Origin of the sequence: Bradyrhizobium guangzhouense, from assembly GCF_004114955.1 — a bacterium.
In the GTDB taxonomy this organism is placed as follows: Bacteria; Pseudomonadota; Alphaproteobacteria; order Rhizobiales; family Xanthobacteraceae; genus Bradyrhizobium; species Bradyrhizobium guangzhouense.
The window spans coordinates 2262829-2377462 of record NZ_CP030053.1; the positions used below are offsets into that span (position 1 = coordinate 2262829).

Genomic DNA, 114634 nt, shown 5'->3' on the forward strand with positions numbered 1-114634 from the left:
GGTGCGCCGTGATGGCAGCGCTGGTCCTGGCAACGGTATCCGGTGCTTCCGCTGCTGATGACGGCGTCTGGTCGGTCAGCAAGTCATCGGGCGAGGTCTGGCTTGCGACGACCGGCGCGCAGCAGGTCTCGTTGAACCAGGAAGAGACTCTCAAGCCGGGCGACACCATCCGCACCGGCCGGAACGGGCGCGTGCTGCTGGTTCGCGGTGAGGAGACGATCCTGATCTCTCCCAACTCGGTCGTCGGCGTGCCGGCCGAGAAGAAGGAGGGTCTTTCGACCACCATCATCCAGCAGGCGGGCTCGATCCTGCTCGAGGTCGAGAAGCGCAACGTCAAGCATTTCGAGGTCGAGACGCCCTATCTCGCCGCCGTGGTCAAGGGAACGCATTTCAGCGTCACGGTGGGCGCAGGCAGCACCAAGGTCGGCGTGCTCCGCGGCCAGGTCGAAGTGTCCGATTTCAAGACCGGCCAGATCGCCCAGGTGATGCCCGGCCAGGTGGCGACCGCCTTCGCGAACGGCAAGTCCGGTCTCAACCTGAGCGGTTCCGGCACGCTCAATCCGATCGAGCAAGGCAAGCCGCGCGCATCGACAATCGAGCGCGTCCCCGTGCCGAAGTCGGGTCTGTCCGCGCCCCGCAATGCGTCGAACGGCCACGCCATCCATGCGCTTGGTACGATCAACAAGGGCATCAAGGTCGCCGGCGCGCCGACGCATTCGCATCAGCCGGCGGGAGCTCATGCTTCAAAGGCTGGCGTCGTGCACATCTCGAGCTCGCTCGGCGAGGTCAAGCTGAACTTCCACAAGGTTACGCACGGGCTCGCCCATAGCGCCGTCGCACCAGGACAGGTACGCAATGCGAACGCCAGCACCGACACGGTGTGGAGCGATGGCAAGTCGAACACGACGATCCCGACCGCCAACAGCTCGAGCGTCACAGCGGTCACCGTGAGCGGCAGTGGAGCCGCGGCCGGCGCCTCGTCGACGTCGTCAAGTGCAACAGCCACTGCTGCAACGAGTGCCGGGTCGACCAGCGATGCTGCGTCCGGCAATAGCGGAACGCCCAACGGCAAAAGCTCTGCTGGCAAAGAGAATGATGACAGAGCTGCCAGCAATAGTGCTGCCACCGGCAACGGCAAGGGCAACAACGGTAACGGCAACGGAAATGGCGGCGGCAACGGCAGCAATAGCAGTGGCAATAACGGCAACGGAAACGGCGCCGGTAACGGCAACGGGAATGGCAATGGCAATGGCAACGGAAATGGCCACCACAAGTAAGGCGATTTCCTAGGGGCGATGGGGGCGCACCTGTCTGAGCGGGTGCGCGGGAGGATCGGGTGAAACGCTATCGGCCGCATATTCTTGTCGTGATCGCGCTGGCGCTCGTGCTGTCTACGGGATGGCACGGCGCGCTGCGTAACGTGCTCACCGATCTGCGCTTCGCCTGGCAGTCGCGTTCCGCCACCGGCAGCGTTGTCGTGGTGGCGATCGATGCTCCCTCTATCGATCAGATCGGTGTATGGCCCTGGCCGCGCAGCCTGCACGCCGACCTCCTGCACAGGCTCGAGGCCGCCGGCGCGCAGGATATCGCTTTCGACATCGATTTCAGCACGCCATCGGATCCAGCCTCCGACGAGGCGTTCCTCACCGCGCTTCGGACGGTCGGAGGCTCGACGATCCTGCCGTCCTTCAAGCAGCCCACGCCAAATGGCGGCGCGGTTCACATCAATCGTCCCCTCAAGTCGTTCAGCAATCAGTCATGGCCGGCCGTCGTCAATGTCGCGGTTGAATCCGATGGGCTGGTTCGCCGCTATCCGGTCGGAGAGAAGCTCGGCGATGCGCAGATTCCGTCGATGGCGGTCGTCCTGGCCGGGCAGAACGTCGATCGTCGTCCGCCTTTCCTGATCGACTTCAGCATTCGGGCGGGATCTATTCCAATTGTTTCCTATGTCGACGTGCTGCGGGGTGACGCCGCAGCACTCGACAAGGTCAGGGACAAGAAGGTCATCGTCGGTGCCACGGCGCTCGAACTTGGCGACCGCTTCAGTGTCCCGAATGGCCACATCGTCGCGGGACCTGTGCTCCAGGCGTTGGCGGCAGAATCGGTCCTTCAGAACCGTATGCTGCGCTGGACGTCCGATGCCGGCATGATTGTCGGCCTTGCCGCGATCTGTCTGCTGATGATGTATTCATGGCGGCGTGTTGCGCCCGGTGCCCGCGTCGCGATCCTGGTTGCAGCCGGAGCCGGCATCGAGCTGACTGCGGCGCTTGTGCAGGAGCGTTGGCCGCTCGTCATCGACACGTCGCTCTTCCACATCGCGATTGTCGCCTACCTGACCGCCATAGCACTGGACGAGATCGACTTCCGCAGCCTGTTGGGACGCATCGCAGAAAGCCGATTTCACCGTATCGCGATGTCGCTCGGCGATGGTCTTGTCTGCACCGATGAACATCACCGCATCACGGTCTGGAATCCCGGTGCAAGCGCGATATTCGGCTACATGCCGACCGAGATCATCGGTCGCCCGTTCGAAGCGCTTTGCGCGATTCCAGGCGAAGCCGGCGCGAAGGCCTTCGCCATCAGAGACGCTGCGCGCCAGGCGCTGCTGGTCCCAGGCGGTGCCGTGGTCGTCGAGTTCGAAGGACGACGCAAGAACGGCGAAACCTTCCCGGTCGAGGCGAGTTTCTCGGGTTGGCAGGGAGCGGACGGCTTTCAGTATGGCGCGATCTTGCGCGACATCTCGGTGCGCAAGCGCGAGGCCGAACGTGTCAGATATCTTGCTGAACATGATGCGCTGACTGGGCTTGCCAATCGCAATACGCTGCACGCCGGCCTCGTCAGTCTGATGGCTGCCGCGGAGCGGCGGTCCTCCGAGGTCGCGTTGCTCGTGCTGGGGCTCGATGGCTTCCAGCAGATCAACGACATGCTCGGACACGCCGCCGGCGACCTCGTGCTGCAGGCGGTAGCCGAACGCCTGCGGACCGAAGTCGGCAGCAAGGCGCTCGTCGCCAGGCTCAGCGGCGACGAATTTGCGATTGCGCTGGATTGCGCCGCTGTCGGCGAGCCTGTTGCCGCGTTCGCCGAGCGGATTGCGCGCGCATTCGATGCACCGCTCGCAACGGGGGCGCGCCAACACCGCGTCAGGATCAGCATGGGTGTTGCCGTCTACCCGGACAGTGGACAGAACGCGGACGATCTCCTTAGCAACGGCCATCTTGCGCTCACCAAGGCAAAGCTGACGCGGCGCGGAGGTCATGTGATCTTCGAGAGCGCGATCAGGCAGGAGCTGGAAAGCCGGCTGACGCTGGAGAGCGAACTCGCGCTTGCCGCGGATCGCGGCGAGTTCGAGCTGTTCTATCAGCCCCAGGTGCGCCTGATCGACGGCTGCCTGGTGGGTGCCGAAGCGTTGATCCGCTGGCGTCACCCGGTGCGTGGCTACGTTTCGCCGGGCGAGTTCATGCCCGTGGTCAATACCTCGGCGCTGTCCGAGCGGATCGCGAGTTGGGTGATGGAGACCGCCGGCCGGCAGGCGCGCGCGTGGGAATTGACGGGGAATGCGGTCCGCGTCGCAATCAACCTCTCGCCATCGCAGCTCCACTCCGGCGACCTCGCGCATTCAGTTGCGGAGCTGCTGAGGACGACGGGACTTACTCCTTCGCTGCTTGAGATCGAAGTCACCGAGGACATCCTGCTGCACGACGAGGTCCGGGTGCTCGACATGTTCAAGCGCATCCAGCAACTTGGCGTGCGCATTCTGTTCGATGATTTCGGGACGGGCTATGCAAGCCTGAGCTACCTGAAGAAATTTCCGCTCGACGGGCTGAAGATCGACCGCTCTTTTGTGACCGATCTGCTCGCCGATTCCGACGATGCCGCCATTGTCGGCTCGACTATCGGCCTCAGCAAGCAGCTTGGCCTGACTGTTGTAGCCGAAGGAATTGAGAATCGCGCGACGGCCGACTTCCTGGTCAGCATGGGATGCGAGGAAGGGCAGGGCTATTTCTTCGGTCGACCGATGCCGTCCGAGGCGTTCGAAAAGACATTCTTTGCGGCCGAGCTCGAAGCCGTCACCGCCGCCTGAACGGCCGTTCAGCGCCGACGGGCGATCGCTACGCCAAAGAGGAACGCGACGAAGAGGCTGGCCAGAGGTGCCTCGCGCGTGATCGCCGCGACTGTCGAAAGCGGGCGGCCCGGCTTTCGCGCTTCGTCGATCGCGTAGGTGAGGCGATCGACGGCGGCGCGCAATCCTCCTGCGACCTCACCGATGGTATGAGAGACGTCGGTAGCTGCGTCGATGGCGCGCTCGGCCATGCCGGGCTGATGATTGGGCTGCGGTATGTCCGTGCTCAAGCTCGCGACCTCCAGACCTGACGGAAGGATTGAGGCCGGCACCTTTGGCTATCCGCGCGTGCGCTCGTTTTGAACAGCGGGCCCGAGGGCCTTTGGCTATCCGCGACAGGCGCCGTTTTGAACGGCGGGTGCCGGCCTTGCAGTGAAAATGCCGCGCGCGAGAATTTGTTCCGGCTTCCCCGTGAAACGACGGATGCGAATCTCTGTTAGGCTAGTGCAGCCTTACAGACCTCAGGAGATTGCCGTGACCGATCGAGCTATCGCGGATCGAGCCCGGCGCATCGCGTTGCTGGGCGCGCCCATCGACATGGGCGCCTCGCAGCGCGGCACCTTGATGGGCCCTGCCGCGCTGCGGACCGCCGGTCTTGCAACGCTGCTTGAGAGCCTGGATTTTGAAGTGGTCGATTATGGTGATCTGTCGGTGGCCGAGATCGGGGATCTCGCCGACAGGCCACCGGCAAAGGCCAATCACTACCGTGAGATCCAGCGCTGGACCCGCATCCTCAGCCGCCGCGGCTATGAGATCGCGCAAACCGGCGCATTGCCGATCTTCTTGGGAGGCGATCACACTTTGTCGATGGGGTCGGTCAACGCCATGGCGCGCCATTGGCGGGAGCACGGACGCGAGCTGTTCGTGCTTTGGCTCGACGCGCATGCCGACTACAACACACCCGAGACGACGATTACCGCGAATATGCACGGCATGTCGGCCGCGTTCCTGTGCGGCGAGGCGGGCCTTGATGGCCTCCTGGGCGATGATCCACGTGCCCCGATCGATCCTGACAGACTCGATTTGTTCGGCGCACGTTCGATCGACAAGCTCGAAAAGGACCTGATGCGCGCGCGCCGGATCAGGGTCGTCGACATGCGCCAGATCGACGAGTTCGGCGTTGCGGTGCTGATCCGGCGCGTGATCGAGCGCGTCAAGGCTGACAACGGCGTGCTGCATGTCAGCTTCGATGTTGATTTTCTCGATCCCTGCGTGGCGCCGGGCGTGGGGACCACGGTGCCAGGAGGTGCGACCTATCGTGAAGCGCATCTGATCATGGAGCTGCTGCATGATTCCGGAGTGGTGGGATCGGTCGACATCGTCGAGCTCAACCCGTTCCTGGATGAGCGTGGGCGCACCGCACGCACCGCGGTTGAACTGATTGGCAGCCTGTTCGGCCAGCAGATCACCGATCGGCCGACGCCCAGCAATGCGATCGCGCCGGGCGAGTGACCTTCGGGCCGTTTGTGCATTGCACAGAATGGAACTGCAGTCACACCAGGTGAATTTAGAACAGTCTTGATCAAATCGCCTGTTTTTGAAATGCGCGCGAATTGCAAATGCGCTTCGCGGAAGGTTTCATGCGGGTCCAGGTTCACGCGAGGGTCCGCTATGAGCAACAAGACCGACACCAGCGACAAGCCCATCAGGGCGACACGCCGCCGCTTCCTGCAAAGTGGCGGTGCCGCGGCGGGCGGCATTATCCTTGGCACCGGAACGTCGGTTGCAGCTGAGACGGAGAACCTTCCGCCCAACGTCCCCGATTGGATGAAGGCACCCGGTGATCCCATGGGAAGCCAGCCCTACGGTGCGCCCTCGCCATTCGAGAAGGGCGTCGTCAAGAACATCTCGAAGAACCTCAAGCAGTACATCTCCGCGTCGGGCCGCACGCCGTTGCAGGAACTTGACGGCATCATCACGCCGAACGGACTGTTCTACGAGCGCCATCACGGCGGTGTGCCGACGATCGATCCGGCGCAGCACCGCTTGATGCTTCACGGCCTCGTCGAGCGCCCTCTGATCTTCACCATGGACGATCTGCGGCGCTTTCCCTCGGAATCGCGCATCCACTTTCTCGAGTGCTCCGGAAATCCCGGTTACACCAAGCCTTACGGCAAGACGGCATCAGACCTGGTGGGTCTGTTAAGTTGTGGGGAATGGACGGGCGTGAGCCTGAAGCTGGTGCTTCAGGAGGCCGGGCTGAAGCCGGAAGCCAAATGGATCATCGCTGAGGGCGCCGACGCGGCCGCGCTGACCCGCAGCATCCCCATCGAGAAATGCCTTGAGGATGCCATGCTAGTCTATAGTCAGAACGGGGAGCGGCTACGCCCGCAGCAGGGTTATCCGTTGCGGCTGCTGTTGCCGGGTTTCGAAGGCAATATGAATGTGAAATGGTTGCGGCGCCTGCATGTGGCGGCGGAGCCCGCTTACTCGCGCGAGGAGACCTCGAAATACACTGATCTCTTGCCTGACGGCACCGCTCGCGAGTTCTCTTTCTACATGGAGGCGAAGTCGATCATCACCCGCCCCTCGGGAGGTCAGCGCCTCAACGTATCAGGCTTCCACGAAATCACCGGCATCGCCTGGAGCGGCCACGGAAAGATCAAGCGCGTCGAGGTATCGGTCGATGACGGCAAGAGCTGGCAGGATGCGCGATTGCAGGAGCCGGTGTTGACGCGCGCGCTCACGCGCTTCCGCTTGCCCTGGCAATGGGATGGCAAGCCCGCGGTGATCCAGAGCCGCGCGATTGACGAGACCGGCTATGTGCAACCGACGCTCGCCGAGCTGCTCGCAGTGCGCGGAGAGAATTACTTCTACCACAACAATGCAATCTGGCCCTGGCGCATCAACGCCGATGGGGAGGTGACCAATGCGCTGGCGTGAGATCTGCGGCGCTGTTCTCGCGATTTTGTTCTGTGCTTCAGCAAGCACCGGGCGGGCGCAAACTCCTTACGGCATCGGTCGGCCAGCGACCGCTGCAGAGATCGCGGGTTGGAATATCGACATCGGGCGCGATGGCAGCAACCTGCCGAAGGGAAGCGGCTCGGTCAGGCGTGGACGCGAGGTTTTTGCTCAGCAATGCGCGTCGTGCCATGGCGACGGCGGCGAAGGGGGTGTCGGCGATCGACTCGTTGGTGGACAAGGCACGATCGGGACACCGAAGCCGATCCGTACGGTCGGGAGCTACTGGCCTTATGCGCCGACGTTGTTCGACTATATCCGCCGTGCGATGCCGCAAAATGCGCCGCAGTCGCTGAGCGACGAGGACGTCTACGCGGTGTCGGCCTACATTTTGAACCTGAACGGGCTGGTCGGAGCAGATGCGACACTCGATGCCAGATCGCTTGCTGCGATCAAGATGCCGAACCGTGACAAATTCGTCGGCGACGCGCGGCCAGACGTGAAGTGAACGAGGAGAAAGGCGCAAGTTCCGGGCGTTGGCTCGGAACTTGCTTACGTCTGGGCCGGAACTCGCGAGGCCATGATTGCGTTAACCCGCGAGAGGACAAAGGTGCAGATTCTTCGATGGCAACAGTTCGCTTCGCAAATTCCATCTCGATAGCGCTTCGGCATCCCGGCGTGATCGCGATGGTCGTGGCCGCCGTGACGATTGCTGCGATGCTGATCGTCGACCACGGACCGTGGAGCCGCGCCAAGACTCAGCCGGCTCACGTGGCGATGTATGCGACCACAGGCGAAGCCGCTCGCGCGGTAGGCGCCAAGGTGCTTCCGACCGAACCGAAATCGCCGATCGAACCGGAGCGTCCGGGGCCGAAGACGTCCCCCACCATCAATCCGGTGCAGCCGTAAAACTCAGCTCTTGCGGCCGTAGCTGAGGAGCCCGCCTGTCGTCTTGGGCGGATGTGCGCGAAGCGCCTCCTCGTTGGGCTCGGTGCCCCATCCGGGCCTATCGGGAATGATCAGGTGCCCGTCCTGGATTTCCGGTTCATGCGTGAATAGCTCGCGATCCCAGGCGAGGCGGTCGATGTCGATCTCCATGATGCGCAAATTCGGGACGGCCGCGCAGAAATGCGCGTTCATCATCGAGCAGAGGTGGCCGTAGAAATTATGCGGCGCGACGTTGACCTCGAAGGCTTCTGCGGCCGAGGCGATCTTCATCGATTGCCACACACCATTCCAGGGCGTGTCGATGATGGCGACGTCCATCGCCTGCTCGCGGAAATAGGGCAGGAATTCGCGCAAGCCCAGCAGCGTCTCGCAGGATGAGATCGGATGCGGGCTCTGCCGGCGGATATAGCCGAGGGCCTCCGGATTGAAGCTGTCGATCTCGATCCAGAACATGTCGAGATCTGCGATCTCGCGCAGGATCTTCAAATAGCCTTCCGTCTTGGCGTTGAAATTGCAGTCGAGCAGGATATCGACATCGGGGCCCGCGCCGTCGCGGATCGCTTCCAGATGCATATGCAGGTCCCGCAGGATCTTGCGGTCGACATTGATCTCGGGCGCAAAGGGCGAGCCGAAGCCGGGCCGCCAACCCGTGGGTTTGCCGTCATCATAGGAAAAGATGTTGGTCTTCAGCGCGGTGAATTTCTTCTCGCGCACCTCACGCCCCATTGCCTTGACGCCGTCGAGATTTTCGATCGGCGGCTTGTACCAGGAGGGATGATTGATCCGCCAGGTGGCGCAGTGGGACCAATAGACCCTGACACGGTCGCGGATTTTGCCGCCGAGAAGTTCGTAGCATGGAATGCCAAGGCATTTTGCCTTGGCATCGAGCAACGCGTTCTCGATCGCGCCGAGGGCCTGCGCCACCACCCCGCCGGCGGCAGGCCGCGTGGCGGCGAAAAGTTCGGCATGAACGCGCTCGTGCTGAAAGACGTTCTGGCCGATCACGCGCGCCGATAGGCGCTGGATCGCGGCACCGACGCCGGGCGAGCCAAAACCCTCGTCAAACTCGCTCCAGCCGACGACGCCGTCTTCCGTCGTCACCTTGACGAAGTGGTAGTTTCTCCAGCCGGCATCGCAGGCAAGGATCTCGAGATGTGTTGCTTTTGACGAGTTTGCCATGTCGCTCCCTGTGCCCGGCTTGGCTTATTGGTTTTGTGGTCCCGGTCGCAAGCTCCAGCCCAGCCACAATTGTTAGGCTAACGACCAAGCGGCGTGAAGTCTGCAAACGCTTGGGCAGGCATCGATTTTTGGCCGTGCTGGCAGAAAGCCCGTAGAATCCGGGGGAGCATCATGTTTCTTGGGATCGTCGCTAAAATGCGCCAAGCCCAGACTTTTTTGGCCACAATCGGACCCGATCAAGGACGCATGCAGTTCTTGGCCATGATTTCGGTTCTGGCGCTCCTCACGATGAGTGGGGCCGTCGTTTCCGATCGGTTGCTCACAGCGGATCAGCACGTCGCGCAAGGGGTGGAGTAGCGCGCACGAGCGAGGGCTCATTGTCTTTGGGGAGACAACAATGCTTTCAGTCGATCAGTTCTTGCGGTTCATCAGCGTGCCCGCCGTGATTGCGGCCTTCATCATCGCCTCGCAGATATCGGCGGCGCTGTCGCCGGTCTGAAGCGCGCTGACGCGCTTCAGGTTATCCTTTGAGCATGATCTTTTGGGAAAACCGCTTCACACTTTTCCGGATCATGCTCTAACCGATCGCGGACGAGCCGAGCAAAGCGAGGACGGCCAGCGCCATCAGTGCGGTGCCGAGCCAGCCGAGTGCGACCAGCCAGCGTCTCGCCTTGAAGCGGCCCATGATGGCCCTGCTCGAGACGATCAGCATCATCATTGCCATGATGGGGACCGCGACGATGCCGTTGAGCACGGCGCTCCACACCAGCATGTGGATCGAATCGATCCCGGTAAAACCGAGCCCGAAGCCGATGATGGTTGCGGCCGCGATGATGGTATAGAAGCCGACAGCCTTCTCCGGCCTTGCCTCCAGCGTTGCACGCCAGCCGAAGATTTCCGCCACACCGTAGGCCGCCGAGCCCGCCAGCACCGGGATCGCGAGCAGGCCCGTGCCGATGATGCCGAGCGCGAACAGCGCAAAGGTGAAGTCGCCGGCGAGCGGCCGCAGCGCTTCGGCCGCTTGCGTCGCCGAGTTGATGTTGGTGACGCCGTTGGCGTTCAGCACCGAGGCCGTGGTCAGGATGATGAAGAAGGCGATGCCGTTCGACAGCAGCATGCCGAGCGTCGTATCGACCCTGATGCGCGTGAGCTCGGGATCGCCGCCGCGTCGCGTCTCCTCGCGGAGCGGCCGGTCGCGCTTGCCAAGGTTCATTTCCTCGACCTCCTGGGAGGCCTGCCAGAAAAACAGATAGGGGCTGATGGTGGTGCCGAGCACTGCGACCACCATCATGAAATAGTCGGCGCTGACATTCGCCTTCGGCCACACCGCGGCGAGCAGCGCGGTGCTCCACGGAATCTCCACCGTGAAGGCGGTCGCGACATAGGCAAACAGCGTCAATGTCAGGAATTTCAGCACCGGCGCGTAGCGGCGGTAGGGCAGGAAGACCTGGAGCAGGGTCGAGCCGGCCGCGAAGATCAGCGCATGTTCGTGATTGAGCCCGCCGATGACCAGCGAGAGCGCCTCCGCCATCGCCGCGATATCGGCGGCGATGTTGAAGGTGTTCGCGGCAACGAGCAGACCGACGAGCGCCATCACCATCCAGCGCGGCGCGAGCTCCATGACATTGGCCGCCAGCCCCTTGCCGGTGACGCGGCCGATCTGCGCGCTGACCAGCTGGATGGCGATCATGAACGGCGTGGTCAGGAATACCGTCCAGAGCAGCCCGTAGCCGAACTGGGCGCCGGCCTGGGAATAGGTGGCGATGCCCGAAGGATCGTCGTCGGCCGCTCCCGTGATCAAGCCTGGCCCGAGTCGCTTCAGCAGCGTCGGCTCCGCTTTCGTCGGAGCGACGGCGCTACCGCGCGCGGAGGCTTGAACTTTGGATCGGTTCGACAAGGCTGACCTTCCGGAAATTGCGAATTCGAGGGCTAAGCGCGATCATAGCCGGAAAGTTCCATGGATGCTCCGCCGATCTAGCTCCGCTTCAAGACAGCGGCGTGAACGGCTCCCGCCCGACGCGCATCGCTCTTGCGAAAAGCACGTTGAGATTGTACGGAGCGTCATGAGCCATCGCGCCGCGCCCACCAAGGTCACCCCGCTCGCGCCGGATCAGGCGGCTGCGCTGGCGCGCGACGGCTATCTTCTGCTTCGCGGTGCGGTGCCCGAAGCCTGGCGCGAGGCGCTGCGCGCCGCATTTGATGCGGGTGTCGGGACCTCAGACCAATGGGCGGTGCCCCGCGGCTTTGGCTGGCGCCACGCGCTGGTCGATCTCGATCCGATCGTGCAGCGGACCTGCCGACTGCCCCCGCTGCTGGCGGCGGGCGCGCAGATGCTGGCAGGTCCCTTCTTTCTCTCCCAGGTCGAGGGTCGTGAGCCGCTGCAGGGCGGCGGCCATCAGCCGCTCCACCGCGACGGCGTGGGCAGCAGGGCCGTTGCCGCCTTGGTCTTCCTCGATCCATATGGACCGGACAATGGCGCCACGCGGCTCGTTCCGCGTCATCTCGACCAGGGACTTGTCAATCACGGCGAGCTTGATGAAGCCGCGTCCCTGATCACGACGGGCGAGGCGGGGGACATCCTGGTGTTCGATGCCGACCTGCCGCACGGCGCGACCCGCAACCGCTCCGGGGCACGGCGGCGTTCGCTGCTGCTGAACTTCATGCCGGAGCGCATGCGGAAGGTGCAGGAGTCCTGCCGCGCCATCCGCAACGTGCGCATGGACACCTCCGAGGTGTTTGTCCCGTGAATGTCGGTGCGCTTGCGATGGCTGCTTTAGGTTGTTGTTTGAGCATGATCCCTTAGGAAAGCCGCTGCGCACGTTTCCGGATCATGCTCTAGGACGACGGCGACATCTGCAGATAGCGGCCGTCGAACTGGGCGAGCTCCTGCAGCTTGTGCTCGTTGAGAATCCGCACCGTGCCGCGCTGCAGCTCGAGCACGCCGTCGATCCGCAGTTCGCGCAGGATGCGGTTGGTATGCACGCTCGTCACGCCCATGGCTTCGCCGAACTGCTCCTGCGTCAGCGGGATTTCGAAAGTATTGTCGATCACGCGGCCGACCAGGCGCAGCCGTTCGCGCAGCTCGACGATCAGATGTGCAAGCCGGTTGTGGATGGAGCGCTGGCCGACATTGACGATCCATTCCCGCGACACGGCGGCATCCACCAGGGTGTCCCGCCAGAACATGTCGCCGACACCGGATCGTTCGGCGATGAGGTCCTTAAGCGCCTTGTGGGCGATGAAGGCCAGCGTGCAATCGGACAATGCGATCAGGTCGTGGTCGACGGCCGGGAAGTGGAGGTTTTGCAGGTTCGGCAGGTCGCCGGGAATGTGGATCGAGAGGATCTGGCGCCTGCCGTCCACGATGGTCTTGGAGCGGACGCAGAAGCCGTCGGCGATCAGGCAGCATTCGCTCGGCTGTTCGCCGTCGCGCAGCACGGTCTGGTTTTCGCGAAAATGGCGGAGCGTGAACGGCAGCGCCGCGAGCGCTTGCAGATCCCGGTCATCCGCGCCGGTCGTGGTTTTCAGGCGCTGAAACAGCGGCGCCCAGATCATTTCGCTTGTCACGGCAGTCGATTCCCCCACGCGACTGAGCGCGTGAGGTCCTCAAAGCATAGACCCCGGCTTGGTGTTGACAACAAAGGTTAAATGACGCCGCGCCGGCGCTTCAACATTGTGGACGATGCGTCAGGAAAAATAGGCAAACCCAACAAATGTTAGGTGCGGGCCGGCCCGGCCCTGTTCGTCACTTAACATTTGTCAAGTTGAGCCACGGGATCGTGGTCGACAATCATATCATTGCCCGGCGTTAGATCCGATTTTCCAAATCGTGGGAAAGGTGCGAATGTTGGGGCGGCTTCGCTGCGGAACGGTGCGGGCGCGGCGGCGTTCTTCTGGTCTGAGGAGGACGTCGCAATGGACCGCCTGACGAAGCGCGAGCAGCCGGATCGCAGCAAGATCAACATGCACGAGGCCTCGGAGGTCAAGTACTGGATCCATGCGCTGGGCGTCTCCAGGGAGGAGCTGCAACAGGCGGTCGACAAGGTCGGCAATTCAGCGGCGGCGGTTCGCAAGGAGCTCGCGGTGTGACCCGCGGCGTGCAAGCCCGGCATCGGGCGGATACCTTGTTTGCCCCTACTTGATGCTGACGAACATGCCCCAGGCGGCAGAGAGCGCCGCGCCGGTGAAGACGACACCCGGGCTGTCGCAGAACATGCCGCCGTAGCTGCACACATCGGCCCCGAACGAGCCGAGCTCGTGATGGCCCGCGGAATAGAACAGTCCCGACAGTCCAAGCAATCCAGCGGCGACGTAGTACATGGCTCCCTCACGCGAGAACGAACATGTGCCAGCGTGGCGCGAAGAGATTTCATCTCGCCGAATTCGGTCAGGTGTATTTGATTCAAGTTTGAGCTGTTCCAGTGAGGAGCCACGGAGGGGCGCTACGGTTTGGCCCGCGCGGGAATGCGGGCCGCTTGGATCAACTCGGTCTGCCCATGGCCGTTCGGTTCGACCTTAGCACGGCGAATTGGCTTCCTTGGGCTCACGAGTTTTTTCAACCTCCTGAGCACTCGCTGTATGTGCTGGCGGGGGACTTGAATGGAAACGAAATAAGGCGCCTGCGCACTTGCCTGATGCGGCGCGGAATTATCCAAGCGCTATAGCGGGGAAGAGTCCAAAAGGTCGATGAGGCCCTCAGGTTGATGGTTTGTCTTCTTTGTCATTCCCGCGTGCGACTATCGCAAGAGCTTCATCCGCAAGCGGTCGTTGCAGCGCTTTGGCTTCGTCCCACGGCGCCCGCAGCCAAACGTCTCGCTCCTCGGCTGTCGTCAGGATCACCGGCATTGCCTTCGTATGGATCGGCTCAACCACCGCATTCGCCTTCGTGGTGAGAAACCCATAAACCTGATGCGGCCCCGGCATCGGCTTTGACTTCGTCCCGCGATCACCATTGAAGGTGGTCCAGATGCCGGCGAAGGCAAACAGCGGCCGCGACTCCGCCAGTGCGAACCACACGATGTCTTTCTTCTTCGTCTCCGGGTTCGGCTCCGACGCGTATTCGGCAAAGCTGTTCACGAGCACGAGGCAGCGATGCTCCGGCTTGAGCCAGGCGGGCCAGTGCGGAGAAGAAGTGTTGCGAATGTTGGTGACGGGCGGGCCGCCGGTGCGTGGTGGCGGCGGCATGCCCCAGCGCATCATCACCATCTCGCGCTCGCCGTCGTCGCCATCGCGGATGACAGGCGCCGGATAATCCGGAAACACGCCGGGCATCGGCGCGAGGTTGCCTTCGTAGCGCCTGACGACGCGGAAGAGATCGGCGATCGCGGCTTGGTTGGTGGTGATCGAATAGAGATTGCACATGAGCGCGTATGACCCTCCGCTTGCGATGCTACTTATACCCGGGAATGGAGATCGCTATGCAAAGACGTGTTCGATAAATAGAAACCGCGCTGCGGGCGAGGCAGCGCGGTTAGGGTCAAGTCATCGAAAGGTTGGTTACTTGGACATTCCGTTGCTCTTCATGCCCTTCTTCGAGTGGTGCTTCGACATGCCGCTGTTGCTCATGCCCACAGTGCCCTTGCTCATGGAGCCTTTCTCCATGCCGGACTGCTCCGTGCCAGGTTTCGAATTGCCTTGGGAATTGACCTGGCCCTGAGCAAAGGCGGAGCCGCACATCATGGAGAGCGCGGCGGCGGCGATAATGATCTTCTTCATCGGAAACTCCAGGTTGTTGCGTCTAAGCCAACCGGAGAGCGGCCGTGGCGTTCCTACAAAACGAATGCGCCTTGCCAGACTTGACTCTGAGTTCTCTTTTTGTTCTTTTCGGCCAAATCGCAGGTTTGGTCAATGCCTACACTCGAATACATCCGCTCCGAGATCGAACACATGCGCCGGCAAATCGGCCGCCAGCAGAAGGAAATTCAGTCCCTTCTTCGTTCGGGCATCTCGACCGCCTCGGCCGAAACGCTGTTGACCAGCATGCAGGCGAAGGTCGAAGGGCTTTGCGACCAACGCGATCGTCTGCTGAGCGAGGAGCGCGGGCCGACTTATGCCAGCGGAAAGCGCATCAAAGGCACTCCGTCACACCGCAGGGCCTGATGACGCGGCGTTTTCCTGCGCCATGGGTGATGGAAGAGGACAAGCACGGCTTTCGCGTCAGAGATGCTACCGGCTTGTACATCTGTGGCATCCCGCACCGTGACGATCTACACCGAAATGGTTACCAGTACGCTCATCACTTTCTCACGCGAGACGAAGCGAGGCGAATTGCCAAGGCGATCTCTCGACTGCCGGAGTTGTTGAAGCGTCCACAATACTAAGGTCCTCCGCTTGTCCCCACAGCGGCGCAGAGGCGGAATTTGCACGAGGTCCGAAACGGGCCAACAGGCGACATGTTGGATGAATTCATTTAGCTAGGCTAATGCGCCGCCTCGCTAGGCTTGCCATTATGGCTTTGTTCGAAAGTCTAGGTCGGGGTTTAACCTATGTGTCTGCAACCATTTGCCCAGGAGCGTTAAATCGCTCTCATCAGCAGAAGGAACGCGCGATGGGAAAGAAGCGGAGGCGGTTTAAGCAAACAGACCCGCTCGACAAGCGGCTCCTGCAATTCGCAGAAGACATGCGGAAACGCGCGGATCGAAAACCCCCCGGCGATGAGCGAAACTCCTTGCTCAAGCGAGCCTATAACGCAGATCAAGCAATCGACTTGGAGCGGCAGCTTCGCCACCAATAATAGGAACGAGGCGAATTGGGAGTAATTAGCTCTGCGTCCAAAGCCCTCCTAAACCTAGACCCATCTCAGGGGCTGTTTCTTTAGGTATGAAAGAGGCCGCCACGGCTTGGGCATCAGGGGCTGCGCGGGTCTATTTCCCAAATGGTGAGTTCGGCTAAGGCAACAGCGTCGCTCACGCCCCTCCTATGAAGCTCGATCATTTTCTTGGCGACAAGAGCGCAAAGCGGGGTTGAGCAAATCTGGTCCGCTCTGCCGCGATGAGCGGACATCCGTCAGAGGCGGCGCAGCTTCGCAAATGGCCAGAAGCGGAGGTCTGCAAGATAGCAGGAGCGATGCGCTATCTGCTCCAAAAGCAGCTATTTGGTTTTAGCATTTCCGGTCGTCTGGTTTTCGATCTGTGCGTCGACGGCTCGCGCCAGCGCTACGTGTTGCTGCAGGACCGGAATCGTTTCCGTAGCAAACTGGCGGATACGCTCGTTTTGGGTTGAACCCTGTTGCTTGGAGTACTTTTCAATATCGTCAGAATGGTCCTTGATCTGAGCTTGCATGAATTTGGCCTCGAATTCGTGCCCGCCCAGTGTCTTTAGCTTGGATAGTGTCTCTTGGCCCTCTTGGCCGACACCATCGGGCAGATTGGCCTGCAATTCGTTAGCGAGCGCTGCGAGCCGGCTCTCGACTTCCACGTGATCATCAACCATCAGGCGTGCAAAAGCCTTCAGTGCGGGATTTGCCGCCCGCTTTTCCGCGATCAGGCACAGCTGGATCTCTGCCTGGTTGTCCTCAGCCGCATAGCTGAGGAATTTCTGGTCGATCTGATCGAGCGCGCGGCCGGACTTGACACCCTGTTCCTCCGCTTGCAGGGCGGCGCCCCAGCAACCAACAGCCAAGGCTGCAACCAGACCTGCACGTAGAATCGAATTGCCCATGGACGCCGCTCCTCTGCTCGAATATGGCGGCTCAACTGAGCATGAGGACCACCGTTCCTAACCCAATCGGATTTTGCGGCCCCAAGTCGGCGGTAGTTGGGCTTCATCGCAATCCGTGCCTTCATTCGCGGCTGCGTCGACCCGCATGGGGCCTCGCCGTGTTCCGACGACAGCTTCATCACCGCTTCGTGCAGCCAGGAAGGTATCGTCGAATGATCATCGCTCCGCTTCTCGGCCAAAGTCCACCAGCGATCGGATACGTCCATCACAAGTCCTCCCGCAAGCCCTTAAAGAAAGGGTGCCGGACCTTTCCCTCCGCTGACTTGGCGCGATACTCGATCTCCGCGAGCAGCTTCGGCTCGACCCAGATGCCCTTGTGCGCAATGCGCCTCGCATAAGGTTGCGTCTTGCGAATGAGCGGCCGCAAGCGTTTTTGCAATTCGGCGGCCGACGTCTTGTCGAAGCCGTGGTCAACCTTGCCGGCATAGATCAGATCGTCGCCCTTGTGGCGGCCAAGATAGACGCCGTCCCATTTGCCCTCATCGAGCGCAAAGCCGGCGATGGTCAGCGTCTCGCGCTGGGCGCAAGTTTTCTTGACCCAGGCGTTGCCGCGGCCGCTCACATAGATGCTGTCGCGAACTTTTGAGACCACGCCTTCCAGGCCGATCTTGCAAGCATGCGCGAGCATCTCGGGTCCCTCGATCTCGAAGCTCTCGCTCAATTGCAGGTCGGTGCCGGCGATGATCTCCTTGAGTTCGGCCTTGCGCTGCAGGAGCGGCAAGCGACGAAGATCTCGCCCGTTGAGATAGAGCAGGTCGAAGGCGACGAGCACGATTTTGCTCGACCTGCCTTTCAGCTCGTTTTGCAGAACGGAGAAATCCGTGGTGCCGTCGGCTGCCGGCACGACGACCTCGCCATCGATGATCGCGGAGGCCGCCTTGATGTGCCAGGCATCATCGGCGACCTTCCTGAAGCGCTTGGTCCAGTCGTGACCGCGACGAGTGAAGACCTTGACCGCTTCGTTGGCGAGATGCACCTGCACGCGGTAGCCGTCGAACTTGATCTCGTGAATCCACCTTTCGCCTGATGGCACCTTCTCAATCGAGGTTGCCAAGGCCGGTTCGATAAATCCGGGGAAGGGCGCCTTGATGCCAATCGCCGCCGACTTCCTCTGACGCTGGGACGCCACTGACCAACTCCACGCTACAACACTTCGGATTCGAATCATTCGCGGCGGATTCGTTCCGGCCTCGCCGCCTCCAAACAGCGACAAAGGAACCAACTGAATCTCTTTGCGTTTCTCAAAGCCAAGGAGGTGCATCATGGCAGCAGCAAAGAAACAAACCGCCCGTGGCCGTAAACAGGATCGCGCGCGCGTCGCTGGTGGACAGAAGTACGAAGTTGCTTACGAGGCGAAGAAGACCCGCAAGTCTGCGTCGGCGGTGAAGAAGGCCGTCAAGAAGGTCGGCAATATCAGGAAGAAGGTCGAGCGAAAGCTGGGGCGCGAGGGCAAATAGGAACGTTCGGTTTCAATCCCGACTTTGTTTGTGCCGGCTTGCCGCCAAGAAGCCGGTTCTCCTGGCGGCTCTGGCGTGCGAATCCCCCCGTCGCCGCCAGAGCCGTTTCGGTTTATCTTAAACGATCTTGACCCGTCGGGCAAAACACTGGCAGAATGACATCATCGAAAAGTTTGGTTCAGCCAGCGCGGGGCAATCTGGCGGGCTTTTGTTTCTCGATCGTCCCGACCGCTCCTATTGAGCCAACAGCCGACATTTCAGGCTCGGTACTGGGGGCAGCTTAGGACCCATTTCGGACCTCGATGATCGTCGGAATCCTGGCGCCCGGACTGGTAGGCCTGACTATACCGTGATTGGATAGGTCCCGATTTTCGGGATGGGTGGGGATTTGCAGTGACAGGCGGACGCGTAGAGCGACGATTGGCGGCAGTGCTGGCGGCAGACGTTGCCGGTTATAGCCGCCTCATGGGCGCTGACGAACTCGGCACATTGCAGGCTCTCAAAGCGATTCGTCGCGAGATCGTCGATCCCGCCATCGCTGCGCACAAAGGCCGCATCGTCAAAACGACCGGAGATGGCATGCTGGTCGAGTTCGCCAGCGCGGTTGATGCGGTCACCAGCGCCGTGACCATTCAGGATCAGATCGCTCGGAGGAACGAGACTATTTCGTTCCGGATCGGCATAAACGTCGGCGACATCATTATTGATGACGACGATATCTTCGGCGACGGCGTCAACGTCGCAGCGCGTGTTGAGAGTGAATGCGAGCCCGGAGGCGTCTGCCTGTCCGGCAGCGCCTACGAGCAGGTCCGCGGCAAGACCGCATTTGCCTTCGACGATCTCGGCGACCGCAGCTTGAAGAACATCGAGCGGCCGGTACGGCTTTATTCAGCTCGGTCGGCTTCGGCATCTACCACGAGCGCCAAGCCTCATTCGGAAACGACCAAGTCACTGCCCTTGCCCGATCGGCCCTCAATCGCGGTGCTTCCGTTTCAGAATATGAGCGATGATCCGGAGCAGGGATATTTCGCTGACGGAATAGTCGATGACATAATCACCGCATTGTCTCGCTTCAAATCCCTATTCGTAATCGCACGCAATTCGAGCTTTATCTACAAGGGGGCGGCAGTTGACATCAAGCTGGTTGGTCGCGAGCTTGGCGTTCGCTACGTACTTGAGGGCAGCGTCCGAAAGGCTGGCCGAAAGGTTCGTATTGTTGGGCAATTGATTGACGCAGTGAGCGGCGCGCATGTGTGGGCGGATAGATTCGACGGTTCGTTGGAAGATATTTTTGAATTGCAGGACAACATGACGACAAGCGTCGTCGGCGCAATCGTACCAAAACTTGAGCAAGTTGAGATTGATCGCGCCAAGCGCAAGCCCATCCAAAACCTCGATGCTTATGATTCCATTCTGAGGGGAATGGACTGTTTGCAAACGGCCGGGGACAGGGAAAAAGATGATGAAGCGCTGCGGTTTTTCTACCGTGCAATAGAACTGGATCCGCAGTCAGCTTCAGCCTATGGCTGGGCGGCCAGCCGATATCACGTTCGCAAAATGAACGGGTGGATCGTAGATAAAGAGCGCGAATTTGCCGAAGCGAGGCGTCTGATTGAATGCGCTATCAAATTTGGTCAGGATGACGCCGTCGCGTTGTCGCGCGTGGCGTTTGCACTTTCTTTTATTTTTGTTGAACATGAGCAGGCCGCTACGTTGGTTGATAGCGCTATTGCCATGAACTCCAATCTTGCAATCGCGCTTCGTGCGCGCGCATGGATCAGTGTTTATCTCGGGGAACACGAGAAGGCCCTGAATGAGATTGATCGCGCGATCCGCGTTAACCCAATCGACCCGCAAAACTATCACTTAGAAAATGCCAGGGGCTTTGCCCTGCTTTTTCTGGGTAAATATGATGAAGCTTGCCACAGCGCAGAGCGCGCGCTCGCTATTCAGCCAAGAATTACTCCATCCCTAAGAATTGCGTCAGTTGGACATGCCCTATCAGGGAGGCTTGATCAAGCACGGGCAATGATGGGGCGCTTGCGCGAAATCGATACGGTCATGCGCCTTTCCAATGTAGAGGAGTGGTCACCTTTCAATCGAAAGCAAGATGTTGAGAGGTTTCTCGAGGGTCTGCGTTTAGCGGGTCTTCCCGATTGATGCCAGTTGCCCGGAGCCGCCCGATGTGAGGGACGACTTCCTATAGCTGGTAATGTCTCTTCTTGGCCCATCGCCGACAGGTGGTGCTCGACCGCGCGACGCTGCTCCTAATCCAACACCGGTCTCGATGCTGACCTCATAAGCTGAAGGATTATTTGTTTGACACGTCGGGCAAAACACCGACATGATGCCATCATCGAAACGAATTTGGTTCATCCGCGCCGGAAGCATCCGCCGCGGATTTTTTTATTTCTGGAAGAGAATTTGAAATGACCAGGATCAGGAGACGGCTACCCGTCTATCAACACGTCGCTCAGCCGATGACGAGCGACGATTATTTGTCCCCCACCTTCCGACATTCAGGCTTTGGCGAGGAGCAGGACGGAGACCGCAATCCACGTGCTCTCCGCCATCATGATCAGAGAGACCGCAAACCCGTTTGCGCGGGTGGCCGCTGCGAAGGAGTTGCTCGATCGCGGCTGGGGCAGGCCGGCGCAGCCATTTGCGACCAATCACGGGCCGTTGGAATTGCTGACCCGGATCGAACGCGTGATCGTGCATCCGGATCATCCATCGGCGGCCGTTCATCAGGTTGAGAGGTCAGCCAGCGCGGAGGTGTCCCGTTCTGAGTCAACTCACAAGGAGAAAGCGGAATGAGTGTCTTAAAGCCGACGTTGCTCCAGCCCCAGGCTGCACCCGGACGATCGCGCGCCGGGCTGACCTCGCTGGATGCGCGAAGCGTTTGCTTATCAACCAGAACCTGAGGGCGCGGAGGCGGTTGGCGAGGGGCAGGCGCCGGCAGCCAACGATCCTGCGAATGTTCGGATTCTAAGTCGCGTCGCTCCGCCCGCGTGACGCTGCGACTGCGTCCCTATCGGCTTCCCACGACAGTCCTCAACTAATAGGGGTTGAGCACGCTGTCGATGAATTGCTCCTTTTCTCCGGGCGCGTAACCCTGGCAAGCACCGTAATATGGTTCTGGCCCGTCGCAGGGGTTGGCCGGCCGATAATATCCACGCGGCGCATAGGCAAAGCCCGAAGGTCGGCCTGACGGGTACATGTGATGATGGGGACGAACCACCGCATGCCGGTGGTGCCCATGATGCACGTTTGCCGCGTTCGCCATTCCGCACAGGCTGAGCAGGACGCTCAAGGCCAAAATCGAACGCATCGCCTTCTTCCTCCGAAAAGTTCGCTCCATCATCTCAATCATTACCATGACGCAGCGTTCCAAAGACCCCCTTGTTGGCTCTCATTGTCTTCCGACATCGCGCCAACGCATCGGGAAAATTTGGCAAGAAGCGAAGGGAACGCAGAAATCCTGTTCGTGTTGGTCAAAGACCGAGGAGCACTTCGATGGACAGAACCTCGATCTATGACGAGTTGAGCCGGGTCGAGCGCGACGTGGTCGCAGGAGAGCGTCAGCTTGCCGAACAGGAGCGGCTGGTTCTCGATTTGAAACGGGAAGGCCAGAACACTTCGGGTGCAGAAAGGGAGCTGGAACGGCTGCGTGACGCTCAGCGCCTGCGCGATCAAGACCGTCAACGGCTGCTTTCGCGGCTGCAGCCCTGAGGCCTCCTCATCGGGCACCTCAACCGACTTTCGTTGGGTCCGGTCCGATCTTGAGCTTGTCCATCAGGCTTGGTATCGTCTGCGCGGAGGCCGACGAACATATTGCAGTCGTCCTCCGTTGGTAAACTTAAAGCCCTTTGCGGCCCCGCCTTCGGGTGCCTTCAGTGCGTTGGGTGCGGCAACGTTCCCTCCGTTCTTCCCTTAGACTCCGGAGGCGGGCCCTTTTGCCTGCCGACCAAAGTCCGCCGCAGCACCGACAAGATACCCGCCTTCCCGGTGAGCGGGCGGAATCATCTCGTGCCTCGATCGGGGACGTCAGCCCGATCGCGCCCGATTGAACCTGCGTCGCCTCCGGCGACACCAAGGCAGGCAGAGAAATTGCCTTGGTCGCTGTTGCCGTTGGTTGCTGTTTTCCTTGGCCGGATGTTGGCATGAACCCCTCTCTCGATCTGCTCTATCGCCTGGCGGCCTTCGGGGTCAGCATCTATTGCGGCCGCAAGGCCTGGTATGGCTATGTCGAGCGAAAGATCCTGTTCGTCAGCGACGACTGGTGGGACTGGTCGCGGTGGTCGCGGCAGGAGTTTTACCGCGACCCCATGCCGATCCGCTACTGGGCGCAGATGGCCGGCACGGCCTTCGCCTCGCTGGTGAGCCTTCTCGGTGCGATCATCGGCTGGCAGCCGGGGCAGCTGAACTTCTGACAGCTCCGGCTGCCTCTGCCAGCGACGAAACCGTCCTGAAACGATCCTGAAACCAGATCGTCCTGAACTCCATCGCCGCTGGACTCGACCAACGGAGCGAAAAGGAGAAAGCCATGATCCAGGTCGGTTCCAAGGAAGAAGTCGCGTTGCTCTTGGCCCTGTTCGGGACCCATACCCAGCCCGTCAGCAAGCCGAAGTCGAAATCGCGGCAAGGGTAAAGGCGAGCCCATGCCGGGTCTGGCCGATTGCCTGAGTTTTCTGCGTTTGCTGATTGCCCGGGGAGATCCGAAAGGTATCCCGATGGCGACCGATGCCATCGACGACTACCTCGCCATGGCTCCGGTCAGCGCACGCCGGCGCGGCCTGCGCGTGCTCCAGCAGGACGCACTCGAGCTTCATGTCACCTCGGTTGGCGTGCAGCGCTCGTTCGCGGAAACCGTGGACGCCTATATCGCGCGGAAGCTGGCGGAGGAATGAGGCGAGCTTGGCCTCCCGGGCCCTCTCCCGGGAGCTGGCATCTGTCTTGCTACAATCGTCTTGATCGCGGCCCGGCAGTCGGGCCGTTTCAGATTGAGGCGATCACATGCAGTCAACGTCCCGTTTCGAAGCGACCGCGTCCCTGCAACTCCACGCTCTGATCTCCGACCTGCACTGGCGGATCCAGATGCTCGACGGCGACATTGCCGAGGAGGAGCGCAATGCCGGCAATGCCGATCCTCGCAGCCCGACTTATTCGATGCTGGCGCAGGCCTTGCGGGCGCGCCGCGACAACCTGCGGACCTCGGTCGCCTTGCTGGAAGCGCGGGTCGAGCGGACGGCGCAGCTGTCGCACGCGGCATAGGCCAGGGTCGCGCCGGATTCCGAACGCATACCCCGGGGCATGTAACATGGGTTAATTCACTGTGGATTTGATCCGTCGCGGAAGGCTCGCGCGTCCGCTTTTGGAACCAGTGTGCACTTTGATGCTTAGGAACTCCGTCATCAGGAGTTCTGGTCGTGGCCGACAAGGGGGACGCCGAGCATCACGGTCCTGGCCGCCCGCCAGGCCCGTCGTGCCCGAGATGCAAGACGCCATCGCGCTACATTACGTCGGTGCTCGACATCAGGCGCGACCGGCCCGTCATGATCTACCGGTGCGACACGTGCCGCGATGAAATCTGGCAGTGAGGTCGATGGGGCGATGCCATGGCGGGCTCTCAGTTCATGACCTCGGGCGGCCAGGGTCCTCTCAGCACGCCGATCTTCCGGCCGAGCTGCCAGACTTCGACATCGCCGCGGCGCGCAAACCTCCGTGCAAAGGCCAGTGCGGACGAGTCGCCGGGCGCCTCGAACGCCTCGGCGGCGCGGAAGACGCCGTCTTCACCGACGAGATAGGCGCGATACTGCTCGCTCATGTCGGCGCCCTCAGGCCGGGCGAATACAGCCAGGCATCGATCTGCATCGCCATCTCGTCCTGCCGCGCGCGGCGCAGCAGCATCTCGCGGCGATGTCCCGGCGCGAGCGCGCGCGCCTGCTCGCGCAATTGCGCGGCTTCATCCGCGAGCCTCTGGTGAAGTGTCCTGGTCTGCTTGAAACGACGCCGCTTCAACATGGCGCTGCTCCCTGTTCGCGTGGGGCGGGAGCGCGACTGGCGTTCTCATCACCGATATCTGCCAAGGACCTTGCGGTGATGGTTAACCCTACGACTCGTACGGGCGGGAGTCTCCAACATTTGATAGGACGACGCGCAATCTCGCGCACGTCTTTGCGATGTGCTGTCAGGGCCTTTTGTGCCGCTTACTCATTTTGTGCGCCGGCTGGATCGAAAGCGCATTTTTGAACAAAGGAGCTACCCCGCGGAGCTTGCTCCTTTGTCGCCTCCGACACTCCTATGCTGCGCCGAACCAGGTCGTCAGCGACTCCAGGAGCCCGCCCGCGCGCTCGTCACCGACCCATGCCACATGCCCGTCGGGCCGCACCAGCACGGCCGTCGGCGCGGCGACTGCTCCGATGGAAGGAAGCTCCCATGCGCCATCGTAGGCGGCATCGATGTGGGTCACGCGATCGGCCCAGGGCGAGATGTCGCGCCCGAAAGGCCCGCCGAAATCGAGCAGCACGCCGCGCGCCTCATGAAGTAACATGAACAGCCGCACGGAGCGGCCCGCGACAGTCAACGCCAGATCGGGCATGCGGCGACCGAGCAAGGGATGCCCGCCGCCGAGATCATAGCTGATATCGAGCCCGCTCATCATGGCGCCGTAACGCTTGCGCGGCTCCTCCATCGCGAGCAGTTCGGAGAGGACCTCGCGCGCGGCGTTGCGGCCGTCGTCGTTGCGGCGGAGCAGGGCGATCTGCGCCCTAGCGTTGCGGAGCACGCGCGCGGCCACGGGATGGCGCTCGGCATGATAGCTGTCGAGCAGGCTGTTGGGCGACATGCCCTTCACCACCTGCGCCAGCTTCCAGCCCAGATTGACGGCATCCTGCACGCCGGTGTTGAGGCCCTGTCCGCCGACCGGATGATGGATGTGCGCGGCATCGCCGGCGAGCAGCACGCGTCCCTTGCGGTACGAGACGGCCTGCCGTGCCGCGTCGGTGAAACGCGAGATCCGGGACGGATTGTGGACGCCGAAATCGGTGCCGTAGACGGCGATGAGCGCCTCGCCGAGATCGCGCAAGGAAGCCTCGCCGCTGCGATCGCGCGTCGCTTCCGTGATCACGACCAGGATGCGTCCGGCCTCCGTCTTGCTGAGGCCGTGAAAGCCTGTTGCGTCGTGACGCAGCCCCCATTGCGGCGCCTCGCGCATCTCGACCTCGGCCATGAGATTGCTGAGCGTCGGATCCGTGCCGGCAAATTCGATGCCCACGGCTTTGCGGACCAGGCTGCGCCCGCCGTCGCAGCCGACCAGATAATCCGCACGCAATGTCTCGCCGCTTGCGAGGCTCACGTCGACGCCGGTGTCGTCCTGCACGACATCGCTCACCTCGCGGTCCCGATAGATGGGGACGTGGAGCTCCTCGACCCAATCGGCCAGGATGCGTTCGATGTGGCTCTGCCGCAGCGCGAGGCCGTAAGGATGCCCAGTGGGCAGATCGCCGATGTCGAGCCGCGTCCAGGCAAAGCCTGCGAGCTGGGTGATCTTCCCTTCGCGCAGGAAGCGGTCGGCAACGCCGCGCTGATCGAGGATCTCGATGCTGCGTGCGTGCAAGCCCCCGGCCCGCGTGCCGGTGAGCTCCTGGCTGACGCGGCGCTCGACGACGGCGACATCGCACCTCGCCAGCGCCAGCTCCGCCGCCAGCATCAATCCGGTCGGACCGCCGCCGGCGATCACGACGGCATGATGGGCCGCTTGCTCGGAGCGAATTGGCGAGGTGCGGTTGCGCGCGCGTGACGTCGGCAGCAGGACAGGCATGTGGTGACCCCTCTCAGGTGGCGTGAGGCGCGGGGGTGTACACCGGGTGCGGGAGCTTGAAGCAAGCCCCTTGCGCACCACATATCAAGCTGGGAGGAGGGGCGATGTGTTCGTCAGCCGGCCCGTTCCACGCGCCGAGATGCGCGCTGGCGGCGGACTAGTCGTCCTTCGAGAGATCGCCGGGCTTGGTGGGAATCTCGATGGTGCCGCCATCGCCGTGAACTAGATCGCGGCCGCTGTCCCCGGTCTCGCCCGCGTCCTCGACGACGGCCTCTTGCCTCTCGCGCGCCTTGTCAGTGCGCGGCCTCTCCCCCGGCAGGTCTCGCGAGGTCTTCGGTGCGATGCCTGAAGTCATGGCCGATCCTCCTGTTCCATCAACGCGCGAGGCCCACCGGATCGTTCGTTTGACACGTCGGGCAAAACACTGGCACAATGCCATCATCGAAATCTGGTTCAGCCCGCGCGGGATCATTCCGCCGCGGGCTTTTTATTTGGCGGCGAACCTTCAGCACGCGCCTAGCGTCTGCTTCATGGTGTTGGCGAGATCCTCGAGCGAGAACGGCTTGCGGATCATCGGAAGGCCGCCGCGCCGCGGCTCCCGGCCCGACAGTTGAAGAACCCGGAGGCCCGGCCGCACGCGCCTGGCGCGCTCGGCCAGCTCGTGTCCGTCCATGCCGGGCATGTTGATGTCGGTGATGAGAATGGAGATGCGCTCGTTCCGCGCGAGATGATCGAGCGCTTCGGCGCCGTTTCGCGCGCTGACGACGTCGCAGCCCAGCTCCTGCAGCATGCTTGTGACGACGTCGAGAACATCGGCGTCGTCGTCGACGACGAGTACGACATGACTCATGGATGATTGACCTCCTGCGATGAAATGCGCAGCGCGCCTCGCTTGTTCCTGACACGGACGCGCCCGCAATGCTTGTGCGAGGAATCGTGCGAGAGTGATGTTCGTGATGTCGTCGCGCTCGGCGGCGCATGAATGCGCTAGCGAGGTCACCGTCCCTGCCGTTCGCAGGAACCGGGCGCTGTTTCGGAATTTGTATGATCCGGAGGACGACAGTGCTGACAGATTCCGACATCGCCATGCTCTGCGACATCGGCCAGTCCATCGCCTTCGGCGACAGCGACGAGCGGCACGAGCAACTGTTTCGGCTCGTCGCCGACGGCTACGTGCAGAAGGACGGCGACACCTACGAGCTCACCGCCAAGGGCGAAGCGGCCGTGGTCGATCGCGGCGCGGGGCTGAACGAGGCGTGATGTCGGATGGCCGCCGGGCAATCACGATGGTGCTTGCCGTCGGCCGACCTGGCCGGGCGTGACATGCGACAATTGACAACGCGGCCTGACGCAAGTTCGGACCGCGCGGGACTTAGGAACCTTCCGTTCCAGGCCGCATTTGGTGTCGTGCCGGCTGACCCCGCCGATTGGCCGGCTGGAATGGCGGCTCCGGCGCAACCAAGCCCCCCGTCATGCGCCGGAGCCGTTTTCGGATTATCGAAATAGACCTTGACCCGTCGGGCAAAACACTGGCAGAATGGCATCATCGGAAACTATGGTTAGCCCGCGCGGGAAACATCCGCCGCGGGCGTTTTGACGCCGCCGTCCCTGAAGGGAGTTGCACACATGAGCCCGTCCGGTGACTTGGTCGCGATCCTGCCTTGTAACGACCTCGATGCGTCGGAGCGGTTCTATGCCAGGCTGGGCTTCGTGCGCCCGGACGGGACAAGGCCTGCGCCCGGCGAGGCGGACACCTATCGCATGCTGTCGAACGGGCAGGGCGGATATCTGCATCTGACCGATGCCGTCGAGGGATGGCTCGTCCCAGGCCGCAACCCGTTCGGGCTCTATCTCTACCTCAGGGATGTCGACGCCGCGGCGCGCGAGTTTGGGCAAACACCCGAGGACAAGCCGTGGGGGATGTATGAATTCGCGCTCTCCGATCCCGATGAGACATTGGTGCGGGTGGGATGGCCGAGCCGGCTGCGAGCCGAGGCTCGATAGTTCCTTGCCGACGCCGACCTGCTCCTGCCTGTAGCGCTGATCCAAGGCGAGGGCGTGCTGCGGCACTTCGCGTCTTCGCGCAGTAGCAACCAATTCGAATCTCGCATGTTGTCGCCCGCACAATCACTTGCAGGAGACAAAAACATGTCACGTCTGACTTTGCTGGCGGCAACCTTGTTGCTGCTCGCATCTGCGCCCGCGGGCGCCCAGTCGCAGCCCGCACAGAGCGGGCCGGGCAACAACGCTGTCAACAGCTCCAACCAGAACAATTCGAACGCGCCGGTCGCGGGCCGCAACAGCTTCACCGAGGGCCAGGCGAAGTCGCGCATCGAGGGGGCGGGATATTCCAACGTCTCCGGCCTGCAGAAGGACGACAAAGGCGTCTGGCGCGGCAAGGCCGACAAGGCCGGCACCAAGACGGACGTCAGCGTCGACTTCCAGGGCAACGTCAATTCCACGAAATAAGGAGCCGATAGCATGACGACCACCATCTCCCGCCTCTATGACAGATATTCCGATGCCGAGCAGGCCGTGACCCGGCTCGAGAGCGCCGGCGTGCCGCACTCCGACATCAGCATCGTCGCCAACAATTCCGACAATTGGTACGGTTCTCGCAGCGGCAAGGTCGACCGTGACCGCGACGGCGTCGACGATCGGGCCGAAGGCGCTGGCACGGGCGCCGGCATCGGCGCCGGCGTCGGCGGCGCGGCGGGCCTTCTCGCCGGCCTCGGCCTGTTGGCCATTCCCGGTCTCGGCCCGGTCGTGGCGGCCGGATGGCTCGCCTCGACGGCGGTCGGCGCGGCAGCCGGTGCGGCCACCGGCGGCATCGTCGGCGCACTCACCGAGGCCGGCGTCTCCAGGGAAGACGCCTCGCGCTATGCGGAAGGCGTTCGCCGCGGTGGTACGCTCGTCACTGCGAGGGTGCCCGACAACGACCGCGCACGGCTCGATGCGCTTCTCCACGAGAGGTCAGTCAACCTTCTGGAGCGCAGCACTGCGTGGCAGAAAGCCGGCTGGAACGACTTCGATGCGGCGAGCCCGCCCCTGTCTCCGGAGGACATCGGCCGCGAGCGCGAGCTTTACGGCGCAGGGACGCGGCGATAGGCTTTGCTCGGACCCTATAAGACGAAGGCCCCGCGCTGCGGGGCCTTTTTCCTTATAGTGCCGAGGATACGTCCTCGTTTTCATTTCCCCGCGCTACGATATCGGAGTTGCATGCTGAGCCCATCCGGTGCCTGGTCGCGATCCTGTCTTGTACCGACCTCGATGCGTCGGAGCGCTTCTATAACCGGCGTGGGCTTTGTGCGCCCGGAGGGCGAAACGCAGGCCCCGGGCGAGGCGGACCCCTATCGCATGCTGGCGAACGGCAAGGGCGGATATCTGCATCTCACCGATGCGGTCGAGGGATGGCTCGTTCCGGGCCAAAATCCTTCGGGCTCTATTTCTACCTGAGGGATGTTGACGCCGCGGCGCGCGAGTTTCAGCAAACACCCCAAGACAAGCCACGGGGATGTATGAATTCGTGATCTCCGATCCGGATGAGACGTTGGTGCGGGTGGGGTCGCCGAGCCGGCTGCGGGGGGATTAGGTCGGCCGTAGCTCGGTCAAAAGCGGCTTCAATTTAGTTCACTCTTGTTCGTTGAGTGACCGAGCAAAAGACCCCGAATGATGTTGTTAAGGCAGGACAGTGCAGAGCAGGTTCCCAGGCCTTTTCTGCTGGGCCTATCAGCGGGTGGTCTCAAGCTAGCAATAAACTTCTCAAGCTGGATAACGGAATAGATCCTCGCACGGCGGGCCTTTGCGACCGCCCGTCAGATGATTTCTTTTCTAGGCGATCGACACTGCCGGAGCTCATCGGGTCGAATTGTTCGCCCTGTTAGGGAAGTCTTATAGCCTTCGAGCAATAATTTCTTGATTAACTAAATGAAGGTAGCTCGACTTGGGGCCAACGCTGAAAGGGCAATGGACCGCTGCGGCTTGCGTGTTCGGTGCGGCTGCGATTTTCGCGATCGTCTACTGGGCTGTCGGAGGAGCTGTTTTCCCTACTGACGACGCCTTCATCAATTTGCACAATGCCCAGGTTATTCACGACGGCTACGATCAGAAGTATCTTGGTGTTCCCGCTCTGGTTGGAGCCACGAGCGGCGTGCATCTCGCCCTGCTGCTGGTCATTGAGAAAGTAGTATCCTCCGATACCATCGCATTGTACCTGCTCGGCGCATTTTGCGGCGTGGTGTATGTGCTCGGTCTTCTCTTCGCGAGCATGAACGTTGGATGCTCCCCCCTGGAGGCAGCGCTAATCGCAATCGGTGGGTTGATCTTTGCGGGCACTCTGTTTCAACTCTTGAATGGAATGGATACCGGACTCTCGATGGCCGCGGTGGCTTGGAACATCAAGCTGCTAACTGACAAGAGACGGACACTCTGGCTCTCCCTTCTTTGCGGAATCATGCCATTTATTCGGCCGGAACTCAGTCTCTTCTCTGCCGGATCGATGTTCATTTTGCTTCTGGATAACGATCGTACGTCCCACTTCAAGATCGCTGCGTGCGTGACCTCGATTCTATGCACCGTGCCGTTCCTGGTGTGGTACTGGGTCGATACCGGCTCTCTGGTTCCCAACACCGTCGGTGCCAAGACTTACTTCTTCGCAGACCGTTACGCAGATTTGCCAAGCAAATTGCTTTTCGTGTCGTTGGCAATGGCTCGGGCTGCAGTTGCCTCCTTCCCCCTTTTTCTCTGTGCTCGTTTCATACGGCCGCGCTCGGCTGGGATTATGCTAGCCGTCTCCGCAATCACTTTCATAGGCTTGTACTTCTGGAAATTCCCTAGCGGACTCTCCCATAATGGAAGCCGATATCTCTACATATTTGTGCCGGTCATACTTTTCGGTGTTGCGTGCGGTCTCACTTCGGCGGCTCGAACGAAAACCCTTCGACTAATCGGGATTTCGGCTTTCTTCCTGCCATTAGCCTTTGGCTGGCAACTTTCCGACTATTGGACGCACATAACAGGAAATCAGAAAAGCCTGTGCGACGTCGTGCGATGGATTAATCAGAATTTACCGGATCGACCGACGATACTGGTCCATGACGCTGGTTATGTCGCATACGCCGGACATGTTCCGCTTGTCGACCTCGTGGGCCTCAAGACGCCGGCTGCGACCGAATTTCACAAACGGCTAACGTATCCAAGCGTTGGGAAGCTAAGGTCAAAGGCGATCGCCGACATCGCTCGATCATTCAATACGGAATATCTTCTGGCGCTTGAAGAATGGAACGAGAGATTTGATCTTGTCGATGGTCTGCGGGAAGAGGGGTGGCGTGTGGAGGAAGTGTACGCGGGAATAGCCTCCGAGAATACGCCCGCTTCAGATGTCTACCACCTTTATAGGCTGAGGAAGGCAGTCTCGACTGTTGGCCAGTTCGGGATAGATCGAAGGTCGGGCCGCGCTACTTTAAAAGGCACTCAGGTCTTGCCTGATCTGGATTCGCTCAAGGTAGAGGAATCTTTCGACCGACCAGAGCAAGCGGGCGACTAGCAAGTGTTTTCGAGTGGAAGCTCCTAGATCAACGCAGCCCTTTCGGCTTGCCGAGTGCCATCGTGATCTCCAGTCTTTCCAATCAAGCCGACTGAATCACTCCAAATCTGAGACGCAATCAATTGGCCTATGGCCGGCCTTTTCACGCCAACTATCAGTTTTTGGCGCGCGGCCGAGCTCAGTGATTGCCAGACAAGCTGATGACTATTGCGTCACGATCCGCGAAGCTCCTGTCTGGGACAAGGTCCTCGGCCTCGGATCGGCGGACCCTCGCGCTGGCTTTGAGGCGATCACTGCTAATCTCGTCGTTTCCTTCTATTTCGCCAAGCGAGCTTTGAGAGCGTTGCAGGGATCAAGGATGAAGATGCTAGACGACGACATCATGGCGATCATGGCCAAGACACTGGCCGAGCAGCAGAAGCTGCAGCAGGACCGCATCATAGCGATCGTATTGAAAGCGGTAGCGTCGGAGCTGGCTTCCTTTGGAATCGAAGATGATGATCGGAGGAAGATGAGGGCGGACTTCCAGCACCTCCGGCGGTGGCGGAAAAGCGTGGAGCAGGCGCAAAGCTTCATCCTGAAGGCCGTAATCACGGTGCTGGCCACCGGGCTGATGGGGACTGTCTGGCTGGGCGTAAAGGTCGTGCTGAGCAAGTGAGCGTCTCGTCGGCGACGTCGCCGCTCGACCGATTCCATCCGATGAATCACGTCATGTACAGAATTCGTATGCTCGACGAGTCCGATGATGACGTTGCCGACGCCCGGGCTGATTTGCATCGGCTGACTTTTTTGGCACTGCGGCGGTGTCGGAGTTCGATCTCGGAGCGTGGTGGCTTGCCTGTCAAGGCGACGATGCAATCGCCTTCACATGCGTCGTGCCGTCCATCTACGCGCCGCATTTCGGGTGTTGCTGCGGGGGTGAATTCCTGGCGCTGCATTGGGGCGGGGACCTTCATCGCAGGTTGATGCGGGCTACCGAAATGGCACGGCAACGTTTCCGCTACGACGGACGATCTGGTTTCGGCGAATAGCTTCATCAAGGCGGGCTATCGCCCTTCTAACCCGAAGTCGGCTAGCGATAGTCGCATACGCTGTATTGGCGAAGGTCGCTTCGTTGAGCGGAATGTCTCGCGATACGGAACGCTCATTTCAGGTTTTATTTCTGCCGGGTCCCTTTTACGAACTGAAGCCTTGCGACTGAAGCACTTGCGGAGTTGGTTCTCCCGGGCTTTAAACTCGCTTGCAGTAAAACTCGGCAGGTATAAGCCGATGCAAGGGAGCCCTAGGGATGTCCACCAAGCCTCAATTGCCGGAACGTCCGTCGCGGGCCGCAGGAGTACCAACCGCGCTTGATGGTCTCTTGGTCATCGATTTCACGCGCGTGGTCGCCGGCCCCGCCTGCACACAGACGCTGGCCGATTTCGGTGCGCGCGTCATCAAGATCGAGAATCCCGACGGCGGCGACGACACGCGCGCCTATGAGCATGCCGAGATCGGTGGCGAAAGCGCAGCCTATCTGAGCTTGAACCGCAACAAGCGCGGTATCGCGCTTGATCTCGCGGTTCCGGAGGGGCGCGAGATTGCACTGGATCTGATCCGCAAGGCGGATGTGGTCGTGGAGAACTTCTCCAGCGGTGTGATGAAGAAGTTCGGTCTCGATTACGAAGCCGTGGCACCGCTCAACCCGCGACTGGTCTATTGCTCCATATCCGCTTACGGGCGCACCGGGCCCTTCGCATCGCGGCCCGGCTTCGATCCGATCACGCAGGCCGAGAGCGGCTTCATGTCGCTCAACGGATTCGCAGATGGGCCGGCAGTTCGTACCGGCCCGCCGATCGTGGACATGGCGACGGGGATGTCGGCCTGCAACGCCATTCTGCTGGCGCTGTTGGCGCGGGACCGCATCGGCCGAGGTCAGCATGTCGAGGTTGCGCTGTTCGATGTCGCCATGGGGATGACGGGCTTCTACGGCATGGCCTATTTGATCAACGGCCAGAATCCCGGCCGGTTCGGCAATTCGCCGGCCGGATCTCCCACTGTTGGTGTCTACGAGGCTTCCGACGGTCCGCTCTACATGGCCTGCGCAAATGATCGGCTGTATCGACGGCTGGTAGTCGAGGTACTGAACCGGCCGGATCTCATCAACGCACCGCAGTTCGCCACGCGCAAAGCAAGGTCCGAGAACAAGGAGCTTCTGCGTGCGGCGATCGCGGAAGTGTTCGCGAGCGACACGCTCGAGAACTGGATGGCGAAGATGAAGCTGGCCAACATTCCGGTCGGCTATCTCCGCACCGTCGAGGAAGGGTTCAATGCCCCCGAAGCGCGCGAGCGCGCGCGTTTGAGCCGGATCCCGCATCGCACCGCGCAGTGGGTGCCGAATATCGAACCGCCGATCAGCATGAGCTTGACGGTGGCAATTGATCCTGTGGCGGCGCCTCTGCTGGGCGAGCATACCGAGGAGGTCATGCGCGAGACGCTCGGTTACGACAAGAAGCGGATTGCGGCAATGGCCCAAAAAGGCGCATTCGGGCCGCGGGGCGCCGCGACATCGGGCTGAGCGCAGCAACAGCTTGATTTGGCAGGGTTCCAGCCTCATAAATGGATGAGAGCGAGGGACGCGAATGGTGCCTGGTCAGGACCCGAGCATGGATCAGTCGATGGCGACGGGCTCCGGCGGGCGAGCCTATGCGGCGATGATTGCCAAGGCCCGATCGCTCGTGCCGCAGTTGCGGGAACGTGCGGTCCGAACCGAGGAGCTGCGGCACCTGCCGCCGGAGACGGAGCGCGACTTGCATGAAGCCGGTCTGTTCCGGATGCTGCAGCCGAAGCGTGTCGGCGGCGCCGAGCTCGATTATGTTGCCCTTATCGATTGTGCCGAGTTGCTTGGGCGGGCCGACGCATCGGTGGCCTGGAATCTGGCCAATCTGGCAAGTCACCACTGGATGCTCGGCATGTTCGAGCAGCGTACGCAGGATCTGGTTTGGGGCCGAGATCCGGATGTGCTGATCGCATCGTCGTTCATCTTCCCTGCCGGCCGTGCCAAAAAGGTCGAAGGCGGATACCAGCTGCGCGGAAGCTGGCCGTTCTCGTCGGGCGTCGGCTCGTGCGCATGGAACATGCTTGCAAGCGTCGTTTCATCCGACGACGAGGCTGACGGGATCGAATACCGCATCTTTCTATTGCCCAAGGCCGACTACAAGATCCTCGATACGTGGAACGTTGCGGGATTGCGTGGCACCGGGTCGTCGGACGTCGAAGTCAGGGATGCCTTTGTACCCGAGGATATGACGGTCGCGGTGGGTGATCTTGCGGGCGGCGCGGCGCCCGGCAGCAAGGTGAACCCCAATCCGCTGTATGCGCTGCCGGTCTTCTCGCTGTTTCCCTACGTTCTTTCCGGCGTCGCACTCGGCAATGCACAGGCGTGCCTCGATGACTACGCTGAGGTCGCGCGTCACCGAATATCAACTTACAACCGCGCAAAGTTGAGCGACTTCCAGAGCACGCAAATCAAGATTGCGGAAGCTTCCGCCAAGATTGATGCCGCCCGCCTCATCATGCGCTCGGCTTGCACCGAGGCGATGGAGGACGCACGGCGCAACCGCACGCCTGATATGGTCACCAAGACCAGATACCGTCGCGACGGGGCGTTCTCGGTCAATCTGTGCACCGATGCCGTCTCGATGCTGTTTGCTGCGAGCGGAGCGCGCGGTCTGTTCACGACGGGCGTGCTTCAGAGGCAGTTCCGAGACGCGCACGCGATCAATTCGCACCTCGCATTCAATTTCGATGCGGCCGGAACCAATTATGGACGCGTCGCCCTTGGCCTGCCGTCCGAGAATCTCACCCTGTGAGGCCGGCCGATGAATGATCAGCCAAAGCATCCGGCCGCCGCCGATCCCGCCAACGAGTTTGCAAGCGACAACTCGCCGATCGACCCGCGTGATTTCCGCAACGCGCTCGGTACCTACGGAACGGGTGTCACGATCATCACGGCTACGGCCGCTGATGGAAAGCCGTATGGCATCACCTGCAACTCGTTTGCCTCGGTCTCCTTGAACCCTCCTTTGGTTCTCTGGAGCCTCGGCGTTTACTCATCGAGCTTGACCGTGTTTCAGAACGCCACCCATTTCACGGTGCACGTGCTGGGCAGCTCGCAGCAGGCGCTTGCAAACAAGTTCGCCAAGTCGTCGGACGACAAGTTCGCCGGCGTGGAGTGGACACCGGGCCTCGGCAACGCGCCCGTGCTGGCCGAGAGCGTGGCGAGCTTTCAGTGCCGATCCGTCAATCGCTATTATGGCGGCGATCACGTGATCTTTCTCGGTGCCGTCGAGGCCTATGCCTACAACGCAAATGAAGCGCTGCTATTTGCGCGGGGGGCGTACGGCCGATTTCTTGCCGATGACGAGCGCAAGAAGTTGCCGTGAGGCGATTTAGCAGTCCGGAGCCGAGAGCTTATAGATTTCCAGTGCGTCGGCTTCTGCGCCGCGTGCAGCCTTGGCCAGCCTGAAGATCTGACCTGCGAGGGTCGCCATTGGAACCGGAGTCGACGTTGCCTGCGCGACATCGGCGACCGTGTCGAGATCCTTCAGCATCGTTGCGACGTGCCCGAGCGGGGGCGAGTGAATGCCCCGGACCATGCGCGGCACGAAGAGCTGAAGCGGGATCGAATCCGCAAAGCCGCCCGCGAGCGCCTCCGGCAACCGGCTCGCGTCAATTCCGGCGTTCGAGGCAAGGCGCGTTGCCTCCGCAAGCACGGCCATCGCGCATCCGACGATCACCTGGTTGCAGAGTTTCGTGGTTTGGCCGGCGCCGGTCGGACCCATATGGGTGAACCTGCGCGCCATGGCCAGCACATAGGGCCGGGCCCGCTCGATGTCCGAGGCCTCTCCTCCGGCCATGATGGCAAGCGTGCCTTCTTCGGCGCCCTTGGTACCACCGGACACCGGCGCGTCGATCCAGCTTGCGCCGTTCGCAGCTTTCAATCGCTCCGCAAGCTCGCGAGCGGCGTCGGGATGGATCGACGAAAAATCGACCACGAGCTTGCCTGCACCGGGAGCCGCGGCAAGACCCGCCCTCCCGAAGATCACCTCTTCAACCGCGGCGGCATCTGTCACGCACATGAAAACGATGTCGGAGCTCGTCAACAGCTCACACGGCGTGTTCGCGCTGACGGCGCCAGCCTGGACAAGCGGCACGACCTTGCCCTCCGATCGGTTCCAGACGCTGACGTGATAGCCGGCGTTAAGCAACCGACGGGCCATTGGCGTTCCCATCAGTCCCAGGCCAAGATAGCCGAGCCTCTCGACGCCTTGCGGGTTTGCCTTGCCTGCATCAGCCATAGGTTGTCTCCTCCTGCCGCAGCGCAACCGTGCGCGACCGCTCCCGCACCATACATAACGGATGCCGCTGCGAAACCGGACCGGCCTGCATGGCTTGCCTGATTGTTTGAACCATGAAACATTTGGGCCGGTCGGGTTGGGTGGCGTCGGTCGGCGCCGGAGCAACGGAGTGGACACGATGCGGGCAGTTTCGAGGTGGATCCTGGCGGCAGGAGCCGTGGCAGCCATGATCGCAGGCGCAAGCCCGGTGTTGGCGCAGCAGACGATCCGCGTGGGATGGACCATCCCGGCGGAGGAATCAAAATACTGGATGATGCGCAGGCCGACCGAATTTCCCGATATCGGCAAGACCTACAACATTGAGTGGACCCAATTTCAAGGCACCGCGCCGATGACGCAGGCACTCGCGGCCGGCGCGCTGGATTGCGCGACGCAGGCGCCGCTGTCGCTCGCCAACGGCGTGGTCGGCGGCAACCTCAAAGCCTACATCGTGGCCCAGCATGTCTTCGAGAAGCCGGGTGGCTTTTCAGTCTATTGGGCCGTCAAGGATGACTCGCCGATCAAGACGATTGCAGATCTCAAGGGCAAGACCGTCGGCATTTCCGTGATCGGCGGCGGCACTCAGGGCCCGTTCAACCTGCTATTGAAGCAGAACGGCGTCGATCCCGCCAAGGACATCAAGCTGGTCGAGGTCGGCTTTGCGGTCTCCGAGGATGCGCTGCGCCAGGGCCGGGTCGATGCGGTCAACATGAACCAGCCATTTGCGGCGCGCGCAGAGGCTAAGGGCGGTATCAGGAAGCTGTTCTCGCTGTCTCAGGCCATGCCGAACATCGTGCATATCTTGGAGGCCTGCCGCGCCGATTTCGTCGACAAGAACCCAGAGCTGGTAAAGGCCTATGTCCGCGATATCACGTCCGGTATGAAGAAAGCACTCGCGAACCGCGAGGAGACCTTGAAGGTCGTGTCCGAGGTGCTGAAGGCGCCCGTTCCTGTGCTCGATACTTACCTGCTCAAAGACAACGATTTCGGTCGTGATCCGGGTGCGGCGCCGAACTTCCCTGCGATCCAGAAGATGCTGGACATCTATGCCGACACCGGGATGCTGCCGAAATTGGATGTCGCGCAGTTCAAGCACCCGACCATCGTAGCGCCGCTGCAATAGGCGATAGAGCGGCTCGCAGGATAAACGAAGTCGCGATGTCCCGCCACGTGCGGGACATTGCATGAAGATGATGCAAACATGAAGAAGTTGCGGTCACGGATCACGACTGACGGGCTCGATCGGGCGCCGCACCGCGCCTTCATGCGCGCCATGGGGCTGGACGACGCGGCCATTGCCAAGCCGATGGTGGGCATTGTCAGCATGAAGGGCGAGCAGACGCCCTGCAATATGACCCACGATTTCCAGGTGGCTGCGGCCAAGACCGGAATCGAGGAAGCCGGTGGGACGCCGCGCGAATTCTCGACCGTCTCTGTGTCAGACGGCATCAGCATGAATCACGAGGGGATGAAATTCTCCTTGTTTTCGCGTGAGCTGATCGCCGACTCCATCGAGGCCGTCGTTCATGGCCTCGCCTATGATGCGCTGATCGGATACGGCGGATGCGACAAGACGCTTCCGGGCGTGATGATGGGCATGGTTCGCTGCAACGTGCCTTCCATCTTCATTTATGGCGGCAGCTCCCTGCCGGGTCACGTGGATGGGCGGACGCTGACCGTCCTCGATTCCTACGAGGCCGTCGGCAGCTTTATGACCGGCGAGATAGACGCCGGGACGCTCGAACGTATCGAGCGCGCCTGTCTGCCGACGATCGGCGCCTGCGCCGGTCAGTTCACCGCGAACACCATGGGGATGGTGTCGGAGGCTATGGGCCTGACCATTCCCAACGTGTCGATGGTGCCCGGCGTCTATGCCGAGCGCGCACAGATCTCGCGCCGCGCCGGGCGGCTGATCGTGCAAATGCTGGAGCGTGGCGGACCGCTGCCACGCGACATCGTGACACGGAAGTCTCTGGAAAATGGCGCAGTGATCGTTGCGGCAACGGGCGGCTCGACCAATGCTGCATTGCATCTGCCGGCGATCGCGAACGAGGCTGGCATCGCCTTCACGATCGATGATGTCGGCGAGGTCTTTGCTCGGACGCCGCTGATTGGAAACCTGCGACCAGGCGGCAAATACACCGCAAAGGACGTCTACGACATTGGCGGCGCTGCCGTGGTGATCCGCGAGCTGATACAGAGTGGGCATATCGATGGCAGCAGCCTGACGATCACGGGCCGCACGCTTGCAGAAGAATATGGCGCGGCCAATGCGCCCGATGGCGAAGTCATTTACGCGGCCCGCGCGCCGATCATGCCCGACGGCGGTGTTGCGGTGCTGAAGGGCAATCTTTGCCCCGATGGCGCCGTTATCAAGGTTGCAGGCCTGAAGAGTCAGCTGTTCGAGGGCGAGGCGCGCGTCTTCGAGGATGAGGAAGCTTGTGTCGCCGCGGTTCGCGACCGCAGTTACAAGGTTGGCGATGTCCTGGTCATCCGCAACGAAGGGCCGGTCGGCGGTCCCGGCATGCGCGAGATGCTCGGCGTCACCGCGCTCATCTACGGCCAGGGCATGGGCGAGAAGGTTGCCTTGATCACGGATGGGCGGTTTTCCGGTGCCACACGCGGAATGTGCATCGGTTATGTCTCGCCGGAAGCGTTTGTTGGTGGCCCGCTGGCGCTCGTCCGCGACGGCGACAAGATCCGGATTGATGCCGCTGGTCGTCGCATGGATCTGCTGGTCGATGACCAAGAACTCGCGGCGCGACGGCGTGATTGGAAGCAACGCCCGCCTCGTCATCGTGCTGGTGCGCTGGCAAAATATGCGCGACTGGTCGGTCAGGCCCCGGGCGGCGCAGTCACGCACCAAGGACCCGCGGAGTGGCCATGGTTCGATTGAGGCGGCGTCGCGCGCGCGAAAATGCGACTGGCTTGGCAGGTTTCTTGCTAAGCTGCGGCTGATGGAGACATTCAGTAGATCGGTCGCGTGAAGTTCGCGTGTGAGTGAAGCGAGAGGCGGGATGAAGGTAGTGCCTTCGAGATCGGACGACTTGGTGAAACCGGTGACGTCACAAAACCCGGCATCTACGATCATCGAGATCGACCGCGTCTCGCAGGTCTTCCAGACCTCGGCGCGCAAGGATCATTTGGCGCTGTCGGACATCTCCTTGACGATCGAGGAGGGGGCGTTCGTCTCCATTCTTGGTCCCTCCGGCTGTGGCAAATCGACACTACTTTATATCGTCGGTGGTTTCGTTGGCCCGACCAGCGGCGCGGCCAAGATGAAGGGACAGATGATCACCGGGCCGGGACCGGATCGCGGGCCGGTGTTCCAGGAGTTCGCGTTGTTTCCTTGGAAGACGGTGCTAGGCAATGTGATGTATGGGCCGCGCCAGCAGGGTGTGCGAGCCAACGAAGCCGAAGCGCAGAGCCGCGCGCTGATAGAGATGGTTGGGCTCAAGGGCTACGAGAACTTCTACCCGAAGGAGTTGTCGGGCGGCATGAAGCAGCGCGTCGCGCTGGCGCGAACACTGGCCTACCACCCCGAAGTTCTGTTGATGGACGAGCCGTTCGGAGCGCTCGACGCTCATACCCGGACGCGCCTGCAGAACGATCTCCTGAACATTTGGGAGCGCGACCGCAAGACGGTACTGTTCGTCACCCACTCGGTCGACGAAGCGGTTTTCCTTTCAGATAAGGTCGTGATGATGTCGAAGTCTCCCGGCCGCATCCGGGAAGTCATCGATATCGATCTGCCGCGGCCACGGCGCCGCAACGAGCTATTGCTCGATCCACGGTACCAGAAATACGTCGTCGACATCGAGCGCATGTTCGATGAAAGCGATGATGAAGCCGGATCGCCATTATGATATCGCTGGCTGCCATGGCAAGACGTGCTGCGCCCGTGCTGGCTTGCATCGGATTGCTGGCGGTCTGGCAGGCCGCCTCCCTCGGCTTGAAGAACGACAGCTTTCCGACGGCGCTCGAGGCGATCCGCGCGATTCCGGATATCCTCGGTGACAAGGAATCTCTGGTCAATATCCTGGCTTCGCTCCGCCGCATGGCCATCGGGTTCGGCATTGCCGTGCTGGTTTCGATTCCACTAGGCCTGTTGATGGGCCGTAGTCGGGCCGTCGCCTCCTTCTTCAATCCACTCTTGATGGTGATTTATCCTGTTCCGAAGGCCGCGTTGATGCCGATCATCATGCTGTGGCTTGGCGTTGGCGAAGCTACGAAGATTCTCGTGATCTTTCTCGGTGTCAGCCTGCCGGTGATCTATCACAGTTTTGAAGGCGCCAAGGCCGTCGAGGAGAAGATGCTGTGGTCGGGCGCAGCGATGGGGCTCTCGCCTTTGCAGCGTCTGGTCCGGATCGTGCTCCCGGCCGCGCTCCCGGAAATTCTGACCGGATGCCGGACCGGCCTGGTGCTGGCGCTGATCACCATGATCACCAGCGAGATGATCGCGCGCCAGTCGGGGGCAGGAAACATCCTCTTCAACGCGCTTGACATGGGACAGTACGATACGGTTTACGCGATGATCATCATCGTCGGAGCGATGGGCATTTGTCTCGATGCTATTTTCGAGCGGGTTCGTGCGGGGCTTGTACGCTGGTCCGAGCCTCAATTCGACATGCCGCTGAGCTTCTCATGATGTCACGTTTTCTCTCTGCAAACGTCATGTTAGGACTCGCGCCAATCGTGCTGGTGGTCGCGCTGTGGCAGGCTCTGGTGACGTTCGGCTTCGCTCCGGCGGTTTTGTTGCCAGCGCCGGGCTTCGTCTTCAACCGGCTGCTCCAGCAACTCGTGTCATGGACTTTTCAGCAGGAAATCGCAGCGACGTTGATCCGGCTGTTTGCCGGATTCGTGATTGCGGTCGTGCTCGGCGTCAGCATCGGCATCGCGGCTGCCGCAAGTCCCGCGATCAATGCCGTGGTTCGGCCAATCGTGCGCGTGTTGGCACCATTGCCGAAGGTCGCGCTCTACCCGGCGCTGCTGTTGCTGTTGGGCTTCGGCCACGGCTCGAAGATCAGCTTGGTTGCGGCGGACGCACTCTTCCCGATTTTGCTATCGACGTATTACGGTGCATCAACAGTCGAGCAGAAGCTGATCTGGTCCGCCATGGCGGCGGGAACGCCGCGCTATGAAATCCTGTTCAAGGTGGTGTTGCCGGCGGCGATGCCATCGATCCTGACCGGGTGCCGAATCGGCCTTGTCATTTCGTGCATCGTGGTGTTTCTGGCCGAGATGATCACGTCGACGGACGGCTTGGGCCATGTCCTCGTGACAGCGGCCCGCACCTTCCAAGCGGTCGACATGTTCGTGCCGCTGATCACGATCTCGCTGCTCGGGCTAATCCTCAACGCCTTGCTGAGCGCCGTGCGATCGTACCTTCTACGGGGCTTCCCCGAAGCATGATCTGACGAACAAGAAACCAAAAAGACCGGGAGTGAACCATGCTGGCTGATCGCATCGAGGCAAAATGGATCGACGCGTTTTGCGAGATCTTTGAGCGTTGCGCCGTCAAGGCCGGCGATACCGCGGCAATCCTCTCGGAGACCCAGTCACGCGCATTGAATGTGCACCTGGCGGAACTGGCTCTGCTTCGGATGGGAGCGAAGCCGTTTCACGTCGTTATGCCGACGCCGCGCAACCGGAACATCGTTCCGGTCCGATCGACCGGAGCGAGCGAAGCGATCCAGAGGCTGGGTCCCGTCATCAGTGCGCTTCAGCAAGCTGGTTTCGTGGTGGACTGCACCATCGAGGGCTTGATGCACGCGGTGGAGACGCCTGAAATCCTGAAGGCCGGCGCACGCATCCTGGTGATCTCCAACGAGCATCCCGAGGCTCTGGAGCGTATGGTGCCGGATCCCGCCCTGAAGAAGCGCGTTCGCGCGGCTGCGAAGATGCTGCGTGGAACCAAGCGAATGCGGGTCACCTCAAAGGCCGGCACGGCGCTCGACGTGGACATGGTGGGCGCTTCCACGGTTGGCGTTTGGGGCTGGACGGACAAGCCAGGTACGCTGGCGCATTGGCCGGGCGGCATCGTCGTCAGTTTCCCCAAGAGCGGGACGATCAATGGCACGCTGGTGATGGCACCCGGCGATATCAATCTCACCTTCAAGCGCTACCTGACATCGTCGGTCAAGATGATCTTGAAGGACGATTACGTCGTCGAACTGGAAGGCGAGGGCACGGATGCCGCGATGATGCGTGCCTATCTCGCCGCTTGGGGTGATCGCGAGGCCTATGCCGTGTCGCATGTCGGCTTCGGCATGAATCCGGCCGCGCGCTACGAGGCACTCTCGATGTACGACCAGCGTGACACAAATGGCACGGAGATCCGCGCGGTCTCCGGCAACTTCCTGTTCTCGACGGGCGCGAACGAATTCGCCGGACGTTACACTGCGGGCCATTTCGACCTGCCGATGATGGGGACGACCATCGAGCTTGACGGCGTGGCAGTTGTTCGCGAAGGTGTCCTTCAGGACGTCTTCGGCTAGCTGCGGTCGAGTACCGGCGGGCGAGCCAGGTCGAAGTGCCGGAGCAGGTCGACCATGGCCTGTAACCGTTTTGCGCGATAGGCATCGACGTCCATGTCGGAATAATCGAGGAAGCCTGCGCCGGTGCGCAGCCCGATCCTGCCTTCATGCATGTTGCGCGAAATGACGTCTGGCGCGCGATAGCGGTCGCTGCCGAGCGCGCCTTCGAGATATCGGCTGGCGTAGTACAGAATATCCCCGCCGCCCCAATCGATGAATTCGAGCAACCCGAGTACGGCATAGCGGAAGCCGAAACCGTATCGGATCGCCTTGTCGATCTCCTCGGCGCTGGCGACGCCTTCCTCGACCATGCGCGCGGCTTCGTTCATGGCTAAGGCTTGGATGCGCGGAACGATAAAGCCGGGTGTCGCTGCGCAAACCACCGGCACCTTGCCGATGCCCTCGAGCATCGTCTTGACCTCGTCGATGATGGCGGGGTCGGTGGTTTTACCGGGCGACACTTCTACAAGCGGGATCAGATAGGCCGGATTCAGCCAGTGCACGTTGAGGAAGCGGCGCGGATTCACGACAGCGTCCGACAGATCGTCGACGAGGATGGTCGACGTCGTCGAGGCAATGATGGTGTCTGGGCCGACCTGCTTTGAAGCCGTCGCCAGCACTTCCCGCTTGAGCTCGACGACCTCGGGAACCCCTTCGAAGATGAATCCGGCCTCGGAAAGGGCCGTGCCGCTCCCGCTGGCCGGCACCACCGAGACTCGTGCGACCAACGGATCAACGTCAGCCTCGGTCAGCAGTCCCAGCTTGGACAGGCTGGCAAACGTCTTTCTGATCTCGCCGAGTGCATCAGCCTTTAGCTTGGCGAACTCCTCCGCCGAGCGGTCCTTGATGTCGATCATCTCGACAATATGCCCCGCATAGGCAAACGCGACGGCAATGCCGCGCCCCATGCGACCGGCTCCGAGGCAGGCAATCTTGGCGCGGTCGCTCATGGGTTAGAATCCCTCACGAAGCAGGGTCTGCAATTCGGCGCGGTGAAGCTTGCCAAGCCCCAAGGACTCCAATGTTCGGCCGCCTTGCGTAAAGTCCTCGCCGTAGATGGCGCCGCCGATGGCGAGGAATGCCTTGGCAAGCGGCGTGGTCACGCTCGCTACCCCAGCCACGGACACCAGCAGCGATAGCCCCAGCCGCAAATCTTCGCGCATGTAGCGGTGCTCGGTCAGCACGATCCGTTCCCGCCAGTCGCCGGAATCGGTCAGGCGATCATGCGAGCCCCGGCCATACATCCAAATCTCGCCTTCCCTGGCGTAGTGATGGGCGAGTGGGAAATGCGGTGCTCCATATCCCAGTGCCTCGCGCACGGCGATCCGCTCGCCGTCGAGGGCGTCGGTCACGCGCCGGATCGCAGCTTGAGTACCCTCTTTGTGAATGTCCCATCGTTCGAAGTGCTCGATCGGACCCGCGTTCATGACGATCAATGGTGGATGGATGATGCAACCTGCATTCATCAGTGCGCCGGAGAGGGCATCACCGCATGGCTCGATCACGTCAGGGAAGGCGCGCCCGATCACCTCGAGCGCGTGCGAGGCCCGATCAAGCGGGAACACGCCGACCGGCAGGCGTTTGGCGCGGATAGTGATGGCGACATCGAATGGGCCATGCTTGCGGGTGAGCCAGGGCAGGGTGCCGGTTTCAGCGAAGCTCGCTTTGGCGTGATTGCCTGCGTCCCGTGCCGCCTGAGCGAAAATCATCGAGCCGAATGTCGCGGGTGGTAGGAACACCACCTGGCCGTCACGGAGGTGTGGCGCAAGGCGCCGGGCGATATCCTGCTGCGCGAAGGCGGGAGCAGGGCACACGACCAGCTCGACGCCACTGACGGCTTCGGCGATATCGGTGGTCACCAGCGCCAGCTTCACGTCGTGGCGGCCATTGTGGTCCTTCACCAGGATGCGAGATCCTGCGGCACGATGTGTCTCCACTTGATTCGCGTCACGGCGCCAGAGCCGAACCTCGTGTCCCGACAGCGCAAAATCGCCCGCGGCCGCGAAAGAGCCGTTTCCCCCACCCAGAACCGCAATCTTCAAGATGCTTCTCCTTGCGCGCGCGACTGCGCATCGAGCTGTTTCAGCAGGAAATGCTGAACCTTGCCAAGCACCGTACGCGGCAGATCAGCGACGAAAACGATGTCGCGTGGAACCTTGTAGCGGGCAAGCTGAGTCTGAACGTGCGCTTTCAGTTCGTCTGCTTCGAGGCGGCAGCCGGATCGTCGGACGACATAAGCGATGGGCACTTCGTCCCAGCGCGGGTCCGGCCTTCCGATAACCGCGCATTCGCTGACATCGGGATGTTCGAGCAGAACACGCTCAACCTCGGCCGGATAGATGTTCTCGCCGCCGGATATGATCATATTCTTCTTGCGGTCGCGGACCCAAAAGTAGCCGTCGGCGTCGCACAGGCCGATATCGCCGGTGCGATACCAGCCGTCCTGCAGCGCATCGCGCGTGGCCTCAGCGTTGCTCCAATATTCGAAGAACACGTTGGGTCCGCGCACAGCGATTTCACCCGGCGTACCTGCAGGCACCTCATTGCCGGCTTGATCGATCACCTTCGCGTCGCAGCAGAGGCCAGCAAGTCCGGTTGATCCCGAGCGCGACAGGTCGCCGCCGAGGCGAGTGTAGACCGCGATGGGGCAGGTTTCCGTCGAGCCGTAGACCTGCAGCACTGGCACGCCGCGCGTAACGAAGCGATCGATCAGGTGGGGCGGCACGATGGTTGATCCGGTGGCGACCGCCTTCAGCGAGGAGAGATTGGTCGTGGCCCAGGCGGGATGCTCGCTGACGGCTTGGAGGATCGTGGGTACCATGACCGTCAGGGTCGGCCGCTCCCGTTCGATGGCCGCAAGCGCCGTGTCCGGCGTGAAGCGAGCGTGGATCGTAATGGTCGCGCCAAGCTGAAGGGCCGCCGTCGTCTGGATGTTGAGTCCGCCGACATGGAAAAACGGCAGCACCGTCAGCACATGATCATCCGATGTCATGTTGTGCATGTGCTGGCTCATGACGCCGTTCCAGAACAGCGCCTCCTGACGCAGCACCGCGCCTTTCGGCCGTCCCGTCGTCCCCGAGGTGTAGACGATCAGCAGCGGACAGGAGAGATCGGTGTGCGGATTGCGTGCGCTTCCCTCGCTGTCAACCAGCAAGCCGTCGCAGGACTTGCCGCGGGGCGGTGTGAAATCGAAACCCACGACAGCTATTCCCGGCGCGAGCTCGGGAAGAACGCCTGCAAATGCCTGCTCGAGAACCAGCACTTTGGCGCCGGAATCGGTGAGAATGAACAGCTGCTCGGCGACCGCCAACCGCCAGTTCAACGGCACCAGCATCGCGCCGAGCCGAGCACAGGCGTAGAGCAGAACCAGGTAGTCCGGCCGATTCTGGCTCAGGATCGCGACGCGGTCTCCGCGCCCGACGCTGAACTGCTGCTTGAGGACTGTTGCGATTCGTTCGATCCGATGGGCGAACGCTGCGTAGCTCAGCCGCTGCCCCTCGAAGGCAATGGCCGTCTTGTCTGGCGCGAACGCCGCATTGCGATCGATTAGACTACAGAGATCCACCGTCAGTCGTCCGTCTCGCCAGCCTCGTACAGCGCCTCACGGCCGATCCGGTCGAGACAGAGCTCGGCCGTCCAAGGAAGCATCAGCGAGCCACAGCGGCTGTCGCGATAGATACGCTCCAGCGGCAGCGAGCGGAGCATGGCCTGTCCCCCGCAGGTGCGGATCGCGAGCGCCGCGAGTTCATTGGCGCCTTCCATCACCGAATATTGCGCGGCATAGGCGCGCAGCACCTGCTCCTTGCCCGGATTGGCACGCGCTTCCGTTACGGCCTGGAACCAAATTCCCTTGATTTGCTCCAGCTTGATCTGCATTTGCGCGACCGCAATCTGCTTGGTCGGGTACATCCGGCGCTTGACCGGTGGCATGCCTGCCACTTCGCCGCGCAGATAGCGCACGGTGAAATCGTAGGAGGCTTGCGCGAGGCCCATATAGGTGGGCGAGAGGGTCAAGAACATGTGCGGCCAACGCATTGCCGCCTGGAAATAGACGCCGCGCGGCATCAGCGCGGACTCCTCGGGAACGAAGACATCCTTGAACAGAAGTGTTCGCGAGACCGTGCCCCGCATGCCGAGGGGATCCCAATCGCCAACCACGGAAACGCCATGCGACTTAGCTGATATCGCGAGGTAAAGAGTATTGCGGCGCGATGCTTTCTCGCCTTCCTCAATCTCCGTGCAGAGCACCCCGTAATAGTCGGCGTGACCCGAGAGCGATGCAAAGATCTTCTTGCCGTTGACGATCCAGCCACCTGCAACGGGCCTTGCTTCTGTGCCGAACGCGACGCCGCCGGCGGCTGCCGCGCCGCCCTCCGAGAAGGGTTGTGAATAGATCGCGCCGTCTTCGACGATGCGCTTGTAGTGAACCGCCCGTCGGCGCTCGTGTTCCGCACGGGTCTCCGCGTCCATGTCGAGATCATCGGCCAAAGGCCCGGACCACAGCGTCGAACAGACATGCATGTTCCAGGTCAGCGCGGTCGCGCCGCAATAGCGGCCAATCTCGGCAGCCGCCAGCGCGTAAGTCTGGTAGTTCGCCCCCAGGCCACCGTGCTTCTTAGGTACGGCGATGCCGAGCAGACCGACGCGATGCAGGTCGCGATAATTCTCGATCGGGAAAGTTGCTTCGCGATCGTAGGCCGCGGCGCGGCCGGCGAACACGCTCTGGCCGATCTCGCGCGCCCGGGTGATGATGCTAGCCTGCTCGTCGCCAAGGCGGAACGCCACGGGATCGAAGATCGGTGCATCCGGCGCAACCTTGTCGGTTGCGCCGATCGTCCTGCTGACTGGCACGGTCATGGCGCAATCACCCGTGTTTTGCCACGACGGAATCGACGAAGCTGCCGAGAGCCTCGTCGAAGGCGTCGGGACGTTCGAGGTTGGCGAGGTGGCCAACGCCGGAGAGCTCGACATATTCGGCCGCGGGGATGTTGGTGGCCATTTTCGCCATCATAGGCGCTGGTGCGTTGCCATCCTTCGAACCAGAAATCAGCAGTGTTGGGACGCATATATCTTTGAGCGTACTGCGCTGATCGAAGCCGACTAACGCCAACATCATGGTGCGATAGCTCGCCTCCGGCACGCTTTCCATGCACTCGCGCGCAAGCTCCATGCCCCTGGAATCGGGATCGTCGCCGACGAGCTCCTTCACCAGTGAAGGTGCCAGCGATTTCATTGTCTCGCCCCGATCAAGCGGGCCGAGCCGTGCCGCGATGAATGATTTTTGCCAGTCGCCGTCGGCCTTGCCGAAGGCCGGGCTTGTCTGTGCCAGAACCACCGCGCGCGCCAGATTTGGCGATTGGACCAGCCATTTCTGGACGATCATGCCGCCGATCGAATGGCCGACCAGAATGGGCTTTGTCGCGCCGAGCTGCTCGATGAATTGCTGAAGCGCTTCGGCCAGGGCAGCGATGCTGACGCTGGCGAGCGGCGGCGATCCGCCATAGCCCGGCATGTCCCACGCGATCGTACGAAAACGATCACCGAATGTCGCAAGCTGCCGTCGCCAGGCTCGCGCCGCACCGCCGATGCCATGGAGAAAAATCAGGGGTGTTGCGCCCGGATCACCAGCGGCTTCATAGGCGAAGCGTCCATCCTTGGTTATCATTGAAGGCTGCGACACCCGACGTCCTTTGGCTTGACCGCGCGATGCTAACAGGCCTGTGGGGGATGGGAAGCGATAATTTTATACTTAAAGCAATTTTCAGGCCGCTCTCCGGCGCCACGGCATGCCGTATCAGTCGGCGCTTTCGTTGCAAAAATTTGAAGGTTAAAATATATCGGAGAAACGATGAGCAGATCCTAGGGAGCAAGCTATGTCCGGATTGCCGCATTCGCCGCACGCGTTGGTGACCGGTGGCGGTCGCGGCATCGGCCGGGCAATTGCGGGGGCTCTTGTGGGCGCCGGCGCCACGGTGACCGTGCTTGGCAGGAATACTGCTTCTCTCGAGGAAGCGATCAACGCGGGGGCCGCGCACCATGCCGCCGTTGCCGACGTCTCGGACGAAGCTGCGCTGAGGGCCGCCGTCGTCGTAGCGCAAGCGCGAAAGCCGATCGATATCCTGATCGCGAATGCCGGCAGCGCCGAATCCGCGCCGTTCTCGAAATCGGACAGTGCCCTTTTTGCGCGCATGATGGATGTTAATTTCATGGGCGTTGTCCACGCGATCGGTGCGGTGTTGCCTGACATGAAGGATCGCCCGTATGGACGCATCGTGGCGATTGCATCGACGGCCGGCCTCAAGGGCTATGCATATGTGAGCGCGTACACGGCGGCAAAGCACGCTGTGGTCGGCCTTGTACGCTCGCTCGCGCTGGAGATCGCTGGCAGCAACGTGACCGTGAATGCCGTGTGCCCTGGCTTCACCGACACGGATCTCGTCGCTGGAAGCATCGACAATATCATGAAGAAGACCGGACGAACCCGCGAGCAGGCAATCGCCGAGCTCGCGAAGCACAATCCGCAAGGGCGTCTGATCACGCCACAGGAAGTCGCGAATGCCGTGCTGTGGTTATGCAGCGAGAACGCCAGCGCGATCACCGGGCAGGCGATTGCGGTCGCCGGCGGCGAAATCTAGCGTCGTGGCGCAGGTGAGGAACACGGAAGCCAAGGAGATCGCATGAGCAGACCAGCCAATCCCGTCACCGTGCCACTCGCGGACTATTCGCCGCAACATTTCCTGCTGGCCGTTGTCGAGGGCGTTGCCACCGTGACGCTCAACCGCCCGGAGCGGAAGAATCCGCTGACATTCGAGAGTTATCGTGAGCTGACGGATTTCTTCCGCGCGTGCGCCTTCGACGACGCGGTCAAGTGTATCGTCGTCACCGGTGCCGGCGGCAATTTCTCGTCTGGCGGCGACGTGTTCGAGATCATCGGCCCGCTCGTCAAGATGGATACCAGGGGTCTGACCGCCTTCACCCGAATGACCGGCGATCTGGTCAAAGCGATGCGGGCCTGCCCGCAACCGATTGTGGCCGCGGTCGAAGGCATCTGCGCCGGCGCCGGTGCAATCATCGCCATGGCGTCGGATATGCGGCTCGCTGCGAGTGGAGCCAAGGTGGCGTTCCTGTTCAACAAGGTCGGCCTTGCAGGCTGTGACATGGGCGCCTGTGCGATCCTGCCGCGGATCATCGGGCAAGCTCGCGCCTCCGAGCTGCTCTACACCGGCCGCTTCATGACCGCGGAGGAGGGTGAACGGTGGGGCTTTTTCAGCCGCATCGTGACGCCGGAGCAGGTGCTGCCCCAGGCCCGGCTGCTGGCCACGCAGATTGCGGAAGGGCCGACGTTCGGCAACACGATGACCAAGCGCATGCTGGCGATGGAATGGGCGATGTCGGTAGAGGAGGCGATCGAAGCGGAGGCCATTGCCCAGGCTCTGTGCATGACGACGGCCGATTTCGAACGCGCCTTTCAGGCCTTCGCCAACAAGGTCAAACCGGTCTTCAGGGGCGACTGAGCGGCGGTTTCGGCCGCAAAATTAAGCCTAAGCCCAAGAGCGTGGCCGAGGGCGGGGTGGAGGCGACAAAGCCGCTTGCGGCGGGGGGACCGACCGTGCGACGTTCGCCCCGTTGCCTGTGTATCGAGTGGAGTTGAGGGCGATGAAGGCGATTATCGTCGGTGGCGGTATCGGTGGTCTCACCACGGCTTTGATGCTGCGGGCTCGCGGCATTGGATGCGAGATTTTCGAGCAATCCGATACGATCCGCGAACTCGGCGTCGGCATCAACACGCTGCCGCACGCCATGCGAGAGCTCGCCGGCCTGGGCCTACTGCAGAAGCTAGACGACGTCGCGATCCGTACTGACCAGCTCTACTACCTCAACCGCCACGGCCAGGAAGTCTGGCGCGAGGCCCGTGGCATCGACGCCGGCCACGACGTGCCGCAATTCTCGATCCATCGCGGCCGCCTCCAGGGCGTCATCCACCGCGCCGTCGAGGAGAGGCTCGGACCCGAAGCGATCCACACCGGCTGTCGGCTCGGCGCCTTCACCCAGGACGAGGGCGGTGTTACCGCATATTTCTTCGATCGCGCCGGTGCGCACATCCGCACCGTGCGCGGCGATATCCTGATTGGTGCCGACGGCATCCATTCGCGCGTGCGCGACACCCTGTTTCCGAACGAGGGACCGCCGTGCTGGAACGGTCTGATGCTTTGGCGCGGTGCGCGCGATTGGCCGCTGTTCCTCACCGGAAAATCGATGATCGTGGCCGGTGGCCTCAATGCCAAGGTGGTCGTCTATCCAATCGCCGAGGGATCGAGCCCGGCGAGCCGTCTCACCAACTGGGCGGTGCTAGTGAAGGTGGGCGAAGGCAATGCGCCGCCCCCGCGGAAGGAAGATTGGTCACGGCCGGGCCGGCGCGAGGAGTTGATGCCGCATGTCGCGCGCTTCTCGGTGCCTTACATCGACGTAAAGAGCCTAATTTCGGCGACGCCGGAGTTCTATGAATATCCGACTTGCGACCGTGATCCCTTGCCCTGTTGGTCGTCCGGACGCGTCACGCTGCTCGGCGATGCCGCGCATCCCATGTATCCGGTCGGCTCCAACGGCGCCTCGCAGGCGATCCTTGATGCGCGCTGCCTCGCCGACGCGCTTGTTCGTGCCGAGCATCCACGCCAGGCGTTGATTGAGTATGAGAAGAAGCGCCTGCCGATGACGGCGGAAATCGTGCGCTCCAATCGCCGTGGCGGGCCCGAGGGTGTGATTGACGCCGTCGAGCAGCTTGCGCCCGACGGTTTTGACAATGTCGATAACGTGCTGAGCTATTCCCAGCGCGAGGCGATCGTGCGGGGTTATGCCAGCAAGGCGGGCTTCGCCGCGGTCCCGGGACTTGCGGCGGTGCGCGCCTAAACCGCGCTCTTAGCCGGCGCCGGGAGGCGGCGGCAAGAAGTGGATGTTGAACTCGGCGGCCATCGCTACCACGTCCTCCGGCTTCTGTTCCTTCATGTTGTGAAGGCCCCAGAACAGGTCGAACAGCTTTTTGGTCGGCGACACCCAGAACAGTACTTTTGCGGTTTGGTCCGACTTGTTGAAGATGCCGTGTGGCACGCCCATGCCGAGCCGGATCAAGTCGCCGGGCGTTGCCTGCGCCTCTGAATTGCCGAGCACGAAGTCGAGCTTGCCCTCCAGCATGTAGAGATATTCGTCCTGATCAGGATGAATGTGTGGCGGCACGAATGTGCCCGGCGGCAATGTCGCGTGCCAGGAGAAGCTGTTCTCGCTGTTGCTCTTCGGCACATAGGTCTGGCCCAGGATGTTCCAGGAAATGCCCTGGATGCCCTCATTGGCCCGCGTGATGCCGGTGATTTCGCTCTTCATGGTATTCCTCCCTTAACGCGACGCGCGGCCTTAGTTTGCCGCCTTGCAATCCTTGGCGTAACGGTCGCCGTAGTTCTCAAAGACCTTCTGGACGATCTCGGTCTGGAACTTGCCGTCCGGACGCTTGGCAACCTTGGTCAGGTAAAAGTCCTGGATCGGATAGCCGTTGGTGTTGAATTTGAACGAACCGCGCAACGACGTGAAGTCCGCCTTCTTCAAGGCAGTCCCGACGGCATCCTTGTTGGAGAGGTCGCCCTTCACTCCCTTGACCGCGCTGTCGATCAGCATCGCTGCGTCATATCCCTGCATGGCATAGGTACCCGGCACGCTGTTATAGGCGGCCTCGTAGGCCGCGACGAACTTCTTGTTCTGGGGATTGTCGAGATTGGGCGCCCAGTTCGCGCCGCCAAACATGCCAACAGCCGCGTCCTGCTGCGCGGGCAGTGTCGATTCATCGACGGTGAAAGCTGAAAGCACCGGAACGCTGTCAGCAAGGCCGGCCTGCTTGTACTGCTTGACCAGATTGACGCCGAGGCCACCTGGCATGAACGTGAAGAGAGCATCGGGCTTCTGCGCCGAGATCTTGGAAAGCTCGGGCTGGAAGTCCAGCGTGTTGAGCGGCATGTAGGATTCTTCGACAATCTCGCCCTTGTAGGCGAGCTTGAAGCCGGCGACCGAGTCCTTACCGGCCTGATAATTCGGCACCATCAGATACATGCGCTTGTAGCCGCGATCCTGCGCGACCTTGCCCAGGACCTCGTGGACCTGGTCGTTCTGATAGGACGTCACATAGAAGAACGGGTTGCAGTCCTTGCCAGCGAATGTCGACGGACCCGCATTCGGGCTGATCAGGAAGGTCTTGGATTCCGTGACCGGACGGTGGATCGCCTGAAGGATGTTGGAGAAGATCGGTCCGACCACGAAGTCGACCTTGTCACGCTCCAGCAGGCCCTTGACCTTGGTCACAGCCGCATCCGGCTTGAGCTCATCGTCCACCACGATCACTTCGACATCACGGCCCCCCATCTTGCTGCCGAGATCCTTCACCGCGAGGGCAAAGCCGTCACGAACCTGCTGACCGAGCGCGGCAGCCGGTCCGGAGAGGGTCACGATCACGCCCAGCTTGATCTTCTCTTGTGCGAGGGCAGGGCTCATCGCGGTGCCGAGGACAAGTGCGGCTGCGGCCAAGGTCAGTTGCGTCTTCATGATCAATCCCCCGATTGCGCCTGCACTGCAAGCTGCGTACTCCGTGCCAAGCTTATGCCGATGATGGCGTTCGCGGCAAGCCAAGCTCAAGGTCGCCGTCGTCGTGCGGGGAGCGGCGCATGCAAGCGGCGCGCCAATTATTTGAAGCCTAAAGAAATCCGCGCTCGGTCGATTGTTGTAGCTTTGGGCTTGCGGCCGGCGTCGATTTATTTGAAGCTCAAAACGTTGGGGAATCCTGGGTGGCGCAAATGCCGACCGTGAGTGATTGCATCGAAATGCTCGATTCCGAGACCAAGGCCGTCGAAACGCCGGAGGATCATGCCGAAGAGCTCCGGCTGTGGTTGCGTCTGCTCACCTGCACGACCCTGATCGAAGGCGAGGTTCGCGGCCGGCTGCGGCAGCGCTTCGACGTCACGCTGCCGCGTTTCGATCTGATGGCGCAGCTCGATAAGGCGCCCGACGGCATGACGCTGTCTGACGTCTCCAAGCGCATGATGGTGTCCAACGGCAACGTCACCGGTCTCGTCGAACGCCTCGTGGAATCCGGCCATCTCGACCGGCGCACCTCGGAGACCGACCGCCGCGTTCAGGTCATCCGCCTGACGAAGCTCGGTCGTGCCGAGTTTCGCAGGATGGCTGCAGAACATGAGACCTGGATCGCCGATCTCTTTGCCGACCTGACGCCCAAGGATGTGCGGGAGCTGATGCGGCTGCTGGCCAAGACCAAGGCGTCGGCGCAGAAATCTGCCGCGCGTCGCAAGCCCTGAATCCAAGGGCCGAGGCGCCTCCAATCCCCACCTTGCCGTAGGAAAATGCATGGGATCCCCAAAATCCGCTATTGCGCAAAATTGTTTTAAGCCTAAAATGTTTTCTGTGAGTGCTGCCGGGTGCTTTCCATGCGCAAAGGAGCGTGCGATGGCCAACGCTGCCAAGGTTCATGTCTCGGGCTTGCCTGGCGGCGACGCCGCAAGCGCCCATGTCGATACATTCGCGCGGCAGCATCTGCCGCCGCCTGACCTTTGGCCGGAATTCATCTACACGCGACCGGAGCTGCGCTATCCGGCGCGATTGAATTGCGTAAGCTATTTCCTCGATCGCTGGGTCGAGCAGGGGCACGGCGATGCGCCCTGCGTCATCAGTCCCGCCGTCAGCTACACTTATCGCGAATTGCAGGAGCTGGTGAACCGCATCGCCAATGTGCTGGTCGGCAAGCTCGGACTCGTCACTGGTGGCCGCGTGCTGCTGCGCTCCGCCAACAGCCCGATGATGGTCGCGGCCTATCTCGCGGTGATCAAGGCCGGCGGCATCTGCGTGGCGACGATGCCATTGTTGCGCGCCAAGGAGCTATCCTATCCGATCCAGAAGGCGGAGATCACGCTCGCGCTCTGCGACGGGAAGCTCTCCGACGAGATGGAGAAGGCAAAGCTGGCCGCGCCCGGACTCAAACAGGTGGTCTATTGGGGCAACGGTGCTTCCGACTCGCTCGAGGCGCTGATCGCGGATGCGGGCCCTGAGTTTACGGCGGTTGATACCGCCTCTGACGATATCTGCCTGATTGCATTCACGTCGGGTACAACAGGCGATCCCAAGGGCACCATGCATTTCCATCGCGACATGCTGGCAGTGTGTGACGGCTATGCACGGAACATCTTGCGGGCCGGGCAGAAGGACCGCTTCGTCGGCTCGGCGCCGCTTGCATTCACCTTCGGTTTCGGAGGCGTACTGTTCCCGATGCATATCGGTGCTTCGTTTGTCGTACTGGAGAAGACGACGCCCGATGACATCCTCTCGGCGATCGAACAGTACAAGACGACAATCTGCTTTACGGCGCCGACAGCTTACCGCGCTATGATCGGCAAGCTTCCGGGTCGCAACATTTCTTCGCTTCGAAAGTGTGTCTCCGCCGGAGAGACGCTTCCCAAGCCGACATTCGATGCATGGCTGAAGGCCACTGGTATCAAGCTGATGGACGGCATCGGTTCGACCGAGCTGCTACACATCTTCATCAGCGCGACTGAGGACGAAATCCGCCCCGGTGCGACCGGCAAGCCTGTTCCCGGCTATGAGGCGAAGATCGTCGATGATGACGGCAACGATTTGCCGCCGGGTACGATGGGGAAGCTCGCTGTGCGCGGGCCGACCGGCTGCCGTTATCTCGCCGACGAGCGGCAGCGCAAATACGTCCAGAACGGCTGGAACATCACCGGCGACACCTATCTGATGGATGGCGACGGCTACTTCTGGTACCAATCGCGCTCCGACGACATGATCGTGTCAGCCGGTTACAATATCGCTGGTACGGATGTGGAAGCTGCGTTGCTCACGCATCCTGCTGTCGCCGAGTGCGGTGTCGTCGGTGCGCCGGACGAGGCGCGCGGGATGATCGTGAAGGCCTATGTCGTAGCGGCATCCGGTGTGACGCCGGATACAAAGCTCGCGTCCGAGTTGCAGGAGCATGTCAAACGCGAGATCGCGCCGTACAAGTACCCGCGCGCGATCGAGTTCGTGACACAGCTGCCGAAGACCGAGACCGGCAAACTGAAGCGCTTCGCCTTGCGACAACTGGCGCAGGCGGCCGAGACATCCTCAGGAGTCGCGGCAGAATGAGACGAGGAATCAGGAATTGTCCGTGACAACGCCGAAAGGCCCGCAGCTCGCGGTACTGCCGAGCGCCGCCGAAGATGCCGCGAGCCCGAGGGCTCAGGTGCTCCAGCCTTCCGGCTGGCCGATGCCGAAGGGCTATGCCAACGGCATGGCGGCCGAGGGACGCATCGTCGTCACGGGTGGTGTGATCGGCTGGGACGCGCAGGAGCGGCTCGTCGACGGCTTCGTCGCGCAGGTGCGCCAGACCCTGAGCAACATCGCCGAGATCCTGGCCGAGGCCGGCGCGCGGCCCGAGCATCTGGTGCGTTTGACCTGGTACGTGGTCGACATGGAGGAATACCTGACAAGCCTGAAGGAACTCGGCAAGATCTATCGCGCCGCATTCGGTACGCACTATCCCGCGATGGCGCTGGTCCAAGTCGTGCGTCTGGTCGAGAAGGCGGCGCGCGTCGAGATCGAGGCCACCGCGGTCATTCCTCGCTGAGTTGGTTCTCGCTCAGGCTTGCCATATCAGCTTGCTTTGGCGAGATCGTCATCCTCGGGCGAGTTCAGATAGACGCCCGACATGGTGTCGACCCAGCAGAGATGGTCGTGCACCTTTTTGACGCCCTCGACGTTCTCGGCGGCGACGACTGCAGCCTGTCGTGACCGCTCCTCGGTGATGACGCCGCTCAAGTGGACGATGCCGTCGCGCACGATGACGTTCAGCCCGAACGGGCACCAATCGTTCTTCTCCATGGCATCGATGATGCGGCCGCGGATGTGATCGTCGTCGGCGGTCGGGTCCGGCACCTCGCGCGCGAGCCCAGCGACGGCCTGCAACAGGTTGGCGCGCGAAACGATACCCACGACCTTGTCCCCGCGAACCACCGGCAGGCGCTTCACGTTGTTTCGTTCCATCAGGTCAACGATCTCGGCAAGCGCCGTATCCTCGGTGATGGTTAGGGGCGATGCAGTCATCACCTCGGAAACCTTGCGGCCGTGCTCGTGGACGAAGTCGCTGGCCGATTTGCCGGGCCCGAGGATGAACCGCAGCCACCTTCCGCGCTTGCGCCCGGTACCAATCTCGCTGCGCCGGATGAAGTCGCCTTCCGAGACCACACCGACCAGCTTGCCGCCGTCGTCGACTACAGTGAGGCCGCTGACATGGCGCTTCAACATGATGTTGGCCGCTTCGACGATGCTGGTGTCCGGCGTGACTGAAATAACCGACCGGGTCATAATCTGGTGGGCGCGCATGGGGTACTCCGCTAGCTTGTCAAATTTTGATAGCGCAAACCTAGATCGCGTCCGGCGGTATGGTTTTGACGCATGTCAAGCGATGAGCTCGGTTCGTGCCGGTTGAGCCAATGTGATCAATCTCTGCAATTGATGCAGCTCAACGATTCGCGGGCGAGAGGCCATATCCTGCTACAGAAAGACCAGAAGCACATGAGAATCGTTGGCCATGAGCGTTGTTCAGATCCTTCCTCGGACCGAAGAGCCGGTGTTGCCAGCGTCATCCGTTGAGTCGGTTGTCGGTGTCCCCCCGTCTGCGACCAATACCCAGCTACCCGCCGAGATGTCGGCCGCGGAGCCTGCGTCTGACCGTTATCTTTTAGACCGCATGTTCCATGCGGCGCTGGCGCGTTACACGGGCGGAATTTCGCCGACGGCCCTGATGCTTGCCTGGCTCGATTGGAGTTCCCATCTCGCGTGGGCGCCGCAGCGGCGGCTGGAGATCGCCAATAACGTCGTTCGTGATAGCGGCCGGTTGCTGGAAGCGGCCATGCACGTGACGTCAGCGGGGCTAGAGCCCTGGTCCGCGATCCGGCCGGAGAAACGGGACCGCCGTTTCAAGGAGCCGCAATGGGAGACGCCGCCCTTCAATCTTCTCGCACAGGCGTTTCTGCTTTGCGAGCGCTGGTGGCACGATGCCACGACCGGTGTGCGAGGCGTCTCGCGTGCGAACGAAGCCATCGTCGAATTCTCGATGCGGCAGATCCTAGATATGCTTGCGCCGTCGAACTTCGCAGCAACAAACCCGGAAGTGCTGGAAAAGGCGTTTCAAAGCGGCGGAGAGAATTTCGTCTTTGGCTGGCAGAATTGGTACGGCGATTTCATGCGGATGCTCTTGGCCGCAAAGCCTGTCGGGAACGATCAGTTTGTCGTCGGCCGGACAGTTGCGGCGTCGCCTGGCAAGGTCGTCTATCGCAATGCTCTGATCGAACTGATCCAGTATTTTCCAACAACCGCAAAAGTGCGCCCCGAGCCGATCCTGATCGTGCCGGCCTGGATCATGAAATACTATATCCTCGATCTGTCACCGCAGAATTCGCTGGTCAAATTTCTCACCGATCAGGGCTTTACCGTGTTTGCGATTTCCTGGCGCAATCCCGATGCCAGGGATCGGAATGTTGCGTTCGACGACTATCGCAAGCTGGGGGTGATGGCCGCGCTGGATGAGATCGGCCGAATCCTGCCCGGGCAGAAGGTCCATGCGCTTGGCTATTGCCTTGGTGGCACATTGCTGTCTATCGCCGCCGCAGCAATGGCGCGCGATGGCGATGACCGTATCGGCACCGTCACGCTCCTGGCTGCACAGACCGACTTCACCGAGGCCGGCGAGCTGACGCTTTTCATCAACGAGAGCCAGGTCGCCTTCCTTGAAGATATGATGTCGCAGCGGGGCTATCTGGATACGGCACAGATGGCCAGCGCGTTCGCGCTGCTGCGTTCAAACGACCTGATCTGGTCGCGGCTGTTGCACGACTACCTGATGGGCGACGCGGCGCCGCCGAGCGAACTGATGGCTTGGAACGCGGATGCAACGCGATTGCCCTATCGCATGCATTCGGAATATCTGCGTAAGCTGTTCCTTGATAATGACCTCGCCGAAGGACGTTACCTTGTGGGAGGTCGGGGCATCTCGCTGTCCGACATACATGCGCCGATGTTCGTGGTCGGTACGATCACCGATCACGTGGCGCCGTGGCGATCCGTGCACAAGCTCCACTATCAGGTCGATGCTGACCTGACCTTCCTGTTGACAAGTGGTGGCCACAATGCCGGCGTCGTCGCACCGCCCGATGAGCCCGGTCACAGCTATCAGGTGATGACCAAGGCTGCGGACGCGCCCTATGTCGGCCCGGACGAATGGCTGAAGCTGGCCCCTCATGTCGAGGGATCCTGGTGGCCGGAGTGGACCCGCTGGCTCGTCGCGAGGTCCGGCGCGCTCTGTGATCCGCCGCAGACCGGATATGGAGACGTCAGCGGCCTGCCGAACGCCCCCGGCGACTACGTGCGCACCTAATCCTCCGGCTCCGCATCCGGCGTTAGATCGGAGGAGCGGAACGGCTCGGCTCTGTTCAGCTTGCGGTACGCGGTCGATGCGGTCTGCAACAGCTTCCTTTCCCGCTTGCGGTCGAGAAAGCGAATGCCGGCTTCGGCAAGCGCCTCGTCCAACGAGGCGGCCAGCGTCTGGCCGCGCGCATCATCGTTCAACTGTCCGAGGGACTTCTGCGCCTTGCGCAATTGCTTGAGGATCGATTTCTGCTTCGCCAGCGACCTGTCGGCGAACAGATCCTCCAGCGATTCGATCGAATAGGTCAGCCGCTTGTTGAGAATCCGCAGCTTGTGCCGCTTCTCGACGTCAAGCTTGCGCAGCTTTTTGGCCTTCCTGAGTAGCGTCTTTTCCCATTCCGCCAGCTGTGCCGTTGCATGGTCGGCGAGCGGGCAGCGGCGTAGCCTGATGGCCACTTTGCTACGGCGCGTCGACCAGGGGCCGCCCTCGATCCAGCTCGAGGTCTGTTCAACCAGCCGACGATATCGTGCCGATTGCAGCGCACGCGCCAGCAGGCGATGGCTCTCGGCGCGCTTCTCGTCCCAGTGCTGGAGCTCGGCGATCACGGCGAGCTCGCCGCCGGTCTCGGCCACGATGCGTTCGATGGCGACGTCGAGGTCACGCACCATGCCGAGCTGGCTATTCAGCCATTTCAATTCTGCCCAGACTTTAGGGCGTAGCGCATCGTCGACCATGGGTGAAAAGAAGCGAATTGCAGTCCGCAAATGCGTCAGCGCGATTCGGATCTCGTGCAGCGCGTCCGGATCGCCACGGCAGGTGCCCTCATGCTGGGCAAGCACGGCCGCGAGGTGGCGGCGTGCGATGATACGGAAGGCCGTATCGCAAGCCATGCCGGGGCTCAGGCGGCCGGGCAGAGCGTTCCGACGCGCTGCCGCCTTCGTATCGGCCGTTGCCTTCGAACTCCTGGTAAGTCGCACCATCCTAGCCCGCGCCAATCAGATTGCCTTACCAGCCCTTAGCGATCGCGTCCCGGCAGTTCTGGAGCGTTTGCGCTTGCGTTCCGGATGCGTCGATGGTCGCCCAACCGATCTGGCCGATATTATATTGCTCTTGCAACGCGGCAACCTCTTGCGTGGCATCCGATGCATCGTTGCGGCGGCCGCCGATTCGGGCTTGCCGGGTCGCAAGATCCGTGACCAGGAAAAGGCCGGTGAAAAGCACGCTGCAATCCCGGGCCAGCTTGACGCACGCGTCTCGTTCGAAATCCCGGGCGAACACGCCGTCGACGATCACCGAATGGCCCTGAATCAATACACGGCGGGCGCGCTCGGCCAAGGTCGCGTAAACCCGCTCGGCAAGCTCGGGCGTGTAGGCGGATGGTGGCAGCCGGTCCGTGTCTGCGACCCCGAATAGCTGCTTGCGTATGACATCGCTGCGCAACACGACGGCGCCCGGCTGCGGCGCTACGGTCGGCGCGAGTGCGTGCGCCAGAACCGTTTTGCCGGTGCCGGACAGTCCACCCACAGCGACCAAACGGGGAGCAGAAGGCCGGATCAGCGTCCGGGCCAGGTCGAAATAGCGGCGTGCCTCGTCAAGAATGCCGGCATCGTCGGGGTGCGACGGTGTCAGCCGCGCCAGCGCCACCTGGGCGCGAATTGCCGCGCGAATGGACATGAACAGCGGCAGCGCGCCGAGCGCGTCGAGATTTTCGGACGGAGTGGCGGCAAGATACCGGTTCAGGACGACGTTGGCTGCCAGAGGCTGATCATGGTGCAACAGATCCATGAGTGCGAATGCGAGATCGTAGAGCACGTCGACGGTCGCCATCTTCTCGTCGAACTCGATCGCGTCGAACAGCACAGGCTGTTGTTCGATCAACACGATATTCGCAAGATGCAGGTCGCCGTGGCAACGGCGGACGAAACCCTGGCGTGCGCGTTGTTCGAGAAGTGGACGAATACGCTGGAACGTTCTGTGCGAGTCAGTTGCAAGCTGCTCGATCTCCGCGGCTGGGGCATGATCGCCGCTGCGCAGGCCGTTGCTGTTTCCGTCGATCAGCTCCGGGATTGAGGAAACCCATGCCTCACCCTGAGCGGAAGTCACTGCCGCATGCGATGCCGCGATCGCATCGGCGATGGACGATGCAAGGCTCGCATCGAACTGTCCGGCTTTCGCCAAATGGTCCAGCGTGCGGTTCTCGTCGAAACGTGACATGTGGACGGCATACTCGATCGGCCGGCCGCGGCCGTCGACTTTCACCGAACCGTCCGGTTCTTCTGTGATGGCCACGACGCGATGATAGATCTGTGGCGCATGCGGCCGATTGATCCGGAGTTCCTCTTCGCAGGCCGCTTTGCGTTTTTCGAGTGTTGAATAGTCGAGGAACGGAAACTTGACCGCCCGCTTGATTTTCAGCGCGCGGGACCCATCGAGGAAGACCGAAGCAGCATGCGTGTCGATCCGCTTCGCACCAGCATGCGCGGTCAGTGCCGAGAAAATCCGCTCCTGGGTCGCAGAATAGTCTGTCATTCCTGCCGGCATCTTGCTGATGGGCGTCCCAAGCGGTCCGGCCGCAAACCAACGTAACTCTTAACCGGGGAGTGCGACCAGTCCTTGACTTCCGTCAAGGACTGGCGTCGGCTGGCAGAGCCGAGTTTTCCCGGCTTGAGGAGGATCAAGCGACCGGAGCAAGGGCGGCCTATCCTGAGCGGCAAGGAGAATTCGATGCCCATCAAGGACGTCTTTCTGCCGCTGTTTGGCGAGCCGCGCGATCCTACGCTTGCCGCGATCGAGAAGTGCGTCGCCGTTGCTGCCGATCTCGGCGCCAGGATCACCGCGCTCGCGCTCGAAGACGATGCCTTCGTGCGGCCGAAGGTGGTGTTCCCCGATGATCCCGGGCCCGTGGAACGCGCGCGCGAAGCGAGCAACATGCAGCAGCTTCTGAACGCGTTCACCAATGCAGCTTCGCGTGCCGGCATTCGCGCCCAAAGCCGATCGGCCGGCGTGTCGGCCGACCAGATCGCGTTGACCTTGGCCGCGCAAGCGCGCTTCAGCGACCTCACCTTGATCCCTGTGAAGCCGCATGACAGCCGAACCGAAAACATCGTCGAAACGTTCCTGTTCCAATCTGGCCGACCCCTGTTGCTCTGTCCGGAGCAACATGTGGAGACGCTGCGGCCGGAGTTTGAGAGCGTCATGATCGCTTGGGACCATTCGGCGCGAGCTGCGCGCGCGGTCGGCGACGCATTGCCGATCCTGCAAGCCGCCGCTTTAGTGCGTGTGATCACCGTAGCGGATATGAGGCCGCAGCGATCACGCAATCTGGCCACAGTCTCGTCCATCATCTCCGGGAACACGGCATTTATGCATCCTTCGAAACGGTGCAGGAGGGCGGGAGCTCGATCGGCAAGGTGCTGGGGAGCTGGGCGCAATCCCATGCCGTCGACGCCATCGTCATGGGCGCCTATCACCATTCGCGCCTGAACGAGACCGTCTGGGGCGGCGTGACCAAGACGGTCATCGGCCAGCCACCATGCTGGGTGATGATGTCGCACTAGCTGCGTTTCAACCCATATCCGGGGTAGCATCCTAGCTGTCGGACCCGTTGCCCGATCGGACAATTGTGATCATGTCGACTTACCGCCTGAAGAATCTGCTGTCGCCCCAGTCTGTCGCGCTGGTCGGTGCAAGCTCCCGTCCGGTTTCCGTCGGGCGCGCGGTCCTGCAGAACATTCGCAAGGCGGAGTTCAAGGGGCCGTTCGGCCTGGTGAACCCGCGCCACGCGGCGATCGACGGCATGGCCGCGGTGAGCAGCCTGGCGCAACTGTCCTTCGTACCTGAACTCATCGTCGTCACCGCGCCGGCAGGCGCGATTCCCGACATCATCGATCAGGCCGGCCGTCTTGGCTCGGCCGGCGCCCTGATCGTTTCAGCGGGGCTCGGCCACGGACCGGGATCGCTTGAGGCGGCCTCCATCGCCGCCGCTCGCAGATACGGCATGCGGTTGATCGGCCCCAACTGTCTCGGCATCATGATGCCCGGCACAAGCCTCAATGCGAGCTTCGCGGCTCATATGCCGGCGGCAGGCAACCTTGCGCTGATCTCGCAATCGGGCGCGATCGCGGCCGGCATGGTGGACTGGGCCACGCAACGTGGCGTGGGCTTCTCGGGCATCGTCACGATCGGCGATCAGGTCGACGTCGACATCGCGGATCTGCTCGATTATTTCGCGATGGACCACAAGACGCGGGCGATCCTGCTCTACATCGAGTCCATCAAGGACGCGCGAAAATTCATGTCGGCGGCGCGTGCCGCCGCGCGCGTGAAGCCGGTCGTTGTCGTCAAGTCCGGCCGCCTGGCGCAGGGGGCGAAAGCGGCGGCCACACATACAGGTGCGCTCGCTGGCGCCGACGCGGTCTATGATGCGGCCTTCCGCCGCGCCGGCGTCCTTCGGGTATCCGATCTACGCGAGCTGTTCGATTGTGCCGAGACCCTGGGCCGGGTCGGGTCGCCCGCGGGAAAGCGCCTTGCGATTCTGACGAATGGGGGCGGCATCGGCGTTCTCGCGGTTGATCGGCTCGCGGACCTCGGCGGAATTCCTGCGCCGATGACAGCGGAGACGCGCCGACGGCTCGACGCGGTGCTGCCGCCGGCCTGGTCAGGCGCAAATCCCGTCGACATCGTCGGCGACGCGGATGCGCCGCGTTACGCGGCAGCGCTCGAAGTGCTACTCGAAGATCCCGGCAATGATGCGGTCCTGGTGCTCAACGTGCAGACTGCGATCGCATCGGCCGCTCAGATCGCGACGACCGTGACCGAGCTCATCGGAAAATATCGCGAGAAGCACCGCAGTTGGGCCAAGCCCGTGCTTGCGGCCTGGGTCGGGGCTGATCAGGAGATCACCGCGACGCTGTCCGCCGCCGGCATTCCGAACTATCCGACTGAAGATGATGCGGTGCGCGGCTTCATGCACATGGTCCGGCATCGCGAGGTGGTCGACGAGTTGAGTCAGGTTCCCCCGGCGATGCCCGACTCATTCGTGCCCGACATCGCCGCTGCGAAGCAGATCGTCACGACGGCCATCTCTGACGGACGCAAATGGCTGGAGCCCGTCGAGATCAAGCACCTGCTTGGCTGTTATGACATCGCCATGGTGCCGACCTATGCGGCTGAAAATGTCGAGGAGGCGATCGGATATGCGGAAGGGATATTCGCGCGAGGCGCCACCGTCGTGCTCAAAGTTATGTCGCGCGACATCCTGCACAAGTCCGACGTCGGCGGTGTCGTTCTTAATCTAACAACGACGGAAGCAGTACGCGCGGCCGCCGTCGATATTATCGCGCGGGCGAAGACATTGCGGCCCGAAGCCCGCATTGATGGCATCATTGTGCAGGCGATGGTCGTCAAGGCCAAGGCGCGTGAGCTGATCTTGGGTCTCGCCGATGATCCAACTTTCGGCGCCGTCGTCGTGTTCGGCCGCGGTGGGACGGCGGTAGAGATCATCAATGACAAGGCTCTTGCGCTGCCGCCGCTTGATTTACAGCTTGCCCGTGATCTGATTGAGCACACACGGGTGTCGCGATTGCTGCGTGCCTACCGGGACGTGCCGGCCGTCAAGCAGGACGCCGTCGCTCTGGTCCTGGTCAAGCTGGCGCAGATGGTGGCAGATGTTCCCGAGATCCATGAGCTCGATATCAACCCGCTTCTCGCTGATGAGTCCGGCGTGACGGCCGTCGATGCGCGCGTGGCCGTGGGGCCGCCGCAACGGAAATTCGCGGGCTCGGGGCCTGCGAATTTTGCCGTCCGCGCCTATCCGTCGCAATGGGAGCGTCGCCTTACGCTCAAGGACGGCTGGCACATCTCGGTGCGGCCCTTGCGTCCCGAGGACGAGCCGACCATTCACAAATTCCTGCGCCACGTCACGCCTCACGATCTTCGCTTGCGATTCTTCGCGCCGATGAAGGAGTTTACCCATGAGTTCATCGCGCGGCTGACCCAGCTCGACTATGCGCGGGCCATGGCGTTCATTGCTTTCGATGACAGCAACGAGATGGTCGGAGTGGTGCGATTGCACTCGGACTCGATCTACGAGAGAGGCGAATACGCGATACTGCTGCGGTCCGACCTCAAGGGCAGGGGTCTCGGCTGGGCTTTGATGCAGCTGATCATCGACTATGCCAAATCGGAAGGCCTCAAGAGCATCTCGGGTGACGTGCTCAAGGAGAACGTCGTTATGCTCGAGATGTGCCGTCAGCTCGGCTTCGAGATCAAGCCCGATCCGACCGAGCCTGATATCTGCGACGTACGGCTGAATCTCTAAGGCGCGTCGCTACGAACGCGCATCGGACGTTACGTCTGCTGCACTCTCTTTGGCGGTCTTCCGCATGTTCTTGACGATGATCGCGATGAGCGGCACCAGCACCGGCACGATCGTGTTGAGCGGATGATGGACCGCGCCCGTCAATTGGGTCTGAAACGCCCGGGCTTCGACTTGAAGGGCCTCGATCGATGTGTCGTGGATTTCATTGGCAAGCTCGATGTCGCGGCCTGACGGCGGGCGCCCGGCGAAGATGAACAGGACCGCAGCGATGGCGAAATTGATCGCTCCGAGGATGGCCGCCGCGGCGATCGCACTCCAGATCTGGACAAGGGCGAAGTAGGCCGACAACTCCAGCATCAGCAGACCAAATGCGGCGATCAGTGCCGCGAAGGCCCGCATCCCAAGCCCGACCAGCAGGTGTCGCAGTCGGATATCCGCGATGATCCTGTCGGTGCGCCACAAGGCGCGCAGATGCTTGACCACATTCTCGGTATTCACTTAATGCCTCCTCAGCATGAAGCCGACCACGACGCCGAGCGCAAAGGCGGAAGCGAGTGAGGCGACCGGGCGCTCCGTGATCAAGTCATGGAGCTGCTCCTGCTCCTCGCTGACGGTTTCGCCGAGTTCGGCCAGCGCCGCCTTGATCTGATCAGCGAGGATCTCCGCACGGTCCTTCGAACTCTCGAACATCTGCTCGCCAGCCGTGCTCAGCAGCCGGGCGACGTCCACCTTCAACGTTCGCAGTTCTTCGCTCATCCTGTCGCTGTCGAACATGGATTTGATGTCTCCATTGAATGAAATGAGCCTAAGTCGCGCCGGTGTGGACGCGCTTGATTTGCGTCAAGCGGCGCGCGTGGTCTTGAGACAGGTCAAATCCTCCGTCACATGCTGGCATAGAAACAACAGCTGAATGGGACCAGATTGTCCCGATGAGGTGGAAGCGTGAACCCGGAACCGCTGTTGCTGGCGACGCCGTCTGGCGACGTTCTAAGATTGCGCCCGGAAGGGCCCTGGACGGCGGCGAATGTGACGACGCTCGAGACATTGTCCCGCTCGGTCGGCGCAGAGGTCGATCGATCCAGAGCCGTGACGCTGGACATGTCGGGCATCACGGCCCTCGATACGCTCGGTGCCTGGATCCTGGAGAAGATGTCGCGCAGGGTTGCGTCCTCCGGCAGGCCAGCCGAGATCGTGGGTGTGGCCGATCATTTCAGCGGGCTGCTGGAGGAAGTGCGGCAGGTCAATCATCACACGGCGCCGCCAGCGGCCGCCTCCAACCCCGTCCTGCTAAGGCTGAACGACCTCGGCAAGGCCACGATCGGTGCCCGCGAAGATATCGCGGTCTTTCTGCAAATGCTGGGCGCCCTGTTCGTGGCAGTGGTCGGCGTCTTACGGCGGCCCCGCTCGCTGCGTCTGACGTCGCTGGTCTACCAGCTCAACCGGATCGGGTTGCAGGCGATTCCAATCGTCGTCCTGATCACCTTCCTGATCGGCGCGATCATCGCCCAGCAGGGATTCTTTCATTTCCGCAGGTTCGGCGCGGAGTCCTACACAGTCGACATGGTCGGCATCCTTGTCTTGCGCGAGCTCGGCGTACTGATCGTCGCCATCATGGTCGCCGGACGATCGGGAAGCGCCTATACCGCCGAGCTCGGCTCGATGAAAATGCGTGAAGAAATCGACGCGCTGGCGACCATGGGACTCGATCCCGTCGACGTCCTGATCTTGCCGCGCGTGGCTGCTCTGGTCATCGCACTGCCCATTCTCGCCTTCATCGGATCAATGGCCGCGCTCTATGGCGGCGGTCTGGTTGCACAATTCTACGGCGACATGGGGCCGGCGATCTTCATCGCGCGGCTGCATGAGGCCATTTCCGTGACCCATTTCGAGGTGGGGATCCTGAAGGCGCCGTTCATGGCGCTGGTGATCGGGATCGTCGCCTGCAGCGAAGGATTGCGCGTCAAGGGGAGCGCGGAATCGCTTGGTCGGCAGACGACGACATCGGTGGTCAAGTCGATCTTCCTGGTGATCGTACTGGACGGCCTGTTTGCGATCTTCTTCGCGTCGATTGGAATGTGACGATGTCCGAGCCGCAAGCGGAGTTCGCGATCCGGGTCCACGATCTCGTGGTTGGTTTCGGCCGTCAGACCGTGCTCGACCATCTCTCGCTCGATGTCCGCCGCGGCGAGATTCTTGGGCTGGTGGGCGCATCTGGCGGCGGCAAGTCGGTGCTGATGCGTACCATTATCGGTCTTATCCCGCGTCGCAGCGGCACCATCGAAGTCATGGGACAGCCGATCGGCGGCCCGCATGATCGCAGCCGCGCAGCGACATGGGGCATCCTTTTCCAGCAGGGCGCGCTGTTCTCCTCGCTGACCGTCAGGCAGAACGTGCAATTTCCGCTTCGCGAAAATCTCGTGTTGTCACAGGAGCTGATGGACGAGATCGCGATCGCCAAGCTCGAGATGGTTGGGTTGCGCGCCCAGGATGGCGACAAATATCCGTCCGAACTGTCGGGCGGAATGACCAAGCGCGTGGCGCTGGCGCGTGCGCTCGCGCTCGATCCACCGATCCTCTTCCTCGACGAGCCGACCTCCGGTCTCGATCCGATCGCCGCGGGCGATTTCGATGCGTTGATCCGGACGTTGCAAAAGACTCTCGGGCTCACCGTCTTCATGGTGACCCATGATCTCGCAAGCCTCACCACGGTTTGCGACCGTGTCGCCGCGCTTGCCGATGGCAGGATCGTGGCGATCGGCCCGATGCGCGACCTGCTGCAATCCGAGCATCCCTGGGTGCGGGCCTATTTCCACGGCAAGCGCTCGCAGATGCTGCAACCACAGATGAGATGAGACATGGAAACCCGCGCTCCCTACGTGTTGATCGGCACCTTCGTGCTGGCCGCGATCCTCGCGGTTTTCGGCTTCGTCTATTGGCTGAACAACAGCGGTGGGATTGGCCCGCGCACCAGTTACCATGTGCAATTCCAGGGGCCGGTGCCGGGTCTTCTGGTCGGTGCCGGCGTGCTGTTCAACGGCATCCGCGTCGGGGAGGTGGCCCAGCTTGGCCTTGCGCCCGACAATCCGCGCTTCGTCAACGCGACGATCTCGGTCGCTTCGGCAACGCCGGTGCGCGCCGACACCAAGGTCGGGCTTGATTTCCAGGGGCTCACGGGCGTGCCGGTCGTGACGCTGGAGGGCGGCATGATCCTCGCGAAGTCTGGCGAGCCCCTGACTTTGATCGCCGAGGCTGGCGCGGGCCAGAGCATGACGCAGGCGGCGCGCGGCGCGCTGCGGCGCGTTGATTCCGTGCTTGAGGACAATTCCGGCCCACTTAAGGACACCATCGCCAATTTCAGGACGTTTTCGGACGGCCTTGCGCGCAACGCAGGTAAGATCGACGGCATCCTGGCGGGCCTCGAAAAAATGACCGGCGGCGGCGCGCCTGCACAGAAGATCACCTATGATCTCCGCACGCCGCAAGATCTCGGACAGGTCGGAAAGACACTCTCGGCATCGCTGGCCATTCCCGAACCGACCGCGGTGGCGATGCTTCAGACGCAGCGCATGCTGTTCTCGCCGGTTGGCGACATCAAAGGCTTCGCTGACTTCCTGTGGGCCGACAGCATTCCAAAGCTGGTGCAGGCGCGGCTGATCGATGGCTTCGAGAATTACGATATCGCGCATGCTCCGTTGCGGACGGCGGACTTAGGGCAGGCGGAATATCAGCTTCTAATCGACATTAGGCGTTTCCGCATTGCCACCGAGGGGGAGCCGCGGGTCGAAATCGGGCTGTCGGCACGGATTGTCGACAAGAATGGCAAGGCGATCGCATCCCGCCTGGTCGAGACCAGCGAGAAGCTGGACAAGGTTGAGCCAGCTGCCGCGGTTACGGCGTTCGACGCAGCTTTCGCACGGATCGCAAGAGAGCTGATCGGCTGGACGGTGCAGGCGGTGTGATGCTTCCGGAGCTACTCGAGCGTCTTGAGATAGGACAGCAGGTCATGGATCTGCTCAGGCTCGAGCTCGAAGGCGGGCATGTCGGCGTGACCGGTATAGATACCTTCGGCGAGCGCTTCCTCGAGGGAATCGATCGCGTAGCGCTGGTGCAAGGTCCTGAACGGCGGAGCGATCTTGAGCGGGCTTTCCGAGCGACGGTCGATCGCGTGGCAGCGCGCGCAATTGGCGCGCGCGTAGGCCTTGCCGCGCTGTTCGGCGGTCGGCGCGGCGAGCGCGGGAGTGATCAGGAACAGCCCAATCAGGCCGTGGCGCAGCGCGGTCTGCAGCATGGAAATCGGTCCCATTGAACTCTCAAGGCAGAATAGGGCTGGGTTGGGCGTCAAATTTGATCTGGGTCAATCGGCTCTGGCCGGTTGCAGTAAAATGCAGTCAGCGCGGTGGACCTCTGTCAGGTTCGGAGACTCGGAGACGCCTGGAGCGGTGGATGAAGGCTTCCATGACGATGATTGAGCCAAACGGTCATTTTTGCAGCGACTGCGCGGTCCGCGGCATCGCGGTTTGTGCGTCACTGGACCCGGCTGAACTCAAGGAATTCGAGCATCTCGGGCGCCGCGTTCATTTCGGGGCGGGAGAGACAGTGTTTTCCGAGGAGGATATCACGACCTCATTCTACAACCTTCTCGAAGGGGTGATGCGGCTATACAAGCTGCTGCCTGACGGTCGCCGGCAGATCGTGGGCTTTGCGTTGCCCGGCGATTTCCTGGGGATGAATACCTCCGGGCGCCACAATTTTTCGGCCGATGCGATCGGTGCCGTGACCGTGTGCCAATTCGCCAAGGCACCGTTCGGCCGCTTCATGGAAGGCCGCCCGCATCTGCTGAAGCGAATCAACGAGCTGGCGATTCGCGAGCTGAGCCAGGCGCGCGACCACATGGTTCTGCTCGGTCGTCGCTCGGCGGATGAAAAGGTCGCGACCTTTCTGCTCGGCTGGCGGGAGCGACTGGTCTCGCTCAAGGGCTCGTCGAATACGGTCCCTTTGCCGATGAGCCGGCAGGACATTGCGGATTATCTTGGTCTGACCATCGAAACCGTCAGCCGTACCTTCACTAAGCTGGAACGACACGGGGCGATCGAGATCATCCATGGCGGAATCAGTTTGCGCGACCCCGCTCGGGTCGAGGCCTTGGCCGCGGCGTGAATCCCGCCCGTGCCGGGGGCCCTCGCTGATTTTTGATCCGGATCAATGACGTCATTCGCGCCTCGCCAATAATGCCCCAAACAAAGTCCGGGAGGGCATAATGCCGACTGACGCGCTGCTGGTGACCATGGCCGTTGTGGCCGTCTTTGTCGCATTTGCTTGGGCGCTGGCCTGGGCGGACCGACAGACCAGTGCTGGCGGGCACAGTTCGGATACCAAGCGCTGAAGTTCCCGAGATCATTTGGATGCGCCTCCCACGGTGGCGGTCGTCCTGCTCCGCCGTGCTCGCGCTCTATGGTGATCTGCCGTCTCTGCAACTTTGCATGGTCTGAAGCGCGCCGGCGCACCCTGCAGGTGCGAATTAGTGGTGCCACCGCGGCATTTTAAGGGCAGTTGCATCAAACTGTCCCGTGCTTTCCGGTTGAAAAGACCGGCAACACTGACTACGCAGGAACTCCAGCGCTCGCAGTCTCAGGAGTCCCGGCGTGCCTCAGGACAAGACCGGCGACCCCCGGCAGTCGTCGGGTAACAAACTGTTGGTCCTGCGCAAGCATCCGATCTTTGCGGATCTGGAGCCGGACGCGCTCGATCAACTCTGCCGCTATGCCAAGCATACCACGGTCAAGCGCGGAGCGACGATCGCCGCCAAGGGCGACCCCGGAAACAATCTGTTCGCTGTGATCACTGGAACGGTGAAAATTTCCTCCTCGTCGCCCGATGGTCGCAACGCCATTCTCAATTTGATCGGTCCCGGAGAGATCTTCGGCGAGATCGCGGTGCTCGATGGTGCGCCACGGTCGGCCGATGCGACTGCCAACACCAATTGCGAGCTCTACATCATCGACCGCCGCGACTTTCTCCCGTTTGTGAAGAGTCAGCCGGCGCTGGCGATGAAATTCATCGAATTGCTCTGCGCACGGCTGCGCTGGACCAGCCAGCAGGTCGAGCAAGTGATCTTGCAGAATCTGCCGGGCCGGCTCGCGAGCGCATTGCTTGGCCTCACCGAGGAGCGCAAGTTCGATTCCGGCAGCGGCACCCTCGCGATCACCCAGCAGGAGATCAGCGAAATGGTGGGGATGACACGAGAGAGCATCAACAAGCAATTGCGTGCGTGGGCCGGCCGTAACTGGGTGCGCCTCGAGCACGGTGCCATCGTCGTGCTCGACACCGATGCGCTGCGCGAGTTAGCCGAGAGCGGCCTCGACGGCGAGTGACTTTCCCGCCGTCAAGTGACGCACCGGCGCGATCAGCTCAGTGCAGGATGTGACGCGGCAGCCAGAGCGAGATCTCGGGCAGGTAGGTGACGAGCATCAGCACGAACAGCATGACGCCGTAGAACGGCCAGATCTTGCGCATGACCTCTTCCAGCGAGACCTTGCCGACGGCGCAGCCGACGAACAGGATCGCGCCGACGGGCGGATGGCACAGGCCGATGCCGAGATTGAGCAGCATGATCATGCCGAAGTGCACGGGATCGACGCCGAAATTCTGCATCACTGGCAGCAGGATCGGCGTGGCGATGAGGATCGACGGCGCCATGTCGAGCAATGTGCCAAGCAGCAGCAAGAGGACGTTGAGCAGCAACAGGATGACGTATTTGTTGCTGGAGATCGACAGGAAGAACGCCGTCATCTTCGCCGGCATCTGTGTCAGCGCCATGATGTAGCCGACGGCGGAAGCGCAGGCGATCAGCGTCATCACCATCGCGACGGTACGCAAGGTCCGATGCAGCAGCACCGGCAGGTCGCGCCATTTGTAGTCGCGGTAGACGAACATGGTGACGAAGAACGCCCAGATGCAGGCGACCGCGCCGGCTTCGATCGCCGTGAAGATGCCGCCCAGAATGCCGCCGAGGATGATGACGAGCGTGATCAGGCCCCAGGCCGCATCGATCGTGATCTTGATGGCATCCTTGGCCGGCACGGTGCGGCCCTGCGGATGACCTTCACGATAGGCGATCACCAGGCACAGCATGATCAGCGAGAAGCCGATCAGCAGTCCTGGGAAGACGCCCGCCATGAACAGTGCGCTGATCGAGATCGTGCCGCCGGTGGCAAGCGAATAGAGCACCGCATTGTGGCTTGGCGGCACCAGCAGCGCCTGTACCGAGGAGGAGATGGTGAGGTTGGTGGCGAACACGCGCGGATAGCCGTTCTTTTCCATCTGCGGGATCATCACCGAGCCGATCGCCGACGTATCGGCCACGGCCGAGCCGGAGATGCCGCTGAGGAAGGTCGTCGCCAGCACGTTGACGATCGACAGTCCGCCGCGCAGGCGGGTCAAGCCGACCAGCACGTCGGCAAAGGCAACCAGTCGCCGCGCCATGCCGCCTTCGGCCATGATGGCGCCGGCGAGCACGAAGAACGGGATTGTCAGCATCGCCACTTTGCTGACGCCGTCCGAGATCTTCAGCATCAAGGCTTCCAGCGGAATGCCGACCGACAGCGCGCCGGCGATTGCTGCCATCGCCAGCGAATAGGCGATCGGCATGCCGATCAGGAAGCACACGATCATCGTGCCGAGGAGGATGAAGATGTCCATTGCGGTGACTCCCGGCTCACTCGAAGGGGGCGGTTTCGGAATGCTTGCCGATCGGGTCGGGCGGCGCGCCGAGGAAAATCCGTTCGATCACGAACAGGAGCAGACAGAGGCCGCCGATCGGAATCGGCAGATAGGTGACACCGACCGAGAGCGAGGGGAAGTCGGCAATGCTGTTGTGCCAGGTGACCTCGACCAGTCGCTCGCCCCAGATCACCATGAACAGAGCGATCAGCGCCATCAGCAGCTGGACCAGAATGTCCGTCGCCCGTTGCAGCAGCGGAGGCAGCTTCTTGGCGAAATAGCCGACGCTCATATGCAGGTTAAGCCGATAGCCGGCGGCTGCACCGATGAAGGTCAAAACGATCGTCAGCAGCACCGCCATTGGCTCCGGCCACGAAGCCGCGCTGTTGAGTACGTACCGCGTGAACACCGCCCACGGGATCACCGCGGAGATCAACACCAGTGCGATGCAGCCGACGATCACGCACAACAGGTAGAGAAAGTCCATCGCTCGGCGAAACAGTGCGGCCATCCTCGTTTCCTGCTCTGGTGGTTCGAATTGTGAAGGCCAAAGCGCGATGAGTGATCGTCGCGCTTTGGCTCTGTTTGAGAAAGCTCAGAGCGCCTGGATGCGCTGGATCATCGCCTGGTATTTCGGGCCATACTTGTCCCAGACCGGCTTGACCGCATCCTGGAATGGCTTCTTGTCGGCGATCTCCACGATCTCGCAGCCGGCGGCCTTGGCTTTCTCCATCGCCGTCGTCTCATACTTCTTCCAGAGCTCACGCTCCTCGAGCTGGGCTTCGCGGGCGAACTTCTTGATCAGCGCCTGGTCGTCGGCGGACAGCGCGGTCCAGGACCGCTTGGAGAAGCACAGGATCTCGGGAATGATCAGGTGCTCGGTCAGCGAGTAGTATTTCGCCGCGGTGTAGTGGTTGCTGAACACGTAGCTCGGCGGGTTGTTCTCGGCGCCATCGATCACGCCAGTCTGGAGCGATGAGAACACCTGGTCGTAGCCCATCGCGATGCCGTTGCCGCCAAGCGCGTTGACCATGTCGATGAAGATCGGGTTGCCGATCACGCGAAGCTTCAGGCCGTGAATGTCGGCGATCGATTTGATCGGGTGTTTGGTGTTGTAGAAGCTGCGCGCACCGGAATCCATCCAGCACAAACCGACCAGATTGGCGTTCGGGCTGGCCGTAATCTTGTCGAGCAGTTCCTGGCCGATCTCGCCGTCCATCATCTTCCAGGATTGGGCCACGTTCTTGAACAGGAACGGCATGTTGACGACGTTGATGTCGTCGACGATCGGGCCGACCGCGCCGGCGCTGACGCGCAGCATCTGAATCGCGCCGATCTGGGTCTGCTCGATCGTCTCCTTTTCGGCGCCGAGTTGCGCGGAGGGATAGGTCTGGATCGAGAGGCGCCCCTGCGTCGCCTCGGCGAGCTTCTTGCCCATGCTTTCGACGGCGGCAACCGTCGGATAGCCGACCGGCTGCACGTCGGCAGCCTTGAACACGGCCTTGGTCTGGGCGCGGGCCGGAGAGATCGGAGCAAGCGAGGCTGCTCCAAGGCCTGCACCTAGTCCTGCACTCAGTTTGATGAAATCACGGCGTCTCATGGTAGTCCTCCCTCATTGCTTCTTCGGTGTGTGTCGTCGTCGACCGGAGATACGGTCATTCCGTGCTCGCGAAAAACTCCGGATTGGTATGTTGCGTCTCCGAGATGTCGCGGAGCAGCCGGTCGAGATGCCGCTCCATCGCAATCCCCGCACGTTGCGGATCGCGCGCCTCGATCGCCGCGAGGATCGGCTCGTGCTCGGCAATTACCTGCGTCATGCGTCCGGTGACCGGCAGCGTCAGTTGGCGATAGCGATCGACATGCACCTTCACATGCAGGATCAGCGTCCAGATTCCGGGGTGTCTGGCGACGTCGGCGATGGTGGCGTGGAAAAGCTCGTCGGCCTGGTGAAATGCAACCCGGTCCCCGGCCTCATCCGCCTCGCGCTGACGTTCCACGATCGAGCGCAATTGCAGAACCTGGCTTGTCGTCGCGCGTTCGGCCGCGAGCCGCGCCGTCGTCTCTTCCAGGGCCTTGCGGATGATGATGGCCTCAGGCAGGGCGGCGAGCGGGATGCGGGAAACAAAGATTCCTGATTGCGGGAAAACGTCCAGCAGGCCCTCGTCGGAGAGCTTCAGGATCGCTTCGCGCACGGGCGTGCGGCTGACGCCATAGCTGAGCGCGATCTCCGATTCCGAAACCACTTCGCCGGGCCTGCGCCGCATTGTCACCAATTCGCTGCGCAGCTCACTGTAGATGCGCGACGAAGCCGTCGCCCGCTGCGGTGGCCTGCCGCGGCGAGGACTGGTCATGGCTGAAGCCGAGGCCTCAGTTTTCTTCGTCGAGCGGACGGGCATGCGTGCTCAGTAAATTGATATATTAGTATACGAGGCGAACGTCGCGAAGATCAACTAGGAGATTAGGAGGGGGTGTCTCTGCTGCATTGCAGCAGGAAGCGGCCTTCTCGAGCCGAAAGCCGCGCGCGAGATTTCTCTGGCGACCATGATGGATCTGTCCGCGCTCAAGCGCCCCTCCTTGAATCCATTTCCCCGTTGGCCTTCGTAAGGGCGCGCGGAGTGGGGAGTCCAAGTTGAAGCGAGCATCGATCGATGCCGTTTTTGGATTGATGCGTCTGCTGTCGGGTGTACGAACGAACCCCGACCTCTCGTATCCCGACCATTTGGTGCGCAACGAGCAGCTAGGCTGCAAACAAGAAAAGGACGTGACCGTGACTGACTATCGCAAGCTCTTCGATCTCACCGGCAAGACCGCCGTGGTGCTCGGCGCCGCATCGGGCATCGGCAAATCGTCCGCCGAGGCGCTGGCGGGGCTCGGTGCCCGCGTCGTCTGCGCCGATCGTGCGTTGGACGCGGCCGAGGCGACCGCTGCTGGCATTCGCGACAAGAGCGGCTGGGCCGAGGCGGCAAGTTGCGATGCTTCGAGCGCTGCAGACGTCAATGCGCTGGCCAAGATCGTGATGCAGAAGTTTTCGCGGCTCGACGTCGCGGTGACGACGCCCGGGCTCAACATTCGCAAGACGATCCTCGACTACACCGAGGAGGATCTCGACCGCGTCCTGAACCTCAACGTCAAGGGCACGGTCTGGTTCTTCCAGGCGTTCGGCCGCATCATGGTCGAGCAGAAGGGCGGCAGCATCATCGCCTGTTCCTCGGTGCGCGCGGTGACTATCGAGCCGGGCCTCGGAATCTACGGCTCGACCAAGGCGGCGATCGGTTTGCTGGTGAAGGGCTTTGCCTCCGAGGTCGGCCATGCCGGCGTGCGCGTCAACGCGATCGCGCCGAGCATCGTCGAGACGGCGCTGACCAGCCCATTCAAGCAGCGGCCCGACATCTACAAGCTCTATGCCGGCCACACCGTGTTCAACCGCTGGAGCAGCGCCGACGAAGTCGCCACGGCCGTTGCCTATCTCGCCTCGGATGCCGCAAGCTATGTCAGCGGCAGCACGCTGTTCGTCGACGGCGGCTGGACCGGAGTTGATGGCCCGCCGACCGGTCTCACCCAATTGCACAAATAGGATTCGGATCTAACCGGCAAAACCCATGCGCTGGCGCAGGTCTCTCTGGTCTGCACCGGTCAGCAGCGCGATCAGCGCCGCCGCTTCCTTAGGGTGCACCGCCCGCGTGGCGATGCCGGCTGTGTACGTCGTCACCAGCTCGCATCCCGGCGGCAGCGCACCCGATAGCGCAATGCCGCCGGTCGCGATGATCTCGGTCGCCTGGGTGCATCCGATCGGCCGCATTGCCGTGGACGTCGCCAGCTCGCGCATCGCTGTGGCACCGTTCGGAAATATCCTCAAGCGCGACGCGACCTCGTAGGCGATGCCGAGTTGATCCAGCACCTTTGCAACGTGCTGGCCGGCAGTCGAGGCCTTGGTGTCAGGAACGTAAATGGCATCCGCCGAGCGCAGGACGTCGCGGAGATCAACCTCCGTCTTCACGGTCACTTTGGGATCGCGGCTGCGGACGGCGAGGGCGGTCTCCACGCGGCCGATATCCGCGACTGAGGAGGGGAAGACAAGTTTCTCGGCGGCAAGCTTGCCAAGAAGGGTCTGCGTCAGGATCACGAGATCCGCCGGCGCGCTTGCGCGCAGCTTGTCCGCCATCATGCCGACAGCGCCGAATTCGCCGTCGATGCCGAAGCCGGTCTGAGCCTTGAAGGCCTCGGCAAGGCCGCGCACCAGGCCTTGCGCCGCACCGCCGCTCAAAATGTTCACTGTCGTCACGATGCAAGCTCCATGGCTGCGATGATCCTGTCCCGCGTGATCGGCAGGTCGCGGATGCGCAGGCCGAGACAATCATGAACCGCATTCGCGATCGCTGCCGTCACCGGGCCGTGCGCAGCCTCGCCCGCGCCGACCGGCTCGATCTCCGGTCGCTGGATGATCTCGACATCCACCGTCGGGACCTCGCTGAAGGTCAGGATCGGGTAGTCCGTCCACGAGGTGGTGGTGATGTGCGTGCGATCGAAGCGGACGCGCTCCTTCAGCACCCAGCTCGTCGCCTGGATCGCGCCACCTTCGATCTGGTTCATGACGCCATCCGGATTGATGGCTTCGCCCACGTCGACCGCAAGCGTCAGCCGCGCCACGCGGATGTCGTCGGCGCCTTCGACCTCGGCGATCGCGGCGCAATAGGCGCCGGTGTTCTTGTAGCGGGCAAAGCCGACGCCGTGGCCGATGCCGGATCGTCTTTCAGGCTTCCATCCCGCGCGTCGTGCCACGGCACGGATCACATCCGTCGCTCGCTCGTCGCGGAGATGTCGCAGGCGGAATGCGATCGGGTCTTCACCGCGTAAACCCGCGATCTCGTCGATCAGGGATTCGATCGCGAACACGTTTCCTTGCGCACCGAGGGTCCGCAGCGCCGAGGTGCGCACCGGCATGGTCAGGAGGCGATGGCTGGTGATGGTCCAGGCCGGGAGATCGTAGAGCGGAACGGCGTTGCGGTCGCTGCCGCCACCATTGGCGGGCGGCGGATTCGTCGAGATCATGCGCGGATAGGGATTAGCAATTTCGCTTGCGGCCAACAGTGCGGGCTGGGCCGCGCGCCCAGGCCGTGCCGTATGACCATTGCTCCAGATCGCATGACGCCAGCCGACGATTTCGTTGTCAGCATCGAGATCGGCCTCGATCTCGATGGCCATCGCGGCACCAAACGGCGCGTGGGACATCTCGTCGTGGCGCGACCACTGCACCCGCACCGGACGGCCGCCGGCGGCCTTCGCCAGCAGCGCGGCATCGAGTGCGACGTCATCGGCGGCATTGTGTCCGTAGCAGCCGGCGCCTTCCATGTGCTCGACGACGATGTTCTCGGCCGGCAGTTTGAGCACGATTGCGAGATCCGCGCGGAGCAGATAGATGCCCTGGCTGTGCGTCCAGACATGGATAAGGTTGTCATCCCACTGCGCCATCGCGCAGGACGGCGCGATCGAGGCATGTGCGATGTAGGGGCGGGTGTATTGCCGCCGGAGCGTACGCGTAGCATTTATGGTGACTGCTGCCCTGGTGTCGATGACGGTGGTCTCGACCGGCTGGCCTCGCAGGAAGCCCGCCAGATCGTTCTCATCCGGCAGCGGCTCCCCCGACGACCAAGTCGCGCCCTTGCGCAGGGCTTTCAGCGCGGCTTCAGCCGCAGCCTCGCTGTCGGCAACGACGCCGGCAAAGTCGCTGTCGCGGACGATCGCGATGAGCCCGGAAACGCTGCGCGCGAGCGCCTCGTCGAGGGCGATCAGTCGCGCACGCGAGACGTCAGGCCGCAGCACACGCCCATGCGCCAGCCCGGGCAGCGCATGATCATGAATGAAGCGCGGCCGCGCGAACACCTTGTCGGGAATGTCGACGCGCTGGATGGAACGCCCGGCGACGCTGCGTGTGGCGGCGGACTTGGCGATTGTGCCAGGCGTTGCATCGTGATCGAGCGAGACGTCTCCCGCGAGCTCCCAATAGCTGGTCGTGACATTGCCGGGGCCGGAGATCATGCCATCCTCGACACCGAGCAGGGCTGGATCGACGCCAAGCCGTTCCGATGCCGCTGCGAGAAAACGCTGGCGGACCTCGGCACAGGCGTGGCGCAGCGCGCGGCCGGATTGCTGGATCGACAGGCTGCCCGAGGTGACGCCTTCGTTCGGGCTCACCGCCGTCGAGGCGCGGATCATCTCGATGCGGCCGATCTCGACGTCGAGCTCGTCCGCGGCGATCTGCGCCAGCGCCGTGACGACGCCTTGGCCGATCTCGACCTTGCCGGGCAAGATTGCGACGCGGCCATCGGTGGTGAACCGTACCCAAGACGACAGTCTTGGGTTGGCGATCAGGCTGTGCGGCAGTTTCGGACCAGGAGGCGGCGCGCTCATGACGTTGCGATCTCCGATGCCGCGCGCAGCACGGCGCGGACCATGCGGTTATGCGACCCGCAGCGACACAGATTGCGATCGAGCGCCGCTCTGACCTCCGCCTCCGTCGGCGACGGATTGCGCTTCAGCAGCGCTGCCGCGCTGATCAGGATGCCCGAGACGCAATAGCCGCATTGCATCGCCTGGTTCGAGATGAAAGCGCGTTGCAGCGGATGCGGTTGCTCGACCGTCCCGAGACCCTCAAGTGTAACGACGGCCTTGTCCGCCACCGACCACATCGGCCTATCGCAAGACGCCGTTGCCTGGCCGTCGACCATCACGCAACAGGCTCCGCATTCGCCGGCGCCGCAGCCAAAATGCGCAGCTGTGATGCCGAGCCGGCCACGCAGCACGTCGAGCAGCGTCTGGTCCGGATCGGTATCCACGGACACCGCAGCGCCGTTGAGCTGGAATTGAATGGTGGGCATGACCCGCGAAAGCATCAGGACTTGTTGAACTTCTTGACGACGTCGGCCCATTTCGCGATGTCGCCGCGCAGGAATTTGTCAAACTCCTCCGATGTCATCGACATCGGCACGGCACCTTGCTCCGTCCAGAGCTTGACGATGTCGGGCCGCTTCACCATCGCGTTGACGGCCGAGTTGAGCTTGTCGATGACCGGCTTCGGCGTGCCTGCTGGCGCCATCAGGCCGAGCCAGATCGTCGCCTCGTAGCCGGGAACGCCGGCCTCGCCGGCGGTCGGCACGTTCGGCAGCACCGTGGAGCGTTGCTGGCCGGTGGTCGCGAGCGCGCGGACCTGGTTCTCGCCGATGTTCGGCGCCATCGCCGGCACCGCATCGATCATCATCTGCACCTGCCCCCCGATCACGCCGCTGCGGGCCTCGCCGCTGTTGCGGTAAGGGACGTGGACGACATCGATGCCAGCCATCGCTTTGAACAGCTCGCCGGCCATGTGATAGGGCGTACCCTGGCCTGATGAAGCGTAGTTCAACTTGCCGGGCTGCGCCTTGGCGAGTGCGATGAACTCGGCAAGCGTCTTCGCCGGGACTTGCGGGGTTACCACGATGACGAGATCGGAATAGTTCACCGGCGCGATCGGCGCGAGGTCGCGCATCAGATCGTATTTGCGCTGCTCTGGCGTCAGCAGCGATTCATTCGCGGTCTGGGTGTTGGACATCATCAGCAAGGTGTAGCCGTCGGCCGGCGATTTCGCCGCCTCGACGGTGCCGATGACGCCGCCGGCGCCGGTGCGGTTCTCGACCACGAAGGGCTGGCCAAAGCGCTCCTGGAGCGCCTGGCCGATGAGCCGTGCTGCGACGTCGGCGGGCCCGCCGGCACCGAACGGCACGACGATGCGGACGGCGTGCGCGGGATAATCCTGCGCCGGGGATGAGCTTGCGGAGAATGCAGCGAGCAGGCCGGCGGCTAGCGCCAGCGAAATGTGTCGGGCCGTCACACCAACCTCCCCAAATTCGTTTTTGTTTGATGGCACTGTAGAGGGAGTGGAGGCGGACTGTCGACGCCTCACAAGGTCGATTTGATCAGGAATATCGGCCCGCTTCCGGTGTGTCAGCCCGGCATTTCGCGGTCGCGGGAGGAACAGGCGGCGCGCGTGGTTTGAGCATTTTGCATGGGCATTGCCGGATAAATGCCCTCGGCGCGCGGGTCTTTTGATGTTACGAAATTGGCCATGAACCAGCACGCAAAGATCGAGATCCGCCACTCCACCTGTCCGCATGATTGCCCGTCGGCCTGCGCGCTCGATGTCGAGGTGGTCGAGGGCCGCAGCATCGGCCGCGTTCGTGGTTCGAAGAAGCAGACTTATACGGCCGGCGTGGTCTGCGCCAAGGTCGCCCGCTATGCCGAGCGCATCCATCATCCCGAAAGGGTGATGTACCCGATGCGCCGCACTGGACCGAAGGGCTCCGGCCAGTTCGCGCGGATTTCCTGGGATGAGGCGCTCGACGAGATCGCCGATCGCTTCAATCAGGCCGAGCGCGCATTCGGCGCGGAGTCGGTCTGGCCCTACTACTACGCCGGCACGATGGGCCTGGTGATGCGCGACGGCCTCAACCGCCTCACCCACGTGAAAAAATATTCGCGCTTCTACCAGACCATCTGCGCCAATGTCGGGCGCATCGGCTTTGCAATCGGCACCGGCAAGATCGCGGGCGTCGATCCGCGCGAGATGGCCCTGTCCGACCTCGTCGTGATCTGGGGCACCAACCCCGTCAACACGCAGGTCAACGTGATGACGCATGCCGCGCGTGCGCGCAAGGAGCGCGGCGCGCGGATCGCCGCCGTCGACATCTACGACAACGAGACCATGAAGCAGGCCGATATCAAGATCCTGCTGCGGCCTGGCACCGATGGCGCGTTTGCCTGCGGCGTGATGCATGTGCTGTTCCGCGACGGCTATGCCGACCGCGCCTATTTGGACAAGTACACCGACTGTCCTGCCGAGCTCGAAGCGCATCTGAAGACGCGCAACCCCGAATGGGCGTCGGCAATCTGCGGCGTGCCGGTCGCGGAGATCGAGGCCTTTGCCAAGGCTGTCGGCGAGACCAAACGTACTTTCTTCCGCCTCGGTTACGGCTTCACCCGTTCACGCAACGGCGCGACGCAGATGCATGCCGCGAACTGCATTCCCGCGGTGACCGGCGCCTGGCAGTACGAAGGCGGCGGCGCCTTCTTCAACAATTACGCGCTGTGGCACTTCAACGAATCCGTCATCGAAGGTCATGATGCGCTCGACAAGACGGTCCGCGCGCTCGACCAGTCGCAGGTCGGCCGCATCCTCACCGGCGATCCCGAAGCCCTGCTCGGCAAGGGGCCGGTGAAGGCGATGCTGATCCAGAACACCAATCCAATGACGGTGGCGCCGGAGCAGGCGCTGGTCCGAAAGGGCTTCGCGCGCGAGGACCTGTTCGTCGCGGTGCATGAGCAGTTCATGACCGAGACCGCTGAGATGGCCGACATCGTCCTGCCGGCGACCATGTTCATGGAGCATGACGACCTCTACTACGGCGGCGGCCATCAGCACATCTCGGTCGGCCCCAAGCTGATCGACCCGCCCGGCGAGTGCCGCTCCAACCATGAGGTGCTGCAGGCGCTGGCGCCGCGGCTTGGTGCGAAGCATCCGGGCTTCGAGATGACGCCGCGCGAGTTGATCGATACGACGCTGAAGCTGAGCGATCATGGCGACATCGCCGGTCTCGAGGCCGATCTCTGGCGCGATCTGCAGCCCGACTTCCGCACCTCGCATTATCTCGATGGCTTTGCGCATCCGGACAAGAAATTCCACTTCAAGGCCGATTGGGCGCATCCGCCGTTCGGCCAGACCATGGGCGATTCCGACAAGATGCCCTCGCTTCCGGATCATTGGGCAGTCATCGAGCACAGCGATCAGACTCATCCGTTCCGGCTCGCGACCAGCCCCTCGCGCAGCTTCCTCAACACAACCTTCAACGAGACCCCGTCCTCGCAGGCGCGCGAAGGCAAGGCGAGCGTGATGATCCATCCGCTGGATGCCGCGGCGCTCGACATCGCCGATGGCGACGCGGTGACGCTGGGGAATACCCGCGGCGAGACCACGCTGATCGCTACGCTGTTCGAGGGCGTGCGGCGCGGCGTGCTGATCGCGGAATCCGTGCATCCGAACAAGGATCATATCGGCGGCCGCGGCATCAACGTGCTGACCGGCGCTGATACGATCGCGCCGATCGGCGGCGCTGCGTTCCACGACAACAAGGTCTGGATCCGGAAAGCGGTCGCCGCCTGAGCCGCGCTCGCACCGTGATCTTCCGCAGATTTGCGTCGAGGCGCTAAAGCGCGCCTTCAGGCAGATTGCCCTTGCACCTGGCGCCCTAGCTGCCGCAAATGGCTGCAAACCGGAGCAAGGATTTTGCGTCATGACCGACACCGCAGGCGTCATCACCGAGAAGCGCGGGCAGGCGTTCTGGATCACCATCAACCGGCCGGAGAAGCGCAACGCGCTGAACGGCGATGTGATCGCCGGCATCACCAAGGGCTATCGCGATGCGCACGACGATAAGGACGTTCGCGTCATCGTGCTGACCGGCGCCGGCGACAAGGCGTTCTGCGCGGGTGCGGACTTGCAGAATTCCGGTGCGGCCTTCGCGATGGATCATTCCCGGCCGAATGTCGACTATGCCGATCTCTTGCGCCTGTCGCAGAACGCGACCAAGCCCGCGATCGCGCGCGTCGGCGGCGTCTGCATGGCGGGCGGCATGGGCCTCTTGTGCATGACCGACATGGCGGTTGCGGCCGACCATGTCATCTTCGGCCTGCCGGAGGTGAAGGTCGGGGTGTTTCCGATGCAGGTGCTGAGCCTGTTGCAGGAGATCGCACCGCGACGCCTCGTCAACGAATGGGCGCTGACCGGCGAGCCATTCGACGCGAAAGCCGCGAAGGACGCTGGCTTGCTCAATTACGTCGTGCCCACGGCCGAGCTCGACGCCAAGGTCGACTGGCTGATCGGCCGCATCGTCGACAAATCTCCGACCGCGATTCGACGCGGCAAATACGCCATGCGCGCCATCGCGTCGATGTCGTTCGACGAGAGCATCGCCTACACCGAAAGCCAGATCGCACTGCTGGCGATGACCGAAGACGCCAAGGAGGGGCTGAAGGCGTTCAGCGAGAAGCGCAAGCCGTCATGGCCGGGGAAGTAATTACTAGCCGTCGTCCCGGCGAACGCCCTAGGGCATGCACGCATCTCTGAGTCTCCATCCCGCTGCGACGGCCTGGAAGTATTCGAGGCCGTTTTTGAAGGCGATCGGGCCCGGCGGCTTGGACGATGGGTAGCCATCCCAGCCCCCGGACGTCCGATGATCCAGGCGGCCCATGCGAGGCTGTCGGGCGGATGCGGGTTCTTTAGTCGCTTGCTCTTGGCTTCGAGTTGCTTGTTGAGAGCAGCAAGCGCGCCGATTTCGCCGTCGTTGAAGGCAACGTGATAGAGCTGCTGACCGCCGACGCGCGCTTGGAGAAGCTGCATGGTGATGACAGCTGCCTTCGCGGCGATAGCGACCAACTTGAGAAGCCGATCGGCGGTTGCGACCTGGCTGTCTTCGAGCTTGAGACCTTGCGTCTTGAGGACGCGGAAGAACTGCTCGATGATCCAGCGCTGCTTGTACCATTGGACGATACGCCAGGCGTCCTCGACGCCGGTGACCTTGTGAGATGCGAGAAGACGCCAGTGCAGCAGCTCTACGTCGGTCTCAGTATTGATCTCGCGCACATCGACCACCGCCAATGGCAAGCTTTTCGGTAGATGGCGCAGGAACTTACTGTGCGGGCGACTCGATTGCGCCAAAGCGAAGCTCAAGATGGGCCAAGCCGGCCGGTCGCAACACGCGCGCAGGCAGTTGGATCGCACGCCGATCCACCGCAGCCATGGCATCGCTGACCTCATACAAGCCGTTGCTGTCGGCGAGCTTGCGATTATGCATGCTGCGCGCGATGACGTGGAAGTGCTGCTCGGCCGAACGGGCATAAAGGGCAAAAATATCGCTTTCGCGATCCCCGTCACCGCTGCAGCCTTGGTGAGCAGCGGCCTTGCCGTAACGACACTGGATATCCAGCACTGCAATTCCTTAGCTGATAGCTCACGCTCGTCGTGCGAGGTGGTGCGACGGCCCTGGCGCGTCCAGACCTGCCCGCTCAAAAGTCCAAGACAGGGCCATCATTGGCATCCACCGCCAGCAGCGGATGCAGCAGCACGCCGTGGTTATTGCCTTTGCCGATTTCTCCGAGCCCGCGCCGGCGCTCCGGCGTCGTATTCAAGTGGATCTCGCTGGTGTCCTGGATCGCCAGCACATGGCGGCCTTCTACCGCCGCAATCGTGCTTGTGCCCCAGCTTGCGACGATTCGTTCCGCTGTTACCTTGCCGTGGCCGAGAAAGCGGTTCAACCGGACCTCCAGAGCGCGATTACGCCGGGAAAGTCGTCGCAGGCAGACCGTTTTGCCCGCAACCACGCGTTCGACGAGCGCCGCCCCCCTTTATCGAGACGACGATCCCCGAACCGGCCTAAGGTCCAATCGATACCTAACAGCATGCCAACACCTCCGCCAAAGCCGAAGTGTCGCAATAGGAATCACACAAAGCACCGATTCGGGAATCCCCTCCGCAGAAACCAGGTGTGTGCATGCCCTAGGGCGAACGCCGGGACCCATATGTGGACGGCCCCCGTGGCACAAGAGCTTCGTGGGGACTGATCGGATAGCTTGCATCCATACGTGCTGCCTGTTGGGTGCGGCTTTGGCCGCTGGCCAAGATGGTTTCCGTAACACGAATTCCAATCACCGCAGCTTCGCGTCTCGGGTCGACCGATCACTCCATCTCCTCTGCTCTTGCAGCTCTGGTTCAGACGGACGAATTCGCCGGCCGGCCGATCTCTCGACTAAGTGGCAACAGCCATTTGGGCATCGATCTGCGCACGATCGTAGCTTTCTCCTGTGGTCATCAGCTTCCGGGGGATGCGAGCCATTTTGTTGGCCGGCGCCACTGCGGCAGGGCAGCTGCGACCGGGGCGAGTTTGACCGCCTCTGGGCGATGCCCATGAAGACAAGGATGTCGCGTTTCGACGTCAAAAGTCGGCTCCAATTCCGTCAATCTCGGTCGTGGCGGTGCGGCAGTTCGTCATCTTGGGCCAACTCACACCAGGGCTGAGCTTAAAGAGATTGAGCCTTTGTCATCCTCTGCGTTGAGCCGGTCCCCACTGGCCGGACTCGGGGCTGGGGCCATTTTTTTGACGGGATCTCTATGTCAGCGTGATTTCTGGGTGGTCTCGCGCACAGCGCCAAGTGCCGTTTTGTACTCTGTTGCCGACGCGATCCGTTACGCCGGCCGGCAGGGTCCGTTCTGCATGAACGATATGGCGGCGCTGCCGCCGGTCAAGGGGTCTTCAGCCTGCCCGGGGTCAAGGTCGGCGTATGCCGATGCCGGTGCTGATACTGTTGTAGTCGTAACGCCTGAGCACCTCGCCAACGAGTGGTCGCTGACCGCATTTTGGCCTCGCGGCTTGCCGCTATTTGGTATGGAGTAGGTCCCCTATACGTTGGAATTGCGAGACCACGGCATGACCAGTTGTCCACCTCACATCCAGCTGGGTGTCGTCCAGCTGCGCTACGGCAATTCCGCGCCCGGCCGTCTGGCGTACCAAATGTGCACCGCCTTCAACGACGGACACCGTCGGGAAGACTTCACCCCGTTCAAAGATCAGCATCTCGGCGGGTTGGTCTTGCTGCCCGAAGGTGCTCCCGCTGAATTTGCAGACGAGAGCACTTTCATTACGGCGATTGCTTCTCGGGAAAAGAGGGTGGACGCGCAGGCGGGACGGACGCTGGACGTTTCATTGCCCAGGGGGGTCCCTAAGGAACTCCTGATCCCCATGGCGGCGTTTGTGGTCGCCCCGTTCGTCGCACAGGGCATGGCGATCCGGTTGGACGTAGAATGCCCAGCGGCCTCCGATGGCGGCACCAATCCGCATGCACATGGGTTTCTCTCGCAGCGTGCCTTGGAGGAGAATGGCTTCGGTAAGAAGTATCGACCGTGGAACGAGTTGTTCCTGCGCAATATGGGACGCCATGTCCGTGCTCTGGTCGCGGGGCGTGTGACTTTGGCATCGGCGTTGGTGGGCGTCGGCGCCTATATGGATCCTCGCCGCAACGAGATTGCGGGACTTCCAGAACCGGAAGTCCGGGTACCCCGGCAACAATTTCGCCGGCACGAGCGAGGAGAATTCGTCGCTTCGATCGAAAACCTGAAGGTTGCCCGTCGGCACAAGAAGGCGACCGAGAGCACTCTGGCGGCCGCAGAGTCGTCCGTCGTGACGAATGCTGTTACCAGGTACCGGTCCATGAGCATCGAGCAACGTCAACTGAACATGAATTTCGTAGTGCAGCTCGCTTCGGACGCGGGAGCGGAGACGTTCCACTCGGACGAAGACGTAACCTTGTCTACGCGCGACGGTTCGACCACCTTCGATGGCGAGAAGTTTACAAGTTCAAGTATCATCGGCCCCGCGCAGGCCCGGCTGATCGTGATCCTCGCACAGGCGTTCGATTGGCCGGCGATGGTGGTCGAGGGCAATGCCGGATCGGCCGATGAACTCATTATCGCTGGCGTCCCGATCGGCCTCACCGCCATCAATCGCTGCGCCAGCCCCCGCGCCATTCTCCTTATTCGAAGGAAATACGGTCACTTGCTCGCCGACACGATCCGGCCGCTCGATCCCCTCGCGGTCGCTATGGAGGTGCTGGAAGTTGCGGATGTCGTCGAAGCAGGAAATGCAGAGGTCAGGTCAGAAAGTGACGTACCCGAAGAGTTGCGGCCGGCATCTGTTTTCGGCCGACCCGGCTCGCCGGGAACGACCATAGCGAATCTCGTGGTGGACGACCGAGGCGGTCGGTTGCCGCTCACTCCGCTCGCCCGGGGCCTGGAAGCGCTTCGCGATCGCCATCCTGATGACGTTGGTGGCCAGCATCGCAAAGAGACGGCGCCTTCTGAGCCCAAACAAAAGTCATCGAAAAACATCTTCGACGACGAGTTCGACTTCCCAGAACCGCCCAAGCCCACGATCCTCGAAGACGAATTCCATCGACAGCTGAGTGCCGACATCTGGAAGAATTATGCCGATCGAGTTTTCGAAGCCTTGCCTTTGGGTTCGAACCGGGCGGCTCGCGAAACTCGCCCCCCGTCGACGCGTCTTGAATCCTGTCCCTTCATGTTGCCGCCGATTGAGATCCGTCGTCCGACGATGATGTCGAAAAAATCGCCTTTCTCCACCAAGTAGCCAGCGCGGCTCGACTGTGATTGCCCCGCGTGAGGACTTGTGCCGACGTTTCGGACAGGCTGAGCAGGTGTCGACGACCTATGAAAATCTCACGCGATCAGTTTCGGGGGAGATTCGCGTCGCGATCTCGCATGATGACCTCGACGAGCTGGCGCAGCCTGCGAACCGAGCCGCCGCGCCAGGCCGATGCGATGGCCCCGCGCTCATCATGATCGAGCGGAGTTACCCAGCGCGCATCGAGACCACGATCGCGAGCGAGATCCCCTAGGACGGCCGGTAACAAGGCATCGAGATGGTGGCTCGAGGGGAGGGGCATGTCGACGACCCACAAACGGTCGAGCAGGGGACGGGGGCAGACCGGCTATGTCGTTTGCCGTAGTCAGGTAGCAAATTTCGCTGAGGTCCACGAAATTTTGGGGCAAGGGATCAGGTAAAGTTGGCTCGACTCACCTTCCAGCATGCCGAGAAGACAATGCCATAGAGACGGGACCGGTTTAGAGCGGCCGATAGCCGTGACAGCGTAAGCAATCACCCCTCCGCATTTGTCAATCTCGTCGAGTAACACCAAAGGATTGGCGTGATTGGCACGAGCGATTGCGAGAAAAGGATGACAGGGCTCCGCGGAGTTCCAGCGGCGGTCCGTACCTGCAAATACCGAATCTGCTCTGGCGCAGTCCGTTCGCCAGCAATGTATCCGGAGCTTCTCCGCCCATCCGGCGAGCCAAGAGGGTCTTCCCGCCACCAGGTTTTCCCGAGATCAGGGTTGGGCGGATAAAGATGGTCGTCTGCCGACCAGATCGCCGAGTATCGTGTCGGGACATTCTGCGCTTGCGGGAATTCGAACAGAAGTGCATCGCGGACCTCCGCAAGAGGCGGGGTGTCACCAAAGAAATTGCTTTGTTGATGACGTGCGCGATCAGCGGAAGCAGTTCCTTGAACCTCTTGTCCTTCATCTCCGTCTGCGAAACCGTGGCGACGATGCGCTGATGCTCTCCAGGTTCCGGTGGCTCGATGACCCGTTCTTTGATTCTATCGCTCGTTTCGCCTTCGTCCGCTCGTCGGACGACGCGCGCTTCGACCGCAATCTGGATGGCGTCCTCGGCGGCTTGCATCCGGCGCACCGCGGTCAGTTCGCCAAGAGCACTGGTTTCGGCGGCGGCCGGCTGGTAAGGACGCCGGTACCCCAGCAAGCGGTACCTTAGCGCCGGCAGCATCGACCAGCCGATGATGTTTCGATTTCGGCGCCAAGCCGCAAATCGATATCCTCCGGCAGCTGTGCAAGCGCGGTCAGAAGTGTTCGCGTCACCCGTCGGTAATCTTCGGAGGCATGCAGAGCCTGCTGCAGCGGCAAGCTGATCAGGCGGAGACAGTCTGCAATGTGGCGGAGTTCGGGAACATCGTCGGCCACGGCGAGCCGGTCGAGCGCTTTGCCAGCGTCAGCGCCGCTTCGGCACTGCCCTGCTCGGCGAAGGCCGCGGTCTCGCATAATCCAGGGGGCAGCGTTACGATGTCCGATACCAGCCGGTCATGGATATCTGCGCCTCGCCGGTTGATGAGGAGGCCATCCGTATAATTCTTGGCAGGCTCTTGAGCTCCTCCTCAAGGTCCACGGCGGCGGCGGCGCCGGTCAATATGGTATATTCGTCGACTATCAGCAGATCGGAGCCATCGACGACATCGCCACCGGAGACTTTCGGCTCGGAGTTGCTCGTCTTGACGTGTCCCGCATCGCCGTTCATTCGTCGGGTTCTCCTGAAACCGAGTGATGGAGCCATTGGTCAGCGGCGTCGCCATGCCGCTCCCGGAACGCCGTCGGCAGAACGGCCTTTGCCTGGTATAATTTCGCCGGCTCGTGCGAATGGCCATGAGCGAGCCAGGACGCCGCAAGCGGCAGCGCGAACGAATGATCGAGTGCGGTCAGACCAAGCACTTGCGCCATGACGAGCACCGACGTGGCGTTGCCGCACAGCGCCGAGTGTAGAACCGCCGTCATCACGATGTCCGTTTGCAGCGTGATCTCGCTGATCGGCCTTCTGGCAACGGCGGCGTCGATCGCGGCATCCGCATCGCCTTGCAATGCTGCGGTCAGCCCGCTGTCGTTGCCCAGTACGGTTTCGCCTGAATACGAGCGGCAGAAATTCGCGATCCGAAGTGCCGATCGAGTCAGGTGGCAACATTCGCCACCACGCCAATATGGAATGGTCTTCAGCCTTGAAGGGCCAGGGGCGCGATGGGGCCACACGACGGTGCTTGGCGCAGGAGATGGCTGAACTCTCCCGGTCGATGGCCGCAGTGCCGCTATCTACTTGGGAACCCGGCGTGTCGTGGAGCAAGGTCAATCCGAGAACGTTGGTCATGCGTGCCCTTCAAACGGTTAAACGGTGGGAGTGGGCGGGGAAAAGCGCAGCGGCATCCACTTGCCGCCATCGCGCGAGCCGCAGACCAACTTGGCGGCCGAGGATGCCGAGCCGAACTCCACCGCGACGACGAGCCGCTCCCGGTCTTCCAAACCGGCGATCGGCACCAGCACCCCTTCGGCCCTGAGCTGAGCGCGATCGTCCCTGATCCAGCCCCACGCGCTCTCGTTGACCGAATAACGGACTTCCGAACCCGCCATGACCACGAACCGACCTTCATTGGGGAATCCGCGCGCCCACAGATCGCCATAGATGAGTTCGAGTTCGGTGCCGGGGAGAGGCGTGGCCGTGACGCCGATCCGCATCGGCCCGGCCGGATCCGATCCGAGGAGCTCTGCGTCGGCAGTAACGCGTCGCTGGCTGCCGTTGTTCGAGCAGAACACTCTGCACCCCGCGTCGAACAACAAGCGCAGGCTGTGCCGCACGACTCCCTCGAGCATCGCCCGCCGGTCCTTGCTCAGGTCGGGGATGCGCGGGTTGACCCCTTTGATGACGTCCACCAGGGAGCCTTGCTCGGCGAGGTCGGTCAACCTGAACTGCAGGAATTCGGCCGTACTTGAATCAGACCACAACTCGCTTGAGCGGCCCGTGCCGCCGATGATGTAGGCTTCGCGTGCGAAATTCTTGCCGGGATCCCGAGCGTGTTCGTTCAGCCGGCGCCTGATGTCGGCGGTTTCGCCGAAATAGACGCAAGACTGGTCGACGAGTAGGTAGCAGGCGGGCGCGGCAGCAGCGATCGACACTTCCTTCAGCGTTGGCCACGCGAACGACGACACCACCACATCCGTGATGCCGTCGAAGACCTCACGATAGCCTTCGATACCGCCCTCGGGGCGGTAGATGATGGTGGTGGTGGCCGGTGGCAACTGGCCATTAGTTGGAGCGAGCGTCATGATAGTCTCTCTTTCTGTTTGAGTGAGAGATCGCGAAGCCCGGAAACCCGCACGTATGGAGTCATCTAACTATCCGATTGAAAGGCATCCGGCCGACCGCACTTTGTCCTTTCCGTGGACGTCAGGAGTGCGAACCATTTCGCGATGGAGCGCGGACGACGGAGTGGAGCGAAGTGAGCCAGAGGCGATCGCGGGCCACTCGTGTCGAGCTTCGCGATGTTCTAGGCGATGGAGGTCGGGATGAGCGAAGCGGCCTTGCCGGAGACCGCGCTCTGCTCCATCCGTCGGCACAGGCAGGGGGTGCGGCCGAAATAGCAGCGCGGGCTGTCGACGAGAACGTAGACCGGAGGCGCCTGATTACTCGTGACCGCGGCCTGGATGCCAGCGGTTTCGACGGGCATTTGAATGCTCTTTGCGGGCACGAGGGAACGCAAGGACGGGCGGGGCAGGGGCGAATCTGCGCTATTGTGGCAGTCAGCCATGACGGACTTCTCCTAAAGTTCGTTGCGGTTAGGCCGTTGCCGGTGTGTCAGCACCGGCAGCGGCCGCTTCCTTTATGCAGCTGTTCCGGGCAAATTGCAACTTTGTTCTTGTTTGGTTCGTGATTCCATGCTCGGCCAGCGCCAGCGAGTCCACCTCTGGTCATGGGTGGCGGCCAGGATGGGCTGCACCAGACAGAAGCGAAGAATTTCACGTTTTTTGCCCGGCCAAGTTGCCAACATTGGTCCGGCCAAGTTGCCATCATATTGTATTTATTGACGTTTTATTGATTCCGAGTATATTGGTCTGGAACAACCTCGGAATCCACCATGGGCAAGAAGTTTGATTACCGCGGGCTGCCGGAAGAGCAACAGGCGAAGTTGCGCGGTCTTTGCAGCAGTATCCACAGCGCCGGATGCCGGAACACCGCCGGGGCAGCCGAAATGGGCAATGCTTTCAACGAGGCGAAGATCGGGCTCGACCACGGCCAGTTCACCAGCTGGTGCTATTCAGAAGCTGGGTACGAGATCCGCCAAGTCCAGAATATGATGAATTTGGCGAATTTCGCGGGAAAGGAACCGGACATTCTCCTTGTGCCTATGTCTGCCGGGTTCTTGCTCGCAGCGCCCTCGGCTCCCAAGCTCGTTGTCGAAAAGGTGCTAAAAGTCGCGCGCGAAGGCGGACGCGTGAGGGTTACGTGGGTGAAACAACTTCTGAAGCCGGAACGCGAAAAGGAACCCGCACCGGAGCGAAGCACCGCGAGCGAGGCTGCCAAGATCGCTAAACTTATCGCCGGTGTGCTTCACCCGGGGGAAGCCGTCTCCTTGCGGCAACTCCTTGAAGCCGCAGACGCATCCCTGATCCAGCGGTTCGTTTCCGATCTGCAGGAAAATTTGCGGGCTGCGCTGCCGGGCGCAGTTTCCTCCGATAATTCGGCACATCGGCCGAGTATTGGATACTGATCTGGGTTAGGCCGCAGCGACGCTGCGAACCTCCCGAGGTCCGGACGGCAAGGTGTCGATCAGGGCGAGTCGGCTAAAGAAGACGTGCTGCGCCGAAAGCTCGCGAGCGAAGAGCGCTGTGATCTGGTCTACGTGCCCGCAAAAGCGATGACTTCCTATATCTAATCTACATCGTGTGGCTGAGCGACGCGGGCCACGCCCAGGGCATTGTCACGCCTGCCGGGTCGTGTGCCAGGGAGTGGTGTAGCTGATAGCAAAGCCGCTCGGACGCGCGCCCCACATAGCGCCGTAGCGGGCGGGCGGCTTTGCGGGTGGTCACCGATGGTTCGTCGGTAAGGTTTGGATTGCGACAGCCAACCTGATTCGAGGATCCACCGATGACCGACGACATGATGAACCTGCGCACGCTCGTAGAGAAGACCCCTGATGCCGATCTGTTGCGCGAGATGATCGGCTTTGCGGCCCAGCGGCTGATGGAACTGGAAGTCGAGAGCCAGACCGGGGCGGGCTACGGCGAGAAAAGCCCCGAGCGTCTGGCCCAGCGCAATGGCTACCGCGACCGGATCTGGGAGACCCGGGCCGGCGCGGTCGAGCTGCGCATCCCCAAATTGCGCAAGGGCTCCTACTTCCCCGGCTTCCTGGAGCCGCGCCGGATGGCCGAGAAGGCACTGACCGCCGTGGTGCAGGAAGCCTACGTGCAGGGCGTCTCGACCCGCTCGGTCGACGATCTGGTGCAGGCGATGGGGATGAGCGGCATCTCCAAGAGCCAGGTGAGCCGGCTCTGCGCCGAGATCGACGACAAGGTGAAGGCGTTCCTCGGCCGCCCGATCGAAGGCGACTGGCCGTATCTGTAGATCGACGCCACCTACGTGAAGGTGCGCCAGAATGGGCGGAACGTCTCGGTCGCGGTGATCATCGCGGTCGGCGTCAACGGCGACGGCCGGCGCGAGGTGCTCGGCATGGACGTCGGCCCTTCCGAAGCCGAGACGTTCTGGACGGCGTTCCTGCGCAAGCTCGCCCGCCGCGGCCTGCGGGGCGTCAAGCTGGTCGTCTCCGACGCCCATGAAGGCATCAAGGCGACGGTGGCCAAGGTGCTCAACGCCAGCTGGCAGCGTTGCCGCGTCCACTTCATGCGCAATGCGTTGGCCCATGCCGGCAAGAGCGGCCGGCGCGTCGTCTCCGCCTTCATCGCCACCGCCTTTGCCCAGGACGATGCCGAGGCAGCGAAGGCCCAGTGGCGGCGCATCGCCGATCAGCTCCGCCCTAAACTGCCGAAGTTGGCCGGCTTCCTCGACGAGGCCGAGACCGACGTGCTCGCTTACATGACGTTCCCGCCGCAGCATCGCGCCAAGCTGCACTCGACCAATCCGCTCGAAAGGGTCAATGGCGAGATCAAGCGCCGAACCGAAGTGGTCGGCATCTTCCCCAATGAAGATGCCATCGTCCGCCTCGTCGGTGCGATCCTGCTCGAGCAGAACGACGAGTGGGCGGTCCAGCGCGGCCGCTACATGACACTGGAAACCATCGCCCCGTTGGGCGATGATTTCGCCGTCAGCTTCCCGGCAATCGCCAGTTGACCGATCCGACCCATGCCGGCGAACGTGGTGACCCGCACTCAGCTACACCACGCCGCGGGGGGTACGTCATGCCAAGCTGATGATTGCTTGTGGGTGCAAGTCCCATCCGGCCAAAGCCGAAGCAGGCAAGCCGGGACCGAGTCTTGCGGGCGTCGTGGTAACGCGGGGTCTGAAGTGTAGACAGGAGCCATGCGGGGTGCGGGAATGAGCCTCGAAAGGTGGAAGTTCGCGGAGGCCGAGTGTTCCCTAAGCACGAAGGCAGCACGAGCGCCGTCGATAGGCGAGACGATGTCGCTCCGTCGGGGTCGATGGCCGGATCACGCTTGGAAGGTAATCATCGGAACATGAGAGGCCCGACCGGGTCCATTGGATTGGTCTACAGTGGGGGACAGCGGCAGGGCATTGCCAGAGCCGCGGTCCGAGCCGAGGTCGGGAGTCGGACTGGTTCGTAGTACCTGTGAAGTTGTCGAGGGTAACGAGACGCATGGAGGGAAGGGACCAGCACGAGGGGAGCTTGCGCGAGGAGGCCAGGGTCCGGACGCAGAGCCGGGTTACCTTGCTGCCAAACCTCGAGCGGGTGAACGCGGCGGCCAAGCAGGCTGCCCAAACCCGGTTCACGGCCCTCCTGCACCACATCGATGAAGACGCTCTGCTTCGGGCGTTTTGGCGACAAAAACGGCAGGCCAGCGCGGGGGTCGATGGGTGACGGTGGCGAAGTACGAAGAAGGGCTCACGGATAACATCCGCGATCTCTGCGCACGGGTCCACACTGCTCGTTACCGGCCACAGCCGGTGCGGCGTGTCTACATTCCCAAAGCCGACGGCGGCAAGCGGCCTCTCGGTGTGCCGACGCTCGAGGACAAGATCGTCCAAAGCGCGGTGGCCGAGGTATTGAGCGCGGTCTACGAGGCCGACTTCCTCGGATTCTCCTACGGCTTCCGGCCGGGGCGGAATCCTCAGATGGCGCTTGATGCCCTGCATACAGCGATCATGAGCCAGCGCGTGAACTGGGTGCTCGATGCCGACATTCGCAGGTCGACCACGGGTGGCTGCTGCGGATGGTGGCGCACAGGATCGCCGATCCTCGTATCCTACGGCTCATCGAGCTGTGGCTGCGAGCTGGCTTTCTTGAGAGCGGCGAGAGGAAGAGACGGACAGGGGAACGCCGCAAGGGGCAGGCATCAGCCCGCTCCTCGCCAACATCTTCCTGCACTACATCCTCGATCTCTGGATCCATCAATGGCGTCGTCGCCACGCACGCGGTCGCATCGTGACCGTGCGTTGTGCAGACGACTTCGTCATGGGCTTCGAGAACAAGGCCGATGCGCAGGAAATGCGCTTGGCCCTCAAGGCGCGGCTGGCCAGCTTCGGCCTGACGCTCCATGAGGACAAGACCCGGTTGATCGAGTTTGGCCGGTTCGCGGCCCTCTCGCGTCTGCGGCGCGGCGAGCGGCGGCCAGAAACCTTCGCCTTCCTGGGCTTCACCCACTACTGCGGGAGGACCCGGGATGGCCGGTTCATCGTGAAGCACAAGACGGGAGGGAAACGCCTGACGCGGAAGCTGACGGCGTTGCGCCAGGACGCCTGGCGGCTCACGCACGCGTCACTGGCCAAGCAGCACGAGTGGTTCGCCGCCGTGCTGCGCGGGCACTATGGCTACTACGGCAGGCCGCACAATTATCCAGCGCTCAACGGCTTCTACCGCGAAGTGCGTCGAACCTGGCTGCGTTGTCTGAGACGGCGCAGCCAGAAAAGTCGGCGCATGGGCTGGCCGGAGTTCGAGACCCTGACGGCACGCTTCCGCCTGCCAACTCCACGCATCACTCGCACATGGGCGCAGGCGCGGATATGACGCGGGTTACTCTCGGCAAGAGCCGGGTGCGGGAAATCCGCCCGCCCGGATCTGTGAGGGCAAAGCCAAATGGCCGAGCAACTCGACCACGATCCCGGCGCACCGAAATAAGCAATCTCATGGAAAGTGAAGAAGGAGATGTCGAGCGGCAGAATCACATGCGCGAACGGCAGCGGCGGGCGGTGAGGGTGCTGACATTGTCGATCAGGAATCCCGTCTATTTAAAGTAAGCGAGGGCCGCCGATGAAGTGTCACGTCGACCAGGCAACGCCCATCCGCATCGTGACGTCCTGGGTATCCGACGCGGCCGTCCGAACGCCGCTATTCGCGGCGTGATGTTGATGATAGATCGGCGTTTCGGAACCGATCCGGCATGAGATTGATAGCCGCACGCACGGTGAGTGGCTGGCCGACCTCATAGGCAGTTCTGACGGCAGCCCCTCGCGATTTGCCCATCATTTCCGCCGCGATCGCCGGGTCGATCAGGTTGTGCGTCCGGCTGCGGCCGGCGAAAATATCTCGGGCCGCAATTGCATCAGCGGCAGCTTGAGCGCTTCGGGACGTCGTCATGGATGCGATTGGCAATCGCCAATAGGCCCGCAAGCCCGGCGAGACAAGCCCCTGCGGTCAAGGCAACTGTAGCCACGATCCGGCGGCCAAAGACCTTGTTCGAACGAGGTGACCCGACTGACATCGATTGGGACTTGGCGAATTATCCGGCGTTTGCTTTGAGGCCGGCAGCTTCGATGCCGGCCAACGCGCAAATTTCGTCATTGTCTGACGTGTCGCCGCTGACGCCGACCGCGCCGAGCAGAACACCGTCGCCCATGATCAACACGCCGCCGGGCACCGGTACGAGCCGGCCCTGCGCCATCGTGTTCGCTGCATCAATGAAGTAGGCCTGCTCCTGGGCGCGCTGATACAGCGCACGCGAGCCCATGCCCATTGCGAGGGCGCCATAGGCTTTGCCATGGGCGATCTCGGCGCGCATCAGGCTGGTGCCGTCTTGCGCAGCGGCGATCTTGAGCACGCCACGCGCATCGAGGACGGTGACGACGAGCGGCTTCAGCTTCAGTTCGCCCGCCTTGGCGAACGCGGCGTCGAGGATCTTGCGGGCGGTGTCGAGCGTGAGGTCAGCCATTGCTGGATTCCTTTGTTATGAAAGTGGGATTGGTTTCGGCGCGATCGAGGCTGCTCGCCAGAACGCGGGCGACGTGAAGCGCCTCGCGGCTAGCGCCGTCGTGGATCTGGTGGCGGCAGGAGGTGCCGTCGGCGATGACGAGCGTGGACGGATCAGCCTTCCGCACCGCCGGCAGCAGTGAGAGTTCGGCCATTTCGATCGAGGCGTCGTAGGTATCGGCGCCATAGCCAAAAGCACCCGCCATGCCGCAGCAGCTCGACTCAATGGTCTCAACCTTGAGGCCGGGCACGAGACGCAACACCTGCTCGACCGGTTTGAAGGCGCCGAAGGATTTTTGATGGCAATGGCCGTGCACGACGGCCTTCTCGGCGATGGTCCCGAGCGGCAATTGCAGCCGGCCGGCTTCGGCTTCGCGGACCAGGAATTCCTCGAAGGTCAGCGCATGCGCCCCGACGGCCTTGGCGTCGTTGTCCTTGCGCAGGGAAGCCAGCTCGTCGCGCAGCGTCAGCAGGCAGCTCGGCTCGAGGCCGACGATCGGCACGCCGCGCGCGGCAAAGGGCGCGAAAGCCGCAACGAGACGGTCAAGCTCGTACCTCGCCTCGTCGACCAGACCGGCGGAGAGGAAGGTGCGGCCGCAGCAGAGCGGGCGGGTGCCAGCCGTTGGCTTGGGCAGATGCACGCGATAGCCGCCGGCCGTCAGCACGCGCAGCGCGGCGTCGAGATTTTCGCGTTCGTAGATGCGGTTGAAGGTGTCGGCGAAGAGAACGACTTCGCGGCCGGTTTCCGGCCCGACGCTGTCAGTTGGCGGCACAAAGACGTCGCTGCGGAAGGCGGGTAGCGCGCGGCGGGCGCTTATGCCGGCAAAGCGTTCGAACAGCTTTCGCAGCAATGGACTGTGGTTGCGCAAATTGGCGAGCGGTGCAAACCGCGCGGCGAGACCGGCGTAGCGCGGCAGGTAGCCGACCAATCGATCGCGCAAGCTCAGGCCGTGCGAGGCGACGCGTGCGGCCAGCACCTCGATCTTCATCTTGGCCATGTCGACGCCAACTGGGCATTCGTGGCGGCAGGCCTTGCAGGAGACGCAAAGCTTCAGCGTCTCCATCATCTCGTCCGAGGACAGCGCGTCGGGGCCGAGCTGGCCTGAGATCGCGAGCCGCAGCGTATTCGCGCGGCCGCGTGTGACGTCCTTCTCGTTGCGCGTGGCGCGGTAGGATGGGCACATCACGCCGCCCTCGAGCTTGCGGCAGGCGCCGTTGTTGTTGCACATCTCGACCGCGCCCTGGAAACCACCGCCGGCGCCGGGATAGGCGGACCAGTCGAGCTTTGTCCTCAGCTCGGTGACGCGATAGTCGGGCTTGAAGCGGAACAGCGAGCGGTCGTCCATTTTGGGCGCGTCGACGATCTTGCCGGGATTGAGCACACCGTCGGGATCGAAGCGCCTTTTCACCGCGCGGAAGTCGGCGACTAGTCGCTCGCCGAACATGCTCTCGTGGAATTCGGAGCGCACCAGGCCGTCGCCATGCTCGCCGGAATGCGAGCCCTTGTACTCGCGCACCAGCGCGAAGGCCTCCTCGGCGATGGCGCGCATCGCCTTGACGTCCGTGTCCAGCTTGAGGTTCAGGACCGGCCGCACATGCAGGCAACCCTCGGAGGCGTGCGCATACATCGTGCCGCTGGTGCCGTGCCTGGCAAACACCTCGTTCAGGCGCTGAGTGTAATCGGCCAGATGCGGCAGCGGCACGGCACAGTCCTCGACGAAGGAGACCGGCTTGCCCTCCTGCTTCATCGACATCATGACGTTGAGGCCCGCGGCGCGGAAATCGGCGATACCGCTTTGCAGCGCCGGCTCTGTTATCTCGACCACGCCGCCCCATTTGCGCGGCTCGTTGCTCCAGCCGAAGCCGAGATCGCCCATCAGCTCGGTGAGCTGCTCGAGGCGCGCGAGGTTGTCAGCCTGATCCTCTTCGGCGAACTCGACCACCAGCACCGCATCCGGATCGCCCTTGATGGCCGTGTTGATGATCGGCTTGAACATCGCGATATCACGGCCGAGCGCAATCATGGTGCGATCCACCAGCTCGACCGCGATCGGCTTCAACTTGACCAGGTGCTGGGCCGCATCCATCGCCTCGTAGAAGCTGCCGAAATGGCAGACGCCGAGCGCCTTGTTGCGGATCACGGGCCAGAGCTTCAGCTCGACCTTGGTGGAGAAGGCGAGGGTGCCTTCGGAGCCGACCAGCAGATGCGCCATGTTATTGCGCGCGTTGCGCGGCACCAGCGCATCGAGATTGTAACCGCCGACGCGGCGCTGCACTTTTGGGAAGCGGGCCGCGATCTCGTCGGCTTCGCGCATCCCGAGATCGAGCATGTCGCGGAACAGCGAGCGCACGCTGTCGCCGGCATCGCTATCCGAGAGGTCACGCGAGACCTCGCCGAACCGACTCAGCGTGCCGTCGGCGAGTGAAGCCTCCAGCGACAGCGTATTGTCGCGCATCGTGCCGTAGCGAAGCGAGCGGCCGCCGCAGGAGTTGTTGCCGGCCATGCCCCCGATGGTGGCGCGCGAGGCCGTGGAGACGTCGACCGGAAACCACAGGCCGTGCTTTTTGAGCTGGCGGTTGAGGTCGTCGAGCACGATGCCGGGCTCGACCACGCAGGTGCGGCCCGCAACGTCGAGCGACAGGATCCTGTTGAGATGCTTCGAAAGGTCGACCACGAGGCCGTCATTGACCGTCTGGCCGCACTGCGAGGTGCCGCCGCCGCGCGGGGTGACCTTCACCCCCTCGTCGCGGGCGATCGCCAGGGCTCGCAGGGCCTCGTCCATGGTTTTGGGCACGACCACGCCCGTGGGCATGATCTGGTAGAACGAGGCGTCGGTGGCGTAGCGGCCGCGGCTGAAGCCGTCGAACAGGACGTCGCCGGTGATTTCCCGGGCCAGACGGGCCGCCAGGCCGTCCTTTGGGGCCGATTTCGATGATTTTCCAGCCGCTTCCGCTGCCATGATCCGCTTTCGTCTGTTCGCCGGCTCCGTCTTGCCTCCCGTCACGGCCCTTGGCAAGCGAGCCCTGCTTCTTGCGCATTGACGGACCTCGCCGGGCGAGCGACAAGCCCGGCGAATAGTGATATGCGAGCGGCTCGCGACAGCCCCGAATTAGGGACGCCGACGCTAACGCCGAGACAAGCTTCAAAGACCGGGAAGGACGCCTATGACCGTGCACACTGGAAGGCATTTTCTCCAGATTCCAGGACCGACCAACGTGCCCGACCGCGTGTTGCGGGCAATGGACATGCCGACGCTGGACCATCGCGGTCCGGAGTTCGCCGAGCTCGGTTTTGCGGTCCTCGCCTCGCTGCAGCGGGTGTTCCGCACCAAGCAGCCCGTGATCATCTTCCCCTCGTCGGGCACCGGCGCCTGGGAGGCGGCGATGGTCAACGTGTTCGCCCCCGGTGACAAGGTGTTGATGTGCGAGACCGGCCAGTTCGCCGTGCTGTGGCGCGGCATCGCGGGCAAGTTCAAGCTCGATGTCGACTTCATCCCGAGCGACTGGCGCCATGGTGCCGACCTCGCCGAGATGGAGAAGCGCCTTGCCGCCGACAAGCAGCACGCCATCAAGGCGGTCTGCGTCGTCCACAACGAGACCTCGACCGGCTGCGTGACGCCGCCGCTGGAGGTGCGCAAGCTGCTCGACCGCGTCAAGCATCCGGCGCTGCTGATGGTCGACACCATCTCCGGCCTCGGCTCGATGGAATATGAGCACGACGCCTGGGGCATCGACGTCTCGGTCGCGGGCTCGCAGAAGGGCCTGATGCTGCCGCCCGGCCTCGGCTTCAACGCCGTCTCCGAGAAGGCGCTCAACGTCGCCAAGGCCAATCCCGGCATGCGCTCCTACTGGGACTGGCAGGAAGTGATCAGCTTCAACAAGCTCGGCACCTTCCCCTATACGCCTGCGACCAATCTGCTCTACGGCCTGCGGGAAGCGGTGAAGATGCTCGAGGAGGAAGGCCTCGAGAATGTCTGGTCCCGCCACAAGCGCCACAGCGCGGCGACGCGCGCGGCGGCCAAGGTCTGGGGCCTGGAGACGCAATGCGTCGATCCCGCCGCGCATTCGCCGGCGCTGACCGGCGTACGCGTGCCCGATGGCTTCGACGCCGACGCCTTCCGCAAGGTGGTGCTGGAAAACTTCGACATGTCGCTCGGCACCGGCCTGAACAAGGTCAAGGGCAAAGTGTTCCGCATCGGCCATATCGGCCATTTGAACGATCTGATGCTGATGGGCACGCTCGCCGGCGTCGAGATGGGCCTGGATCTTGCAAAGATTCCGCACCGGGGCGGCGGCGTATTGGCGGCCATGGACGTCCTGAAGGGACGTGACGCGGTGCCGATGGCCAAGGCCCAAGTGGCTTGAACGATCTGACCTGAAGAAGAAGTGAGCGCGCGATGAACGCACCGGCGACGACCAACGAAGACCTGCTCTACTCCGTCACTGATGGCATCGCGCGGATCACCTTCAACCGTCCCCAGGCGCGCAACGCCATGACCTTCGCCATGTATGATCGCATGGCGGAGATCTGCCAGGAGATCAACGCCGACCGTTCGATCAAGGCGCTGATTCTCACCGGCGCCGGCGACAAGGCGTTTGCGTCAGGCACCGACATTTCCCAGTTCCGCGCCTTCAAGACGGCGCAGGACGCGCTCGACTACGAGGCGCGGATCGACCGCGTGCTCGGCACGCTCGAACAGTGCCGCGTGCCCGTGATCGCGGCCATTGCGGGGGCTTGCACCGGCGGCGGCGCCGGTATCGCCGCCTGCTGCGATCTTCGCATCGGCACCGAAACGACGCGCATGGGCTTTCCGATCGCACGCACGCTCGGCAACTGCCTGTCGATGTCCAACATCAGCCGCGTCGTCGCGCTGGTCGGCCCGGCCCGCACCAAGGACCTGATCTTCAGAGCGCGCCTGGTCGAAGCGCAGGAAGCGCTATCGCTCGGCCTGCTCACCGAAATCGTGCCTGACGTCGAGACGCTGCAGCGCCGCGCGGACGAGACCGCAAAGCTGGTCGCGAGCCATGCGCCGCTGACGCTGGAGACGACCAAGGAAGCGGTGCGCCGCATCCGGCCCACGCTGTCGCGCGAACAGGGCGAGGACCTCATCCTCAAAGCCTATATGAGCGAAGATTTCCGCGAGGGCATGGACGCCTTCCTCAACAAGCGTGCGCCAAACTGGAAGGGCAAATAGCCTGCCAACTTTAAACAACAAACCTGGTGCTATCGGGTTATAGATCCTTCCTAGTGCCGATATCATTCCACTACGCCTATGTCTGGCGAATTTCGGCAGGCAGCTGCATCAATGAGCCACACCTCATCTGAACTCTGGAGCAACTCGACAATAAGTGCAGCGAGGCTTGCAATGTTGCGGTGAGTGGCGCTTCAGAACCACGGAGCTTTCGGCACGCCTGAAAAAATTATTGATTCCAACCAAGAACTTCGGCGCGTAACCGGACGATTTAATACCCTGTTTGGCGTGGAGCTCAATTTGACCGGCGGTGATACCAAGGTGCTCGTCCACACATGGCTTCAGATTCTGCACCCTCAAAAGGCAGAAGTTTTGGCGCCACTCCTGTATCTTTCACGTCTTTTGGGTGGCCGAATCGACCAGAGCGTATGATGAAATCGCCTCGCGTAGTTAGACTCTCTCCATTGTCGACAACGGCGACTTCGATCTCAACGTCTCCAAATCGAACGAAGCGTTAACGCCTCGCTTGTGGCATGCGTCTGGCCCAACGGGCCTTGGCGGCTTTCCGAGCTATTTCCCGCCGCTCGACGTCTGATAGCGAGGCTGCTCTCGCGATGCCGCCAGCGGCTCGAGCGGGAACTCCCCAATGCACTTTTCGTCGTGTCCTCCGCCCCTCGTGGTCGTGGTCCAAACTTACCTTCCTACGCATATTCATGCTTCAGCAATATTGACAGATTAGAAAATTGCAACCCTCCAAAAATGAGCTTACTGGGGCGCGCCAATTTACGAAGCGAGCAACGCCGGATCATTTAGTATGGTCTTAACCAATTCAGGTGAGGCGCACTGCCAAACTGCTGTGCAAAATGCTTTCAGCATCACGTCCTGGCACCTAATTTCTGGAACCGGCTGAAATCTTGCCGCGAGAGCCTGGGCAACACTGAGTGCCTGGTATATATCCTGTTCCCGGTAGAGCTTTAGACCAAAGACGCTTCCCAACAACCCGCCCCAAAAGCTGGGCTTGTGAGAACGTATTAAAACGCCCCTCCTGCCGACAGAGATCCAACAAGCGTCCCCGCTCTCGAGGATGATCGTCGCGTCGTGGCCGAATTTTTCGTTGATGTAAAGCAGTCGTGGCATCAGTTCATCACTCCAGCCGCTTCATTTCGGAAATGCCATTTAGTCGATACGACTTAACGAGGACTTCTGTGGGCCCATTAAGACCATTGACTACTTTCTCCGTACCTCGGGTCGAATGGGTCGCTTGCCATTTAGTTGCACTAAGCGTGTCTCGTTTCAAACCCCATCCAGAGTCAAGTTCGGACAGTTTGCACTAGGCTGAATTCGACAGCACAATCATCGCTGAACTTCCAATTTAGACAAGCCCGTGCAGGGCCAGGTGACCGTGACGGCCGGTATCGCCGCTGCTGCGATCTTCGCATCGGCACCGAAACGATGCGCATGGGCTTTCCGATCGCACGCACGCTCGGTAGCTGCCGGTCGATGTCCAACATCAGCCGCGTCGTCGCGCTGGTCGGCCCGGCCCGCTCACCGAAATCGTGCCTGACGTCGAGACGCTGCAGCGCCGCGCGGACGAGACCCCCAAGCTGGTCGCGAGCCATGCGCCGCTGACGCTGGAGACGACCAAGGAAGCGGTGCGCCGCATCCGGCCCACGCTGTCGCGCGAACAGTTCCTCAAAGCCTATATGAGCGAAGACTTCCGCGAGGGCGTGGACGCTTTCCTCAACAAGCGCACGCCGGTCCGGAAGGGCAAATAGCGCCCGCGCGGTGCTTTTCGCGCCGCTGCTTTGTGGTGGCGCGACAGGCGAAGCGTTCACGACGTCAACCGTCAGTCGTTTCCCGCACTGCACTTGCGATAAATCCGTTCGGCGGTTCCTTTCCTCGGAACCGCAGACCTGCGCCTGCCGTTCTCTGCGTTCACGTTGACGACACAGCGAGCTCGGGCATAAGATCGTGGAGGTTGCATTCCACCGTTCCGTTTTTTGAGACAGCGGGCCCGGTGATACCAAGTCAACTCGAATTGGGCGATATGAGTGATGCGTGCTGCAACCGGACGTCATTGAAGTGAAATTGAACTGAAAAACTAGCCAAGTACGTTCGACGACGCGGGCCGCGCCAAATTCATTGCTGATGACCATCCCGACGCCAGCACGGCCTCGCGAACAAGCCAAGACTCCTAAAACAAGACTCTTAAACCTGGACTGACAGGGCTTTTAAGTCAGGAAGGCTGAGGCACGTCCGATTTCTCGGACCGATTAGTCGCGTCGCCGTGTCCTCAATGCGGCGGCGCCTTCGTGGGCAAACGCAGGCAGGGATTCTCCATGACCAATCATACGCCGGTTTTCACCTCGTCGTCCGCGACGGGCAGCTTCACCGAATTTGCCGACACCACCGATTCGGCGGCGCTGCACACGCTGTCGGGCACGATGAACTTCAAGGATAGCGACAAGACCGACACCCACACGACGTCGGCGCTGCTGCAATCGGCAGTGCTGTCCAGTGGTACGATCATTCCGGCAACGTCACTGGCGGATTTCCAGACCGCGATGCAATCGCAGATTCTCAGCGATTCCAACGGCTCGGGTCAGCTCAAATGGAATTTCAGCGACGCTGACGACGATTTCGATTTTCTCTCCAAGAATCAGACGCTGACGCTGACCTACGACATCACGGTCTCCGACAATCACGGCGGCACCGCGATCCAGACCGTCAGGGTCGTCGTGACCGGCACCGACGACAAGCCTGTCTTCAACATGACCACGATGGCGACAGTCACCGAGCAGGCCAACCAGACGCTGTCGCTGTCGCCGGACACCGTCCACGTTGCGCTGAATTTCACCGACGACGATCTCACCAACACCGGCTATACCGCGTCGGTGATCGGCGTCTCCGCCTCCGGGGCCACCGCGGGCCTGTTGTCGGGCCCGCTCGGCGCCGCCGAGCTGATGGCGTTCTACCACGTCGACAACGTCGTCAAGAATTCCGGCTCGAGCGCCGGCACCATCAACACCACGTTCTCGGCACCCGATCTCGCGTTCGACTATCTCGCGGCGGGACAGCATCTCGACATCACCTACACCGTGCAGCTCGACGATCACGCCGGCGGGGCCTCGACGCAGACGGTCACGGTCACCGTGGTCGGCAGCAACGACAAGCCGGTGTACCTGTCGTGTCCGGAATCCGCCGCGCTGACCGAGGACCAGAATGTCGATCCGTCCGGCAATCTGACCGCGCGCGGCGATCTGTTCTTCGGCGACGTCGACCTCGCCGACGCGCACACCGTCTCGACCACGGTCAGCGCGTCGCGTTCGGGGGGCGGCGCGATCCCGCTGACGAACGCAGAACTGCTGGCCGCGTTCGGCACCTCGCTCGAGGATTCGACCGACCACGTGCTCGGTGAGGTCGACTGGAATTTCGCGCTTGCCAATGCCGCGACCAATTTCCTCAGTGGCGGCGAGAAGCTGACGCTGGTCTACCATGTCACGGTCGACGACGGCCACGGCGGCACCGCCACGCAGGACGTCACCGTCACCATTCTCGGCGTCAACCATCCCGTCGTCATCACCAGTGGTCCGGAATCCGCAGCCGTTGCCGAGCAGGATGCCACCACGGGCTCGTCGACACCGGACACGACGCCGACCACACCGGCCGGCACGCTCGCCTTCACCGACCAGGACACCAGCGACACGCACACCGTGACGGTGGCGCTCGACTCCACCTCCGGGCCGACGCCGCCGGCCGCCACGCAGGCCGATCTTGCCGCTGCGCTGACGACGGTGCTGCACGATTCCACCGGCACCGGCTCCGGCAGCATCGACTGGAATTTCGCGATTGCCGACAAGGACCTCGATTATCTCGCCTTCAACGAGACGCTGACGGTGAACTACGACATCAAGGTCGCGGACGGCTCGACCAGCTCGATGCAGACCGTTTCCCTCGTGATCACCGGCGCCAATGATGCGCCGGTGATCACCAGTGGCTCGCAGAGCGCATCGCTCTCCGAGCAGCCAGGTGTAACCGGTTCGAGCGCGCTCGACTCCACGAGCCCGGTTCCGACCGGGACGTTGAGCTTCAATGATGCCGATCTGTCAGACGTCCACTCGGTGAGTGCCGGGCTCAATTCGGCGGTGTGGTCGACTTCTGCGGACGTGCCCACCCAGACCCTGACCGATCTCCAGACGGCGCTGACAACCGTGCTGCACGATTCAACGGGAACCGGCGCAGGCGGCATCGACTGGACCTTCCGTATTCCGGATGCCGATCTCGATTTCCTCAGCCTGGGCGAGACGCTCACCGTGCAATATAACGTCGCAGTCATGGACGAATCAACGAGTTCGTCCCAGACTGTGACTGTTACAATCGACGGCGCGTCGGACGCTTTCGTGGTAAACCCGTTCACGGTGCACGCGTCGGAGACTTCGTCGCCGGATGCGGGCGTGGCGCTCGCGGCTGGAACGATCGATGATCTGACACCTCCGGTCGATTTGAGCACACCTAAGACAATCGTTGCGGTCAGTGGCAGCAGCGCCAATGTCGGCGAGCCCGTTGCGGGCAGTTATGGATCACTGATCATGGGGACGGACGGCTCTTACGGCTACGTCGCCAGTTCGGCCATCGATCCTCTCCAGATTGGTGACCATGTCACCGACCAGTTCAACGTCACGATCGATGACGGCCATGGCCATCAGGCCACGACCACGCTGACATTCGACATTGCGGGCGCGGACGACCGTCCGGTCATCACGGGCGGAAGCATTACAGGATCCGTCACGGAGGACGCGGGTGCGCCTGCGATCATCAATGGAGGTTTCGAGACCGGCGACCTAACCGGGTGGACCGTAAGCGGCTCGATCCACATCGTACAGTATGAAATTGGCAGCACTTACGGCCACTATTCAGCTCATCTCGCAGCGTCGGGCGGCACGCTCTCCCAGAACATTGCGACGACCTCGGGGCAGCATTACTTCGTCAGCTTCGATCTCATCGGCGATGCCGATGCGACGCACGCGCCGTTCGCGGTGACCTGGGCCGGAACAACTTTGGTGAATCTCGCGGAGGTGCAGCCCGGCGTCTATCACTATGCTTTCGACGTTGTCGGCGATCCCTCGAGCACGACGCTGCAGTTCAGCTATGGCGACGACGCAGCCGGCATGATCCTGGACAATGTCAACGTCAACCCAGCGACCGGACCTGCCACTGCGACCACGTCTGGCGCAATCTCGTTCTCGGACGTCGAGACTGGAGATACCCACGGTGCGAACGCGGTTGCGCTCGGCAGCGGCTATGTCGGCACGTTCACGCTCGATCCTGTGATCGAGTCCTCCGGCACCGGTTCTGTTGGCTGGCATTTCACAGTGAACAATGCGGATATCCAATTCCTTGGGCAGGGACAGACGCTGACCCAGGATTATCTGGTGACCGTGGCCGATGATCACGGCGGATCCACCGTGCAGGATGTCACCATCACGCTCAATGGGACCAACGACGCGCCGACCGCAGTGAGCGACAACGTGGTCAGCAACGCAGGTGCAGGCGGTGTGGTAGACATCCCGTCCTGGGCATTGGCGTTGAATGACACCGATCCCGACAGCACAGATCACGTGTCGGTCGGTGCTATCACCGGCAACTCTGGCGGCACCGCGGTCGTCGCCGGCGATACTTTCTTCATCGACGACGCAACGGCCGGTGGTTCGTTCGACTACACCGCCTTCGACGGGATCACGAACAGCAACAACAGCGCGACGGTCACGGTCAGCAACAACGCGACGACGGCCACGACCCTGACTGCCGCCAGCGGCGGCAGCATCCTCCTTGCTACCCAGGGCAATGAGACGATAAACGGGGGAGCCGGTAACGACATTCTGGTGACCAGTAGCCTGGGCAACCATGTGCTAACCGGTGGCGGGGGCGACGACATTTTTGCGTTCCGACTGCCACCCGCCAATCCCAACCAGATCACGGACTTCAACGACACCATAGAGCACGATCGCATCGCCATTTCCGCGAGCAATTTCGGCGGCGGCATCACGGCCGGAATGGACGTGAATTCGACCTTCGAGACCTCGGCCGATAACGCTTTCTCCGGCGCGGCTGAATTCCACTTCGACACCGGCAACCAGACGCTCTATTTCAGCGCGGACGGCACGCAAGGCTCGGCGATCGCGGTCGTGGCGGTCCAGGCTGGCGCCGTGATTAATCCGCACGACATCCTGGTCGTCTAGCCGCACACATCGGCTTTGCTGGAAGCGCGCGGGCTCCGCAAGGGGCCCGCGCTTTTTTGCCGGGCCCGCCGCGCTTGCAATCGATCTCATTCCAAAGTCATAGGAGGGGCGGCGCCGGGCGGCTTGAACTGGCAGGCGTTCGCCCGCACAATGCCGGTCGTCTCTGGCTTTCACGAATTGCCAATCCGAACAAGAACATAGACAAGAATCTGGAGTCAACGCGCGTGGGACATGGAATGAAGGCCGCAGCTACGCTGCTCGCTGCGCTTTGGGTGGCGCCAGCAGTCGCGGGCTGGGAACCGACCAAACCCGTCGAGATCGTGGTGGCGGCGGGCGCGGGGGGCGCCTCCGATCAAATGGCGCGGATGATGCAGGCCGCGATCCAGAAGAACAATCTGATGAAGCAGCCCATGGTGGTCTCACTCAAGGGTGGTGCGTCGGGCGCCGAAGCGCTGATGTACATGAAGTCCAGCGAGGGCGACCCGAACAAGGTGCTGATCGCCTATTCGCTGATCTACATGCTGCCGCTCTCGGCCAAGATCCCGTTCAACTGGCGCGAGCTGACCCCGGTCTCGGTGATCGCGCTCGACCAGTTCGTGCTGTGGGACAACAGCGCCGGCCCGAAGACGGTGAAGGAGTTCGTCGCGGCTGCAAAGGCTGCGAGCTCGCCGTTCAAGATGGGCGGCACCGGCTCCAAGCGCGAGGATCACGTGCTGACCGTGTTCCTGGAGCAGAAGACCGGCGCCAAGTTCTCCTATCTGCCCTACAAGTCCGGCGGCGAGGCCGCGACCCAGCTGGTTGGCAACCACACCGAATCCAACGTCAACAATCCATCCGAAAATCTCGAAGTCTGGCGGGCCGGCCAGGTGCGTCCGCTCTGCGTGTTCGACAAGGAGCGCATTTCCTACACGGCCAAGGTGACGGACACGCAGTCCTGGGCCGATATTCCGACATGCAAGGAGGAGGGCGTCGACGTCCAGTACCTGATGCTGCGCGCGATGTTCCTGCCCGGCAATGTCACGCCGGAGCAGCAGGCGTTCTATGTCGAGCTGTTCCACAAGGTGACTCAGACCGCCGAATACAAGGAATACATGGAAAAGCAGGCGTTGAAGCCGATCTTCCTCGCCGGCAAGGACATGGTGCAATTCCTCGAGGAGGACGACGCCCAGAACAAGTCACTGATGATGGAAGCCGGATTCGTCGCCAAATAGCTGTCTTCTTCACCTCGCCCCCGCTTGCGGGGGCGAGACGAGCCAAGCTCGCTCTGCGAGGTCGGATCGCATCGTCAGATGCGATCCAGGTGAGGGGACTCTCCGGGAGTTCAGCTCTCACCGTCCCCGTGGAGGCTCCCCTCACCCTAACCCTCTCCCCGCCGCCGGGCAGAGGGGATTGGCACAGCATTGATGTCCCAAACCGATCTTGAAATCGTCGTCGACGATCCAACCGCGCCTGAAGACAACTCCCCCTCCGTCACGACGACCAGTACCGTCGAAATCATCGTCTGCCTGCTGCTGCTAGGGCTGGCCGCGACCCTCGGCTACGACAATTGGCGCACCGGTGCCTCCTGGGATTCGACCGGGCCGGAGCCCGGCTATTTCCCGTTTTATCTCTCCCTCGTCCTCGGCGGCGCCAGCCTCTATGGCCTGATCGTCGCTCTGCGGGCGCGCCGCGCGCCTCCCGAAATATTCGTCACGCGCGCGCAGGCGCGTCGCGTGCTGGCGGTGTTTGTGCCGACGCTGCTGTTCTGCCTGGTGACGCAATTCCTCGGCCTCTACGTCGCGAGCTTTCTACTGATCGCGGGATTCATGCGCGCGATCGGCAAGATCGCGCTTTGGAAGTCGCTGCTCACCGCTCTCGTGTTCACGGCGATCATGTTCGTCACCTTCGACCTCGCCTTCGACGTCATCATGCCGAAAGGGCCGCTCGAAGCGGCCTTCGGCTACTAGGCGGGCCTTACGCGATGGAAGCTCTTGGTCTCCTGCTTCACGGCTTCGCCGTCCTGCTGACGTGGAAAACGCTCGTGCTGATGATGGTCGGGCTCGTGCTCGGCATCTTCGTCGGCGTGCTCCCCGGCCTTGGCGGGCCCAACGGCGTCGCCATCCTGTTGCCGCTCACCTTCACGATGGACCCGACCTCGGCGATCGTGATGCTGTCCAGTATCTATTGGGGCGCGCTGTTCGGGGGCGCCATTACCTCGATCCTGTTCAACATTCCCGGCGAAGCCTGGTCGGTCGCGACCACGTTCGACGGCTACCCGATGGCGCAGCAGGGCAGGGCGGCCGAGGCGCTGACCGCAGCGTTCACCTCGTCCTTCATCGGCTCGCTGGTCGCGGTGCTGCTCATCACCTTCCTCGCGCCGATGATCTCGTCCTTTGCGCTGAAGTTTGGTCCGCCCGAGTTCTTCGCCGTGTATCTGTTGACGTTCTGCTCCTTCGTCGGATTGGGCCGCGAAGCCAGGCACAAGACCGTCATCTCGATGTCGCTCGGCCTTCTGCTCGCCGGTGTCGGCATGGACACCGTGTCGGGCCAGCTGCGCATGACCTTCGGTTCGGCCGAACTCCTGCGCGGCATCAACTTCCTGGTCGCCGTCATCGGCCTGTTCGGCATCAGCGAGATCCTGCTGACGATGGAGGAACGGCTGGCGCTGCGTGGCCACGCGGCGAGCATCTCGCTGCGCGTGGTGCTCGGCGTATGGAAGGACCTCCCGAAATACTGGGTGACGCTGCTGCGCTCCTCCTTCATCGGCTGCTGGCTCGGCATCACGCCGGGCGGCGCGATCGCGGCGTCCTTCATGGGCTATAATCTGGCAAAGCGCTTCGCCAAGGATCCCGAGAGCTTCGGCAAGGGCCGTATCGAAGGCGTGTTCGCGCCCGAGACCGCCGCACATGCCTCCGGCACCTCGGCACTGCTGCCTATGCTGGCGCTCGGCATCCCCGGCTCCGGCACCGCTGCGATCCTGCTCGGCGGGTTGATGGTGTGGGGGCTCAATCCCGGGCCGCTGCTGTTCGTCGAGCACAAGGATTTCGTCTGGGGTCTGATCGCCTCGATGTATCTGGGCAATGTCGTGGGCCTCGTGCTGGTGTTGACGACGGTGCCGATCTTCGCCTCGATCCTGCGCGTGCCGTTCGCCGCGGTTGCGCCGATGATCTTGGTGTCCTGCGCAATCGGTGCCTACGCGATCCAGAACGCGATGTTCGACATCTGGCTGATGCTCGGCTTCGGTGTCGTCGGCTACGTCTTCAAGAAAATCGGTGTTCCCTTGGCGCCGTTCACGCTGGCGCTCGTGCTGGGCAACCGCGCCGAAGACGCGTTCCGCTTGTCGATGATCGGCGCGGGCGGCGACGTCAAGGTGTTCTGGTCGAACGGTTTGGTCGGTTCGATCACGACGCTGGCGATCGTGCTGCTGTTCTGGCCGGTCATCGACGGGCTGCTCGGTCGCGTCGGCTGGACAAGGGCGACGTCGCGCTGACTTCATAGGAGAATCTTGTTTGAAATCAATTACATGGTGCCCCGGTATGGGCGCCATTTTTGCTCGTTTGTTTCCGGTTGTTGCTGTGGCGGCACAGCCATTGATTGCTTCCGGGCATATATTTTGATCACGAAATCGTGCGGAGGGTTTTCCATGAAGCAGACCGTGATTGGAATGGCAGCGGCGATGTCGCTGTTTGCAACTGGCGCATCGGCTGCGGACCTGGCGGCGAAGCCCTATGTCAAAGCGCCCCCGATGGTCGATCCCGGCTTCAATTGGAGCGGCTTCTATGTCGGCGGCAACGTCGGTTACAGCTGGGGCCGCGAGCGTGACGATGGTACGCTGACTGGTTCGCAAAGCGCGCAGGTCTTTCGTACGGCCGGCCCGACCCCGGTCGGCGGCCCGGTCGTGACGCCGCTGGCGGCGCAGACGATCTGGGGCCGCTCAAACGTCAATGGCGTGCTCGGCGGCGGGCAGTTCGGTTACAACTGGCAGCAAAGCAATTGGCTGTTGGGTCTTGAAGCCGACTTCCAGGGCAGCGACGAGAAGTCGACGAACAATATCTGCTCGGCGATTGGATGTCCCGCGGGCTCGGTGCTGTTTCCGGCCAACTACAACCTCGACTGGTTCGGCACTCTCCGTGGTCGCGTCGGCTGGGTCGCTACCCCGCGCGTGCTGCTGTACGCGACCGGTGGTCTCGCCTACGGACATCTCGGCGCGAGCGCGCCTGCCATGGGTATCAGCTGGGGCGGCACAAAGGCCGGTTGGACGGTCGGCGCCGGTGGCGAGTTCGCGATCGACCGCAATTGGTCCGTCAAGGTCGAATATCTCTACATGGATCTCGGCTCATTCAACGGTGCTTCGGCGTCCGCGACGACGGTCACGAATGCGCTCAACACGCCGGCAACCGGTTTCAATACCGTCACCACGACCACGACGATGAGCAATTTCGGCACGCGCTTCACCGACAACATCGTCCGCGTCGGCGTGAACTACCGTTTCTCGGGACCGGTTGTCGCCAAGTACTGACCGCCTCCGA

Annotated in this window: 107 protein-coding genes and 4 pseudogenes (1 of these 111 cut by a window edge); 62 read left to right on the forward strand and 49 right to left on the reverse strand. The window is 62.2% G+C overall.

The genetic code is table 11. The annotated features are described in order from the left end of the window. On the forward strand, nt 1-1277 hold the 3' portion of the coding sequence (locus XH91_RS10850) for a FecR family protein (protein WP_128950595.1). Its footprint begins 22 nt before the window's first position; only the last 1277 of its 1299 coding nucleotides appear in the window; its start codon lies off the left edge, out of view; its stop codon occupies nt 1275-1277. A 59-nt stretch (nt 1278-1336) separates the two neighbouring features. After that, the gene (locus XH91_RS10855) at nt 1337-4081 is read left to right on the forward strand and encodes an EAL domain-containing protein (RefSeq protein ID WP_128950596.1); all 2745 of its coding nucleotides are present in this window, start codon (nt 1337-1339) and stop codon (nt 4079-4081) included. A gap of 8 nt (nt 4082-4089) precedes the next feature. Here the strand turns inward: XH91_RS10855 and XH91_RS10860 are convergent, their stop codons facing one another. Continuing rightward, on the reverse strand, nt 4090-4350 hold the full coding sequence (locus tag XH91_RS10860; protein ID WP_128950597.1) for a hypothetical protein: 261 nt from the start codon (nt 4348-4350) through the stop codon (nt 4090-4092). Between the two features lie 244 nt (nt 4351-4594). Here XH91_RS10860 and rocF point away from each other — a divergent pair, with 244 nt between their 5' ends. The 4 genes from rocF (at nt 4595) to XH91_RS10880 (ending at nt 7930) form a co-directional block, all read left to right on the forward strand. Continuing rightward, nucleotides 4595-5572, forward strand: coding sequence for an arginase (gene rocF, locus XH91_RS10865; RefSeq protein ID WP_128950598.1), 978 nt, complete (start codon nt 4595-4597; stop codon nt 5570-5572). A 159-nt stretch (nt 5573-5731) separates the two neighbouring features. Further along, the gene (soxC, locus tag XH91_RS10870; protein ID WP_128950599.1) at nt 5732-7003 is read left to right on the forward strand and encodes a sulfite dehydrogenase; all 1272 of its coding nucleotides are present in this window, start codon (nt 5732-5734) and stop codon (nt 7001-7003) included. Continuing rightward, on the forward strand, nt 6990-7529 hold the full coding sequence (locus tag XH91_RS10875; RefSeq protein ID WP_128950600.1) for a c-type cytochrome: 540 nt from the start codon (nt 6990-6992) through the stop codon (nt 7527-7529). The genes soxC and XH91_RS10875 overlap by 14 nt, the downstream gene beginning before the upstream one ends. A gap of 116 nt (nt 7530-7645) precedes the next feature. Then, entirely contained in the window at nt 7646-7930 is a 285-nt protein-coding gene (locus XH91_RS10880; RefSeq protein WP_128950601.1) for a hypothetical protein, read from the forward strand. A 3-nt stretch (nt 7931-7933) separates the two neighbouring features. On the opposite strand, the gene XH91_RS10885 is transcribed toward XH91_RS10880, so the two are convergent. Then, the gene (locus XH91_RS10885; protein WP_128950602.1) at nt 7934-9148 is read right to left on the reverse strand and encodes a mandelate racemase/muconate lactonizing enzyme family protein; all 1215 of its coding nucleotides are present in this window, start codon (nt 9146-9148) and stop codon (nt 7934-7936) included. Nucleotides 9149-9725: 577 nt separating this feature from the next. Further along, a complete protein-coding gene (locus tag XH91_RS10895; RefSeq protein WP_128954799.1) occupies nt 9726-10973 on the reverse strand; it encodes an NRAMP family divalent metal transporter in 1248 nt (415 codons plus the stop codon). Nucleotides 10974-11211: 238 nt separating this feature from the next. Between XH91_RS10895 and XH91_RS10900 the strand changes: the two genes are divergently transcribed. Then, nucleotides 11212-11895, forward strand: a complete 684-nt coding sequence (locus tag XH91_RS10900; RefSeq protein WP_128950603.1) for a phytanoyl-CoA dioxygenase family protein — start codon at nt 11212-11214, stop codon at nt 11893-11895. 88 nt (nt 11896-11983) lie between these two features. Here the strand turns inward: XH91_RS10900 and XH91_RS10905 are convergent, their stop codons facing one another. Then, nucleotides 11984-12715: a Crp/Fnr family transcriptional regulator gene (locus XH91_RS10905; protein ID WP_128950604.1), complete on the reverse strand. Its 732-nt coding sequence runs from the start codon at nt 12713-12715 to the stop codon at nt 11984-11986. A 348-nt stretch (nt 12716-13063) separates the two neighbouring features. Between XH91_RS10905 and XH91_RS10910 the strand changes: the two genes are divergently transcribed. Then, nucleotides 13064-13237, forward strand: coding sequence for a DUF3606 domain-containing protein (locus XH91_RS10910; RefSeq protein ID WP_128950605.1), 174 nt, complete (start codon nt 13064-13066; stop codon nt 13235-13237). Between the two features lie 45 nt (nt 13238-13282). On the opposite strand, the gene XH91_RS10915 is transcribed toward XH91_RS10910, so the two are convergent. From XH91_RS10915 to XH91_RS10925, 3 genes are all read right to left on the reverse strand, one after another. Then, nucleotides 13283-13468, reverse strand: a complete 186-nt coding sequence (locus tag XH91_RS10915; protein WP_128950606.1) for a hypothetical protein — start codon at nt 13466-13468, stop codon at nt 13283-13285. Nucleotides 13469-13843: 375 nt separating this feature from the next. Further along, entirely contained in the window at nt 13844-14509 is a 666-nt protein-coding gene (locus XH91_RS10920; RefSeq protein ID WP_164934207.1) for an SOS response-associated peptidase, read from the reverse strand. A 135-nt stretch (nt 14510-14644) separates the two neighbouring features. After that, complete coding sequence (locus tag XH91_RS10925; RefSeq protein WP_128950608.1) at nt 14645-14863, reverse strand: hypothetical protein; 219 nt, start codon at nt 14861-14863, stop codon at nt 14645-14647. Nucleotides 14864-14962: 99 nt separating this feature from the next. On the opposite strand from XH91_RS10925, the gene XH91_RS10930 reads away from it, so the two are divergent. Continuing rightward, the gene (locus XH91_RS10930) at nt 14963-15247 is read left to right on the forward strand and encodes a hypothetical protein (RefSeq protein WP_347338610.1); all 285 of its coding nucleotides are present in this window, start codon (nt 14963-14965) and stop codon (nt 15245-15247) included. 990 nt (nt 15248-16237) lie between these two features. On the opposite strand, the gene XH91_RS10945 is transcribed toward XH91_RS10930, so the two are convergent. Together XH91_RS10945 and ligD are read right to left on the reverse strand one after the other, a co-directional pair. Then, a complete protein-coding gene (locus XH91_RS10945; RefSeq protein WP_128950611.1) occupies nt 16238-16807 on the reverse strand; it encodes a DUF4142 domain-containing protein in 570 nt (189 codons plus the stop codon). Nucleotides 16808-17072: 265 nt separating this feature from the next. Further along, nucleotides 17073-17996, reverse strand: coding sequence for a non-homologous end-joining DNA ligase (ligD, locus tag XH91_RS10950; protein ID WP_164934208.1), 924 nt, complete (start codon nt 17994-17996; stop codon nt 17073-17075). A 133-nt stretch (nt 17997-18129) separates the two neighbouring features. On the opposite strand from ligD, the gene XH91_RS10955 reads away from it, so the two are divergent. From XH91_RS10955 to XH91_RS39235, 3 genes are all read left to right on the forward strand, one after another. Next, a complete protein-coding gene (locus XH91_RS10955) occupies nt 18130-18324 on the forward strand; it encodes a DUF3606 domain-containing protein (protein WP_128950613.1) in 195 nt (64 codons plus the stop codon). A gap of 429 nt (nt 18325-18753) precedes the next feature. Beyond that, nucleotides 18754-20484: an adenylate/guanylate cyclase domain-containing protein gene (locus tag XH91_RS10960; RefSeq protein ID WP_245477352.1), complete on the forward strand. Its 1731-nt coding sequence runs from the start codon at nt 18754-18756 to the stop codon at nt 20482-20484. A 399-nt stretch (nt 20485-20883) separates the two neighbouring features. Then, nucleotides 20884-21141: a hypothetical protein gene (locus tag XH91_RS39235; protein WP_206733561.1), complete on the forward strand. Its 258-nt coding sequence runs from the start codon at nt 20884-20886 to the stop codon at nt 21139-21141. Nucleotides 21142-21382: 241 nt separating this feature from the next. Here the strand turns inward: XH91_RS39235 and XH91_RS10970 are convergent, their stop codons facing one another. Continuing rightward, nucleotides 21383-21655, reverse strand: a complete 273-nt coding sequence (locus XH91_RS10970; RefSeq protein ID WP_128950614.1) for a hypothetical protein — start codon at nt 21653-21655, stop codon at nt 21383-21385. 185 nt (nt 21656-21840) lie between these two features. On the opposite strand from XH91_RS10970, the gene XH91_RS10975 reads away from it, so the two are divergent. The 4 genes from XH91_RS10975 (at nt 21841) to XH91_RS10990 (ending at nt 23598) form a co-directional block, all read left to right on the forward strand. Beyond that, nucleotides 21841-22056 carry a hypothetical protein gene (locus XH91_RS10975; RefSeq protein ID WP_128950615.1) on the forward strand — a complete coding sequence of 72 codons (216 nt, stop codon included), beginning with the start codon at nt 21841-21843 and terminating at the stop codon, nt 22054-22056. 431 nt (nt 22057-22487) lie between these two features. Then, on the forward strand, nt 22488-22757 hold the full coding sequence (locus XH91_RS10980) for a hypothetical protein (RefSeq protein WP_128950616.1): 270 nt from the start codon (nt 22488-22490) through the stop codon (nt 22755-22757). A gap of 228 nt (nt 22758-22985) precedes the next feature. Continuing rightward, nucleotides 22986-23234 carry a hypothetical protein gene (locus tag XH91_RS10985; protein ID WP_128950617.1) on the forward strand — a complete coding sequence of 83 codons (249 nt, stop codon included), beginning with the start codon at nt 22986-22988 and terminating at the stop codon, nt 23232-23234. A gap of 106 nt (nt 23235-23340) precedes the next feature. Next, a complete protein-coding gene (locus tag XH91_RS10990; RefSeq protein WP_128950618.1) occupies nt 23341-23598 on the forward strand; it encodes a hypothetical protein in 258 nt (85 codons plus the stop codon). Nucleotides 23599-23953: 355 nt separating this feature from the next. Here the strand turns inward: XH91_RS10990 and XH91_RS10995 are convergent, their stop codons facing one another. The 5 genes from XH91_RS10995 to XH91_RS11015 all read right to left on the reverse strand — a co-directional run bounded on the left by XH91_RS10995 (nt 23954) and on the right by XH91_RS11015 (nt 26996). Further along, on the reverse strand, nt 23954-24151 hold the full coding sequence (locus tag XH91_RS10995) for a hypothetical protein (protein WP_128950619.1): 198 nt from the start codon (nt 24149-24151) through the stop codon (nt 23954-23956). Next, nucleotides 24148-24348: a hypothetical protein gene (locus XH91_RS11000; protein ID WP_128950620.1), complete on the reverse strand. Its 201-nt coding sequence runs from the start codon at nt 24346-24348 to the stop codon at nt 24148-24150. The genes XH91_RS10995 and XH91_RS11000 overlap by 4 nt, the downstream gene beginning before the upstream one ends. 277 nt (nt 24349-24625) lie before the next feature. Further along, nucleotides 24626-26146, reverse strand: a complete 1521-nt coding sequence (locus XH91_RS11005) for an FAD-dependent monooxygenase (protein ID WP_128950621.1) — start codon at nt 26144-26146, stop codon at nt 24626-24628. Nucleotides 26147-26303: 157 nt separating this feature from the next. Beyond that, nucleotides 26304-26501: a hypothetical protein gene (locus tag XH91_RS11010; protein WP_128950622.1), complete on the reverse strand. Its 198-nt coding sequence runs from the start codon at nt 26499-26501 to the stop codon at nt 26304-26306. A gap of 150 nt (nt 26502-26651) precedes the next feature. Beyond that, entirely contained in the window at nt 26652-26996 is a 345-nt protein-coding gene (locus XH91_RS11015) for a response regulator (RefSeq protein WP_128950623.1), read from the reverse strand. Nucleotides 26997-27208: 212 nt separating this feature from the next. On the opposite strand from XH91_RS11015, the gene XH91_RS11020 reads away from it, so the two are divergent. The 9 genes from XH91_RS11020 to XH91_RS11070 all read left to right on the forward strand — a co-directional run bounded on the left by XH91_RS11020 (nt 27209) and on the right by XH91_RS11070 (nt 36115). Further along, entirely contained in the window at nt 27209-27406 is a 198-nt protein-coding gene (locus XH91_RS11020; protein WP_128950624.1) for a hypothetical protein, read from the forward strand. A gap of 366 nt (nt 27407-27772) precedes the next feature. Next, nucleotides 27773-28150, forward strand: coding sequence for a VOC family protein (locus XH91_RS11025; RefSeq protein ID WP_128950625.1), 378 nt, complete (start codon nt 27773-27775; stop codon nt 28148-28150). Between the two features lie 144 nt (nt 28151-28294). Continuing rightward, nucleotides 28295-28615, forward strand: coding sequence for a hypothetical protein (locus XH91_RS11030; protein WP_128950626.1), 321 nt, complete (start codon nt 28295-28297; stop codon nt 28613-28615). A gap of 12 nt (nt 28616-28627) precedes the next feature. Continuing rightward, nucleotides 28628-29254, forward strand: a complete 627-nt coding sequence (locus XH91_RS11035; protein ID WP_128950627.1) for a hypothetical protein — start codon at nt 28628-28630, stop codon at nt 29252-29254. 835 nt (nt 29255-30089) lie between these two features. After that, nucleotides 30090-31691 (forward strand): hypothetical protein, encoded by a 1602-nt coding sequence (locus XH91_RS11045; RefSeq protein WP_128950628.1) that lies wholly within the window; start codon nt 30090-30092, stop codon nt 31689-31691. 358 nt (nt 31692-32049) lie between these two features. Continuing rightward, nucleotides 32050-32349, forward strand: coding sequence for a hypothetical protein (locus XH91_RS11050; RefSeq protein ID WP_128954802.1), 300 nt, complete (start codon nt 32050-32052; stop codon nt 32347-32349). Between the two features lie 630 nt (nt 32350-32979). Beyond that, the gene (locus XH91_RS11060) at nt 32980-34248 is read left to right on the forward strand and encodes a CaiB/BaiF CoA transferase family protein (RefSeq protein ID WP_128950629.1); all 1269 of its coding nucleotides are present in this window, start codon (nt 32980-32982) and stop codon (nt 34246-34248) included. Nucleotides 34249-34312: 64 nt separating this feature from the next. Next, nucleotides 34313-35542, forward strand: a complete 1230-nt coding sequence (locus XH91_RS11065; protein WP_128950630.1) for an acyl-CoA dehydrogenase family protein — start codon at nt 34313-34315, stop codon at nt 35540-35542. 9 nt (nt 35543-35551) lie between these two features. Further along, nucleotides 35552-36115 carry a flavin reductase family protein gene (locus tag XH91_RS11070; protein WP_128950631.1) on the forward strand — a complete coding sequence of 188 codons (564 nt, stop codon included), beginning with the start codon at nt 35552-35554 and terminating at the stop codon, nt 36113-36115. A gap of 6 nt (nt 36116-36121) precedes the next feature. On the opposite strand, the gene XH91_RS11075 is transcribed toward XH91_RS11070, so the two are convergent. Further along, nucleotides 36122-37030, reverse strand: a complete 909-nt coding sequence (locus XH91_RS11075) for an NAD(P)-dependent oxidoreductase (RefSeq protein WP_128950632.1) — start codon at nt 37028-37030, stop codon at nt 36122-36124. Nucleotides 37031-37208: 178 nt separating this feature from the next. Between XH91_RS11075 and XH91_RS11080 the strand changes: the two genes are divergently transcribed. The 6 genes from XH91_RS11080 to XH91_RS11105 all read left to right on the forward strand — a co-directional run bounded on the left by XH91_RS11080 (nt 37209) and on the right by XH91_RS11105 (nt 43566). After that, nucleotides 37209-38192 carry an ABC transporter substrate-binding protein gene (locus XH91_RS11080; protein ID WP_128950633.1) on the forward strand — a complete coding sequence of 328 codons (984 nt, stop codon included), beginning with the start codon at nt 37209-37211 and terminating at the stop codon, nt 38190-38192. Nucleotides 38193-38270: 78 nt separating this feature from the next. After that, nucleotides 38271-39965 (forward strand): dihydroxy-acid dehydratase, encoded by a 1695-nt coding sequence (gene ilvD, locus XH91_RS11085; RefSeq protein WP_128950634.1) that lies wholly within the window; start codon nt 38271-38273, stop codon nt 39963-39965. A 121-nt stretch (nt 39966-40086) separates the two neighbouring features. Then, nucleotides 40087-40935 (forward strand): ABC transporter ATP-binding protein, encoded by an 849-nt coding sequence (locus XH91_RS11090; protein ID WP_128950635.1) that lies wholly within the window; start codon nt 40087-40089, stop codon nt 40933-40935. After that, nucleotides 40932-41717 carry an ABC transporter permease gene (locus tag XH91_RS11095; protein ID WP_128950636.1) on the forward strand — a complete coding sequence of 262 codons (786 nt, stop codon included), beginning with the start codon at nt 40932-40934 and terminating at the stop codon, nt 41715-41717. The genes XH91_RS11090 and XH91_RS11095 overlap by 4 nt, the downstream gene beginning before the upstream one ends. Further along, on the forward strand, nt 41714-42481 hold the full coding sequence (locus XH91_RS11100; protein ID WP_128954803.1) for an ABC transporter permease: 768 nt from the start codon (nt 41714-41716) through the stop codon (nt 42479-42481). Before XH91_RS11095 ends, XH91_RS11100 begins: the two co-directional genes overlap by 4 nt. Before the next feature lie 38 nt (nt 42482-42519). After that, nucleotides 42520-43566, forward strand: a complete 1047-nt coding sequence (locus XH91_RS11105) for a 2,5-dihydroxypyridine 5,6-dioxygenase NicX family protein (protein WP_128950637.1) — start codon at nt 42520-42522, stop codon at nt 43564-43566. On the opposite strand, the gene XH91_RS11110 is transcribed toward XH91_RS11105, so the two are convergent. Genes XH91_RS11110 through XH91_RS11130 form a run of 5 tightly spaced genes read right to left on the reverse strand, consistent with a single transcriptional unit; the run spans nt 43563 to nt 49285 of the window. Next, complete coding sequence (locus tag XH91_RS11110; protein ID WP_128950638.1) at nt 43563-44555, reverse strand: 3-hydroxybutyryl-CoA dehydrogenase; 993 nt, start codon at nt 44553-44555, stop codon at nt 43563-43565. The two genes, XH91_RS11105 and XH91_RS11110, sit on opposite strands and share 4 nt — an antisense overlap. 3 nt (nt 44556-44558) lie before the next feature. Beyond that, entirely contained in the window at nt 44559-45647 is a 1089-nt protein-coding gene (locus tag XH91_RS11115) for an NAD/NADP-dependent octopine/nopaline dehydrogenase family protein (RefSeq protein ID WP_128950639.1), read from the reverse strand. After that, a complete protein-coding gene (locus XH91_RS11120) occupies nt 45644-47170 on the reverse strand; it encodes a class I adenylate-forming enzyme family protein (RefSeq protein WP_128950640.1) in 1527 nt (508 codons plus the stop codon). The genes XH91_RS11115 and XH91_RS11120 overlap by 4 nt, the downstream gene beginning before the upstream one ends. Nucleotides 47171-47172: 2 nt before the next feature. Next, a complete protein-coding gene (locus XH91_RS11125; protein ID WP_128950641.1) occupies nt 47173-48462 on the reverse strand; it encodes an acyl-CoA dehydrogenase family protein in 1290 nt (429 codons plus the stop codon). 7 nt (nt 48463-48469) lie between these two features. Beyond that, nucleotides 48470-49285, reverse strand: a complete 816-nt coding sequence (locus XH91_RS11130; protein WP_128950642.1) for an alpha/beta fold hydrolase — start codon at nt 49283-49285, stop codon at nt 48470-48472. Between the two features lie 193 nt (nt 49286-49478). Between XH91_RS11130 and XH91_RS11135 the strand changes: the two genes are divergently transcribed. The 3 genes from XH91_RS11135 (at nt 49479) to XH91_RS11145 (ending at nt 52512) form a co-directional block, all read left to right on the forward strand. Next, a complete protein-coding gene (locus XH91_RS11135; RefSeq protein WP_128950643.1) occupies nt 49479-50240 on the forward strand; it encodes an SDR family NAD(P)-dependent oxidoreductase in 762 nt (253 codons plus the stop codon). A 42-nt stretch (nt 50241-50282) separates the two neighbouring features. Beyond that, entirely contained in the window at nt 50283-51119 is an 837-nt protein-coding gene (locus XH91_RS11140; RefSeq protein ID WP_128950644.1) for an enoyl-CoA hydratase family protein, read from the forward strand. 142 nt (nt 51120-51261) lie between these two features. Continuing rightward, nucleotides 51262-52512 (forward strand): flavin-dependent oxidoreductase, encoded by a 1251-nt coding sequence (locus XH91_RS11145; RefSeq protein ID WP_128950645.1) that lies wholly within the window; start codon nt 51262-51264, stop codon nt 52510-52512. A gap of 9 nt (nt 52513-52521) precedes the next feature. On the opposite strand, the gene XH91_RS11150 is transcribed toward XH91_RS11145, so the two are convergent. After that, entirely contained in the window at nt 52522-52980 is a 459-nt protein-coding gene (locus XH91_RS11150) for a cupin domain-containing protein (RefSeq protein WP_128950646.1), read from the reverse strand. Between the two features lie 30 nt (nt 52981-53010). Next, complete coding sequence (locus XH91_RS11155; RefSeq protein ID WP_164934125.1) at nt 53011-54186, reverse strand: ABC transporter substrate-binding protein; 1176 nt, start codon at nt 54184-54186, stop codon at nt 53011-53013. A 248-nt stretch (nt 54187-54434) separates the two neighbouring features. On the opposite strand from XH91_RS11155, the gene XH91_RS11160 reads away from it, so the two are divergent. From XH91_RS11160 to XH91_RS11170, 3 genes are all read left to right on the forward strand, one after another. Further along, nucleotides 54435-54953 (forward strand): MarR family winged helix-turn-helix transcriptional regulator, encoded by a 519-nt coding sequence (locus tag XH91_RS11160; RefSeq protein WP_164934124.1) that lies wholly within the window; start codon nt 54435-54437, stop codon nt 54951-54953. A 148-nt stretch (nt 54954-55101) separates the two neighbouring features. Continuing rightward, entirely contained in the window at nt 55102-56793 is a 1692-nt protein-coding gene (locus XH91_RS11165; protein ID WP_128950648.1) for a benzoate-CoA ligase family protein, read from the forward strand. 22 nt (nt 56794-56815) lie between these two features. Beyond that, on the forward strand, nt 56816-57274 hold the full coding sequence (locus XH91_RS11170) for a RidA family protein (RefSeq protein ID WP_128950649.1): 459 nt from the start codon (nt 56816-56818) through the stop codon (nt 57272-57274). Nucleotides 57275-57300: 26 nt separating this feature from the next. On the opposite strand, the gene XH91_RS11175 is transcribed toward XH91_RS11170, so the two are convergent. Next, nucleotides 57301-58029, reverse strand: coding sequence for a CBS domain-containing protein (locus tag XH91_RS11175; RefSeq protein WP_128950650.1), 729 nt, complete (start codon nt 58027-58029; stop codon nt 57301-57303). Between the two features lie 322 nt (nt 58030-58351). Between XH91_RS11175 and XH91_RS11180 the strand changes: the two genes are divergently transcribed. After that, on the forward strand, nt 58352-60082 hold the full coding sequence (locus XH91_RS11180) for a PHA/PHB synthase family protein (protein WP_430648554.1): 1731 nt from the start codon (nt 58352-58354) through the stop codon (nt 60080-60082). On the opposite strand, the gene XH91_RS11185 is transcribed toward XH91_RS11180, so the two are convergent. Together XH91_RS11185 and XH91_RS11190 are read right to left on the reverse strand one after the other, a co-directional pair. Further along, on the reverse strand, nt 60079-61053 hold the full coding sequence (locus XH91_RS11185) for a CHAD domain-containing protein (RefSeq protein ID WP_128950652.1): 975 nt from the start codon (nt 61051-61053) through the stop codon (nt 60079-60081). The genes XH91_RS11180 and XH91_RS11185 overlap by 4 nt on opposite strands. A gap of 25 nt (nt 61054-61078) precedes the next feature. Continuing rightward, a complete protein-coding gene (locus tag XH91_RS11190) occupies nt 61079-62602 on the reverse strand; it encodes a bifunctional aminoglycoside phosphotransferase/ATP-binding protein (protein ID WP_128950653.1) in 1524 nt (507 codons plus the stop codon). Between the two features lie 195 nt (nt 62603-62797). Here XH91_RS11190 and XH91_RS11195 point away from each other — a divergent pair. Beyond that, nucleotides 62798-63630: pseudogene (locus XH91_RS11195) on the forward strand (universal stress protein). 71 nt (nt 63631-63701) lie between these two features. Then, complete coding sequence (locus XH91_RS11200) at nt 63702-66392, forward strand: bifunctional acetate--CoA ligase family protein/GNAT family N-acetyltransferase (RefSeq protein ID WP_128950654.1); 2691 nt, start codon at nt 63702-63704, stop codon at nt 66390-66392. 9 nt (nt 66393-66401) lie between these two features. Here the strand turns inward: XH91_RS11200 and XH91_RS11205 are convergent, their stop codons facing one another. Both XH91_RS11205 and XH91_RS11210 read right to left on the reverse strand, forming a co-directional pair. Beyond that, nucleotides 66402-66890 carry a phage holin family protein gene (locus tag XH91_RS11205; protein WP_128950655.1) on the reverse strand — a complete coding sequence of 163 codons (489 nt, stop codon included), beginning with the start codon at nt 66888-66890 and terminating at the stop codon, nt 66402-66404. Next, nucleotides 66891-67166, reverse strand: a complete 276-nt coding sequence (locus XH91_RS11210) for a hypothetical protein (RefSeq protein WP_128950656.1) — start codon at nt 67164-67166, stop codon at nt 66891-66893. Nucleotides 67167-67334: 168 nt separating this feature from the next. Here XH91_RS11210 and XH91_RS11215 point away from each other — a divergent pair, with 168 nt between their 5' ends. The 3 genes from XH91_RS11215 to XH91_RS11225 are packed head-to-tail and all read left to right on the forward strand — an operon-like array spanning nt 67335 to nt 70351. After that, nucleotides 67335-68471 carry an ABC transporter permease gene (locus XH91_RS11215; RefSeq protein ID WP_128950657.1) on the forward strand — a complete coding sequence of 379 codons (1137 nt, stop codon included), beginning with the start codon at nt 67335-67337 and terminating at the stop codon, nt 68469-68471. Between the two features lie 2 nt (nt 68472-68473). Next, nucleotides 68474-69244 carry an ABC transporter ATP-binding protein gene (locus XH91_RS11220; RefSeq protein WP_164934123.1) on the forward strand — a complete coding sequence of 257 codons (771 nt, stop codon included), beginning with the start codon at nt 68474-68476 and terminating at the stop codon, nt 69242-69244. A 3-nt stretch (nt 69245-69247) separates the two neighbouring features. Next, the gene (locus XH91_RS11225) at nt 69248-70351 is read left to right on the forward strand and encodes an ABC-type transport auxiliary lipoprotein family protein (protein ID WP_128950659.1); all 1104 of its coding nucleotides are present in this window, start codon (nt 69248-69250) and stop codon (nt 70349-70351) included. Between the two features lie 11 nt (nt 70352-70362). Here the strand turns inward: XH91_RS11225 and XH91_RS11230 are convergent, their stop codons facing one another. After that, nucleotides 70363-70680 carry a c-type cytochrome gene (locus XH91_RS11230; protein WP_128954805.1) on the reverse strand — a complete coding sequence of 106 codons (318 nt, stop codon included), beginning with the start codon at nt 70678-70680 and terminating at the stop codon, nt 70363-70365. 155 nt (nt 70681-70835) lie between these two features. Between XH91_RS11230 and XH91_RS11235 the strand changes: the two genes are divergently transcribed. The 3 genes from XH91_RS11235 to XH91_RS11240 all read left to right on the forward strand — a co-directional run bounded on the left by XH91_RS11235 (nt 70836) and on the right by XH91_RS11240 (nt 72763). After that, nucleotides 70836-71549, forward strand: a complete 714-nt coding sequence (locus tag XH91_RS11235; protein ID WP_128950660.1) for a Crp/Fnr family transcriptional regulator — start codon at nt 70836-70838, stop codon at nt 71547-71549. A gap of 100 nt (nt 71550-71649) precedes the next feature. Continuing rightward, on the forward strand, nt 71650-71775 hold the full coding sequence (locus XH91_RS39875; protein ID WP_283817325.1) for a hypothetical protein: 126 nt from the start codon (nt 71650-71652) through the stop codon (nt 71773-71775). Between the two features lie 259 nt (nt 71776-72034). Beyond that, nucleotides 72035-72763: a Crp/Fnr family transcriptional regulator gene (locus XH91_RS11240; RefSeq protein ID WP_128950661.1), complete on the forward strand. Its 729-nt coding sequence runs from the start codon at nt 72035-72037 to the stop codon at nt 72761-72763. A 37-nt stretch (nt 72764-72800) separates the two neighbouring features. Here the strand turns inward: XH91_RS11240 and XH91_RS11245 are convergent, their stop codons facing one another. The 4 genes from XH91_RS11245 to XH91_RS11260 all read right to left on the reverse strand — a co-directional run bounded on the left by XH91_RS11245 (nt 72801) and on the right by XH91_RS11260 (nt 76507). Next, the gene (locus XH91_RS11245) at nt 72801-74090 is read right to left on the reverse strand and encodes a TRAP transporter large permease (protein ID WP_128950662.1); all 1290 of its coding nucleotides are present in this window, start codon (nt 74088-74090) and stop codon (nt 72801-72803) included. Between the two features lie 16 nt (nt 74091-74106). Then, nucleotides 74107-74622, reverse strand: a complete 516-nt coding sequence (locus tag XH91_RS11250) for a TRAP transporter small permease (RefSeq protein WP_128950663.1) — start codon at nt 74620-74622, stop codon at nt 74107-74109. Between the two features lie 84 nt (nt 74623-74706). Then, complete coding sequence (locus XH91_RS11255; protein ID WP_128950664.1) at nt 74707-75711, reverse strand: TRAP transporter substrate-binding protein; 1005 nt, start codon at nt 75709-75711, stop codon at nt 74707-74709. A 55-nt stretch (nt 75712-75766) separates the two neighbouring features. Beyond that, nucleotides 75767-76507, reverse strand: coding sequence for a GntR family transcriptional regulator (locus tag XH91_RS11260; protein ID WP_430648546.1), 741 nt, complete (start codon nt 76505-76507; stop codon nt 75767-75769). A 371-nt stretch (nt 76508-76878) separates the two neighbouring features. Here XH91_RS11260 and XH91_RS11265 point away from each other — a divergent pair, with 371 nt between their 5' ends. Continuing rightward, entirely contained in the window at nt 76879-77685 is an 807-nt protein-coding gene (locus tag XH91_RS11265) for an SDR family NAD(P)-dependent oxidoreductase (RefSeq protein ID WP_128950665.1), read from the forward strand. Nucleotides 77686-77694: 9 nt separating this feature from the next. On the opposite strand, the gene XH91_RS11270 is transcribed toward XH91_RS11265, so the two are convergent. The 4 genes from XH91_RS11270 to XH91_RS11285 are packed head-to-tail and all read right to left on the reverse strand — an operon-like array spanning nt 77695 to nt 81975. Continuing rightward, a complete protein-coding gene (locus tag XH91_RS11270; RefSeq protein WP_128950666.1) occupies nt 77695-78393 on the reverse strand; it encodes a molybdate ABC transporter substrate-binding protein in 699 nt (232 codons plus the stop codon). Next, nucleotides 78390-80519, reverse strand: a complete 2130-nt coding sequence (locus XH91_RS11275) for a xanthine dehydrogenase family protein molybdopterin-binding subunit (RefSeq protein ID WP_128950667.1) — start codon at nt 80517-80519, stop codon at nt 78390-78392. The genes XH91_RS11270 and XH91_RS11275 overlap by 4 nt, the downstream gene beginning before the upstream one ends. Continuing rightward, nucleotides 80516-80986, reverse strand: a complete 471-nt coding sequence (locus XH91_RS11280) for a (2Fe-2S)-binding protein (RefSeq protein ID WP_128950668.1) — start codon at nt 80984-80986, stop codon at nt 80516-80518. Before XH91_RS11280 ends, XH91_RS11275 begins: the two co-directional genes overlap by 4 nt. 14 nt (nt 80987-81000) lie before the next feature. Then, entirely contained in the window at nt 81001-81975 is a 975-nt protein-coding gene (locus XH91_RS11285) for a tripartite tricarboxylate transporter substrate binding protein (RefSeq protein ID WP_128950669.1), read from the reverse strand. Nucleotides 81976-82209: 234 nt separating this feature from the next. Between XH91_RS11285 and XH91_RS11290 the strand changes: the two genes are divergently transcribed. Together XH91_RS11290 and XH91_RS11295 are read left to right on the forward strand one after the other, a co-directional pair. Next, nucleotides 82210-84300 carry a molybdopterin oxidoreductase family protein gene (locus XH91_RS11290; protein ID WP_128950670.1) on the forward strand — a complete coding sequence of 697 codons (2091 nt, stop codon included), beginning with the start codon at nt 82210-82212 and terminating at the stop codon, nt 84298-84300. Nucleotides 84301-84430: 130 nt separating this feature from the next. Next, the gene (locus tag XH91_RS11295) at nt 84431-85213 is read left to right on the forward strand and encodes an enoyl-CoA hydratase/isomerase family protein (protein WP_128950671.1); all 783 of its coding nucleotides are present in this window, start codon (nt 84431-84433) and stop codon (nt 85211-85213) included. On the opposite strand, the gene XH91_RS39370 is transcribed toward XH91_RS11295, so the two are convergent. The 4 genes and pseudogenes from XH91_RS39370 to XH91_RS40090 form a co-directional block, all read right to left on the reverse strand. Next, nucleotides 85111-85788, reverse strand: coding sequence for a transposase (locus XH91_RS39370; RefSeq protein WP_347339931.1), 678 nt, complete (start codon nt 85786-85788; stop codon nt 85111-85113). The two genes, XH91_RS11295 and XH91_RS39370, sit on opposite strands and share 103 nt — an antisense overlap. Before the next feature lie 37 nt (nt 85789-85825). Further along, complete coding sequence (locus XH91_RS39375) at nt 85826-86125, reverse strand: hypothetical protein (protein WP_245477302.1); 300 nt, start codon at nt 86123-86125, stop codon at nt 85826-85828. A gap of 76 nt (nt 86126-86201) precedes the next feature. Continuing rightward, nucleotides 86202-86450 (reverse strand): hypothetical protein, encoded by a 249-nt coding sequence (locus XH91_RS39380; RefSeq protein ID WP_245477303.1) that lies wholly within the window; start codon nt 86448-86450, stop codon nt 86202-86204. 491 nt (nt 86451-86941) lie between these two features. Further along, nucleotides 86942-87049 (reverse strand): annotated as a pseudogene (locus XH91_RS40090) (IS110 family transposase); the annotation flags it as partial. A gap of 570 nt (nt 87050-87619) precedes the next feature. Between XH91_RS40090 and XH91_RS11315 the strand changes: the two are divergent. Beyond that, a complete protein-coding gene (locus tag XH91_RS11315) occupies nt 87620-89335 on the forward strand; it encodes a MobA/MobL family protein (protein WP_128950672.1) in 1716 nt (571 codons plus the stop codon). A gap of 545 nt (nt 89336-89880) precedes the next feature. Here XH91_RS11315 and XH91_RS39240 read toward each other — a convergent pair. The 5 genes from XH91_RS39240 to XH91_RS11340 all read right to left on the reverse strand — a co-directional run bounded on the left by XH91_RS39240 (nt 89881) and on the right by XH91_RS11340 (nt 93046). After that, on the reverse strand, nt 89881-90549 hold the full coding sequence (locus tag XH91_RS39240) for a hypothetical protein (RefSeq protein ID WP_206736858.1): 669 nt from the start codon (nt 90547-90549) through the stop codon (nt 89881-89883). A 288-nt stretch (nt 90550-90837) separates the two neighbouring features. Continuing rightward, a complete protein-coding gene (locus XH91_RS11325; RefSeq protein ID WP_128950673.1) occupies nt 90838-91074 on the reverse strand; it encodes a hypothetical protein in 237 nt (78 codons plus the stop codon). Then, nucleotides 91071-91577 carry a hypothetical protein gene (locus XH91_RS11330; protein ID WP_128950674.1) on the reverse strand — a complete coding sequence of 169 codons (507 nt, stop codon included), beginning with the start codon at nt 91575-91577 and terminating at the stop codon, nt 91071-91073. The genes XH91_RS11325 and XH91_RS11330 overlap by 4 nt, the downstream gene beginning before the upstream one ends. 132 nt (nt 91578-91709) lie before the next feature. Next, nucleotides 91710-92645, reverse strand: coding sequence for a DUF4357 domain-containing protein (locus XH91_RS11335; protein ID WP_128950675.1), 936 nt, complete (start codon nt 92643-92645; stop codon nt 91710-91712). 221 nt (nt 92646-92866) lie between these two features. Then, a complete protein-coding gene (locus XH91_RS11340) occupies nt 92867-93046 on the reverse strand; it encodes a hypothetical protein (protein WP_128950676.1) in 180 nt (59 codons plus the stop codon). Between the two features lie 408 nt (nt 93047-93454). On the opposite strand from XH91_RS11340, the gene XH91_RS11345 reads away from it, so the two are divergent. The 3 genes and pseudogenes from XH91_RS11345 to XH91_RS39885 all read left to right on the forward strand — a co-directional run bounded on the left by XH91_RS11345 (nt 93455) and on the right by XH91_RS39885 (nt 97516). Then, the gene (locus XH91_RS11345) at nt 93455-94087 is read left to right on the forward strand and encodes a hypothetical protein (RefSeq protein ID WP_128950677.1); all 633 of its coding nucleotides are present in this window, start codon (nt 93455-93457) and stop codon (nt 94085-94087) included. 377 nt (nt 94088-94464) lie between these two features. Next, nucleotides 94465-95664: pseudogene (locus XH91_RS11350) on the forward strand (IS256 family transposase). A 1207-nt stretch (nt 95665-96871) separates the two neighbouring features. After that, the gene (locus tag XH91_RS39885; RefSeq protein WP_283817328.1) at nt 96872-97516 is read left to right on the forward strand and encodes an RNA-dependent RNA polymerase family protein; all 645 of its coding nucleotides are present in this window, start codon (nt 96872-96874) and stop codon (nt 97514-97516) included. Between the two features lie 321 nt (nt 97517-97837). Here XH91_RS39885 and XH91_RS11365 read toward each other — a convergent pair whose 3' ends face one another. From XH91_RS11365 to XH91_RS11375, 3 genes are all read right to left on the reverse strand, one after another. After that, on the reverse strand, nt 97838-98086 hold the full coding sequence (locus XH91_RS11365; RefSeq protein WP_128950679.1) for a hypothetical protein: 249 nt from the start codon (nt 98084-98086) through the stop codon (nt 97838-97840). Nucleotides 98087-98228: 142 nt separating this feature from the next. Next, nucleotides 98229-98657, reverse strand: a complete 429-nt coding sequence (locus tag XH91_RS11370) for a GlcG/HbpS family heme-binding protein (protein ID WP_128950680.1) — start codon at nt 98655-98657, stop codon at nt 98229-98231. Next, a complete protein-coding gene (locus XH91_RS11375) occupies nt 98650-101655 on the reverse strand; it encodes an FAD-binding and (Fe-S)-binding domain-containing protein (protein ID WP_164938260.1) in 3006 nt (1001 codons plus the stop codon). Before XH91_RS11375 ends, XH91_RS11370 begins: the two co-directional genes overlap by 8 nt. 205 nt (nt 101656-101860) lie before the next feature. Here XH91_RS11375 and XH91_RS11380 point away from each other — a divergent pair, with 205 nt between their 5' ends. From XH91_RS11380 to XH91_RS11420, 9 genes and pseudogenes are all read left to right on the forward strand, one after another. Beyond that, nucleotides 101861-103060 (forward strand): pyridoxal-phosphate-dependent aminotransferase family protein, encoded by a 1200-nt coding sequence (locus XH91_RS11380; RefSeq protein ID WP_128950681.1) that lies wholly within the window; start codon nt 101861-101863, stop codon nt 103058-103060. A gap of 32 nt (nt 103061-103092) precedes the next feature. Continuing rightward, on the forward strand, nt 103093-103890 hold the full coding sequence (locus tag XH91_RS11385) for an enoyl-CoA hydratase/isomerase family protein (RefSeq protein ID WP_128950682.1): 798 nt from the start codon (nt 103093-103095) through the stop codon (nt 103888-103890). A gap of 183 nt (nt 103891-104073) precedes the next feature. Continuing rightward, a complete protein-coding gene (locus tag XH91_RS11390; RefSeq protein WP_128950683.1) occupies nt 104074-104319 on the forward strand; it encodes a hypothetical protein in 246 nt (81 codons plus the stop codon). Nucleotides 104320-105309: 990 nt separating this feature from the next. After that, a pseudogene (locus tag XH91_RS11395) lies at nt 105310-105662 on the forward strand (Clp protease/crotonase-like domain-containing protein); the annotation flags it as partial. Nucleotides 105663-106226: 564 nt separating this feature from the next. Continuing rightward, nucleotides 106227-110126, forward strand: a complete 3900-nt coding sequence (locus tag XH91_RS11400; protein ID WP_164938261.1) for a beta strand repeat-containing protein — start codon at nt 106227-106229, stop codon at nt 110124-110126. 236 nt (nt 110127-110362) lie between these two features. Next, nucleotides 110363-111337, forward strand: coding sequence for a Bug family tripartite tricarboxylate transporter substrate binding protein (locus XH91_RS11405; protein WP_164938262.1), 975 nt, complete (start codon nt 110363-110365; stop codon nt 111335-111337). Nucleotides 111338-111529: 192 nt separating this feature from the next. After that, nucleotides 111530-112072, forward strand: a complete 543-nt coding sequence (locus XH91_RS11410; RefSeq protein ID WP_128950685.1) for a tripartite tricarboxylate transporter TctB family protein — start codon at nt 111530-111532, stop codon at nt 112070-112072. Between the two features lie 14 nt (nt 112073-112086). Continuing rightward, complete coding sequence (locus tag XH91_RS11415; RefSeq protein WP_128950686.1) at nt 112087-113595, forward strand: tripartite tricarboxylate transporter permease; 1509 nt, start codon at nt 112087-112089, stop codon at nt 113593-113595. Between the two features lie 153 nt (nt 113596-113748). Beyond that, on the forward strand, nt 113749-114624 hold the full coding sequence (locus tag XH91_RS11420; protein WP_128950687.1) for an outer membrane protein: 876 nt from the start codon (nt 113749-113751) through the stop codon (nt 114622-114624). Nucleotides 114625-114634: the final 10 nt, after the last annotated feature.

Excerpts from the sequence above, each read along its gene's own strand:
- soxC (WP_128950599.1), top strand. The coding sequence starts at position 5,732 with ATGAGCAACAAGACCGACACCAGCGACAAGCCCATCAGGGCGACACGC.
- XH91_RS10875 (WP_128950600.1), top strand. The coding sequence starts at position 6,990 with ATGCGCTGGCGTGAGATCTGCGGCGCTGTTCTCGCGATTTTGTTCTGT.
- XH91_RS10880 (WP_128950601.1), top strand. The coding sequence starts at position 7,646 with ATGGCAACAGTTCGCTTCGCAAATTCCATCTCGATAGCGCTTCGGCAT.
- XH91_RS10885 (WP_128950602.1), bottom strand. The coding sequence starts at position 9,148 with ATGGCAAACTCGTCAAAAGCAACACATCTCGAGATCCTTGCCTGCGAT.
- XH91_RS10900 (WP_128950603.1), top strand. The coding sequence starts at position 11,212 with ATGAGCCATCGCGCCGCGCCCACCAAGGTCACCCCGCTCGCGCCGGAT.
- XH91_RS10910 (WP_128950605.1), top strand. The coding sequence starts at position 13,064 with ATGGACCGCCTGACGAAGCGCGAGCAGCCGGATCGCAGCAAGATCAAC.
- XH91_RS10915 (WP_128950606.1), bottom strand. The coding sequence starts at position 13,468 with ATGTACTACGTCGCCGCTGGATTGCTTGGACTGTCGGGACTGTTCTAT.
- XH91_RS10920 (WP_164934207.1), bottom strand. The coding sequence starts at position 14,509 with ATGTGCAATCTCTATTCGATCACCACCAACCAAGCCGCGATCGCCGAT.
- XH91_RS10925 (WP_128950608.1), bottom strand. The coding sequence starts at position 14,863 with ATGAAGAAGATCATTATCGCCGCCGCCGCGCTCTCCATGATGTGCGGC.
- XH91_RS10945 (WP_128950611.1), bottom strand. The coding sequence starts at position 16,807 with ATGGGCAATTCGATTCTACGTGCAGGTCTGGTTGCAGCCTTGGCTGTT.
- XH91_RS10955 (WP_128950613.1), top strand. The coding sequence starts at position 18,130 with ATGGCAGCAGCAAAGAAACAAACCGCCCGTGGCCGTAAACAGGATCGC.
- XH91_RS10970 (WP_128950614.1), bottom strand. The coding sequence starts at position 21,655 with ATGCGTTCGATTTTGGCCTTGAGCGTCCTGCTCAGCCTGTGCGGAATG.
- XH91_RS10975 (WP_128950615.1), top strand. The coding sequence starts at position 21,841 with ATGGACAGAACCTCGATCTATGACGAGTTGAGCCGGGTCGAGCGCGAC.
- XH91_RS10980 (WP_128950616.1), top strand. The coding sequence starts at position 22,488 with ATGAACCCCTCTCTCGATCTGCTCTATCGCCTGGCGGCCTTCGGGGTC.
- XH91_RS10985 (WP_128950617.1), top strand. The coding sequence starts at position 22,986 with ATGCCGGGTCTGGCCGATTGCCTGAGTTTTCTGCGTTTGCTGATTGCC.
- XH91_RS10990 (WP_128950618.1), top strand. The coding sequence starts at position 23,341 with ATGCAGTCAACGTCCCGTTTCGAAGCGACCGCGTCCCTGCAACTCCAC.
- XH91_RS10995 (WP_128950619.1), bottom strand. The coding sequence starts at position 24,151 with ATGAGCGAGCAGTATCGCGCCTATCTCGTCGGTGAAGACGGCGTCTTC.
- XH91_RS11000 (WP_128950620.1), bottom strand. The coding sequence starts at position 24,348 with ATGTTGAAGCGGCGTCGTTTCAAGCAGACCAGGACACTTCACCAGAGG.
- XH91_RS11005 (WP_128950621.1), bottom strand. The coding sequence starts at position 26,146 with ATGCCTGTCCTGCTGCCGACGTCACGCGCGCGCAACCGCACCTCGCCA.
- XH91_RS11010 (WP_128950622.1), bottom strand. The coding sequence starts at position 26,501 with ATGACTTCAGGCATCGCACCGAAGACCTCGCGAGACCTGCCGGGGGAG.
- XH91_RS11015 (WP_128950623.1), bottom strand. The coding sequence starts at position 26,996 with ATGAGTCATGTCGTACTCGTCGTCGACGACGACGCCGATGTTCTCGAC.
- XH91_RS11025 (WP_128950625.1), top strand. The coding sequence starts at position 27,773 with ATGAGCCCGTCCGGTGACTTGGTCGCGATCCTGCCTTGTAACGACCTC.
- XH91_RS11030 (WP_128950626.1), top strand. The coding sequence starts at position 28,295 with ATGTCACGTCTGACTTTGCTGGCGGCAACCTTGTTGCTGCTCGCATCT.
- XH91_RS11035 (WP_128950627.1), top strand. The coding sequence starts at position 28,628 with ATGACGACCACCATCTCCCGCCTCTATGACAGATATTCCGATGCCGAG.
- XH91_RS11050 (WP_128954802.1), top strand. The coding sequence starts at position 32,050 with ATGAAGATGCTAGACGACGACATCATGGCGATCATGGCCAAGACACTG.
- XH91_RS11060 (WP_128950629.1), top strand. The coding sequence starts at position 32,980 with ATGTCCACCAAGCCTCAATTGCCGGAACGTCCGTCGCGGGCCGCAGGA.
- XH91_RS11065 (WP_128950630.1), top strand. The coding sequence starts at position 34,313 with ATGGTGCCTGGTCAGGACCCGAGCATGGATCAGTCGATGGCGACGGGC.
- XH91_RS11070 (WP_128950631.1), top strand. The coding sequence starts at position 35,552 with ATGAATGATCAGCCAAAGCATCCGGCCGCCGCCGATCCCGCCAACGAG.
- XH91_RS11075 (WP_128950632.1), bottom strand. The coding sequence starts at position 37,030 with ATGGCTGATGCAGGCAAGGCAAACCCGCAAGGCGTCGAGAGGCTCGGC.
- XH91_RS11080 (WP_128950633.1), top strand. The coding sequence starts at position 37,209 with ATGCGGGCAGTTTCGAGGTGGATCCTGGCGGCAGGAGCCGTGGCAGCC.
- ilvD (WP_128950634.1), top strand. The coding sequence starts at position 38,271 with ATGAAGAAGTTGCGGTCACGGATCACGACTGACGGGCTCGATCGGGCG.
- XH91_RS11090 (WP_128950635.1), top strand. The coding sequence starts at position 40,087 with ATGAAGGTAGTGCCTTCGAGATCGGACGACTTGGTGAAACCGGTGACG.
- XH91_RS11095 (WP_128950636.1), top strand. The coding sequence starts at position 40,932 with ATGATATCGCTGGCTGCCATGGCAAGACGTGCTGCGCCCGTGCTGGCT.
- XH91_RS11100 (WP_128954803.1), top strand. The coding sequence starts at position 41,714 with ATGATGTCACGTTTTCTCTCTGCAAACGTCATGTTAGGACTCGCGCCA.
- XH91_RS11105 (WP_128950637.1), top strand. The coding sequence starts at position 42,520 with ATGCTGGCTGATCGCATCGAGGCAAAATGGATCGACGCGTTTTGCGAG.
- XH91_RS11110 (WP_128950638.1), bottom strand. The coding sequence starts at position 44,555 with ATGAGCGACCGCGCCAAGATTGCCTGCCTCGGAGCCGGTCGCATGGGG.
- XH91_RS11125 (WP_128950641.1), bottom strand. The coding sequence starts at position 48,462 with ATGACCGTGCCAGTCAGCAGGACGATCGGCGCAACCGACAAGGTTGCG.
- XH91_RS11135 (WP_128950643.1), top strand. The coding sequence starts at position 49,479 with ATGTCCGGATTGCCGCATTCGCCGCACGCGTTGGTGACCGGTGGCGGT.
- XH91_RS11140 (WP_128950644.1), top strand. The coding sequence starts at position 50,283 with ATGAGCAGACCAGCCAATCCCGTCACCGTGCCACTCGCGGACTATTCG.
- XH91_RS11145 (WP_128950645.1), top strand. The coding sequence starts at position 51,262 with ATGAAGGCGATTATCGTCGGTGGCGGTATCGGTGGTCTCACCACGGCT.
- XH91_RS11150 (WP_128950646.1), bottom strand. The coding sequence starts at position 52,980 with ATGAAGAGCGAAATCACCGGCATCACGCGGGCCAATGAGGGCATCCAG.
- XH91_RS11155 (WP_164934125.1), bottom strand. The coding sequence starts at position 54,186 with ATGAAGACGCAACTGACCTTGGCCGCAGCCGCACTTGTCCTCGGCACC.
- XH91_RS11160 (WP_164934124.1), top strand. The coding sequence starts at position 54,435 with ATGCCGACCGTGAGTGATTGCATCGAAATGCTCGATTCCGAGACCAAG.
- XH91_RS11165 (WP_128950648.1), top strand. The coding sequence starts at position 55,102 with ATGGCCAACGCTGCCAAGGTTCATGTCTCGGGCTTGCCTGGCGGCGAC.
- XH91_RS11175 (WP_128950650.1), bottom strand. The coding sequence starts at position 58,029 with ATGCGCGCCCACCAGATTATGACCCGGTCGGTTATTTCAGTCACGCCG.
- XH91_RS11180 (WP_430648554.1), top strand. The coding sequence starts at position 58,352 with ATGTCGGCCGCGGAGCCTGCGTCTGACCGTTATCTTTTAGACCGCATG.
- XH91_RS11185 (WP_128950652.1), bottom strand. The coding sequence starts at position 61,053 with ATGGTGCGACTTACCAGGAGTTCGAAGGCAACGGCCGATACGAAGGCG.
- XH91_RS11190 (WP_128950653.1), bottom strand. The coding sequence starts at position 62,602 with ATGACAGACTATTCTGCGACCCAGGAGCGGATTTTCTCGGCACTGACC.
- XH91_RS11200 (WP_128950654.1), top strand. The coding sequence starts at position 63,702 with ATGTCGACTTACCGCCTGAAGAATCTGCTGTCGCCCCAGTCTGTCGCG.
- XH91_RS11210 (WP_128950656.1), bottom strand. The coding sequence starts at position 67,166 with ATGTTCGACAGCGACAGGATGAGCGAAGAACTGCGAACGTTGAAGGTG.
- XH91_RS11220 (WP_164934123.1), top strand. The coding sequence starts at position 68,474 with ATGTCCGAGCCGCAAGCGGAGTTCGCGATCCGGGTCCACGATCTCGTG.
- XH91_RS11225 (WP_128950659.1), top strand. The coding sequence starts at position 69,248 with ATGGAAACCCGCGCTCCCTACGTGTTGATCGGCACCTTCGTGCTGGCC.
- XH91_RS11230 (WP_128954805.1), bottom strand. The coding sequence starts at position 70,680 with ATGCTGCAGACCGCGCTGCGCCACGGCCTGATTGGGCTGTTCCTGATC.
- XH91_RS11235 (WP_128950660.1), top strand. The coding sequence starts at position 70,836 with ATGAAGGCTTCCATGACGATGATTGAGCCAAACGGTCATTTTTGCAGC.
- XH91_RS39875 (WP_283817325.1), top strand. The coding sequence starts at position 71,650 with ATGCCGACTGACGCGCTGCTGGTGACCATGGCCGTTGTGGCCGTCTTT.
- XH91_RS11245 (WP_128950662.1), bottom strand. The coding sequence starts at position 74,090 with ATGGACATCTTCATCCTCCTCGGCACGATGATCGTGTGCTTCCTGATC.
- XH91_RS11250 (WP_128950663.1), bottom strand. The coding sequence starts at position 74,622 with ATGGCCGCACTGTTTCGCCGAGCGATGGACTTTCTCTACCTGTTGTGC.
- XH91_RS11255 (WP_128950664.1), bottom strand. The coding sequence starts at position 75,711 with ATGAGACGCCGTGATTTCATCAAACTGAGTGCAGGACTAGGTGCAGGC.
- XH91_RS11260 (WP_430648546.1), bottom strand. The coding sequence starts at position 76,507 with ATGCCCGTCCGCTCGACGAAGAAAACTGAGGCCTCGGCTTCAGCCATG.
- XH91_RS11275 (WP_128950667.1), bottom strand. The coding sequence starts at position 80,519 with ATGAGCGCGCCGCCTCCTGGTCCGAAACTGCCGCACAGCCTGATCGCC.
- XH91_RS11280 (WP_128950668.1), bottom strand. The coding sequence starts at position 80,986 with ATGCCCACCATTCAATTCCAGCTCAACGGCGCTGCGGTGTCCGTGGAT.
- XH91_RS11290 (WP_128950670.1), top strand. The coding sequence starts at position 82,210 with ATGAACCAGCACGCAAAGATCGAGATCCGCCACTCCACCTGTCCGCAT.
- XH91_RS11295 (WP_128950671.1), top strand. The coding sequence starts at position 84,431 with ATGACCGACACCGCAGGCGTCATCACCGAGAAGCGCGGGCAGGCGTTC.
- XH91_RS11315 (WP_128950672.1), top strand. The coding sequence starts at position 87,620 with ATGACCAGTTGTCCACCTCACATCCAGCTGGGTGTCGTCCAGCTGCGC.
- XH91_RS39240 (WP_206736858.1), bottom strand. The coding sequence starts at position 90,549 with ATGCTGCCGGCGCTAAGGTACCGCTTGCTGGGGTACCGGCGTCCTTAC.
- XH91_RS11325 (WP_128950673.1), bottom strand. The coding sequence starts at position 91,074 with ATGAACGGCGATGCGGGACACGTCAAGACGAGCAACTCCGAGCCGAAA.
- XH91_RS11335 (WP_128950675.1), bottom strand. The coding sequence starts at position 92,645 with ATGACGCTCGCTCCAACTAATGGCCAGTTGCCACCGGCCACCACCACC.
- XH91_RS11340 (WP_128950676.1), bottom strand. The coding sequence starts at position 93,046 with ATGCCCGTCGAAACCGCTGGCATCCAGGCCGCGGTCACGAGTAATCAG.
- XH91_RS11345 (WP_128950677.1), top strand. The coding sequence starts at position 93,455 with ATGGGCAAGAAGTTTGATTACCGCGGGCTGCCGGAAGAGCAACAGGCG.
- XH91_RS11365 (WP_128950679.1), bottom strand. The coding sequence starts at position 98,086 with ATGACGACGTCCCGAAGCGCTCAAGCTGCCGCTGATGCAATTGCGGCC.
- XH91_RS11370 (WP_128950680.1), bottom strand. The coding sequence starts at position 98,657 with ATGGCTGACCTCACGCTCGACACCGCCCGCAAGATCCTCGACGCCGCG.
- XH91_RS11375 (WP_164938260.1), bottom strand. The coding sequence starts at position 101,655 with ATGGCAGCGGAAGCGGCTGGAAAATCATCGAAATCGGCCCCAAAGGAC.
- XH91_RS11380 (WP_128950681.1), top strand. The coding sequence starts at position 101,861 with ATGACCGTGCACACTGGAAGGCATTTTCTCCAGATTCCAGGACCGACC.
- XH91_RS11385 (WP_128950682.1), top strand. The coding sequence starts at position 103,093 with ATGAACGCACCGGCGACGACCAACGAAGACCTGCTCTACTCCGTCACT.
- XH91_RS11400 (WP_164938261.1), top strand. The coding sequence starts at position 106,227 with ATGACCAATCATACGCCGGTTTTCACCTCGTCGTCCGCGACGGGCAGC.
- XH91_RS11405 (WP_164938262.1), top strand. The coding sequence starts at position 110,363 with ATGAAGGCCGCAGCTACGCTGCTCGCTGCGCTTTGGGTGGCGCCAGCA.
- XH91_RS11410 (WP_128950685.1), top strand. The coding sequence starts at position 111,530 with ATGTCCCAAACCGATCTTGAAATCGTCGTCGACGATCCAACCGCGCCT.
- XH91_RS11415 (WP_128950686.1), top strand. The coding sequence starts at position 112,087 with ATGGAAGCTCTTGGTCTCCTGCTTCACGGCTTCGCCGTCCTGCTGACG.
- XH91_RS11420 (WP_128950687.1), top strand. The coding sequence starts at position 113,749 with ATGAAGCAGACCGTGATTGGAATGGCAGCGGCGATGTCGCTGTTTGCA.